At 69.3% G+C, this 107,462-nt stretch carries 116 protein-coding genes, 1 tRNA gene, 7 pseudogenes and 1 riboswitch (2 of these 125 cut by a window edge); of the genes and pseudogenes, 54 read left to right on the top strand and 70 right to left on the bottom strand.

The features are described from left to right. A protein-coding gene (locus MQH10_RS02960; protein WP_242562571.1) for a DODA-type extradiol aromatic ring-opening family dioxygenase crosses the window boundary here: on the bottom strand, positions 1 to 109 show its 5' portion. 698 nt of this gene lie to the left of the window's left edge; only the first 109 of its 807 coding nucleotides appear in the window; its start codon is at positions 107 to 109; its stop codon lies beyond the left edge, outside the window. Positions 110 to 187: 78 nt separating this feature from the next. Between MQH10_RS02960 and MQH10_RS02955 the strand changes: the two genes are divergently transcribed. From MQH10_RS02955 to MQH10_RS02935, 5 genes are all read left to right on the top strand, one after another. Further along, positions 188 to 1,135 carry a LysR family transcriptional regulator gene (locus tag MQH10_RS02955; protein ID WP_242562570.1) on the top strand — a complete coding sequence of 316 codons (948 nt, stop codon included), beginning with the start codon at positions 188 to 190 and terminating at the stop codon, positions 1,133 to 1,135. Positions 1,136 to 1,146: 11 nt separating this feature from the next. Further along, entirely contained in the window at positions 1,147 to 2,925 is a 1,779-nt protein-coding gene (locus MQH10_RS02950) for a feruloyl-CoA synthase (protein WP_242562569.1), read from the top strand. Between the two features lie 74 nt (positions 2,926 to 2,999). Then, a complete protein-coding gene (locus tag MQH10_RS02945; protein ID WP_242562568.1) occupies positions 3,000 to 3,275 on the top strand; it encodes an AMP-binding protein in 276 nt (91 codons plus the stop codon). A 109-nt stretch (positions 3,276 to 3,384) separates the two neighbouring features. Further along, entirely contained in the window at positions 3,385 to 4,536 is a 1,152-nt protein-coding gene (locus MQH10_RS02940; RefSeq protein WP_242562567.1) for an AMP-binding protein, read from the top strand. 76 nt (positions 4,537 to 4,612) lie between these two features. Next, complete coding sequence (locus tag MQH10_RS02935; protein ID WP_242562566.1) at positions 4,613 to 6,154, top strand: acetolactate synthase large subunit; 1,542 nt, start codon at positions 4,613 to 4,615, stop codon at positions 6,152 to 6,154. A 213-nt stretch (positions 6,155 to 6,367) separates the two neighbouring features. Here MQH10_RS02935 and MQH10_RS02930 read toward each other — a convergent pair whose 3' ends face one another. Next, the gene (locus tag MQH10_RS02930) at positions 6,368 to 7,693 is read right to left on the bottom strand and encodes a hypothetical protein (protein WP_242562565.1); all 1,326 of its coding nucleotides are present in this window, start codon (positions 7,691 to 7,693) and stop codon (positions 6,368 to 6,370) included. 186 nt (positions 7,694 to 7,879) lie between these two features. On the opposite strand from MQH10_RS02930, the gene MQH10_RS26670 reads away from it, so the two are divergent. Genes MQH10_RS26670 through MQH10_RS02915 form a run of 4 tightly spaced genes read left to right on the top strand, consistent with a single transcriptional unit; the run spans position 7,880 to position 10,724 of the window. After that, the gene (locus MQH10_RS26670) at positions 7,880 to 8,422 is read left to right on the top strand and encodes an MBL fold metallo-hydrolase (protein ID WP_336605035.1); all 543 of its coding nucleotides are present in this window, start codon (positions 7,880 to 7,882) and stop codon (positions 8,420 to 8,422) included. A gap of 44 nt (positions 8,423 to 8,466) precedes the next feature. Then, complete coding sequence (locus tag MQH10_RS26665; RefSeq protein ID WP_419720748.1) at positions 8,467 to 8,946, top strand: MBL fold metallo-hydrolase; 480 nt, start codon at positions 8,467 to 8,469, stop codon at positions 8,944 to 8,946. A 32-nt stretch (positions 8,947 to 8,978) separates the two neighbouring features. After that, on the top strand, positions 8,979 to 9,758 hold the full coding sequence (locus tag MQH10_RS02920) for an enoyl-CoA hydratase-related protein (protein WP_242562564.1): 780 nt from the start codon (positions 8,979 to 8,981) through the stop codon (positions 9,756 to 9,758). Between the two features lie 3 nt (positions 9,759 to 9,761). After that, positions 9,762 to 10,724, top strand: coding sequence for an oxidoreductase (locus MQH10_RS02915; RefSeq protein ID WP_242562563.1), 963 nt, complete (start codon positions 9,762 to 9,764; stop codon positions 10,722 to 10,724). On the opposite strand, the gene MQH10_RS02910 is transcribed toward MQH10_RS02915, so the two are convergent. Continuing rightward, positions 10,721 to 11,068 (bottom strand): TfoX/Sxy family protein, encoded by a 348-nt coding sequence (locus tag MQH10_RS02910; protein ID WP_242562562.1) that lies wholly within the window; start codon positions 11,066 to 11,068, stop codon positions 10,721 to 10,723. The two genes, MQH10_RS02915 and MQH10_RS02910, sit on opposite strands and share 4 nt — an antisense overlap. Positions 11,069 to 11,107: 39 nt before the next feature. Here MQH10_RS02910 and MQH10_RS02905 point away from each other — a divergent pair, with 39 nt between their 5' ends. Together MQH10_RS02905 and MQH10_RS02900 are read left to right on the top strand one after the other, a co-directional pair. Next, entirely contained in the window at positions 11,108 to 11,587 is a 480-nt protein-coding gene (locus tag MQH10_RS02905) for a GNAT family N-acetyltransferase (protein WP_242562561.1), read from the top strand. Next, the gene (locus MQH10_RS02900) at positions 11,584 to 12,198 is read left to right on the top strand and encodes a GNAT family N-acetyltransferase (RefSeq protein WP_242562560.1); all 615 of its coding nucleotides are present in this window, start codon (positions 11,584 to 11,586) and stop codon (positions 12,196 to 12,198) included. The genes MQH10_RS02905 and MQH10_RS02900 overlap by 4 nt, the downstream gene beginning before the upstream one ends. A gap of 1 nt (position 12,199) precedes the next feature. Here the strand turns inward: MQH10_RS02900 and MQH10_RS02895 are convergent, their stop codons facing one another. The 3 genes from MQH10_RS02895 to MQH10_RS02885 all read right to left on the bottom strand — a co-directional run bounded on the left by MQH10_RS02895 (position 12,200) and on the right by MQH10_RS02885 (position 14,991). Further along, positions 12,200 to 12,643, bottom strand: a complete 444-nt coding sequence (locus tag MQH10_RS02895) for a hypothetical protein (RefSeq protein ID WP_242562559.1) — start codon at positions 12,641 to 12,643, stop codon at positions 12,200 to 12,202. Positions 12,644 to 12,766: 123 nt separating this feature from the next. Continuing rightward, the gene (locus MQH10_RS02890) at positions 12,767 to 13,696 is read right to left on the bottom strand and encodes an SDR family NAD(P)-dependent oxidoreductase (protein WP_242562558.1); all 930 of its coding nucleotides are present in this window, start codon (positions 13,694 to 13,696) and stop codon (positions 12,767 to 12,769) included. A 32-nt stretch (positions 13,697 to 13,728) separates the two neighbouring features. Beyond that, positions 13,729 to 14,991: an MFS transporter gene (locus MQH10_RS02885; protein ID WP_242562557.1), complete on the bottom strand. Its 1,263-nt coding sequence runs from the start codon at positions 14,989 to 14,991 to the stop codon at positions 13,729 to 13,731. 108 nt (positions 14,992 to 15,099) lie between these two features. On the opposite strand from MQH10_RS02885, the gene MQH10_RS02880 reads away from it, so the two are divergent. Next, complete coding sequence (locus tag MQH10_RS02880) at positions 15,100 to 15,411, top strand: hypothetical protein (RefSeq protein ID WP_336605034.1); 312 nt, start codon at positions 15,100 to 15,102, stop codon at positions 15,409 to 15,411. Here the strand turns inward: MQH10_RS02880 and MQH10_RS02875 are convergent. Together MQH10_RS02875 and MQH10_RS02870 are read right to left on the bottom strand one after the other, a co-directional pair. After that, positions 15,392 to 15,652: a hypothetical protein gene (locus MQH10_RS02875; protein ID WP_242562556.1), complete on the bottom strand. Its 261-nt coding sequence runs from the start codon at positions 15,650 to 15,652 to the stop codon at positions 15,392 to 15,394. The two genes, MQH10_RS02880 and MQH10_RS02875, sit on opposite strands and share 20 nt — an antisense overlap. Next, positions 15,649 to 15,798: a hypothetical protein gene (locus MQH10_RS02870; protein WP_242562555.1), complete on the bottom strand. Its 150-nt coding sequence runs from the start codon at positions 15,796 to 15,798 to the stop codon at positions 15,649 to 15,651. The genes MQH10_RS02875 and MQH10_RS02870 overlap by 4 nt, the downstream gene beginning before the upstream one ends. A gap of 403 nt (positions 15,799 to 16,201) precedes the next feature. On the opposite strand from MQH10_RS02870, the gene MQH10_RS02865 reads away from it, so the two are divergent. The 8 genes and pseudogenes from MQH10_RS02865 (at position 16,202) to MQH10_RS02835 (ending at position 21,006) form a co-directional block, all read left to right on the top strand. Then, positions 16,202 to 16,699, top strand: a complete 498-nt coding sequence (locus MQH10_RS02865) for a GNAT family N-acetyltransferase (protein WP_242562554.1) — start codon at positions 16,202 to 16,204, stop codon at positions 16,697 to 16,699. 51 nt (positions 16,700 to 16,750) lie between these two features. Continuing rightward, on the top strand, positions 16,751 to 17,332 hold the full coding sequence (locus MQH10_RS02860; RefSeq protein WP_242562553.1) for a DUF1285 domain-containing protein: 582 nt from the start codon (positions 16,751 to 16,753) through the stop codon (positions 17,330 to 17,332). A 7-nt stretch (positions 17,333 to 17,339) separates the two neighbouring features. After that, a complete protein-coding gene (locus MQH10_RS02855; RefSeq protein WP_419720747.1) occupies positions 17,340 to 17,981 on the top strand; it encodes an NUDIX hydrolase in 642 nt (213 codons plus the stop codon). Further along, entirely contained in the window at positions 17,974 to 18,249 is a 276-nt protein-coding gene (locus tag MQH10_RS02850; RefSeq protein WP_242562552.1) for a hypothetical protein, read from the top strand. Before MQH10_RS02855 ends, MQH10_RS02850 begins: the two co-directional genes overlap by 8 nt. Before the next feature lie 26 nt (positions 18,250 to 18,275). Continuing rightward, positions 18,276 to 19,495 (top strand): annotated as a pseudogene (locus tag MQH10_RS02845) (CCA tRNA nucleotidyltransferase). 10 nt (positions 19,496 to 19,505) lie between these two features. Further along, on the top strand, positions 19,506 to 19,826 hold the full coding sequence (locus tag MQH10_RS26660) for a type 1 glutamine amidotransferase family protein (RefSeq protein WP_336605033.1): 321 nt from the start codon (positions 19,506 to 19,508) through the stop codon (positions 19,824 to 19,826). Continuing rightward, entirely contained in the window at positions 19,799 to 20,218 is a 420-nt protein-coding gene (locus MQH10_RS26655; RefSeq protein WP_336605032.1) for a type 1 glutamine amidotransferase, read from the top strand. Before MQH10_RS26660 ends, MQH10_RS26655 begins: the two co-directional genes overlap by 28 nt. 47 nt (positions 20,219 to 20,265) lie before the next feature. After that, positions 20,266 to 21,006 carry an Isoquinoline 1-oxidoreductase subunit gene (locus MQH10_RS02835; RefSeq protein WP_242562551.1) on the top strand — a complete coding sequence of 247 codons (741 nt, stop codon included), beginning with the start codon at positions 20,266 to 20,268 and terminating at the stop codon, positions 21,004 to 21,006. Here MQH10_RS02835 and MQH10_RS02830 read toward each other — a convergent pair. From MQH10_RS02830 to MQH10_RS02820, 3 genes are read right to left on the bottom strand one after another with little or no spacing between them, the layout of a single operon-like run. Then, on the bottom strand, positions 21,003 to 21,623 hold the full coding sequence (locus MQH10_RS02830; RefSeq protein WP_242562550.1) for a GNAT family N-acetyltransferase: 621 nt from the start codon (positions 21,621 to 21,623) through the stop codon (positions 21,003 to 21,005). The two genes, MQH10_RS02835 and MQH10_RS02830, sit on opposite strands and share 4 nt — an antisense overlap. After that, complete coding sequence (hemF, locus tag MQH10_RS02825) at positions 21,620 to 22,498, bottom strand: oxygen-dependent coproporphyrinogen oxidase (RefSeq protein WP_242562549.1); 879 nt, start codon at positions 22,496 to 22,498, stop codon at positions 21,620 to 21,622. Before hemF ends, MQH10_RS02830 begins: the two co-directional genes overlap by 4 nt. Beyond that, the gene (locus tag MQH10_RS02820; protein ID WP_242562548.1) at positions 22,495 to 22,956 is read right to left on the bottom strand and encodes a tRNA (cytidine(34)-2'-O)-methyltransferase; all 462 of its coding nucleotides are present in this window, start codon (positions 22,954 to 22,956) and stop codon (positions 22,495 to 22,497) included. The genes hemF and MQH10_RS02820 overlap by 4 nt, the downstream gene beginning before the upstream one ends. 201 nt (positions 22,957 to 23,157) lie before the next feature. On the opposite strand from MQH10_RS02820, the gene petA reads away from it, so the two are divergent. From petA to MQH10_RS02795, 4 genes are all read left to right on the top strand, one after another. Further along, positions 23,158 to 23,712 (top strand): ubiquinol-cytochrome c reductase iron-sulfur subunit, encoded by a 555-nt coding sequence (petA, locus tag MQH10_RS02810; protein WP_336605031.1) that lies wholly within the window; start codon positions 23,158 to 23,160, stop codon positions 23,710 to 23,712. Positions 23,713 to 23,717: 5 nt separating this feature from the next. Then, positions 23,718 to 25,037: a cytochrome b gene (locus tag MQH10_RS02805; protein WP_242562547.1), complete on the top strand. Its 1,320-nt coding sequence runs from the start codon at positions 23,718 to 23,720 to the stop codon at positions 25,035 to 25,037. A gap of 6 nt (positions 25,038 to 25,043) precedes the next feature. Continuing rightward, entirely contained in the window at positions 25,044 to 25,889 is an 846-nt protein-coding gene (locus MQH10_RS02800) for a cytochrome c1 (protein ID WP_242562546.1), read from the top strand. A gap of 141 nt (positions 25,890 to 26,030) precedes the next feature. After that, complete coding sequence (locus MQH10_RS02795; RefSeq protein ID WP_242562545.1) at positions 26,031 to 26,963, top strand: CPBP family intramembrane glutamic endopeptidase; 933 nt, start codon at positions 26,031 to 26,033, stop codon at positions 26,961 to 26,963. On the opposite strand, the gene MQH10_RS02790 is transcribed toward MQH10_RS02795, so the two are convergent. Genes MQH10_RS02790 through MQH10_RS02780 form a run of 3 tightly spaced genes read right to left on the bottom strand, consistent with a single transcriptional unit; the run spans position 26,938 to position 29,135 of the window. Continuing rightward, a complete protein-coding gene (locus tag MQH10_RS02790) occupies positions 26,938 to 27,744 on the bottom strand; it encodes a pepsin/retropepsin-like aspartic protease family protein (protein ID WP_242562544.1) in 807 nt (268 codons plus the stop codon). The two genes, MQH10_RS02795 and MQH10_RS02790, sit on opposite strands and share 26 nt — an antisense overlap. Positions 27,745 to 27,783: 39 nt before the next feature. Further along, positions 27,784 to 28,464, bottom strand: coding sequence for a dienelactone hydrolase family protein (locus MQH10_RS02785; RefSeq protein ID WP_242562543.1), 681 nt, complete (start codon positions 28,462 to 28,464; stop codon positions 27,784 to 27,786). Positions 28,465 to 28,466: 2 nt separating this feature from the next. Next, positions 28,467 to 29,135 carry a dienelactone hydrolase family protein gene (locus MQH10_RS02780; RefSeq protein WP_242562542.1) on the bottom strand — a complete coding sequence of 223 codons (669 nt, stop codon included), beginning with the start codon at positions 29,133 to 29,135 and terminating at the stop codon, positions 28,467 to 28,469. A gap of 151 nt (positions 29,136 to 29,286) precedes the next feature. Between MQH10_RS02780 and MQH10_RS02775 the strand changes: the two genes are divergently transcribed. After that, positions 29,287 to 29,526, top strand: coding sequence for a hypothetical protein (locus tag MQH10_RS02775; protein WP_242562541.1), 240 nt, complete (start codon positions 29,287 to 29,289; stop codon positions 29,524 to 29,526). Here MQH10_RS02775 and ychF read toward each other — a convergent pair. From ychF to lgt, 9 genes and pseudogenes are all read right to left on the bottom strand, one after another. Continuing rightward, the gene (gene ychF, locus MQH10_RS02770; RefSeq protein ID WP_242562540.1) at positions 29,516 to 30,613 is read right to left on the bottom strand and encodes a redox-regulated ATPase YchF; all 1,098 of its coding nucleotides are present in this window, start codon (positions 30,611 to 30,613) and stop codon (positions 29,516 to 29,518) included. The genes MQH10_RS02775 and ychF overlap by 11 nt on opposite strands. A 72-nt stretch (positions 30,614 to 30,685) precedes the next feature. Continuing rightward, positions 30,686 to 31,432 (bottom strand): tetratricopeptide repeat protein, encoded by a 747-nt coding sequence (locus MQH10_RS02765; RefSeq protein WP_242562539.1) that lies wholly within the window; start codon positions 31,430 to 31,432, stop codon positions 30,686 to 30,688. 12 nt (positions 31,433 to 31,444) lie between these two features. Further along, positions 31,445 to 32,056: an aminoacyl-tRNA hydrolase gene (gene pth / locus MQH10_RS02760; RefSeq protein WP_242562538.1), complete on the bottom strand. Its 612-nt coding sequence runs from the start codon at positions 32,054 to 32,056 to the stop codon at positions 31,445 to 31,447. A gap of 27 nt (positions 32,057 to 32,083) precedes the next feature. Then, positions 32,084 to 32,683 carry a 50S ribosomal protein L25/general stress protein Ctc gene (locus MQH10_RS02755; RefSeq protein WP_242562537.1) on the bottom strand — a complete coding sequence of 200 codons (600 nt, stop codon included), beginning with the start codon at positions 32,681 to 32,683 and terminating at the stop codon, positions 32,084 to 32,086. Positions 32,684 to 32,809: 126 nt separating this feature from the next. Next, positions 32,810 to 33,820: a hypothetical protein gene (locus tag MQH10_RS02750; RefSeq protein ID WP_242562536.1), complete on the bottom strand. Its 1,011-nt coding sequence runs from the start codon at positions 33,818 to 33,820 to the stop codon at positions 32,810 to 32,812. 199 nt (positions 33,821 to 34,019) lie between these two features. Then, a complete protein-coding gene (locus tag MQH10_RS02745) occupies positions 34,020 to 34,955 on the bottom strand; it encodes a ribose-phosphate pyrophosphokinase (protein WP_242562535.1) in 936 nt (311 codons plus the stop codon). Between the two features lie 87 nt (positions 34,956 to 35,042). After that, a complete protein-coding gene (gene pgeF / locus MQH10_RS02740; protein ID WP_242562534.1) occupies positions 35,043 to 35,816 on the bottom strand; it encodes a peptidoglycan editing factor PgeF in 774 nt (257 codons plus the stop codon). A gap of 3 nt (positions 35,817 to 35,819) precedes the next feature. Beyond that, positions 35,820 to 36,887 carry a class I SAM-dependent methyltransferase gene (locus MQH10_RS02735; protein ID WP_242562533.1) on the bottom strand — a complete coding sequence of 356 codons (1,068 nt, stop codon included), beginning with the start codon at positions 36,885 to 36,887 and terminating at the stop codon, positions 35,820 to 35,822. 103 nt (positions 36,888 to 36,990) lie between these two features. Next, positions 36,991 to 37,806: pseudogene (gene lgt / locus MQH10_RS02730) on the bottom strand (prolipoprotein diacylglyceryl transferase); the annotation flags it as partial. A 96-nt stretch (positions 37,807 to 37,902) separates the two neighbouring features. On the opposite strand from lgt, the gene MQH10_RS02725 reads away from it, so the two are divergent. The 5 genes from MQH10_RS02725 (at position 37,903) to MQH10_RS02705 (ending at position 40,653) form a co-directional block, all read left to right on the top strand. Continuing rightward, on the top strand, positions 37,903 to 38,154 hold the full coding sequence (locus MQH10_RS02725) for an accessory factor UbiK family protein (RefSeq protein ID WP_242562532.1): 252 nt from the start codon (positions 37,903 to 37,905) through the stop codon (positions 38,152 to 38,154). 151 nt (positions 38,155 to 38,305) lie between these two features. Beyond that, positions 38,306 to 38,809, top strand: a complete 504-nt coding sequence (locus MQH10_RS02720; protein WP_242562531.1) for a type III secretion system chaperone family protein — start codon at positions 38,306 to 38,308, stop codon at positions 38,807 to 38,809. Between the two features lie 155 nt (positions 38,810 to 38,964). After that, positions 38,965 to 39,759 carry a pyrroline-5-carboxylate reductase gene (proC, locus tag MQH10_RS02715; RefSeq protein ID WP_242562530.1) on the top strand — a complete coding sequence of 265 codons (795 nt, stop codon included), beginning with the start codon at positions 38,965 to 38,967 and terminating at the stop codon, positions 39,757 to 39,759. A 79-nt stretch (positions 39,760 to 39,838) separates the two neighbouring features. After that, positions 39,839 to 40,090: a type II toxin-antitoxin system VapB family antitoxin gene (locus MQH10_RS02710; protein WP_242562529.1), complete on the top strand. Its 252-nt coding sequence runs from the start codon at positions 39,839 to 39,841 to the stop codon at positions 40,088 to 40,090. Continuing rightward, positions 40,087 to 40,653: a PIN domain-containing protein gene (locus MQH10_RS02705; RefSeq protein ID WP_242562528.1), complete on the top strand. Its 567-nt coding sequence runs from the start codon at positions 40,087 to 40,089 to the stop codon at positions 40,651 to 40,653. Before MQH10_RS02710 ends, MQH10_RS02705 begins: the two co-directional genes overlap by 4 nt. A gap of 3 nt (positions 40,654 to 40,656) precedes the next feature. Here the strand turns inward: MQH10_RS02705 and aac(6') are convergent, their stop codons facing one another. From aac(6') to MQH10_RS02680, 5 genes are all read right to left on the bottom strand, one after another. Continuing rightward, on the bottom strand, positions 40,657 to 41,106 hold the full coding sequence (gene aac(6'), locus MQH10_RS02700) for an aminoglycoside 6'-N-acetyltransferase (protein ID WP_336605036.1): 450 nt from the start codon (positions 41,104 to 41,106) through the stop codon (positions 40,657 to 40,659). A gap of 10 nt (positions 41,107 to 41,116) precedes the next feature. Next, positions 41,117 to 41,545, bottom strand: coding sequence for a DUF2147 domain-containing protein (locus tag MQH10_RS02695; RefSeq protein ID WP_242562527.1), 429 nt, complete (start codon positions 41,543 to 41,545; stop codon positions 41,117 to 41,119). A 66-nt stretch (positions 41,546 to 41,611) separates the two neighbouring features. Next, the gene (locus tag MQH10_RS02690; protein WP_242562526.1) at positions 41,612 to 42,961 is read right to left on the bottom strand and encodes an ATP-binding protein; all 1,350 of its coding nucleotides are present in this window, start codon (positions 42,959 to 42,961) and stop codon (positions 41,612 to 41,614) included. Continuing rightward, a complete protein-coding gene (locus tag MQH10_RS02685) occupies positions 42,961 to 43,674 on the bottom strand; it encodes a response regulator (protein ID WP_242562525.1) in 714 nt (237 codons plus the stop codon). Before MQH10_RS02685 ends, MQH10_RS02690 begins: the two co-directional genes overlap by 1 nt. Then, complete coding sequence (locus tag MQH10_RS02680) at positions 43,674 to 44,153, bottom strand: MarR family transcriptional regulator (protein WP_242562524.1); 480 nt, start codon at positions 44,151 to 44,153, stop codon at positions 43,674 to 43,676. Before MQH10_RS02680 ends, MQH10_RS02685 begins: the two co-directional genes overlap by 1 nt. Before the next feature lie 77 nt (positions 44,154 to 44,230). Between MQH10_RS02680 and MQH10_RS02675 the strand changes: the two genes are divergently transcribed. Continuing rightward, positions 44,231 to 45,118, top strand: a complete 888-nt coding sequence (locus tag MQH10_RS02675; protein ID WP_242562523.1) for a branched-chain amino acid aminotransferase — start codon at positions 44,231 to 44,233, stop codon at positions 45,116 to 45,118. On the opposite strand, the gene MQH10_RS02670 is transcribed toward MQH10_RS02675, so the two are convergent. The 5 genes from MQH10_RS02670 to MQH10_RS02650 form a co-directional block, all read right to left on the bottom strand. Then, positions 45,115 to 46,122, bottom strand: a complete 1,008-nt coding sequence (locus tag MQH10_RS02670) for a tetratricopeptide repeat protein (RefSeq protein WP_242562522.1) — start codon at positions 46,120 to 46,122, stop codon at positions 45,115 to 45,117. The genes MQH10_RS02675 and MQH10_RS02670 overlap by 4 nt on opposite strands. Before the next feature lie 165 nt (positions 46,123 to 46,287). Then, positions 46,288 to 46,695 (bottom strand): DUF4870 family protein, encoded by a 408-nt coding sequence (locus MQH10_RS02665; protein WP_242562521.1) that lies wholly within the window; start codon positions 46,693 to 46,695, stop codon positions 46,288 to 46,290. 103 nt (positions 46,696 to 46,798) lie between these two features. Continuing rightward, the gene (locus tag MQH10_RS02660; RefSeq protein ID WP_242562520.1) at positions 46,799 to 47,287 is read right to left on the bottom strand and encodes a hypothetical protein; all 489 of its coding nucleotides are present in this window, start codon (positions 47,285 to 47,287) and stop codon (positions 46,799 to 46,801) included. Beyond that, positions 47,284 to 47,631 carry a dihydroneopterin aldolase gene (gene folB, locus MQH10_RS02655; RefSeq protein WP_242562599.1) on the bottom strand — a complete coding sequence of 116 codons (348 nt, stop codon included), beginning with the start codon at positions 47,629 to 47,631 and terminating at the stop codon, positions 47,284 to 47,286. Before folB ends, MQH10_RS02660 begins: the two co-directional genes overlap by 4 nt. 77 nt (positions 47,632 to 47,708) lie before the next feature. Next, the gene (locus MQH10_RS02650) at positions 47,709 to 48,443 is read right to left on the bottom strand and encodes an SDR family oxidoreductase (protein WP_242562519.1); all 735 of its coding nucleotides are present in this window, start codon (positions 48,441 to 48,443) and stop codon (positions 47,709 to 47,711) included. A gap of 224 nt (positions 48,444 to 48,667) precedes the next feature. Here MQH10_RS02650 and MQH10_RS02645 point away from each other — a divergent pair, with 224 nt between their 5' ends. From MQH10_RS02645 to MQH10_RS02635, 3 genes and pseudogenes are all read left to right on the top strand, one after another. Next, positions 48,668 to 49,603 (top strand): SMP-30/gluconolactonase/LRE family protein, encoded by a 936-nt coding sequence (locus MQH10_RS02645; protein WP_242562518.1) that lies wholly within the window; start codon positions 48,668 to 48,670, stop codon positions 49,601 to 49,603. A 113-nt stretch (positions 49,604 to 49,716) separates the two neighbouring features. Continuing rightward, positions 49,717 to 51,155: pseudogene (locus tag MQH10_RS02640) on the top strand (aldehyde dehydrogenase family protein). A 101-nt stretch (positions 51,156 to 51,256) separates the two neighbouring features. Beyond that, positions 51,257 to 52,195 (top strand): alpha/beta hydrolase, encoded by a 939-nt coding sequence (locus MQH10_RS02635; RefSeq protein WP_242562517.1) that lies wholly within the window; start codon positions 51,257 to 51,259, stop codon positions 52,193 to 52,195. A 21-nt stretch (positions 52,196 to 52,216) separates the two neighbouring features. Here MQH10_RS02635 and nhaA read toward each other — a convergent pair whose 3' ends face one another. Beyond that, a complete protein-coding gene (nhaA, locus tag MQH10_RS02630) occupies positions 52,217 to 53,413 on the bottom strand; it encodes a Na+/H+ antiporter NhaA (RefSeq protein ID WP_242562516.1) in 1,197 nt (398 codons plus the stop codon). 103 nt (positions 53,414 to 53,516) lie between these two features. Here nhaA and MQH10_RS02625 point away from each other — a divergent pair, with 103 nt between their 5' ends. After that, positions 53,517 to 54,932 (top strand): protein adenylyltransferase SelO, encoded by a 1,416-nt coding sequence (locus tag MQH10_RS02625; RefSeq protein ID WP_242562515.1) that lies wholly within the window; start codon positions 53,517 to 53,519, stop codon positions 54,930 to 54,932. Here MQH10_RS02625 and MQH10_RS02620 read toward each other — a convergent pair. From MQH10_RS02620 to MQH10_RS02605, 4 genes and pseudogenes are all read right to left on the bottom strand, one after another. Further along, positions 54,929 to 55,204, bottom strand: coding sequence for an EamA family transporter (locus MQH10_RS02620; protein ID WP_242562514.1), 276 nt, complete (start codon positions 55,202 to 55,204; stop codon positions 54,929 to 54,931). The two genes, MQH10_RS02625 and MQH10_RS02620, sit on opposite strands and share 4 nt — an antisense overlap. 49 nt (positions 55,205 to 55,253) lie before the next feature. Further along, positions 55,254 to 55,823 carry a DMT family transporter gene (locus MQH10_RS02615; RefSeq protein WP_242562513.1) on the bottom strand — a complete coding sequence of 190 codons (570 nt, stop codon included), beginning with the start codon at positions 55,821 to 55,823 and terminating at the stop codon, positions 55,254 to 55,256. Continuing rightward, a pseudogene (gluQRS, locus tag MQH10_RS02610) lies at positions 55,816 to 56,681 on the bottom strand (tRNA glutamyl-Q(34) synthetase GluQRS). Before gluQRS ends, MQH10_RS02615 begins: the two are co-directional and overlap by 8 nt. Positions 56,682 to 56,690: 9 nt before the next feature. Beyond that, positions 56,691 to 57,320, bottom strand: coding sequence for a TetR/AcrR family transcriptional regulator (locus MQH10_RS02605; RefSeq protein ID WP_242562512.1), 630 nt, complete (start codon positions 57,318 to 57,320; stop codon positions 56,691 to 56,693). Positions 57,321 to 58,173: 853 nt separating this feature from the next. Here MQH10_RS02605 and MQH10_RS02600 point away from each other — a divergent pair. Next, positions 58,174 to 58,733: pseudogene (locus MQH10_RS02600) on the top strand (HNH endonuclease). Here the strand turns inward: MQH10_RS02600 and MQH10_RS02595 are convergent. From MQH10_RS02595 to MQH10_RS02565, 7 genes are all read right to left on the bottom strand, one after another. Continuing rightward, a complete protein-coding gene (locus MQH10_RS02595; RefSeq protein ID WP_242562511.1) occupies positions 58,706 to 59,182 on the bottom strand; it encodes a hypothetical protein in 477 nt (158 codons plus the stop codon). The pseudogene MQH10_RS02600 and the gene MQH10_RS02595 overlap by 28 nt on opposite strands. Before the next feature lie 316 nt (positions 59,183 to 59,498). Continuing rightward, positions 59,499 to 60,449: a retroviral-like aspartic protease family protein gene (locus tag MQH10_RS02590; RefSeq protein ID WP_242562510.1), complete on the bottom strand. Its 951-nt coding sequence runs from the start codon at positions 60,447 to 60,449 to the stop codon at positions 59,499 to 59,501. A 74-nt stretch (positions 60,450 to 60,523) separates the two neighbouring features. Continuing rightward, positions 60,524 to 61,723, bottom strand: a complete 1,200-nt coding sequence (locus MQH10_RS02585) for an MFS transporter (protein WP_242562509.1) — start codon at positions 61,721 to 61,723, stop codon at positions 60,524 to 60,526. Then, a complete protein-coding gene (locus MQH10_RS02580; RefSeq protein WP_242562508.1) occupies positions 61,720 to 62,367 on the bottom strand; it encodes a GNAT family N-acetyltransferase in 648 nt (215 codons plus the stop codon). Before MQH10_RS02580 ends, MQH10_RS02585 begins: the two co-directional genes overlap by 4 nt. Beyond that, entirely contained in the window at positions 62,364 to 62,927 is a 564-nt protein-coding gene (locus tag MQH10_RS02575) for a demethoxyubiquinone hydroxylase family protein (protein ID WP_242562507.1), read from the bottom strand. The genes MQH10_RS02580 and MQH10_RS02575 overlap by 4 nt, the downstream gene beginning before the upstream one ends. After that, positions 62,924 to 63,442 (bottom strand): disulfide bond formation protein B, encoded by a 519-nt coding sequence (locus MQH10_RS02570; RefSeq protein ID WP_242562506.1) that lies wholly within the window; start codon positions 63,440 to 63,442, stop codon positions 62,924 to 62,926. The genes MQH10_RS02575 and MQH10_RS02570 overlap by 4 nt, the downstream gene beginning before the upstream one ends. Before the next feature lie 29 nt (positions 63,443 to 63,471). Beyond that, the gene (locus tag MQH10_RS02565) at positions 63,472 to 64,050 is read right to left on the bottom strand and encodes a YqaA family protein (protein ID WP_242562505.1); all 579 of its coding nucleotides are present in this window, start codon (positions 64,048 to 64,050) and stop codon (positions 63,472 to 63,474) included. A gap of 113 nt (positions 64,051 to 64,163) precedes the next feature. On the opposite strand from MQH10_RS02565, the gene hppD reads away from it, so the two are divergent. The 6 genes from hppD to MQH10_RS02535 are packed head-to-tail and all read left to right on the top strand — an operon-like array spanning position 64,164 to position 69,229. Further along, complete coding sequence (gene hppD, locus MQH10_RS02560; protein WP_242562504.1) at positions 64,164 to 65,264, top strand: 4-hydroxyphenylpyruvate dioxygenase; 1,101 nt, start codon at positions 64,164 to 64,166, stop codon at positions 65,262 to 65,264. A gap of 9 nt (positions 65,265 to 65,273) precedes the next feature. Then, on the top strand, positions 65,274 to 66,266 hold the full coding sequence (locus MQH10_RS02555; RefSeq protein WP_242562503.1) for an isoaspartyl peptidase/L-asparaginase family protein: 993 nt from the start codon (positions 65,274 to 65,276) through the stop codon (positions 66,264 to 66,266). Then, a complete protein-coding gene (locus tag MQH10_RS02550; protein WP_242562502.1) occupies positions 66,266 to 67,399 on the top strand; it encodes a homogentisate 1,2-dioxygenase in 1,134 nt (377 codons plus the stop codon). The genes MQH10_RS02555 and MQH10_RS02550 overlap by 1 nt, the downstream gene beginning before the upstream one ends. Continuing rightward, on the top strand, positions 67,400 to 67,672 hold the full coding sequence (locus tag MQH10_RS02545) for a hypothetical protein (protein WP_242562501.1): 273 nt from the start codon (positions 67,400 to 67,402) through the stop codon (positions 67,670 to 67,672). 58 nt (positions 67,673 to 67,730) lie between these two features. Beyond that, positions 67,731 to 68,738, top strand: coding sequence for a fumarylacetoacetate hydrolase family protein (locus MQH10_RS02540; protein ID WP_242562500.1), 1,008 nt, complete (start codon positions 67,731 to 67,733; stop codon positions 68,736 to 68,738). Further along, complete coding sequence (locus MQH10_RS02535) at positions 68,735 to 69,229, top strand: MarR family winged helix-turn-helix transcriptional regulator (RefSeq protein ID WP_242562499.1); 495 nt, start codon at positions 68,735 to 68,737, stop codon at positions 69,227 to 69,229. Before MQH10_RS02540 ends, MQH10_RS02535 begins: the two co-directional genes overlap by 4 nt. On the opposite strand, the gene MQH10_RS02530 is transcribed toward MQH10_RS02535, so the two are convergent. From MQH10_RS02530 to MQH10_RS02520, 3 genes are all read right to left on the bottom strand, one after another. Continuing rightward, positions 69,226 to 69,525, bottom strand: a complete 300-nt coding sequence (locus MQH10_RS02530) for a hypothetical protein (RefSeq protein WP_242562498.1) — start codon at positions 69,523 to 69,525, stop codon at positions 69,226 to 69,228. The genes MQH10_RS02535 and MQH10_RS02530 overlap by 4 nt on opposite strands. A gap of 83 nt (positions 69,526 to 69,608) precedes the next feature. After that, entirely contained in the window at positions 69,609 to 71,477 is a 1,869-nt protein-coding gene (feoB, locus tag MQH10_RS02525) for a ferrous iron transport protein B (protein ID WP_242562497.1), read from the bottom strand. After that, positions 71,474 to 71,806, bottom strand: coding sequence for a FeoA family protein (locus MQH10_RS02520; protein WP_242562496.1), 333 nt, complete (start codon positions 71,804 to 71,806; stop codon positions 71,474 to 71,476). The genes feoB and MQH10_RS02520 overlap by 4 nt, the downstream gene beginning before the upstream one ends. Positions 71,807 to 72,022: 216 nt before the next feature. Between MQH10_RS02520 and MQH10_RS02515 the strand changes: the two genes are divergently transcribed. Beyond that, positions 72,023 to 72,106: transfer RNA gene (locus tag MQH10_RS02515), tRNA-Leu, on the top strand. A 35-nt stretch (positions 72,107 to 72,141) separates the two neighbouring features. Here MQH10_RS02515 and MQH10_RS02510 read toward each other — a convergent pair. Both MQH10_RS02510 and trhA read right to left on the bottom strand, forming a co-directional pair. Continuing rightward, positions 72,142 to 72,516, bottom strand: coding sequence for a hypothetical protein (locus MQH10_RS02510; protein ID WP_242562495.1), 375 nt, complete (start codon positions 72,514 to 72,516; stop codon positions 72,142 to 72,144). Between the two features lie 65 nt (positions 72,517 to 72,581). Further along, on the bottom strand, positions 72,582 to 73,238 hold the full coding sequence (trhA, locus tag MQH10_RS02505; RefSeq protein ID WP_242562494.1) for a PAQR family membrane homeostasis protein TrhA: 657 nt from the start codon (positions 73,236 to 73,238) through the stop codon (positions 72,582 to 72,584). Between the two features lie 277 nt (positions 73,239 to 73,515). Here trhA and MQH10_RS02500 point away from each other — a divergent pair, with 277 nt between their 5' ends. After that, entirely contained in the window at positions 73,516 to 74,334 is an 819-nt protein-coding gene (locus MQH10_RS02500; RefSeq protein WP_242562493.1) for a winged helix-turn-helix domain-containing protein, read from the top strand. Here MQH10_RS02500 and MQH10_RS02495 read toward each other — a convergent pair. Continuing rightward, positions 74,331 to 75,547, bottom strand: a pseudogene (locus MQH10_RS02495) (methyl-accepting chemotaxis protein). The gene MQH10_RS02500 and the pseudogene MQH10_RS02495 overlap by 4 nt on opposite strands. Positions 75,548 to 76,349: 802 nt before the next feature. Here MQH10_RS02495 and MQH10_RS02490 point away from each other — a divergent pair. The 3 genes from MQH10_RS02490 to ypfJ all read left to right on the top strand — a co-directional run bounded on the left by MQH10_RS02490 (position 76,350) and on the right by ypfJ (position 78,641). Next, a complete protein-coding gene (locus MQH10_RS02490) occupies positions 76,350 to 77,252 on the top strand; it encodes a DMT family transporter (RefSeq protein ID WP_242562492.1) in 903 nt (300 codons plus the stop codon). Positions 77,253 to 77,333: 81 nt separating this feature from the next. Next, positions 77,334 to 77,705: a hypothetical protein gene (locus MQH10_RS02485; RefSeq protein ID WP_242562491.1), complete on the top strand. Its 372-nt coding sequence runs from the start codon at positions 77,334 to 77,336 to the stop codon at positions 77,703 to 77,705. Between the two features lie 72 nt (positions 77,706 to 77,777). Continuing rightward, the gene (ypfJ, locus tag MQH10_RS02480) at positions 77,778 to 78,641 is read left to right on the top strand and encodes a KPN_02809 family neutral zinc metallopeptidase (RefSeq protein ID WP_242562490.1); all 864 of its coding nucleotides are present in this window, start codon (positions 77,778 to 77,780) and stop codon (positions 78,639 to 78,641) included. Positions 78,642 to 78,644: 3 nt separating this feature from the next. Here ypfJ and MQH10_RS26650 read toward each other — a convergent pair whose 3' ends face one another. The 5 genes from MQH10_RS26650 to MQH10_RS02460 all read right to left on the bottom strand — a co-directional run bounded on the left by MQH10_RS26650 (position 78,645) and on the right by MQH10_RS02460 (position 81,305). After that, on the bottom strand, positions 78,645 to 78,989 hold the full coding sequence (locus tag MQH10_RS26650; protein ID WP_336605029.1) for an aspartate/glutamate racemase family protein: 345 nt from the start codon (positions 78,987 to 78,989) through the stop codon (positions 78,645 to 78,647). Continuing rightward, positions 78,929 to 79,351: an aspartate/glutamate racemase family protein gene (locus MQH10_RS26645; RefSeq protein ID WP_336605028.1), complete on the bottom strand. Its 423-nt coding sequence runs from the start codon at positions 79,349 to 79,351 to the stop codon at positions 78,929 to 78,931. The genes MQH10_RS26650 and MQH10_RS26645 overlap by 61 nt, the downstream gene beginning before the upstream one ends. After that, positions 79,348 to 80,352 (bottom strand): D-cysteate sulfo-lyase, encoded by a 1,005-nt coding sequence (cuyA, locus tag MQH10_RS02470; RefSeq protein ID WP_242562489.1) that lies wholly within the window; start codon positions 80,350 to 80,352, stop codon positions 79,348 to 79,350. Before cuyA ends, MQH10_RS26645 begins: the two co-directional genes overlap by 4 nt. Positions 80,353 to 80,407: 55 nt before the next feature. Further along, positions 80,408 to 80,818 (bottom strand): MAPEG family protein, encoded by a 411-nt coding sequence (locus MQH10_RS02465; protein ID WP_242562488.1) that lies wholly within the window; start codon positions 80,816 to 80,818, stop codon positions 80,408 to 80,410. A gap of 91 nt (positions 80,819 to 80,909) precedes the next feature. Beyond that, positions 80,910 to 81,305, bottom strand: coding sequence for a hypothetical protein (locus tag MQH10_RS02460; RefSeq protein ID WP_242562487.1), 396 nt, complete (start codon positions 81,303 to 81,305; stop codon positions 80,910 to 80,912). Positions 81,306 to 81,493: 188 nt separating this feature from the next. On the opposite strand from MQH10_RS02460, the gene MQH10_RS02455 reads away from it, so the two are divergent. The 3 genes from MQH10_RS02455 (at position 81,494) to MQH10_RS02445 (ending at position 86,181) form a co-directional block, all read left to right on the top strand. Beyond that, a complete protein-coding gene (locus MQH10_RS02455) occupies positions 81,494 to 83,503 on the top strand; it encodes a potassium transporter Kup (RefSeq protein ID WP_242562486.1) in 2,010 nt (669 codons plus the stop codon). Continuing rightward, positions 83,469 to 83,576: riboswitch (TPP riboswitch) on the top strand. It overlaps the preceding gene by 35 nt. 44 nt (positions 83,577 to 83,620) lie before the next feature. Next, positions 83,621 to 85,444, top strand: a complete 1,824-nt coding sequence (gene thiC, locus MQH10_RS02450) for a phosphomethylpyrimidine synthase ThiC (protein ID WP_242562485.1) — start codon at positions 83,621 to 83,623, stop codon at positions 85,442 to 85,444. A gap of 5 nt (positions 85,445 to 85,449) precedes the next feature. Continuing rightward, positions 85,450 to 86,181, top strand: coding sequence for a pentapeptide repeat-containing protein (locus MQH10_RS02445; RefSeq protein ID WP_242562484.1), 732 nt, complete (start codon positions 85,450 to 85,452; stop codon positions 86,179 to 86,181). Here MQH10_RS02445 and MQH10_RS02440 read toward each other — a convergent pair. Continuing rightward, positions 86,178 to 86,399, bottom strand: coding sequence for a hypothetical protein (locus MQH10_RS02440; protein ID WP_242562483.1), 222 nt, complete (start codon positions 86,397 to 86,399; stop codon positions 86,178 to 86,180). The genes MQH10_RS02445 and MQH10_RS02440 overlap by 4 nt on opposite strands. Before the next feature lie 134 nt (positions 86,400 to 86,533). After that, on the bottom strand, positions 86,534 to 86,728 hold the full coding sequence (locus tag MQH10_RS02435; RefSeq protein ID WP_242562482.1) for a hypothetical protein: 195 nt from the start codon (positions 86,726 to 86,728) through the stop codon (positions 86,534 to 86,536). A 216-nt stretch (positions 86,729 to 86,944) separates the two neighbouring features. Here MQH10_RS02435 and MQH10_RS02430 point away from each other — a divergent pair, with 216 nt between their 5' ends. Further along, positions 86,945 to 88,453, top strand: coding sequence for a catalase (locus MQH10_RS02430; protein WP_242562481.1), 1,509 nt, complete (start codon positions 86,945 to 86,947; stop codon positions 88,451 to 88,453). A 56-nt stretch (positions 88,454 to 88,509) separates the two neighbouring features. On the opposite strand, the gene MQH10_RS02425 is transcribed toward MQH10_RS02430, so the two are convergent. The 3 genes from MQH10_RS02425 to MQH10_RS02415 all read right to left on the bottom strand — a co-directional run bounded on the left by MQH10_RS02425 (position 88,510) and on the right by MQH10_RS02415 (position 92,352). After that, positions 88,510 to 90,573, bottom strand: a complete 2,064-nt coding sequence (locus MQH10_RS02425; RefSeq protein WP_242562480.1) for a hybrid sensor histidine kinase/response regulator — start codon at positions 90,571 to 90,573, stop codon at positions 88,510 to 88,512. A 167-nt stretch (positions 90,574 to 90,740) separates the two neighbouring features. After that, positions 90,741 to 91,370 (bottom strand): hypothetical protein, encoded by a 630-nt coding sequence (locus MQH10_RS02420; RefSeq protein ID WP_242562479.1) that lies wholly within the window; start codon positions 91,368 to 91,370, stop codon positions 90,741 to 90,743. Between the two features lie 253 nt (positions 91,371 to 91,623). Beyond that, on the bottom strand, positions 91,624 to 92,352 hold the full coding sequence (locus MQH10_RS02415) for an HAD family hydrolase (protein ID WP_242562478.1): 729 nt from the start codon (positions 92,350 to 92,352) through the stop codon (positions 91,624 to 91,626). A 116-nt stretch (positions 92,353 to 92,468) separates the two neighbouring features. Here MQH10_RS02415 and MQH10_RS02410 point away from each other — a divergent pair, with 116 nt between their 5' ends. Next, on the top strand, positions 92,469 to 94,256 hold the full coding sequence (locus MQH10_RS02410; protein WP_242562477.1) for a long-chain-acyl-CoA synthetase: 1,788 nt from the start codon (positions 92,469 to 92,471) through the stop codon (positions 94,254 to 94,256). Positions 94,257 to 94,278: 22 nt separating this feature from the next. Here the strand turns inward: MQH10_RS02410 and MQH10_RS02405 are convergent, their stop codons facing one another. The 3 genes from MQH10_RS02405 to MQH10_RS02395 are packed head-to-tail and all read right to left on the bottom strand — an operon-like array spanning position 94,279 to position 98,082. Further along, positions 94,279 to 96,540 carry a xanthine dehydrogenase family protein molybdopterin-binding subunit gene (locus MQH10_RS02405; protein WP_242562476.1) on the bottom strand — a complete coding sequence of 754 codons (2,262 nt, stop codon included), beginning with the start codon at positions 96,538 to 96,540 and terminating at the stop codon, positions 94,279 to 94,281. Then, positions 96,530 to 97,588: an FAD binding domain-containing protein gene (locus tag MQH10_RS02400; RefSeq protein ID WP_242562475.1), complete on the bottom strand. Its 1,059-nt coding sequence runs from the start codon at positions 97,586 to 97,588 to the stop codon at positions 96,530 to 96,532. The genes MQH10_RS02405 and MQH10_RS02400 overlap by 11 nt, the downstream gene beginning before the upstream one ends. Continuing rightward, entirely contained in the window at positions 97,585 to 98,082 is a 498-nt protein-coding gene (locus MQH10_RS02395; protein WP_242562474.1) for a (2Fe-2S)-binding protein, read from the bottom strand. Before MQH10_RS02395 ends, MQH10_RS02400 begins: the two co-directional genes overlap by 4 nt. 187 nt (positions 98,083 to 98,269) lie before the next feature. Here MQH10_RS02395 and MQH10_RS02390 point away from each other — a divergent pair, with 187 nt between their 5' ends. Beyond that, entirely contained in the window at positions 98,270 to 98,848 is a 579-nt protein-coding gene (locus MQH10_RS02390; RefSeq protein ID WP_242562473.1) for a TetR/AcrR family transcriptional regulator, read from the top strand. Positions 98,849 to 98,859: 11 nt separating this feature from the next. Here MQH10_RS02390 and MQH10_RS02385 read toward each other — a convergent pair whose 3' ends face one another. From MQH10_RS02385 to MQH10_RS02360, 6 genes are all read right to left on the bottom strand, one after another. Continuing rightward, positions 98,860 to 99,993: a DSD1 family PLP-dependent enzyme gene (locus MQH10_RS02385; protein WP_242562472.1), complete on the bottom strand. Its 1,134-nt coding sequence runs from the start codon at positions 99,991 to 99,993 to the stop codon at positions 98,860 to 98,862. 11 nt (positions 99,994 to 100,004) lie between these two features. Next, the gene (locus MQH10_RS02380; RefSeq protein ID WP_242562471.1) at positions 100,005 to 101,276 is read right to left on the bottom strand and encodes a D-arabinono-1,4-lactone oxidase; all 1,272 of its coding nucleotides are present in this window, start codon (positions 101,274 to 101,276) and stop codon (positions 100,005 to 100,007) included. Between the two features lie 69 nt (positions 101,277 to 101,345). After that, on the bottom strand, positions 101,346 to 102,026 hold the full coding sequence (locus MQH10_RS02375) for a TetR/AcrR family transcriptional regulator (protein WP_242562470.1): 681 nt from the start codon (positions 102,024 to 102,026) through the stop codon (positions 101,346 to 101,348). Positions 102,027 to 102,076: 50 nt separating this feature from the next. After that, complete coding sequence (locus tag MQH10_RS02370) at positions 102,077 to 102,769, bottom strand: hypothetical protein (protein WP_242562469.1); 693 nt, start codon at positions 102,767 to 102,769, stop codon at positions 102,077 to 102,079. Next, complete coding sequence (locus MQH10_RS02365; protein ID WP_242562468.1) at positions 102,654 to 105,509, bottom strand: TonB-dependent receptor; 2,856 nt, start codon at positions 105,507 to 105,509, stop codon at positions 102,654 to 102,656. The genes MQH10_RS02370 and MQH10_RS02365 overlap by 116 nt, the downstream gene beginning before the upstream one ends. 115 nt (positions 105,510 to 105,624) lie before the next feature. Next, entirely contained in the window at positions 105,625 to 106,815 is a 1,191-nt protein-coding gene (locus MQH10_RS02360) for a class I SAM-dependent methyltransferase (protein ID WP_242562467.1), read from the bottom strand. Positions 106,816 to 106,979: 164 nt separating this feature from the next. Here MQH10_RS02360 and MQH10_RS02355 point away from each other — a divergent pair. Beyond that, positions 106,980 to 107,462 (top strand): annotated as a pseudogene (locus MQH10_RS02355) (GntR family transcriptional regulator); it runs 199 nt beyond the window's last position.

Raw genomic sequence — 107,462 nt, 5'->3', positions numbered from 1 at the left:
GATAGGCGGCCATCTTGTCCCAGAGATGCGGGGCGTGGGCCGGCGGGTCCATGAAGAAGCAGGGACCGCCGCCGTGCGGAATGAAGAGGGTGGGAAGGCGCTGGCTCATGCCGGCCTATCTGGTCATGGCCAAGCATCAAAAAAACTGGGATAAACTAGATAATCTCAATCGGAATATTGGATGGTCATGGATACCCCCACCCTGATCCAGCTGGAGACCTTCCTGGCGGTGGCCGAGGCGGGCAGCTTCTCGGCGGCGGCGCGGGCGCTGGGCCGCGCCCAGTCGGCGGTGACCTATCAGATCCAGAACCTGGAGGAGGAAGCGGGCGTCGAGCTGTTCGACCGCAGCGCCTATCGCCCGACGCTCAGCGAGGCCGGCCGGGCGCTGCTGCCGCGGGCGCAGCGCATCGTCGACGATGTCCAGGCCTTCCGCTCCCAGGCCCGCGGCATGGCCCAGGGGCTGGAGCCGGAGATCTCGCTGGTGGTCGAGGCCATGTTTCCCATGTGCCTGCTGCTGGGCGCGCTCACCGAGTTCCAGGCCATGTTCCCGACGGTGCAGACGCGGGTGCGGGTGGAGACCCTGGGCGCCGCCGCCCAGGTGCTGCTCGACGGCGCGGTCGACATCGGCCTGGTGGTGTCCTTCGCCGACCGGATGGACGAGCTGGTCGCCGCCCAGGTCACCGAGGTCGAGCTGGTGGCGGTCTGCGCGCCGCAGCATGCGCTGGCTGCGCACGACGGCCCCTTGGGCGATGATCTCCTGAGCGAGCAGGTCCAGCTGGTGCTGAGCGACCGCTCCAGCCTCACCCATGGCCAGGACCGGGGCGTGGTGTCCCTGCGGACCTGGCGGCTCGCCGACCTGGGGGCCAAGCACGCCATGCTGCTGGCCGGGCTGGGCTGGGGCAGCATGCCCCGCCACACCATCGCCGACGATCTGGCGGCCGGCCGGCTGATCGAACTGCGTCCCCTGCGCTGGGACGGACGCGAAGGCATGCCGCGCCTGCCGGTGGTCGCGGCGCGGCGGAAATCCGAGGCCCTGGGCCCGGCCGGCCGCTGGCTGCTGGCCCGCCTGTGGGACGGCGGCGAGGTCGCCGAGGCCGACAGACTTCGCTTGGCTTCCCCCCGGACCGGCGGCTAAGCCTGTCGCCCATGGACGCCGAGATCCGCACCCAGACCGCCCCCTTCCGCGACCCCCGCTACGCGCCCCGGCGCCTGGAGGTCGAGCGCCGCGCCGACGGGGTGATGATCCTGACGAACCCGACCCCGGTGGTCGCCCCCTTCGCCACCATGACCGGTCCGCTGGGCCATTGGGCGCAGCGCGATCCCGGCCGGGTCTGGCTGGCCGAGCGGTCCGGCGAGGGCTGGCGCGAGCTGACCTATGGCGCCGCGCATGAGCAGGTCATGGCGCTGGCCGGCGGGCTTAGGGCGCTGGGCGTGGTGAGCAAGAGGCCGCTGCTGATCCTGGCCCGAAACGGCCTCGACCATGCGCTGATCAAGTATGCGGCCATGAGCCAGGGCATGCCGGCGGCGCCGGTCTCGCCCCAGTACGGCCTGCCGGGCGCCAATCTGGCGAGGCTCGCCCACGCGGTGGAGGTGCTGCAGCCGGCCGCCATCTTCACTGAGGACGCCGCCCTGTTCGGAGAGGCGCTGGAGGCGCCGTTCCTGGCCGGCTTGCCGGTGATCGCGGCCGCCAACCCGCGGCCCGGCGATGTGAGCTTCGCGGACCTGCTGAAATCCGCCCCGGCCGCGGCCAGCGCCGACCCGGACGACACCGCCAAATATCTGCTGACCTCCGGCTCCACCGGCCGGCCCAAGGCGGTGATCTGCCGCCACCGCAACATCGCCACCAACGCCGCCCAGGTCGCCGCCTGTTTCGACGATCCGGACCCGCCGGTGATCGTCAACGCCGCGCCCTGGAGCCACAGCCTGGGCGCCAATGCGATCCTGCACATGGCCGCCCATCGCGGCGGCACGGTCTATATCGACGCCGGCCAGCCGGTGGCGGGCCGCTTCGCCGAGACGGTGCGCAATCTGAAAGAGATCTCGCCCACCTATCACAACATGGTCCCGGCCGGCTGGATGCTGTTCGCCGGCGAGCTGGAGCGCGACGAGGACCTGGCGCGCAAGTTCTTCGCCCGCGTGCGGGTCATGCAGTATGGCGGCGCCAATCTCGGCCAGGACATCTGCGACCGCATCCAGGCCGTGGCCGTGCGTACGGTGGGCGAGAAGATCAGCTTCGCCAGCGGCTATGGCGCGACGGAGACCGGGCCGACGGCGGCCAATGTCCATTGGACCAACGATCGCATGGGCCTGATGGGCCTGCCGCTGCCGGGCACCGCGGTGAAGCTGGCGCCCGCCGGCGACAAGCTGGAGTTCCGGGTCAAGGGTCCGCAGGTGACCAGCGGCTATCTGGGCCTGACCCAGGTCTCGGCCGACAGCTTCGACGAGGACGGCTTCTATCGGCTGGGCGACGCGGCCCGCTTCATCGACCCCGAGGATCCGGCCCAGGGCCTGGCCTTCGACGGCCGCCTGTCTGAGAACTTCAAGCTGGCCAGCGGCACCTTCGTCAGTGTGGGCGAACTGCGCATCCAGGCGGTGGGCGCGGTGGGCGACGCCGTGACGGACGCGGTGGTCTGCGGCGAGGGCCGCGAGACGCTGGGCCTGTTGTTCTATCCCAAGCCCGGCCATGCGCCGGAGGAGATCGCGGCGGCCGTCCGCGCCGGGGTGGCGGCGCTCAACGCCCGCGCCAAGGGCTCCGGCGGACGGGTGGCGCGGGCCCTGGTGCTGCCTACGGCGCCGGACGCCAACGCCGGCGAGATCACCGACAAGGGCTATATCGCCCAGGCGCTCGCCAGGTCCTTGCGGGCCGCCGATGTCGAGCGGCTGTTCGCCGAGCCGGCCGATCCCGACGTCATGGTGTTCGCCTAAAGGCTTGCCGCCCCGCCGTCGCGCGCTAGCGTGGACTCCAAGCCGGCCGATGAGCCGGCGGGAGGACTATCGGCATGGGCGAAATCATCAGCGGCGAACGCCGCCTGTCCTCTGAGGACCTGAATGCGCGGGCGTCGCGCGCGGCCACCGGTCTGGCCTCGCTGGGCGTCAAGGCCGGCGACCTGATCGCCATCTATCTGCGCAACGACCTGCCCTTCCTGGAGGCCACCTTCGCGGCGGGCCTGCTGGGCGCTATCCGACCCCGGTCAACTGGCACTATGCCGAGGCCGAGGCGCGCTATCTGTTCGAGAACTCCGGCGCACGGGCGATCATCATCCACGCCGACCTGATCGAGGGCATAAGCGCGGCCCTGCCGCCCGGGGTGCCGGTGCTGGTCGTCGCCACCCCGCCGGAGATCGCCCAGGCCTATGGCCTGGATCCCGCGCCCGTGCCGCGGGCATGATCGACTGGTCGACCTGGCTCGAGAGCTTCGCGCCCTATGACCAGCCCGTCGCCGACGGGCCGGGGACCATCATCTACACCTCCGGCACCACGGGCCATCCCAAGGGGGTGCGGCGGCGTCAGCCCACGCCGGAACAGGCGGCGGTCTCGGCCCGGGCGCTGGCCTACGCCTTCGGGTTCGCCGACTGGCTGGCCCGTCCCGACGAGATCGTCACGGTGATCACCGGGCCCATGTATCACTCGGCGCCCAACGCCTATGGCGCCTTCTCGGCCCGGCTGGGGGCCAAGGTGATCCTGGAGGCGCGCTTCGATCCCGAGGAGCTGCTGGCCCTGATCGAGCGCTATCGGGTGACCCACATCCACATGGTCCCGATCATGTTCACCCGGCTGCTGAAGCTGCCGGATGCGGTGAAGGCCCGCTACGACCTGTCCAGCCTGAAGTTTGTGGTCCACGCCGCCGCGCCGTGCCCGGCGCCGGTGAAATGGGCGATGATCGAATGGTGGGGGCCGGTGATCAACGAGTACTACGGCTCGACCGAGACCGGCGCCGTGGTGTTCTGCAATTCCGAACAGTGGCTGGCCCACCCCGGCACGGTTGGGACCGCCATGCCCGGCGCGGACGTCCGGGTGATCGATGCGGACGGAAACAGCCTGCCGGCCGGCGAGATCGGCGAGGTGGTGGCCAGGACCGCGGGCATCGCCGACTTCACCTATCACGGCGACGACGCCAAGCGGGCCGCGTCGGAAAAGGCCGGGCTGATCGCGCCGGGCGACATCGGATACCTGGACGCCGACGGCTTCCTCTATCTGTGCGACCGGGCCAAGGACATGATCATCTCCGGCGGCGCCAACATCTATCCGGCCGAGATCGAGGCCGAGCTGCACAAGATGCCGGGCGTCGCCGACTGCGGGGTGTTCGGCATTCCCGACGAGGAGTTCGGCGAGGCGGTCTGTGCGGTGGTCCAGCCCATGCCGGGCGTCACCCTGACCGAGGCCGAGGTGCGCACCTATCTGCGCGGCCAGATGGCCGGCTACAAGGTGCCCAAGCGGGTCGACTTCCACGCCGAGCTGCCGCGCGAGGACTCCGGCAAGATCTTCAAACGCAAGCTTCGGGAGCCCTTCTGGGAGGGCCTGGACCGGCGCATTTGATCTGCCTCCTGTTGCGCGACGTCCCCCGCTCACGCAAGGAGACGGGAGACGATCCACGAGTCCCGGGAGGACCTCCATGAACGGCGCCGACGCCCTGATCGAAACCCTGGTGGCCAACGGGGTCACCGCCTGTTTCGCCAATCCCGGCACCAGCGAGATGCAGTTCGTCTCGGCGCTCGACCGCCAGCCGGCCATGCGCCCGGTGCTGTGCCTGTTCGAGGGCGTCGCGACGGGCGCCGCGGACGGCTATGGCCGCATGGCCGACGCGCCGGCCTGCACCCTGCTGCACCTGGGCCCCGGCTACGGCAACGGCCTGGCCAATCTGCACAATGCGCGGCGCGCCTTCACGCCGCTGGTCAATGTGGTCGGCGACCACGCCACCTATCACCGCCAGTATGACGCCCCGCTCAATTCCGACATCCCGACCATCGTCGGGCCCAACTCGCTGTGGGTGAAGTCGGCCGACCGGGCCGAGGACGTCGCCGCCATCGCCGCCGAGGCGATCACCGCCAGCTATGGCCCGCCCGGTGGTCCGGTCAGCCTGATCCTGCCGGCCGACGCCGCCTGGACCGAGACCAAGGTCGAGACGGTCGCCGCCCACCGCCCGGCCCGGGCGATCGCCAGCGCCGACGCCGTCGATGCGGTCGCCAAGGCGATCAAGGCGGCCAAGAAGCCGGTGGTGCTGCTGGGCGGCCAGGGCTGCCTGGCCGAATCCCTGGTCCAGGCCGCCCGCGTCCAGGCCGCCGGGGTGCGGGTGATGGTCGACACCTTCGTGGCCCGCCAGCCGCGCGGCGCGGGCGTCTTCGCCCCGGCCCGGATGCAGTATTTCGGCGAGGCGGCCTTGGCCGATCTCGAGGGCGTGGACCTGATGGTCTATGTCGGCACCGCCATGCCGGTGGCCTTCTTCGCCTATCCGGACCGGCCCTCGGTGCTGGTGCCGGAAGGGTGCCAGACCTTGACGCTCGCCGATCGCAAGACCGACACCGTCGCCGCCCTGGCCGCCCTGGCCGAGGCGCTGGGCGCGCCGGCCACGGGTCCCGTCCAGCCGCTGAAGCGCCCCGACGCGGCCCCCACCGGCGGGCTGACGCCCCAGGCCTGCGGCCTGTCCATCGCCCGCCACCTGCCCGAGGGCGCGATCATCTGCGATGACGCCGTGACCTCCGGCGGCGGGGTCGCCGTGCCCTGCATGACCGCGGCGCCGCACGAGGTGCTGGCGCTCACCGGCGGGGCCATCGGCATCGGCCTGCCGCTCGCCATCGGCGCGGCGGTGGCCAAGCCCGACCGCAAGGTCCTGGCGCTCTCCGGCGACGGCTCGGCCATGTACACGGTCCAGAGCCTGTGGACGATGGCGCGGGAGAACCTCGACGTCACCGTCGTGGTCTTCGCCAACCACAGCTATCGCATCCTCAACATCGAGATGGGCCGCACGGGCGCCGGCAATGCCGGGCCCTCGGCCAGCAAGCTGCTGGACCTGGGCGATCCGCGCATCGACTGGGTGTCGATGGCCAAGGCCATGGGGGTCTCGGCCGTGCGCTGCGAGACCGCCGAGCAGTTCGAGGCCGCCTTCGCCGACGCCATGGCCCAGCCCGGCCCGAAGTTCATCGAAGCCGCGATCTGAGGCACCTCCCCCATCTTCGGGGGAGGTGGACCCGAAGGGGCCGGAGGGGGCCGCCCTCGCAGTGGGCGGTAGCGGTTGAGAAGCTCGAACCGTCCCTGCGGGCCGGCCCCCTCAGTCCACTTCGCGGCCAGCTCCCCCAGCGGGGGAGCAGCCCATGAAAAAAGGCCCGCGGATCGCTCCGCGGGCCTTCGTCGTTTTCAGGTCCGTCTGGGATCAGACGTTGCCGGGCAGCTTGCAGTCCTTGGTGAAGGCGCAGCCCACCACGCCGACCGCATTGATCGGATCGGCGGTGTATTCCAGCACGTAGCCCTTCAGGCCGTCGGCGCAGGCGGTTTCCACATAGGTGGTGCCCTTGGTGGTCTTGCCGATGACCCGCGTGGCCGAGACGTTGCAGCTGTCCTTGCCGAGCTTCTTCAGGTCCGCCGTGAACACCGCCATGGTGTCGGCCGGCTTGGTGAAGCTGCAGCGATAGCCCGCGATCGGGGCGCGGCCGCAGTCATAGACGATCGGCTTGTCGGCGGGGCCGCCGAACACGCCCACGCCGCCGTCCGGACGGTTCGAGCAGGCCATTTCGACCACGTCCTTGCCGGGCGGGCCGGGGAACGGGGCGTACTTGGAGACCTGGCAGTCGAAGCCGGCGGTCTTGGCGAGCTTGGTGTAGAGGCCCGCCTGGGCGGTCTCGGCTTCGCGCGCGTCGGTCAGGGTGCAGCCGCCGAGGATGCCGGTGGCCTTTTCGCAGGGGTAGGTGGTGGCCAGCTGGCCCTTGTCGGCCTTGTAGATGTAGCCCTTGCCGTCGGCGCAGGAGGCTTCATAGAAGCTCGAGCCCGACTGCGACATGCCGACGAAGCGACGGTCCTTCACGGCGCAGCCGTTGTTGGCGGCGGCGGCGTAGCCGTCGACCACGGCCAGGCGCGAGGCCTTGTCCTTGAGGGTGCAGTGGATGTTGCCTTCGCCCGAGTCGTAGAGCAGGCAGTCATTGGCCGTCACGTTGCCGAGGCTCGCGACCGCCGGGGCCGGGGCCTGGACCACGTATCCGGAGCCGCCCTGGCAGGCGACTTCCAGGAAGGTGTTGGTGGCGCTTTGACCGATGCCGCGGGCGGCCTCGGGGGTGCACTGGATGCCGGCCTTGGCCAGCAGGGGCGCGAGATCGGCCTTGGGGTCGGCGTTGCCCGGCAGGACGCAGGGCAGGGCCGACGGCTTGCCGTCCGGCTGGGGCGTGTCGGCCTCGACGCAGGTGAAGGCGGTGGGCTTGGCGCCCGTCGCCGACGACAGGACGAAGCCTTGGCCCTGGTCGCAGTCGATTTCGTAGTAGCTGGTGGCGATCTTGGTCTTGGGATCGGTCGCCTTGCCGACGAAGCGCGCGTCGGTCACCTGGCAGCTGATGCCAGCGGCCTGGGCGATGGCGGGAGCTTCCGCCATGCCCTGCTTGCGGGCGGCTTCGGTGACGGCCGGGGGCGCCTTGGGGGCGGACATCACGACGGCCGGGGCCAACGCCGCGAGAAGCAGGGCGGCCGCCAGCCCGATTACTTTGGGCCTCATGGTGGAAAACTCTCCTGGGTGGTTCCTTCGCGCGGACATAAGCGCCCGCATGCCCTATGGGTCAAGTTCGCCGTGAACAGGGGCTGAACTGCGGCGTAACGCGAACAAAGCGGGTTTGATCCCGGCGCCGATGGGGCGAACATTGTTCGGTTTCCGTACGCGGTTCGCGGAAAGGGAGGGGACATCATGCGTGACGGTTTCGAGGACGCCATACCCGAGGTGGTGCGGCCGAAACTGGTCTACCCTTTCGAGCAGGGCCCCAAGACCGGCGAGGCGATTGATGTGGCCCCCGGCGTCAAGTGGCTGCGGATGCCGCTGGGCGGGTCGCTGGCCTTCATCAATGTCTGGGCGATCGCCGAGGAGGGCGGCTGGGCCATTGTCGACACCGGCATGGGCGGGTCGCAGACCCAGCAGGCCTGGCGCCAGGCGTTCGCCGGGCCGCTGGCCAATCTGAAGGTCACCCGGGTGTTCGTCACCCACATGCACCCTGACCATATCGGCATGGCCGGCTGGCTGACCCGCAAGTTCGACGCGCGGCTGTGGATCACCCGGCTGGAATTCCTGATGTGCCACAACCTGGCCGCCGACACCGGCCGCGAGGCGCCGGAGGATGCGCTCAACTTCTACAAGGCCGCCGGCTGGGACGATGAGGCCCTGGAAATTACCGCGCGCGGTTCGGGGGTTTCGGCAAGGGGCTGCACGCCCTGCCCGACAGCTTCCGCCGCCTGAGCGACGGCGACGAGATCCGGATCGGCGACCATGTCTGGCGCGTCGTGGTGGGATCGGGCCATTCGCCGGAGCACGCCTGCCTGCATTGCCCGGACCTCAAGCTGTTCATTTCCGGCGACCAGGTGCTGCCCAAGATCTCGTCCAACGTCTCGGTGTTTCCGACCGAGCCGGCGGGCGACCCCCTGACCGACTGGCTGACCTCGCTGGCGCGAATCAAGGCGAACATGCCCGACGACGTCCTGGTGCTGCCGGCCCACAATGACCCGTTCCACGGCCTGCACGCCCGCATCGACCACCTGATCGGCGGCCACGAGCGCGGCCTGGCGCGGCTGCACAAGCTGATCGCCGAGCCCAAGCGGGCGGTCGACGTGTTCAGCGTGCTGTTCCGCCGCAAGATCGACCAGTGGGTGCTGGGCATGGCGACGGGCGAGAGCCTGGCCCATCTCAACTGCCTGATCTCCCGCGGCCTGGCCGAGCGTCGAACCGATGAAAACGGCGTCGACTGGTATCAGGCCAAGGCTTAGACATACGCTGTAAGACGAAAAGGGCGGACACCATGACGGACCACATTCTCAGCGAAAAATCGAACGGCGTGCTGACGCTGACCATGAACCGGCCGGAGAAGAAGAACGCTCTGACCCGGGCCATGTACCAGGCGCTGGCCGACGGCATCCTGGGCGCCGAGCAGGACAAGGATGTCCGCTGCGTCCTGATCCAGGCCGAGGGCGACATGTTCACCGCCGGCAACGACCTGGCCGATTTCGCCGCGGTGAATTCCGGCGACGCGAGCGCCGATGACGCCCGGCGCGGCGGCAATCCGCTGCTGGCGGCCCTGGCCGTCGCCAAGATCCCGCTGGTCGCCGCCGTGAACGGCCGCGCGGTCGGGGTGGGCACGACCATGCTGCTGCACTGCGACCTCGTCTATGTGTCCGACGACGCGCTGCTGACCACGCCCTTCGTGAACCTGGCCCTGGTGCCGGAAGCGGCCTCGTCCATCACCCTGCCGACCCGCATCGGCCACACGCGGGCGTTTTCGATGTTCGTGCTGGGCGAGGCGGTCGACGCCAAGAAGGCGGTGGACTGGGGCATCGCCAACGCCGCCGTGCCGCGCTCGGAGCTGCGCGCCAAGGCCCGCGCCGCCGCCGAGGCCGTCGCCAGCCGCCCCCGCGCCGCGGTGGCCATCACCAAGGCCCTGATGCGCGATCCCGAGGGCATGGCCGCCCGCATGGCCGAGGAGGGCGTCCACTTCTCGGCGCAGCTGAAGTCGGCGGAAGCCAAGGAGGCCTTCGCGGCCTTCGCCGAAAAGCGCGCGCCCGACTTCTCGTCGGTGGGCTGACCCATGAGCCTGATCACTTCGGAATTCGGCGCCTTCACCCCGGCCGCCGACGTCGTGGCCGACCATGACCTGTCCGGACGGGTCGCCATCGTCACCGGCGGCGCCTCGGGCATCGGCATAGAGACCGCCCGCGCCCTGGCCGGCGCCGGGGCCGAGGTCACTCTGGCCGTGCGCAACCGCGCGGCCGGCGAGGCCGCGGCCGCCGACATCAACGCCTCGGTCGGCGCCGAGCGGGCGCGGGTCGGCGATCTCGACCTCTCCGACCTGGCCTCGGTGGCGGCCTTCGTCACCACTTGGGGCGAGGCGCCCCTGCACATGCTGATCAACAACGCGGGCGTCATGGCCTGCCCGCTCAGCTACACGGCCAATGATCTGGAGATGCAGATCGGCACCAACCACTTCGGCCACTTCCTGCTTGGGGTCGGTCTGGCGCGGGCCCTGATGAACGGCGAGGAGGCGGGCCGCACGGCGCGTGTGGTCTCTCTGTCCTCCATCGGCCATCGCCGCTCGGGCGTGAACTTCGACGATCCGCACTATCGGACCCGCGCCTACGACAAGTGGGAGTCCTACGGCCAGGCCAAGACGGCCAACGCCCTGTTCGCGGTGGGCTTCAACGCCCGCTTCGCCGAGCTGGGGATCACCGCCAACGCCGTCATGCCCGGCGGCATCATGACCCCGCTGCAGCGCCACCTGCCGCGCGAGGAGATGATCGCCATGGGCTGGATGGACGAGGCCGGCAAGGTCCGCGACGGCTTCAAGACCCCGCAGCAGGGCGCCTCGACCAGCGTCTGGGCGGCGGTGGGCGAGGAGCTGGAGGGGATCGGCGGTCTCTATCTGGAGAACTGCGGCCAGGCCCCGGCCTTCGACAAGGCCAACCCCTTCGTCGGGGTCATGGATCACGCGCTGGATCCGGAGGCGGCCGAGCGGCTGTGGGCGCTGTCGGCGGAAACCGTGGGGGTCGGCTAGCCGCGCTTCTTCGGGGTCTTGGTCTTGGCCCGCGCCGCGGCGTCCAGGGCCTTGCGGGCCCATTCGGCGAGCACGTCCGGGTCCTCCAGGGCGTCGAGCGGGGCGGACCAGTAGCCCATGGCCTTGTCCCCGCCGAAGGGATGGAAGGCCTCGCACCCGGCCGCGGCGAAGTCCGGCCGGGTGATATCGTCGACCTTGAGATAGAGGGTGTCCTCGGCCAGCAGGGCGAAGAACAGGTCGTGGCGCGACAGGCCGACGCCGCCGAACATCCGCTTGTGGGTCACCCCGCCGAGCGGCTCGAACAGCTCCAGCACCATGTCGAGAAAGTCCGGCGAGACGGCCATGCGTTGCGATTCCCCCGCGAGCGCCCGACAATACCATCCATGACCGTCACCGTCCGCCCCGCCGCCCCCGCCGACGCCGCCCTGATCCACGGATTCATCCGGGCGCTGGCCGATTATGAGAAGCTGCTGCACGAGGTGGAGGCGAGCGAGGCCGATATCGCGGGCCATCTGTTCGGGGCGAACCCGCGCCTGTTCTGCGACATCGCCGAGGCCGACGGGCGACCGGTGGGCTTCGCGGTGTGGTTCTACAACTACTCGACTTTCCTGGGCCGCCACGGGATCTATCTGGAGGACCTGTTCGTGGTTCCCGAAGCCCGCGGCCTGGGGGCCGGCAAGGCCCTGCTGCGCCGACTGGCCCAGCGCTGCCGCGAGGAGGGCCTGGCGCGGCTGGAATGGTCGGTGCTGAACTGGAACGCGCCCTCCATCGCCTTCTATGACAGCCTGGGCGCCGGAGCCCAGACCGAGTGGACCGTGCGCCGCCTGACCGGCGAACCCCTGGCGGCGCTGGCGGGATCATGAGCGCCCCACCCAAAACTGTCCTGGTCGCGAAGCCGGAGGAAGAGGCCGCGATCCGCAACGCCGTGCGCACCGTCGATCCCCTGACGCTCGGGCCTGGGCGGGTGATCGCCGGGCCGGAACACGCGGCCTCGCTCACCGCCATGCTGGCCGATCCCCGGGTCTCGGACCCGATCTATGACCTGCCGCGGCCGATCACCGAGGCCAATGTCGCCGCCTGGATCGCCGAAGCCGCCCGGCAGCGGCAGGCAGGGGAGGGGCTGCTTGTGCTGTCCCTGGACCCGCAGGGACAGGTCGCCGGCTATTCCAAGTTCAGCGTCTGGCCGGACCGGTCCTCGGCCGAGATCGCCGGGGCCACCCGCGCCGACCTCCAGGGCCAGGGCAATGGCGGCAAGGGGGCGGCGCATTCCTTCGGCTGGATGTTCCAGGAGCTGGGGGTGCGGCTGATCGGCCTGACCGCCGCCCTCGACAATGTCCGCTCGGCCAAGGTGATCGAGGCGGCGGGGTTCGTGTCGATGGGCGAGCGCGAGGCGGTGCGGCCGGACGGGACCATCCGCCGGTCGCTCTATTGGGAGATGACGCGGGACCAGTGGGCCCACGCCCACCGGCTCTAGCTCAGACTGAGATGTCGATGATCATCGGGGCGGCGGGCTTGCCGGCCTTGGCGTCGGCCTGGGCCTTGCCCTCCAGGTCGGTCTTCATCACGTCCTTGATCCGCCGGGTGATCTCTTCCTGGATCGCGGTTTCCATCGAGGTGCGCGAGGTCTGGTCCATGCCGGCCAGGCCTTCCTCGGTCAGGCCCTTCTCCTGCAGGATCTGGGCGCGAATCTTGGCCTTCAGCGCCTCGAACTTCTGCTCCTGGGCCCAGGCATAGAGGCCCTTCTTCTTCACCTCGTCGAGCAAGGCCTGGTTGGCCGCCTTGGCCGCGTCCGCGGCGGCTTTGGCCTTGTCGGCGGGGGTCTGGGCGTCGGTCGATGCTGCAGGCGTGCTTCCCAGTCCCAGCGCAGAGGCCAGGGCCTGGGCCTGGGCGGGGCTGAAGCCGGAAACGTTCAACGACAAGGGCGGGCCTCCCGGAGTGGATTAACCACGCCAAGCAAGACCGGCGCCAACCGGGAGATGTGAAAACGGCGGCGATCCGTGGGGATCGCCGCCGCCTGCAGTCGTATCGGTTGTAGCTGGGCCTCAGCCGGCCGTGGCCGGCTTGGGCGCAGGCGCGGCCGGAGCCGCGCGGCCGAGGTCGTAGAACTTGGGCGCCATCTGCGGGACGGCTTCCTTGAGGATCGAATCGACGGTCCAGCCCTCTTCCTTGGTGCAGGTCTCGATCGGGCGAGGCTGCGAATAGAGGATGATGTTCTCGCCCGAGGAGCCGAAGATCTGGCCCGACACATGGCTTGCGGCCGGCGCGACCATGGCGACGGAGAAGCGGGCCGGCTGGTCGGCGCGGATCTTCTCGGCCATCACCGCGCGGCGGGCCGCGGCGGCCTCGTCCTTCACCGGCACCGACTGGGTCATGCGGGTCCAGGCGACCGGGGCCAGACAGTTGGAACGCACATTGTTGCGCGCCCCTTCCATGGCGATGATCCGCGACAGGCCGGCGATGCCCATCTTGGCCGCGCCGTAATTGGCCTGGCCGACATTGCCGAACAGGCCCGAGGTCGAGGTGAAGAACATGTAGGCGCCGTCGTTCTGGTCGCGGAACAGTTCGATGGTGGCGCGGGCGACGTTGAAGCTGCCGCGCATGTGCACGTCGATGACGCGGTCCCAGTCGTCCTCGGTCATCTTGTGGAACATCACGTCGCGCAGAATGCCGGCCGGATTGATCACCGCATGCAGGCCGCCGAAGGTGTCGAGCGCCTGCTCGACCATGCCCTGGACCGCCTTGTAGCTGGTGACGCTGTCGGAATTGGAGGCCGCTTCGCCGCCGGCGGCGCGGATTTCCTGAGCGACCATCTCGGCCGGACCCGCCGAACCCTCGTCCTCGCCCTTGAGCCCGCCGCCCAGGTCATTGACCAGGACCTTGGCGCCTTCGGCCGCGGCGATCAGGGCCGCCTCACGGCCAATGCCGTTGCCGCCCCCCGTGACCAGAACAACTTTTCCTGAAAGAGCACCCATCAAATCATCTCCCTAAAAAATAATACCGCCAGCTATTCGAGCCGGTCGGCCTTGCGCAAGGCGGGAAACAGTTTGGCCCAGGCGCCGGTGACGATCAACGCACCGACCCCGCCGAACACCGCGCCGCCGATCGGGCCCAGGAAGCGCGCCACGACGCCGCTCTCGAATTCGCCGAGCTCGTTGGAGGCGCCGATGAACAGGGAGGAGACGGCGGCCACCCGGCCGCGCATCTGGTCGGGGGTGACGATCTGCACCAGGGTCTGGCGGACATAGACGCTGAGCATGTCGGCGCCGCCCAGGACGGCCAGGGCCGCCACCGACAGTGGCAGGGACCGCGAGAGGCCGAAGACGATGGTGGCCGCGCCGAACACGGCCACCCCGCCGAACATGATCAGGCCGGCGTGCCGGCGGATCGGATAGCTGGCCAGGAGGATCGCCACGGCCGTGGCCCCCATCGCGGGGCCGGCGCGCAAGAGGCCGAAGCCCTCCGGCCCGATCTTCAGGATGTCGCGGGCGAAGACCGGCAGGAGCGCCGTCGCCCCGCCCAGCAGCACGGCGAACAGGTCGAGCGAAATGGCCCCGAACACGATCTTGTTGGTCCAGACATAGGCCAGGCCCTCCTTCATGAGCGCCCAGCGCGAGCCGGGCTGGACCTGGGGCCGGGTGTCGGTGGTGATGGCGGCCACGCACAGGCCGGCCAGGGCGTAGAGGCCCACCGTGACCATGTAGGACAGGCCGGCCGACTGGGAGACCAGGATTCCGCCGAGCGCCGGGCCCAGGATCGAGCCGCCCTGCCAGGCCAGGGAGTTCCAGGCGATCGCCCGCGGCAGCAGGGTCTTGGGCACCAGCATCGGGCCCATGGCGGTGGAGGACGGGCCCATGAAGGCGCGGCTCGCCCCGAACAGGGCCGACAGGCCGAGGAGCAGGGGAATGCTGGCGAAATGGAAGATCGCCGCGCAGGCCAGGATCACCGCCGTCGTCGTCTCGCCGAGATAGCAAAGCAGCAGCACGGTCTTGCGGTTGTGGCGGTCGGCGGTCTCCCCGGCCGGCAGGGCCAGGAGGAAGACCGGGATGAAGGCGGCCAGGCCGATCATGCCCACATAGAAGGCCGACCGTTCGACGCTCATGGTCTCGCGGGCCACGGCGTACATCTGCCAGCCAAGCGCCACGCTCTGGATCTGCACCCCAAGCGTCGAGGCCACACGGGAGATCCAGAACACCATGAAGTCGCGCCGGCCCAGGAGGGCGGAGACGGTGTTGGCGGGCGGGGCGTCGGCGGGGGAGGGGTCGGACATGGGCCGCGCAACTTGGCCCGAGGGGGACGCTGGGGCAATGCCGCGCGGGCTCGCATTTTTCAAAGCGCGCTATCAGCGACTCTCAAGGCCCGATAGAGGGCGGAGACCGTGGAGGGCGAGACCGTGTCGGGCTGGGTGATCGGGGTGATGGTGGAACTGCCGGGCGAGCCCGCCCCGATCCGCCACTATTACGCCGTGGGCTTCGAGGATCGCGCCAAGTCCGAGTGGATGGCGCTCGACGCCGGGCAACTCGCCGGCCGCATCGCCTCCAGCCCCTACAAGGGCCAGGAGCCCGTGCAGATGCTGAGCGCGCTCACCCCGGCGCGCATGAAGACGCTGGGGCTGAAGCCGGGGGAAGTCCGCGCGCTCGGCGTGAACTGGCCCCGGCGCTGGATGGAGCCTACTTCGTCGCCCCCGTGATTTCCTTGATCAGCACCTGGACGCGGGCCTTGGCGCCCGACGCCCACATGGCGCGCAGGGTGGCGAGGGTCTCGGCGGCCTGGTCCTCCATTCGCCAATCGCAGGCGACGAACTGGCAGTCCTTGAACACCGGGGCCTTGCCGCCCGCATAGACCATGCGGCAGTCGCGGAATTCGCAGCCATCGAAATATTCGCCGTCCAGGGTGACGGTCTCGTGGTTGTAGCTGATGGCGGTGGTCATGACGCGGATCCTTCGCCGTTGCCGGCGTTATCGGGGTTCTGGGCGGCCTTTTCGCTGGCCTTCGCGGCGGCCTTCTGGGCGGCCTTGACCGCCTTCTGGCGGTCCCGCTCCATGCGTTCGAACTGGTAGTTGGGCTTGCGCGCCATGAGCGATTCCTTTCGCGGCCGGCGAAACAGCCGCCGGCTTGGATCTAACGGGAGTGGGGAAAGGCCCTGGATCGCAGGCCGGACCCGGACGCCGAAGCTCACGCTCCAGCCGGTGGCGATAGCCGTGACCCCATCTGCGGAGTCTTAGGCCAGGGGGCTTCAGACGCCCTCAGCGGCCCCCGCGTCAAGGAAGAACCGCGCGCGGCTCGAATTTGCCGCGGGTCTCGCGCATTGACGACCGGGGTCCTTGGCCCTATTTCGCCCCCTTCGATCGAACCGGGTCCCACGTCCATGCGACGACTGCGACGAACCGGGCGCGCCCGCCGCGCCGCCTGACCTCCGCCCCGCCCGCGGCCCGCCCGCGGTGACGGGATCGTCGCATTTCGCGCCCAGAGTTCCCGCCATGATCGCTTCCAAGACCGCCGCTTCGGCGCCGGATATCCGTTCCGAACAGCCCCAGGACGACGCCGCCATCGAGGCGCTGCTGGACCACGCCTTCGGGCCCGGCCGCTTCGTGAAGTCGTCCGAGCGCGTCCGTGAATTCGCCGAGTTCCGCCCCGACCTGTCCTTCTGCGCCTGGGACGGCGACCGCCTGGTCGGCTCGGTCCGGATGTGGAAAATCCATATCGGAGACGCGCCCGCCATCTTCCTGGGGCCGCTGGCGGTGATGGCCGACCAGCGCAAGGCCGGCGCCGGCGGACTGCTGGTCGAGCGCGCCTGCCAGGCGGCCGAGGCCGCGGGCTTCCCCCTGGTGCTGCTGGTGGGCGACGGTCCCTATTTCCAGCGCTTCGGATTCAGCGCCGAGCACACCCGCGGCGTGCGCATGCCGGGGCCGGTCGATCCGCGCCGGGTGCTGGCGCGGGGCGCGACCGGGCCGCTTTCCGGCGACGTCCGCGCCTGATCGGCCGACCATGTGGTTGAGGTGGGGCCGGCGTGGCCCTACCTTGGCGACATGGCGACCTCCACCGACAGCAAGACCGGCCTCGACGGCGTGATCGCCGCGGCCAAAGCCCAGGCCCCCGGCCGCGGCCTGCCCCCCGTCCATCTCTGGAATCCGCCCCACTGCGGCGACATCGACATCGTCATCAAGAAGGACGGCCTGTGGTTCCACGAGGGCACGCCGATCGGGCGCGAAGCCCTGGTGCGGCTGTTCTCCACCGTCCTGCGCAAGGACCCGGACGGCTATCACCTGGTCACGCCGGTCGAGAAGATGCGGATCACGGTGGAGGACGCGCCCTTCATCGCCGTCCGGGTCGACCGCGAGGGCGGGGCGCTCAAGTTCCTGACCAATGTCGGGGACGAGGTCGAGGCCGGGCCCGACAACCAGATCCGGGTCGAGATGGACCCCAAGACCGGCGAGCCGCGTCCCTATCTGCACGTCCGCCGGGGGCTTGAGGCCCTGATCGCGCGGCCGGTGTTCTATGAGCTGGTCGAGCTCGCCGAGGAGCGCGAGACGCCCGAGGGCCCGCAGCTGGGCGTCGCCTCCAACGGCGCCTGGTTCCCGGTGGGCCCGGTCGGCGCGCACCGTCTGTGAGCCGCCCGTGAGCCCGGCCGCCCCCGCCGCCGACTTGCGTGACTGGATCGTCGGCCACCTCGATCCCCTGGAGGAGGGAGGCGGGGCGGTCGGCGCCTCCGACTTCGACCTGTCGCCGCATGCCCGCCCCGCGGCGACCACGCCGCTCACCCCCGCCTCGGTGCTGGTGGGACTGATCGAGCGGGAGCACGGCTATTCGGTCCTGCTGACCAAGCGGGTTGACACGCTTCGCCGACACGCGGGCCAGATCGCCTTTCCCGGCGGGCGGCGCGATCCCGGCGAGACCCCCTGGGGCGCGGCCCTGCGCGAGGCGCACGAGGAAGTGGGGCTGCATCCCGACTTCGTGACCCTGGGCGGACTGTCCTCGCCCTATCAGACGGGCACCGGCTATCTGATCACCCCGGTGGTGGGCTTCATCCGGCCGGGCTTTGACCTCGTCCCCAATCCGGACGAGGTGGCCGACATCTTCGAGACCCCGTTCGGCTTCCTGATGGATCCGGCCAATCACGAGGAGCACGAGCGCGAGGGACCCGACGGCGAGAAACGGCGTTTCTACGCCATGACCCACGAGGACCGCTTCATCTGGGGCGCGACGGCGGGCATGCTGCGGGCGCTCTACACCCGCCTCTATGGAGCCGCCGTTGCCTGAGGCCCTGGCCTGGCGGGCTCTGCTCGTCGCAACCCCCTTCGCCGTCTGGTTCCTGTGGCGGGCGATCGCCCTGCGGACGGGCCGGCCCATGGGCTCGACGCCCTGGCCCTGGCTCGCGGCTGTGGGCGCCGTGCTGTTGGGGCTTTCGCTGATGGCCGGCGCCGTGCTCCATGGAGACAATCGCGGCGAGACCTATGTTCCAGGTCAGGTCGCGGCCGACGGGCGCGTGACGCCCGCGCGCTTTGAGAAGAGAGCCGTTCACAAGTGACCGAGACCATCGGCCGACGCCCCTGGATGACGACCCCGCAGGCGACCGCGGTGCTGGACGCCCTGGAAGCCAAGGGCGGGGCCGGCTGCGCCCGGTTCGTCGGCGGCTGCGTGCGCAATACGATTCTCAACCGGCCGATTGACGACATCGACATCGCCACCACTCTGACGCCGGACGAGGCGACCGAGGCGCTGGAGGCCGCCGGCCTGAAGGCCGTGCCGACCGGGGTCGAGCACGGCACGATCACGGCGGTGGCCGACGGCGCGCCGTTCGAGGTCACCACCCTGCGCCGGGACGTCTCCACCGACGGCCGCCGGGCCGTGGTGGCGTTCAGCCAGGACTGGGCCGAGGACGCCCAGCGCCGAGACTTCACCCTGAACGCCATCTACGCCGATCGCGAGGGGACCCTGTTCGATCCCACGGGGCGCGGGGTGACCGATGCGCGGGCCGGCCGCATCGTCTTCGTCGGCGATCCCATGACCCGGATCCGCGAGGACTATCTGCGCATCCTGCGGTTCTTCCGGTTCCTGGCCTGGTACGGCAAGGGCGAGCCGGACGCCAAGGCGCTGGCCGCCTGCAAGGCGCTGCGCGACACCCTGTCGGGCCGCCCTGCCGAGCGGACGATCAAGGAACTGCTGAAGCTGCTGTCGGCCGACGAGCCGCGGCCGGCGCGAAGCTGATGAGCGAGGCCGGCGTGCTGGGCAAGATCCTGCCGTTCTGCACGAGCCTCGACCAATTCAACGGCCTGGTGGAGATCGAGACCAGCCAGCTGTTCGAGAATGACGCCGTCCTGCGGCTGGCGACGCTGGTCCCCGACGACCAGGTCAGCGTCGCCAAGGCGGCCGAGAGCCTGCGCCTGTCCAACGACGTCCGCGACCGGCTGGTCGCCGCCATGGGCAAGACCCCGCGGATCGCCAGCTGGATGAGCCCGCGCGAAAGCCGCCGCGCGGTCTATCAGATCGGGGTGCGGGCCTTCACCGACCGGGTGAAGCTGGCCTGGGCCAAGTCCCGCCGGTCGGCGGCCAATCACCAGTGGCGCGGCCTGCTGGCGCTGGGCGAAAGCTGGGCCCCGCCGCCGTTCCCGCTGAACGGCGACGACGTCATCAACGCCGGCGTGCCCAAGGGGCCGATGGTCGGCGAGGTGCTGCGCGAGGTCGAGGACTGGTGGATCGACCACGACTTCCTGGACGACAAGTTCTCGGCCATCGAGAAGCTGAAGGCGGTCGCCCAGGGCATGGCTTACTAGGCAGGGGCAAATGAAGCTCGCCATTCTCGAGACCGGGGTTCCGCCGGAGGGCGTGCGCGACCAGTTCGGCGACTATCCGTCGATGTTCCGCACCCTGTTCGGGGCGGACGCCTATGACTACGCGACCTTCGACGTCCAGGCCGGCCAGTTGCCGGCTCGCGCCGAGGACTATCCGGCCTATGTGGTCACCGGCTCCTCGGCGGGGGTCTACGATCCCTTGCCCTGGATCGACCCGCTGAAGGACTTCCTGGTCCAGGCCAAGGGCGCGCGGCCCTGGTGGGCGTCTGCTTCGGCCACCAGATCATGGCCGAGGCTTTCGGCGGCAAGGTGATCAAGTCGCCCAAGGGCTGGGGCATCGGCCTGCACCGCTATGACGTGCGCGAGGGCCGGCCGTGGATGGACGCGGCGCCCAGCCTCGCCGTGCCGGCCTCGCACCAGGACCAGGTGGTCGAGCTGCCGCCCGGCGCCCGGGTGGTGGCGGCCAATGATTTCACGCCCTTCGGCATGCTGGCCTATGGCGACCAGCCGGCGATCTCCGTCCAGCTGCATCCGGAGTTCGAGCCCGCCTACGCCAAGGCCCTGATCGAGAACCGGCGCGGGACCCGCTACACCGACGCCGAGGCCGACGCCGCGCTCGCCACCTATGAGGCGCCGGACGACCGGCTGCGGCTGGGCAGCTGGATCCAGGATTTCCTGAGGCAGGCAACGCTTCGGGCCGACTGACCGTTTCCTGTGCCGACGCGCGTCAGCGTCGGACAGGATGGCCTCTCATGCGCACCTCCAGCGAGATCCTCGCAGTCGCCGCCGCAAGCCTGGCGGTGCTGGTCGCCGTGCGCGTCGCCACCGCCGCCCCGGCCGATCCGCCCTCACCCACGGCGGCGGCCGTGCTGAACGAGATGCGGCAGACCGTGTCGCTGAAGCCGGCCTCTGCTTTTGGCGGAATCGCCGATCCCAAGGCGCGGTCGGTCGCCCTGTTCCGGGAGATGGGCAAGGTCATCACCCATCCGCGCTGCGCCAATTGCCACCCGGCCGAGCACCCGGCCCAGGGCAATGACCGCCATCTGCATATGCCGCTGGTGTCGCGCGGACCGGACGGACACGGGGAGGGGCTGCCCTGCGCCTCCTGCCACACCGGCGGGAACGTGTGGGTGGGCGGGACCCGGATCGTCACCATCCCCGGCCATCCGAATTGGGGCCTGGCGCCCGCCTCCATGGCCTGGCAGGGCAAGACGCTCGCCGAGATCTGCGCCCAGCTGAAGGACCCGGCCCGCAACGGCGGGCGGACCCTGGCCCAGATCCAGGATCACATGGCCCATGACGATCTGGTCGGCTGGGGCTGGAACCCCGGGGCGGGCCGGACGCCGGCGCCGGGAACCCAGGCGCAATTGGGTGAGCTGACCCAGGCCTGGATCGACACGGGCGCCGTCTGTCCCGCGCCCGGCGGGACGCGGGTTCCGACCCATGATCCGGCGGCCAAGACGGCGGCGGTGAGGCTGACGCCGGTCGGCTAGAGGTCCAGCACCATCCACACCGTGCCCGGCCAGGGCGGATCGACGGCGAAGCGCCGGAAGCCGTAGCGGTCATAGAAGCGCAGGGCGCGGGCGTTGCCGGCGCTGCAGCCCAGGTGCACGCCGTTCGCGCCGCGGGCCTTCAGCAGGTCCAACCAGGTCGTGACCAGCCGCTCCCCCAGGCCCTGGCCCTGCAGCCGGGGCAGCAGGTTGATATGCAGATGGGCCGGATAGGCGTCGGTCAGGGGCCGGGGCGTGGCGATTGGCCGGTGGATGCGGGCGGCCCGCTGCTGGTCGGCGTTGCGCGCGGCGAAGGGGATGTCCTTGGGATCGGCATAGAGGGGCCGGACCCTGGGCCACCATTCCGCCTCCAGCCGCGCGTCGAAGGCCACGGTGTCGTCGGTCCCCACCATGTAGGCGGCGACGCCCTCGGCGTCCTCGATCACCAGGGCGAGGTCCGGCCGCAGCACGGCGTAGGGGGCGGCGTAGATCTCGCCGACGATGCGCGGCTCGGCGTGCAAATGGCTGGCGTCGCCGCCGCTGGCCGAGGTCTTCAGGCAGATGTCGTAGAGCGCGTCGAGATCGCCCGGCCGATAGGGGCGGATCTCGGCCCGGCTCACAGCCAGGCCACCATGGGGGGCATGGAGGACAGGATGGTCTCGATGTTGCCGCCCGCCTTCAGGCCGAACATGGTGCCGCGGTCATAGAGCAGGTTGAACTCGACATAGCGGCCGCGGCGGACCAGCTGCTCCATGCGGTCCTGCTCGGTCCAGGTCTCGCTCATGCGCCGGCGCACGATCTTCGGATAGACCTCCAGGAAGGCCTCGCCCACCGCGCGGGTGAAGGCGAAGTCGGTCTCGAAGTCGCCGGTGTCGTGGCGGTCATAGAAGATGCCGCCGACGCCTCGGGTCTCCTTGCGGTGGGGCAGGTAGAAATATTCGTCGCACCAGGCCTTGTACTTCTGGTGCCATTCCGGATGGAACGCGTCGCAGGCCGCCTGCATGGCGGCGTGGAATTCGACCGCGTCCTCCGCCTCCTGGCTGCGCTGGACATCGACCATCGGCGTCAGGTCCGCCCCGCCGCCGAACCAGCTGACCGCCGTCGATAGGAAGCGGGTGTTCATGTGCACGGTCGGAATCCGCGGCGAAACGGGGTGGATGATCAGGCTGATCGAGGCCGAGACATAGGACGGGTCCTTATCGGCGCCCGGCATCTGGGCGGCCATTTCCGGCGAGAACCGCGCGGTCGCCGCCGAGGTGTGGACCCCGGCCTTCTCGAACAGCCGCCCCTTCAGATGGCCGCCGATTCCGCCGCCGACCCCGGTCTCGCGGGTCCAGGGGCGCATGTCGAAACGTCCCGGGTCGCCGGGAAACAGCTCGGGCGACGCTTCGTCCTCCAGAGCGTGAAGCGCGGCGACGATCCGGGACTGGAGGTCCTCGAACCAGGTCTTGGCGCGGGCGCGGCGGGCGTCGATTTCGGGAGGCAGGCTCGTCATGGGACAAGGGGCTTAGGCATTTGGCCGGTCTGGCGCAACGCTTCGGACAGCGCGATCGCGGCCGAGACGGTGACGTTCAAGGACCTCATTCCGGGCATCAGCGGAATATAGACCCTTTCGTCGCAGGCCTCGTGAACCTCGTCCGGCACGCCTGCGCTTTCACGACCGAACAGCAGGGCGTCGTCGGGGCGGAATGCGAAATCGCCGAACGGCTGGGCGCCCTTCGTCGTGAAAAGCACAATGCGTCCAGGGCATTGTTGGCGGAATTCCGCCCACCCAGGATGGCGTTTGACCACCCCAGGGTCGCCATAGTCCATGGCCGCGCGGCGAATGCCCTTGTCGGAAAGGGGGAAGCCGCAGGGCTCTATGACGTGCACGGGGGTCCCCAGACACGCGCCGAGACGAAGAGCCGCGCCAAGGTTTTGCGGAATGTCCGGTTGAAAAAGCGCCATGAGCATTCTAAGCGATCCAGCCACGGGATTTGACGGGGCAAGGTGCGAATCACGGAAGGCGAAAACGCTCAAGGGGCGTATAGCCAGTCCGCGGATTCTTCCCGCTCCAGAGTTAGATTTCGTCAGGGCCTTTACCAGAGCTTCTGGGCGGGTCGAAGACGGGCGTAGGGCATCCAGTCCACGCCCCAACCGAAGGGTAGCTTTAAGGTGGCCGACACCGTCGTGGGCGCAAATCCCGATCCTCATGCCGCGGGCGAAGACCCGAACCGGCGCGACTTCATTCACATCGCCGCCACGGTCGCGGCCGTCGGCGCCGTCGGCGGTCTCGCCTGGCCGTTCATCGATCAGATGAACCCGGCCGGCGACACCCTGGCGCTTGCCTCGGTGGAGTTCGACCTGAACAAGGTCGAGCTGGGCCAGCAGGTCACGATCAAGTGGCGCGGCAAGCCGCTGTTCATCCGGCGGCGCACCGGCAAGGAGATCGCCGCGGCGATCAAGGACGATCACGCCGATCTGCGTGATCCGGCGACCGACGAGTCGCGGCACAAGCCGGGCAAGGCCGAATGGCTGATCCTGATCGGCACCTGCACCCACCTGGGCTGCGTGCCGACCTTCGGCGGCGGCGACTTCGGCGGCTGGTTCTGCCCCTGCCACGGTTCGCACTACGACACCTCCGGCCGGATCCGTAAGGGCCCCGCGCCGAAGAACCTGGTGGTGCCGGATTACGCCTTCCTGTCGGACAGCAAGGTCAAGGTGGGCTGAGGACCATGAGCGGACATTCCAATTACGAGCCGAAGACCGGCTTCGAGCGCTGGCTCGACGTTCGACTGCCGATCGTGCGCCTGGCGTACGACAGCATGGTCGACTTCCCGACCCCGAAGAACCTGAACTACTGGTGGACCTTCGGCGGCATTCTGGCGGTCTGCCTGGCCATCCAGATCGTGACCGGCGTCGTGCTGGCCATGCACTATGTGCCCCACGTCGACTACGCCTTCGCCTCGGTCGAGCGCATCATGCGCGACGTGAACTACGGCTGGCTGGTGCGCTACATGCACGCCAACGGCGCCTCGATGTTCTTCATCGCGGTCTATATCCACATCTTCCGCGGCCTCTATTACGGGTCCTACAAGGCCCCCCGCGAAGTGCTCTGGATCCTGGGCTGCGTGATCTACCTCCTGATGATGGCCACGGCCTTCATGGGCTACGTCCTGCCCTGGGGCCAGATGAGCTTCCACGGCGCGGTGGTGATCACCAACCTGTTCGGCGCCCTGCCGGTGGTCGGCCCCTCGATCACGACCTGGCTGTGGGGCGGCTTCGCTGTGGATGACCCCACCCTGAACCGCTTCTTCTCGCTGCACTACCTGCTGCCGTTCATGATCGCCGGCGTGGTGATCCTGCACATCTGGGCGCTGCACGTGCCGGGCAACAACAATCCGGCCGGCGTGAACGTGAAGTCCAAGGCCGACACCGTGCCCTTCCACCCGTACTATACGGTGAAGGACGGCTTCGCGATCGCGGTCTTCCTGATCATGTTCGCCAGCTTCGTGTTCTTCAATCCGAACGCGCTGGGCGACGCCGTGAACTACGTCCAGGCCAACCCGCTGGTCACCCCGGCCCACATCGTTCCGGAATGGTACTTCCTGCCGTTCTACGCGATCCTGCGCGCGGTTCCGGACAAGCTGATGGGCGTGCTGCTGATGTTCGGCGCCATCGCGATGCTGTTCATCCTGCCCTGGCTGGACACCTCGAAGGTGCGCTCCATGCGCTACCGCCCGACCGCCAAGCTGTACTTCCTGATCTTCGTGGTGGCCTGCCTGGTGCTGGGCTTCTGCGGCGGCAAGCTGCCGGACGCCCACGTGATCCCGGGTCTGTCGACCTTCACCCTGATCGACGCCGACCTGAACTCCATGGTCTGGCTGAGCCGGGTTTCGGCCCTCTACTACTTCGCCTACTTCCTGGTCATCCTGCCGGTCCTGGGTCTCACCGAGACCCCGCTGCCCCAGCCGGAATCGATCTCGGAGCCGGTGCTTTCGCATTCCGCCAACGCGCCCGCCGGCGCCGCGGCTTCGCCTGAAAAGAGGGGTTGAGTTCAGATGCTGCGGAAAACTATCGCGCTCGCGGCGCTGGGACTCGCCTTCATCGCCGCTCCGGCGATGGCGGCCTCCTCGCAAGCCGAACCCAAGGACGTCCACTGGTCGTTCGAAGGCCCGTTCGGCAAGTTCGATCAGGCTCAGCTGCAACGGGGCTACAAGGTCTATCGGGAGGTCTGCTCGGCCTGCCACTCGATGAACCTGATGAGCTTCCGGAACCTCGGCCAGAAGGGTGGTCCCTTCTATGACGAGAAGTACAAGAACCCGAACGACAACCCGTATGTGAAGTCGATCGCCAAGGACTATCAGGTCAACGATATCGACTCTGAGACCGGCGACGTCGTCCAGCGTCCGGCCACCTCGGCCGACCGGTTCCCGAACCCGTTCCCGAACGAGCCCGCGGCTCGCGCGTCGAACGGCGGGGCTCTGCCGCCGGATCTGTCGACCATGGCCAAGGCCCGCGAGGGCGGCCCGCGCTATATCTACTCCCTGCTGACCGGCTATGAAGAGGCCCCCGCGGGCCTGACCCTGCCGGCCGGCAAGCACTACAACCCCTACTTCCCGGGCGACCTGAGCGGCTCTTGGGCCGGTCCGGCGACCAAGGTTCCGGAAGGCGGCGCCATCGGCATGCCGCCGCCGCTGGCCGCCGACAAGGTGACCTTCGACGACGGCACCAAGGCGACCCTGGAACAGGAAGCCAAGGACGTGGCCGCGTTCCTGACCTGGGCCTCCGAGCCCAAGATGGAAGAGCGCAAGTCGTTCGGCCTGGCGGCGATGATCTATCTCCTGATCTTCACCGGCCTGCTGTACGCCAGCTACAAGCGCATCTGGCGGAACGTCTCCCACTAAGGGGCGGCAAGCCAGCGAGACTTCGAGAAGGCCCCGGATGTTCCGGGGCCTTTTTCGTTACGGCCGGGTCATGAAAAACGATAAGTTGCAGGGGCTTGCGCCGCCCGTCATAGCCGCCCTTCGAACCTGGGGAGGTTGCTGATGACCAATTCGACGCCCGGCGGCCGCGCCGCCGCCATCGCCTATGGGGGCGGTTACCTCGCGATCTGGGCGGCGGCTGTCGCCTATCTCTATGCGCACAAAGCCGACTGGACCTTTCCGCTGATCTCGCTCGGTGTGTTCGGCGTCCTGCTGTCGGGCCTGGCCTGGGGACTGACCCGCAAGGCCCGTCCAGGGGCGATCGAGGTGCGTCGACCCGGGCTCGAGCTGGGCGCGGTGCTGGCCTATCTGGCGGTCTATGCCGTGGTCTTCCTGGGCTGGGGCATGGGCGCCCTGCGCGAGGCGGTCCCGGCCGGTCAGGGCCAGGAGCTCGCCGTCCTGGCCGTGAAGCTCGCCGTGCATGTGGTGGGGCCGGCCCTGCTGCTCGCCGCGCTGGGCGCACGCCTCTGGCCCCTGGCGGGCGGGGCGGCGGCTGCCAAGGGGTTCTGGCCGACCCTCATCGTCCTGGGGGCCATCCTGCTGGGCCTGCTCAGCGTGGTCAGCCCCAGCCTCAAGCAGATCGCGGCCCTGCATCCGCCCCTTCAGGACCTGGTCTGGGCCGCGCCCCTGGCCTTCGTCTGGCTGGCCCTGGAAGCGGGCCTCTGCGAGGAGTTCCTGTTCCGCGCCGTGCTGCAGACCCGCCTGTCGGCGGTGCTTCGCAGCGAGGTCGGGGCCGTGGTGATCGGCGCCCTGGTCTTCGCCCTGTGCCATGCGCCGGGGCTCTATCTGCGGGGCTCGCCGGATGTGGACGGCTATTCCACCGATCTCGTGCAGGTCGTGGCCTTCACGATCGCGACCCTGTCGCCCATCGCCCTGTTGTTCGGCCTGATCTGGGCCCGGACCCGCAACCTGCTGCTGGTGGTGCTGCTGCACGCCTGCGTCGACGTCCTGCCGCAGATTCCCGACACGCTCAGGGTCTGGGCGGGGCTGCATTGAGCGGCGCCAGGACCACCTGGCGGCCGGGATAGTCGATCCGCAGCCGCCAGGCGGCGAGCCTTGGCGGCCCGATGGCGCCGATCGCCCCCGGCGGCAGGTCCGCATCGGCGAGCAGGCCGACGGTCAGGTTCTCCCACAACTGGCCCGCCAGGGACGCCGCCCGCAGGCGCGCGCGCCAGGCGCCATAGGGCAGGAGCTCCGCGGGCTTGGCGGCTCCGGGGGCGCTGGCATAGGCCTCGGACAGCCTGAGCCCCGTGTCCGCGCCGGTGGCGATGACGAAGGGGCCCGAGCGCGCCCTCGGACCGTCTGAAACGGCGGCGGTGACAGCCGGCGCATCCCCAGGGAGCGCGAAGGCCATCGTCTGGCCGCCGCGAAAGCGAGGGGCCTGGCTTGGCGCGGACAACCTCACCCGGCACGGGGCGAAGCGGATGTCGACCACATAGGCCGACAGGATGTCGGCGCCGATCACGCCGGCGATCGGTGTCGGGAAGGCCCAGGTCCGGGCGTCCAGGTCGGACACGGCGACCGGGCGATCGCGCAGAACCCGGCCGGCCAGCCACACGTCTCCGGTCAGGCTGGTCCCCGCATAGCCCTCGCTCTGGGCGCGGGTCTCGTGCAGCACCGTGTGCGGGGCGGCGGTGTCGAGGATGTAGTCGCCGGCGGCGCCGGCCACGCTGGCGGAGACTACCAGGACCCCCTGGTCCAGCCAGCAGCGCATCTCGCCCGCCGGGGGCGCGGCGGCGAACGCCACCAGGGCGAAAAGGGGCAGGGCCGGCTTCACGCCGGGGAGCCTAGCCCCGCCCGGCCGCCTCGCGGTAGCTCAGACCTCGCTGCGGCCGCCGCCATTGCGGGCGAAGACCTGCAAGGTGCGCAGCCGGGCCAGCCTTGCGCTGTCGGCGTCATAGTCGGCCCGCCGGTCGGAGACGAAGCCGTGGCCGGCGGGATACTGGTGGATCGGCAGGTCGGGGTGCTGGGCCTCGATCTCGGCGATGCGCTCCGGCGGGATCGAGGCGTCGGTCTTGCCGAAGTGCAGGATGATCGGAACCTTGGGCGTCTCGTCCTTCAGCTCGCTGATCCGCCGGCCATAGAAGGCGGAAGCCGCCGACAGCCCCTCGCAGCGGCAGGCCGCCAGCCAGGTCGCCGCCCCGCCCCAGCAGAAGCCGGTGACGAAGACCGGCGGCGCCAGGGCGTCGATCGCCGCCTGCAGGTCGCCGGCCACCTGGTCCCAGGGGGTTTCGGTCGAGTACTTCACGCCCTTGGCGATGGCGGCCTCGCTGTAGTCGGCCTCGAAGCCCGGTTCGATCCGGTCGTAGAAGCTGGGCGCGATCACCTCATAGCCGTCCTCGGCGAAGCCGTCGCAGAGCTCGCGGATGTGGTCGGTGACCCCGAAGATCTCCTGCACCAGCACCAGCCCGCCCCGCCGGGCGTCGGAGACGCCGGCGTGGTAGGCGGCCAGTTCGAAGCCGTCGAAGCGGCTCTTCAGGCGGATCGTCTCGCCCATGCTCAGGCCGCGGCGAAGAGGTCGAGGGTGCGCTGGCGGGCGAGGTCGGCGCTGGCCTGGTTCAGGCGCTGCGGGTCCTCGTTGTTGAAGCCGTGGCCGGCGTCCTCGTAGATGTAGACGGGCACGTTCGGATTGGCGGCCTGGACGGCGGCCTTCACCTCATCGGCCGGGATCATCGCGTCCTTGCGGCCCAGATGGACGATCACCGGACACTTGGGCGTCTTGTCGGCGTTGGCCTGGACCATGCTGCCGTAATAGCTGGAGCCGGCCGCGAAGCCGTCCAGCTGGCAGGCCGCCAGCCAGGTCAGGGACCCGCCGTAGCAGTAACCCACCACGAACACCTTGCCGGCGGGCGCCATGGCGGCGCGGCAGGCGTCGATATCGGAGAGCGCCTGGTCCAGCGGGGTGGCGCGCGCGTGGGTGACGCCGGCGGTCATGCCGTCCGCGTCATGGCCGGCGGTGAAGCCCGGCTCGCGGCGGTCGTAAAGCGAGGGGGCGATGGCCTCGTAGCCCAGCTCGGCCCAGCGATCGACGTCGCGGCGGATGTGCTCGTCGATGCCGAAGATCTCCTGGATCACCACCACCCCGCCCTTGCGTTCGCCCTTGGGCGCCGCGCGGTAGACGGTGAACTGGAAGCCATCGGCCCCGGCCAGCTTGGAATAGTCGCCCATCATGTCCCTCCCGGATCTTGCCGTCTGAGATAGGCCGGCGGGCGGGGAAGTCCAGGGCGAAGGGGCCCAGTCGCGACGATCCTGGATTGCGCCAGATCAAGGCCGCCGCCCTCAAGGTCCCCATTGTGGGGCTAGGCGATGCGAGGGCGCGATGACGGATGTGACGTTTCGTCTGCTGGACCCGGCGGGCAAGGAGCTGGGCGTCGCGTCCGTGGCGCTCGCCGGGCTGGCGGAGGCCGAGGCGCGCGCCGCCTTGCACCTGAGGGCGTCCCACGGCTTCGACGCGGTCGAGGTCTACGAGGCGGACGCCTTCCTGTTCGCGGTCTCTCGCAACGGAACCTCGGTCTTCCAGCGCGCCGGGCGCGCGGGCCCCGTGCGCCCTAGACGTTGAACCGGAAGTTCATCACGTCGCCGTCGTGGACGACGTATTCCTTGCCTTCCTGGCGGAACTTGCCGGCCTCGCGCGCGCCCGCTTCGCCCTTGAACTTGATGTAGTCCTCATAGGCGATGGTCTCGGCGCGGATGAAGCCCTTCTCGAAGTCGGTGTGGATCACGCCGGCGGCCTGGGGGGCGGTGTCGCCCTTGTGGATCTGCCAGGCGCGGGCTTCCTTCGGCCCCACCGTGAAATAGGTCTGCAGGCCGAGCAGGTGATAGGCCTCGCGGATCAGCTTGTTCAGGCCGGGCTCGGTGAGGCCGAGCGTCTCCAGGAACTCGGCGCGTTCGGCCGGATCGAGCAGGGCGATCTCGCTCTCGATCTGGGCGGAGATCACCACGTGGTCGGCGCCGTCGCGCTTGGCCCGCTCGGCGACCTTGTTGGACAGGTCGTTGCCGGTCGCGGCCGAGGCCTCGTCGACGTTCGAGACGTAGAGCGCGGGCTTGGAGGTGAGCAGCTGGAGCATGCGCCAGGCCTTCTCGTCCTCGGCGGAGACCTCCGCCTTGCGGGCGGGCCGGCCGGCGTTGAGTTCGGTGAGCGCCAGATGGACGAGCTTCAGCGTCTGAGCGCTTTCCTTGTCGCCGGTCTTGGCGCGCTTCTCGAGATTGACGACGCGCTTCTCGAGGCTTTCGAGGTCGGCCAGCATCAGCTCGGTCTCGATGGTCTCCAGGTCGGCCAGGGGATCGACCTTGCCCTCGACGTGGGTGATGTCGTCGTCGATGAAGCAGCGGGCCACGAAGGCGACGGCGTCGCAGTCGCGGATATTGGCCAGGAACTGGTTGCCCAGGCCCTCGCCCTTCGACGCGCCCCGCACCAGGCCGGCGATGTCCACGAAGTTGATCCGCGCCGGAATGATCTCCTTGGACGGGATGATCGCCGCCAGGGCCTCCAGGCGCGGTTCGGGCACGGCCACGTCGCCGGTGTTCGGCTCGATGGTGCAGAACGGATAGTTGGCCGCCTGGGCCGCCGCCGTCTGGGTGAGCGCGTTGAACAGGGTCGACTTGCCGACATTGGGCAGACCGACGATGGCGACTTTCAAAGCCATGGAATTCCTCGGAAAGGAGAGGGGCGTCTTATGGCGAATGGCGCGGCTTAAGGCCAGCGCGCTTCGCCGTCATCAGCTGTTGAGCGCTCCGGCGGCGAGGTCGCGCCAGGCGCGGCCTTCCTTCTGGAACTGGGGATGGGTCTTGGCGATGCGGCGGTCCATGTCCTCGACCATGGCGCGGGCCTCGTCCTTGCGGCCGGTGCGGGCCAGGAAGGCGGCGTAGCGGCCCAGGCCCTCAAGGCCGGGCAGGCGGTCGGCGGCCCATTGATAGGCGGTCTCGGCCTCGGCGTTGCGGCCTACGGCCTCATAGGCCCGTCCGAGCGCCAGGGCGGCGCTGGGCGTGCGTCCGCGGCTTTCGTCCTGGCCCAGGCGGTCCAGCAGCGGCAGGGCCTCTGGCGCCCGTCCCAGCTCGATCAGGGCGTTGGCCCAGCCCAGCAGCAGGACCCCGTCATCGGCATGGATGCCCTGGGCGGCCTGGGCGTAGAGGTCGGCGGCCTCCTGGTGACGGCCCAGCTCGGTCGCGGCGACCGCCAGCCGGCTCTGGTTGCGCACGGTCGGCGCGTCCTCACAGGCCTTCTTGGCCTCGCGATATTCCCGGGTGGGGTCGAGCTTCTCGCGGGCCTGGGACTGGATCTTGCGCACGGTGGGGCCGCGGACCAGCTCCGGCATGACGATGGCGATCAGATAGACCAGCCCGCCGAGCGGCTGGAACGCCAGGATGATCCAGAGCCAGTACATCTCCTTGTGCGTCTTCACGACGTGGACGCACAGGCCGATGGAGAAGCCGAGCGACAGCATGAGCATGAGGATCGGCGACATTCGGACACTCCCTCAGGGGGCGGACTTGCGGGGATCGGACTTCTCGGCCGGCGCAAGCCGCAGCACCTCGGCCTGATACTTCTCATCCTCGCCGGACGCCAGGACAGGCGCGGCCTCGGCGCAGGCTTTCAGAAGCTCCGCCAGCCAGGCCTGGTCGACCTTGTGGAAATCGGAGAGCACATGGCCCATCACCCGGTCCTTGTGGCCGGGATGGCCGACGCCCAGGCGGGCGCGGCGGAAGTCGGGGCCGATATGGGCGGTCACCGAGCGCACGCCGTTATTGCCCGCCGCGCCGCCGCCGGTCTTCATCCGGAAGCGGCCGGGGGCCAGATCGATCTCGTCATAGAACAGGACGAGATCGGCGGGCTTGAGCTTGTAGAACTTGAGCGCCTCGCCGATCGCGCGGCCGGTCTCGTTGTAGAAGGTCTGGGGCTTGAGGATCAGAGCCTTGACCGGGCCCTGATCCGTCTCGATCTCGCCCTCGCGCGCCAGGGACTGGAAGCGCGAGCGTTCGGGACCGAAGCGCCAGCGGCGCGCGATCTCGTCGACGGCCATGAAGCCGACATTGTGGCGATTGCCCGCATAGCGTGGGCCAGGATTGCCCTGCCCCGCCAGGATGATCATGGGCCCCTCCGGGGAGGCGCCGGGGGCTTAGCCCTCGGCGTTCTCGGCGGCTTCGGCCGAGGCCGAGGCGGACGAACCGGCGACGGTGGCCACGACCAGGGTCTTGCCGCCCGCAACCGTCACGCCTTCCGGCAGGACGAAGTTGCCCGCGCGGATGGTGTCGCCGATTTCCAGACCGGTCAGGTCATAGACCAGCTCTTCCGGGATGTGGTCGGCCGGGCAGTTCAGCTCGAGCTCGTGCAGCACCAGGTTCAGAGTGCCGCCCTTCTTCAGGCCGGGCGAGGCTTCGTGGTTCTTGAAGTGAACCGGCACGGCGATCTTGATCTGCTGGTGCTCGTCGACCCGGTACAGGTCGAAGTGCCACGGCTCGTCGGTGACCGGGTGCATGTCAACCGCCTTGGCGATGACCGGCTGGGTCTCTTCGCCGTACTTCAGGGTCACGAGGTGGCCCAGCAGCTTGCCCGTATAGAGCGCCTTGCGGAACTCGTTGGACTTCACGGCGATGGCGACCGGATCCTTGGCTCCGCCATACAGCACGCCAGGAACCTTGCCCTCGGCGCGCGTGGCGCGGGCGCCACCGGTGCCCGTGCGTTCACGGACTTCAACATTCAGAACGATATCGGCCATCGCCTCGCCTCAAAACGAAACCGCCGCGCGATAGGTCCGCGCGGCGACGGACGACCCTCTTGGGGTCGAAAGGTGGGCGTAGATACACAAAACTCCCGGCCGTGGCAACGGCCGCGAGTCTGAGACTTAACGCTTCTTCGCAGATCCCTTGCCGCCGCCCTTGGACGCGGTCTTCTTCGTGGGCTCGTAGGCGTCCGCAACCCGCACTGTGGGAACGAATTTGGCCTCATAGGGCTCGGGCAGGCCCGAGGCTTTGATCACGCAGCGGCCGGTGTCCATCATGATGTGCTGGCCCAGGCAGAACACGTCCTCATAGTGCGGCTTGGCCACGGCCAAGCACTGATAGAGGTTCAGCTTGGCCATGTTCATGCAGAAGCCGACATTGGGTTCGGCCATGATCGCCATGACGTTTTCGAGATTCGCGTCGCCCGCCTCACCCAGCACCGCCAGGGCGGCGACCGCCAGGCTGCGGACCACCACAGGGGTATAGGGGGGCGTCGCGGCCGCCGAAGGCGTCAGGCCCAGGGGCTGGGCGCCGACCACCGCCTGCTGCAGGCGGGCGGTCTCGTCGAGATCGCCGACCAGGGGCGTGGCCGACAGGGCCTTGGCCTGGGACAGGCGCAGGTCGCGATTGGCGACCTCGGACATCGACCACTTCTGCTTCTGGATCGCATAGGCCGACTGCTTCACGGCCTTGCCGGCGTCGTAGAGCTTCTGGCCCTGCTCGCCGAGCGCATTGACCGCCAGGCTGGCGGCGCCCGCCGATCCGGCGATGCCGACCACATAGGCGGGGTTCTGGACGATCTGGGCGGCCACCTGACGGCGCTGCTCCGGATCGACCGAATAGGTGCGCACGGCGGCGACGAACTCGGGATCCTGCAGAGCGGCGACCGCGCCATAGGCGATGGCGCCGCGCAGCAGCTGCACCGGCTCATAGGACGCGCCAACCTTCAGCGAGCGGGCGATCGAATCGCCGTCGGTGAAGTCCGGCGTGATCGCCGTGGCGTGGTTCATGTAATAGCGATAGGCGCTGGCCTGCTCGATCAGCTTGGGCGCAAGGCTCACCGCCGGCGGCGGCGGCGCCGGCGGGGCAGGGGGCGGTCCCTGCTTGCCGTCATCGCAACCGGCCAGGAACACGAGACAGACAGCCGCGGCGCAGCTGCGGTAACACGAAGCGTGGAAGTCATACGGGCGTCTTCCCCAGAACCAGATTTTGTCAGGCTAGCACCTAAGCGCGGGCAGGATTGTGACCGCGATCATTAACCATTTGGTTACCAAGCTTGACCGGTAGGGCAGCTGATCTTGAAGCGGGGCGGGCTGCCAGCCCATTCCCCTGTCAGTCGAACAGCTTGGAGACCGACTCTTCATTGGCGATACGCCGGATGGCCTCGCCGAGCAGCTTGTCGCAGCTGACATAGCGCAGCTTGCTGGTGTCGCCGGTGCGTTCCGGGGCGGCGATGGAGTCGGTCATGACCAGCTCCTTGAGGATCGACGCATTGACCCGGTCGATGGCCGCGCCCGACAGAACCCCGTGGGTGACATAGGCCGAGACTTCGGTCGCCCCGCCGTTCACCAGGGCCTGGGCCGCGTTGCACAGGGTGCCGCCGCCGTCGATGATGTCGTCGAACAGGATGCAGCGGCGGCCCGACACGTCGCCGATGATGTTGGCGACCTCGCTCTTGCCCGGACCCGAGCGGCGCTTGTCGACGATCGACAGGTCGGCGTTCAGGCGGCTGGCGACAGCGAGCGCCCGGACCACCCCGCCGACGTCCGGCGAGACGATCATCAGTTCAGAGGTCTTCTCGTAGTTTTCCTTGATGTCGGCGGCCAGCAGCGGCGCGGACAGCAGGTTGTCGGTGGGGATGTCGAAGAAGCCCTGAATCTGGCCGGAGTGCAGGTCCATGGTCAGGACCCGGTCGGCGCCGGCGCGGGTGATCAGGTTGGAGACCAGCTTGGCCGAGATCGGCGTGCGGCCGCCGGTCTTCCGGTCCTGCCGGGCGTAGCCGAAATAGGGCATGACCGCCGTGATCCGCTTGGCCGAGGCGCGCTTCAGCGCGTCGATGCAGATCAACAGCTCCATCAGATTGTCGTTGGCGGGGTAGCTGGTCGACTGGAGGACGAAGACGTCCTCGCCGCGGACGTTCTCGTCGATGGTGACGAAGATCTCGTTGTCGGCGAAGCGCTTCACCTGGGCCCGGCAGAGCGGGAGGTCGAGGTGGGCGGCGACGGACTCCGCAAGGCCACGGTTGGAGTTGCCAGCCAGCAGCTTCATGGAGATCCCCGCGCAGTCAGTGTTCGGATGGGCGCGCTTTTAGCAGCGACGTCGCGCCCGGCAAGGGGATTCGCCCGGCTGCGGCGATCAGGTGAGGGTGATGGCCGAGAGCAATCGCCCGAAGTCGGCTTCGCCCCTACGGAAGGCCCGGCGATTGGAGAAGAAGCGCGTCTCGTCGGCGCAGGTGTCGGCTCCGACCCAGTCGCAGGCCTCGACACCCGCGGCCCGCAATCGTGACAGGACGAAGCCCGGCAGATCGAACTGGCGCTTGTCCGGGGTTTCTCCGGCGGCGAAGAACCGGGCGTGACCCGCGTCCACGGCGGCGAACCTGTCGAGGAACTCCAGCCCGACCTCGTAGGAGGGCTGGGCGATGCAGGGGCCGACCACGGCGACGATGTCGCGGGCCTTGGCCCCCTGGCCGATCATGGCCGCCACCGTGGCCTCGGCGATCCCGGTCAGGGCGCCCTTCCACCCGGCATGGGCGGCGGCCACCACCCCCGCCCGCGCGTCGGCCAGCAGGATCGGGGCGCAGTCGGCGGCCAGGGCCCCGCACAGGACGCCGGGCATCGTGGTGACCACGGCGTCGCCCTGCGGCCGGGCCTCGCCCCAGGGACCGTCGGCGACCAGGGCCTCGGCCGAGTGGATCTGGTAGCAGGTCGAGAGCGCCTGCTCGCCCAGGCCGAAGTGGGCGGCGGCGCGGCGACGGTTCTCGGCCACGTCCGCCGCCTCGTCCGACGAGCCGCGTCCCACGTTCAGGCTGGCGTAGATCCCCTGCGACACCCCGCCCTCGCGGGTGAAGAAGGCGTGGCGGACGCCGGCCAGCTCCAGCAGGGGCGAGGTCAGGGCGGGCAGGGCGGTCATGACTCAGCTTTCAAAGGCGGGCGGCGAAAAGCCAGGCTGATGCAGGCAGGCGACCTTGAACAGCTCGCCCATCTGGTCCGGAGCGAGGAGGCGCTCCAGCTGGCGCTCGATGCGGTCGGCCATGTCAGGCCGGGCGTGGGCCAGGGCCTCGGCGCGGGCGCCGATCCCCAGGCGCACCAGGAAGTCGCCCTGGGTCAGGACCGGCGCGGTCTCGCACCCGGCCGCTCGGGCCGCGGCGGTCACGGCGGGGAAGTCGGCATGGACCGTCAGGTCGGCCTGTCCCGGCTCGGCTAGGGGATCGACCTTCACGTGGCGCTTCAACGCCTGGAGAGTGTCGCCGAAGCCCGGGGCGTCGCGGCCGTAGTCGATCAGCAGGGCCGCCCCGCCGTCGCGGGCGATGCGGTCGCCGAGCTCAGCGCCCAGGGCGCCCTGGGCCGCGGAGATCTCCAGCACGGCGCCGGCCGACGCCTCGCCCAGCACGGCCGGAACGGGGAAGGGCATGGCGCCGCCCAGGCCGTAGTCGAGCCCGCCCGTCGGAGAGATGCTGACCATTCGCTCGGCCCAGCCGCGTCCCGCGCGCACGAACTGGCGGGCCGGCAGGCAATCGAGCAGTTCATTGGCCACGAGCAGCAGGGGCGCGCCTTCGGGCACCTCGGCGAGCGAACCGGCCCAGCGGGTGCGGTCCTCGCCCAGGCGCGCGGCCTGGCGGGCGCGCAGGGGGTCGGACAGCTCCACCAGCCACAGGTCGGCGGCGGCCAGGAACTCCGGCGACAGCCGGGCGGCCCTCAGGACGTCGCTCATCAGGGTCCCGTCGCCCGGCCCCATCTCCACGAGCCGGAAGGGGGCCGGACGGCCAAGCGCCATCCAGGTCTCGACCAGCCACAGGCCGATCAGTTCGCCGAACATCTGGCTGACCAGGGGGGCGGTGATGAAGTCGCCATCCGCGCCGAGCGCCGGGCGGGTGGCGTAATAGCCGTCCTGCGGGTCGTGCAGGCAGGCGGTCATGTACTGGGCGACCGTGATCGGACCCGAGGCGCGGATCTGGTCGATCAGCCGGTCACGCAGGGCCATCGGACCGGATCTTGAACGGATCCTCCGCGGTCTCGCCGGCCTCGGCCTCGGCGAGGGCCGGGTCCGCCGCCGTCTGCAGGGCGGTGTCGGGGTCCGCCTCGGGCAGGGGCTCGTTCAGCCCGCGCCAGATCAGCCAGCCGCCGAACAGGACCATCGGCATGCTCAGCATGATCCCCATGGTCAGGCCCAGGGGGAAGTGGGGCATGTAGGCGTCCGGCTCGCGCACGTTTTCCAGCGCCATGCGGAACAGGCCGTAGAAGGCGAAATAGAGCCCCGCCACCACGCCGCGGCGGTTCATCAGCTTGGCCGAATGGGTGGCCCAGCGCAGGATCAGGAACAGCACCACGCCTTCCAGCGCGGCTTCGTACAGCTGGGAGGGGTGGCGCGGCATGATGCCGTCTGCGGCGGGGAAGATGATCCCCCAGGGCAGGGAGGTCGGCCGGCCCCACAGCTCGCCGTTGATGAAGTTGGCGACCCGGCCAAAGAACAGGCCGATCGGCACCACGGCGCAGATCAGATCCCCCAGGCGCAGCAGGTCCAGGGGCGCCTTGGCGGCGTTGGCGCGGACGAACAGGGCGACCGCGATCAGCACGCCGATCATGCCGCCGTGGTAGCTCATGCCCCCGTGCCAGGTCTTGAAGATCTCCAGCGGGTCCTCGAGCACCAGGCCCGGGGTGTAGAAGAACACGTGGCCCAGCCGGCCGCCGATGATGACGCCCAGAGTGATCCACAGCACCAGGTCGTCGATCTGTTCGGAGGTCGCGATCGGGCCGCGCAGGGGCCACAGCTGGCTGTTGCGGGCCAGGCTCAGCGCATAGCGCCAGCCCAGCAGGATGCCGGCGATATAGGCCAGCGCATACCAGCGGATCGCGAAGGGACCGATGTGGACGAGGACGGGATCGAAGTCCGGAAAGGGCAAGGACGGGCCTCCAATGCGAGATTCCGGTGAATATCCTGGTGCCCTTTAGACGAGAACCCCTTCGCTTTCATCCCCCGGCGCGCCATATAGGGGGACATGCAGACGCAAAATCCCTTCCTGGACGAGATGGCCAAGCTGACCCAGGCGGCGATGGGCCTTGCCCAGACGGCCGGCGACGAGGCCAAGGCCGCCTTTCGCGCCCAGGCCGACCGCATGGCCGCCGAGCTGGATCTGATCCGCCGCGAGGAGTTCGAGGCGCTGAAGGCCGAGATCGCCGCCCTGCGCGCCGAGGTCGCCGAGCTCAAGTCCGCCAAGGCGCCCGCGAAGAAAACGCCCAAAGAGGCGTGAGATCGCGCCATAAGGCCCCAACACACGAATGTGGCTCGCTTACCGGAAGAAGCCGGTGACAGCCCGTCGCAAAGCCAGATTAATCTCAGGATCGCAGGGCGATTCGCGGAGTCCCAGGCTCCGTCGCCCCCGCGAAAGGACCGCAGGTCTCATGGACACGCCTCAGTCTGACGAAGACGTCCTGCTCGCTCACGATCCCCTGGATGTGGTCGAGCATGTTCTGCAGGCCGAAAACCTTCAGTTCGACCGGACCGAAGACGGCGACCTGGCCTTCACCCTCTCGGGTGACTGGAAGGACTACGAGCTCTGGTTCGCCTGGCGGCCGGAAGCCGACTGCCTGCAGCTGTGCCTGTCGGTGGACCTGCAGGTGACGGCCGAGCAGAAGGCCGCGGCCTATGAACTGATCTCCATCGTCAACCAGCGCGTCTGGCTGGGCCATTATGAGGTCTGGGAAGACGGCGAGATCATCTTCCGCCACGCCATGGCCCTGATGGCCAGCGAGCGCCCGTCGCTCGCGCAGGCCGCCGCCATGATCGACGTCGCGATGGAATCCGCCGACCGGTTCTATCCGGCCTTCGATTTCATGACCCGCGGCGGCAAGACCCCGGCCGAAGCCATCGCCGCCTGCATGTTCGACACGGTCGGCGAGGCCTAGGGGCCAATCCGGTCCATCCAGGCCGTCATCCCAGGGCTTGTCCCTGGGCCCCGCTCGCGGCCGCCGCAGAGAGGCTTGCGTATGCAGAGCCTTTGCCGTCACCCGCGCTTGCTCTAGACCGCCTGCGCAGCAATCACCTCGCAAGGGCAGACCAGATGACGCCGATCCTGATGCTGGGCGCGGGCCGCATGGGCGGGGCGCTGATCGAGGGCTGGGGCCGGGCAGGGGCCTACGCCCCCGCCGACCTGATCCTCCGCGACCCCTATCCCACCGACACCGCCCGCGCGGCTGAGGCCGCCGGCGCCCGGCTCAATCCGTCCGACGCGGCGCTGGCCGACGCCAGGACGGTGATCCTAGCCGTGAAGCCCCAGCTGTGGCGCGAGACGGCGGCCGAGGTCGCCCACCTGCTGGCGCCCGACGCGGTGATCGTCTCGGTCGCCGCGGGGGTGAAGTGCGCGGACATGGCCGAGGCCTTCGGCGGGCGGCGGATCGCCCGGGTCATGCCGACCACGGCCGTCGCCATCAACCAGGGCACCATCAGTCTCTACGCCGCCGACCCGGCCGCGCGGGCCGTCGGGCACGCCCTGTTCGACCCCGTCGGCGCGGTGGTGGATCTCGACGACGAGGAGCTGCTGCACGCCGCGACCGGGGTCTCGGGCTCAGCGCCGGCCTATTTCTACGCCTTCGTCGAAGCGCTGGAGGCCGGCGGTGTCGCTGCGGGTCTGCCGGCCGAGGCCGCCAGGACGCTGGCCCGCGCCACCATGACCGGCGCCGCCGCCCTCCTGGCCCAGAGCGGCGAGGAGCCCGCCGACCTCCGCCGCCAGGTCACCTCGCCCAACGGCACGACCGAGGCCGCGTTGAAGGTGCTGATGGGCGAGGGCGGGCTTGAACCCCTGCTGCGCGACGCCGTCGCCGCGGCGACCCGGCGGTCGAAGGAGCTGGGGGGCTGACGTTTCGTCCGGCCTTGGTCGGACGTGCAGATTCAGGGCGGACGTGCTATCTAGACGGGTCGTCTAGAAAGGTGCGTCCATGGCGCTCAGTATCAAGACCGCCGAGGCTGACCAGTTGGCCCGCGAGCTCTCCAGGCTGACCGGCGAGACCATGACCGAGGCCGTGACCAGGGCCCTGGCGGATCGGTTAGCAAAAGTGCGCGCGGCCCAGGAGACTGACGCGGATTTGCCTGGGCGGCTCAGAGTCCAAGCGGCGGAACTCGCGACACGCTATGATCTGCGACCCGTGACCAAGCGGGAGTGGGACGCCGGTTGGGATGGCGGAGAATGATCGTCATCGACTCCTCCGCGATCGTCGCGATCCTGTGGCGGGAGTCCTCGGCGGATATTCTGGCCGCCCGGATCCAAGCCGAACCCCTGGTAGATCGGCGCATGTCCGTAGCGTCCTACCTGGAGGTGGGATCTGTCCTGGCTGGACGCAGTATTGGGGACCGGCTGGACGCGATCGCCGACCTCGACGCTCTGCTATTCAGCGCCGGCATCACTCTGGTTCCTGTGGATGAGGCTCAGGCCCGCCTGGCCTTGCGCGCTCGTATTCTCCACGGCCGCGGCATGGGCCATGGCGGCGTGCTGAATTTCGGCGACTGCTTTTCCTACGCCTTGGCTATCCACCTCAATGCGCCCCTGCTGTTCGTCGGCGACGACTTCGGGTCGACGGATGTCCAGGGGGCCGTACCGGACCCCGGCTTCAGCGAGGGGCCCCAGCCCATCTATGTTTCGGTCGAAATGGATGGTCGCATCCTAGTCGACGGCGAAGCCATCGCGTCCGAGGACCTTGAGGCCAAGTTGAAGGCGGCGGCGGTGCGTCGGACAGGGCCACAGCCTGCCCCCTAAGGCTCACCGACTCTCCGCCAGCCCCTTGCGAAAATAGACCACGCGCTCGGTCTCCTCGAAGCCGACCGCCGCATGCATGCGATGGCTGTCGATGTTGGCGAGGTCGGCGTCCGAGGCCAGCTCGGTGCAGCCCCGGGCACGGCCCCAGTCCTCGACCGCTGTGATCAAGGCGCGGGCGCAGCCGCCGCGGCGCTGATCGGGGGCGACATAGACGGCTTCCAGAAACGCGACCGGGCTGGTGTCGCAGCCGTTCACATAGTCGGTGCGCAGGGCGACCTCGGCGAACCCGACAGGCCCCGAGGCGCCGACCGCGAGGAACACGCCGTAGTCGGCGCGGGTGATCAGGGCCTCAAGCTCGCCGCGATGGAAGGCGGCCGGATGGTCCGGAAACAGCGCGCCTCTGAGCGCCGTCAGGGCGTCGAGGTCTTCACTCCGGGCGGGGCGGGCTTCGATGATCTGGCCCTCAGTTCGCGCGCTTCCAGGTCTGGGCCTGGCAGATCACCGAGATGCAGCCTTCGACCTTCAGCGTTCCGTCCGGATTGGGGGTCAGCTTGGAGGCGTAGGTCTTGCCCGACTGGGGGTCATAGATCTTGCCGTCCACCCACTTGCCCTGGGCGGCCTTGAAATCCCGGATCAGCTGCATGCCGACCACGGGGCGCTGGCGCAGATTGGGGTCGGGATTGTTGGCGTCGGTCTTGGGCTTGCCGTCCGGGGTGAGGGGAGCCTTCAGCCAGACGATGGTGCCGCAGACCTTGTCGGCGCAGGGGCTGATCCTGACCTTGGCCGAGCCGGAGGGCGTCAGCCATTCGCCCTGGACGGGGTCGGGGCCCGCGGCATGGGCGGCGGCGGCGAGGCCGAGGGCGGCGATCAGGGCGAGGGCGGGCGTGTTCACGTCGAGGCTCCAGGGACGGCGCGGGCGATATTGACAGTCAGTATGGCCGAACAATGTTCGACGCTTCTAGCCCGGCAAGCGCACAATCGCGCGAAGTCCGCCCAGCGGCGAACGCGACAGGGTGACGTCGCCGCCATGCCCGCGGGCCACGTCGCGGGCGATGGCCAGGCCCAGGCCGACGCCCTTCTCGTTCTGGTTCCGGGACTCATCCAGGCGGTTGAAGGCCTTGAAGGCGTCCTCATAACGGTCCTCGGGAATGCCGGGGCCGTCGTCGTCGACGATGATCTCCACCCCGCCGGAGGTCCGGGCGCTGGCGGCGACAGTGATGTGCTCGCCATGGACGGCGGCGTTCATCACCAGGTTGGACAGGGCGCGCTTGAGCGCATTGGGCCGGACGGAGGCGGTCAGCTCCGGATCGGCGGCGACCTCGACCTTGGCCCCCGCGCGGACGGCGCCCTCACTCACCTCCTCGATCAGGCCGCGCAGGCGGATGCTCTCGACGGCCTCGCCGCCCTCGCCGCGGGCGAAGGCCAGGTACTCGTCGATCATGTGCTCCATCTCGGCCAGATCGCGCTTCATCTCGGCGTTGCGCTTGCCGGGTTCGGCCAGCGCCAGCTCCAGCTTCAGCCGGGTGAGCGGGGTGCGCAGGTCGTGGCTGACCGAGGCGAGCAGGGCAGTGCGCTGGTCGATATGGCGCTGGATGCGCGACTTCATGGCCAGGAAGGCGTGGGCGGCCTGGCGGACCTCGCGGGCGCCGTGCGGCTTGAAGGCGGGCGCCTCAATGCCGCGGCCGAAATCCTCCGCCGCCGAGGCCAGGCGCTCGATGGCGCGGACCTGGTTCCTGATGAACAGGATGGAGATGGCGGTCAGGATCAGGGTCGCGACCGTCATCCACAGGACGAAGATGTGGCCCTGGGTGGCGATGGCGCGGTCGCGCGGCGCCAGCACCCGCAGGACGCCCTGGGGCACCTTCACCCGGATGTCGACATAGGCCGGATAGCGGGTCGTATCGAACCAGAAGGGGGCGTCGAGGCGGGCGGCGAGCGCGCGCTCCATGGAGCGGTCGACCACGGCGAACAGGGCGGGGCGACGACCGGTCGGCAGGGTTCGTCCCGGCTGCAGGGCGATGGACAGGCTCATGGAGCGCTCAGCCCGGTCGGTCAGCTTGGCGAGCGCCGCGGGGCTGGGATCGTCCATATAGCTCTCGACCGCCCAGGCGACGTCCCCGGCCAGGCCCTCGGACAGGCGGCTGGTCACGGTCTGCCAGTGGGCGTCGAAGAAGATCCAGGTCACGGCGATCTGCATCACCGCCACGGGCAGGATGATGATCAGCAGCGAGCGCCCGAACAGGGTGGTTGGCAGGCTGCGCTTGATGACCCTTTGCCATCGCGCCGAGGAGAGGAGCCGCAGACGCATCAGTCGGGCGCCAGGAGATAGCCGATGCCGCGCACCGTCTGCAGATAGCGCGGGGTCTTGGGATCGGTCTCGATCTTGCGGCGCAGGCGGGTGACCTGGACGTCGATGGCGCGGCCGGAGGGATCGACCGTCTCCTTGGCCAGCTCCATGCGCTCGACCGGCTCATGCGGGCTGCGGGCCAGGCGGCGCAGCAGGGCGATCTCGGCCTCGGTCAGGCGCACGGCCGCGCCGTCGCAGGAGAGCTCGCCGCGTTCGGCGTCGAACCGGCAGCGGCCCAGGGAGACGAGGGCGGTGGTGGCCGCCACGGGCCGGGCCTGGGCGCGGCGCAGGATCGCCTCGATCCGCAGCAGCAACTCCTCGGGCTCGAAAGGCTTGGCCAGATAGTCGTCGGCGCCCAGCTTCAGCCCCTCGATGCGATCCTCCGGCAGGCCGCGGGCGGTCAGCATCAGCACCGGCGTGCGCCCCGCCGCGCCCTTGCGATCACGCAGCCAGCGGGTGAGGGAAAAGCCGTCCTCGCCGGGCATCATCACGTCGAAGACCGCCAGGTCGAAATCGAGGGTCTCCATGAGCTTGCGCGCGGCGGACCCGCCCGGCGCCGCTGAGACCCGGAAGCCGGCGCGGGTCAGATATTCCTTCAGAAGGTCGCGGATGCGGTCGTCGTCATCGACCACCAGCAGGTGGCGTTCGGCGCTCATCGTCTCGACCATGGCCATCAGCCGCCCGCTCCGCTCTTGCCCCGCCCGGCGGCGATGGCCGCCAGGATCCTGCGGGTTCCGCTCACCCCGTCCAGGCCGCCGGTCCGATAGGCCCGGGCCAGCTGGCCGCGCAGGCGCTCGGCGATCCGCTCCTCGAAGGCGGCGCCGGCCGGGGTCAGCCGGGCGGCGCGCCTTCGGCCATCCTCCTCGCCCTGGGCCTTCTCCGCCAGCCCCTTGGCCTCCAGATCGGCGACGATGCGGCTGGCGGCCTGTTTCGACAGGCTGGTCAGGCGCGCGAGCTCCTGCACCCCCAGGCCCGGCCGCCGCTTCAACAGGAAGGCGGCGCGCCAGTGGGAGCGGCCGAGCCCCAGGGTTTCCGCCTCAAGACCGGCGTCGACCCCGGCCCACAGGGCGGCCTCGGCCAGCATCATGGCCTCCAGCCCGGCGTCCAGCTCCTCGTCGCGCAGGATGAGCCGCGGATCGGTCTGCGGCGTCATGCGGGGGCTCCATTTTGTTTGACGTCGCGGATCAGGGGGTTTGTAAGGAGGCTTCCTTGAAAGGAGGAACTTTCCCCATGTCTCTCGTTCCCTTCGATGATCGCGATGGTTGGATCTGGCTCGACGGCCAGTTCGTCGCCTGGCGCGAGGCGAAGGTGCATGTATTGACCCATGGCCTCCACTACGCCTCCTCGGTGTTCGAAGGCGAGCGGATGTATGGCGGGGAGATCTATAAGCTGAGGGCGCATACCGAGCGTCTGTTCAAGTCGGCGGAGATCCTCGACTTCGAAATCCCCTTCACGGTGGAGGAGATCGACCAGGCCTGCAAGGACACCTGCGCCAAGAACGGCCTCACCGACGCCTATGTGCGCCCCATCGCGTGGCGCGGCTCGGAGATGATCGGGGTCTCGGCCCAGCAGACCAAGATCCACGTGGCCATCGCCGTCTGGGACTGGCCGAGCTATTTCAAGCCGGAAGAGCGCGCCAAGGGCATCCGCATGTGCTGGGCCAAGTACAAGCGCCCCTCGCCCGAGACCGAGCCGGTCCACGCCAAGGCCGCCGGCCTCTACATGATCTGCACCATCTCCAAGCACGCGGCGGAGAAGGACGGCTACACCGACGCCATGATGCTCGACTACCGCGGCTACATCGCGGAATCGACCGGCTCCAACGTGTTCTTCGTCAAGGACGGGGTGCTGCACACACCGCTGCCCGACTGCTTCCTGAACGGCATCACCCGCCAGTCGGTGATCGAGCTGGCCAAGAGCAAGGGCATCGAGGTGGTCGTGCGCCACATCAAGCCCGAGGAGCTGTCGGGCTTCTCCGAATGCTTCGTGGTCGGCACCGCCGCCGAGGTGACCCCGGTCGCTCAGATCGGCGAGTACAATTTCACGCCGGGCGCCCTGTCGCTGGGCCTGATGGACGACTACGCCCGCATGGTCCGCCGCGAGCTGGTGAGCGCCTAGAGCGCCACCTTGGCTTCCAGCTCGCCCAGCCGCCGCTTGGTGATCGCCAGGTCGTCGGCGAAGCGGGCGGGATCGGCGGAGGCCAGCTTGGTGGTGATCACCATGCTCTCGCGATAGAGGTCGAGCGCGCGCATGCGGTGGCCGCGGTCCTCGCGCACGTCGGCCAGGCGCTCCAGGGCCAGGGACAGGCCGCGCTTGGCCTCCAGGTCGGCCGGCGCGGCCGAGACCATGGCGCGCCTCAGATCGACCACCTCGTCATAGGCCTGGACCGCCTGGTCCAGGCGATGCTCGTCATAGGCCATGTCGCCGACATTGATCAGGGCGTCGGCCAGGGCGGCCTTGTCGCCGAGCTTGCGGGCATAGGCCAGGGCCTCGTCATAGGCCTCGGCGGCGTCGTCGGTCTTGCCCTGGCTGCGGGCGAAGTCGCCGGCGTCCTGGGCCGCCTGCATGCGCTCGCGGTCGGTGGCCGCCAATGACGAAAGCCGCCGGACGAGGACGGCGGCTTGGGACCAGTGCTCGGCCCGTGTCTCGTCTCGGAGCGCTTGCCGGGCCTCGGCGAACGCCCCGACCGCCTGCGGCGGGGCGGGGGCGTGCTGATGCGGATCCGGCGCGGCGTGAGCCTGCGGGTGATGGACGGGTGCGGCGGGCGCCGGGGCCGGCGGAGGGGCGTGGGCCGCGACCACCGGCTCGGGCGCATGGGCGGCGTGCGGCGCGCCGTGATCCGCCGCCGCCTGGGCCGTGTGGTCTGAGGTGAAGTCGATGACGATCGGCTGGCCGGACTTGCTGACCTTGCGCTTGCCGCCGCCGCCGCCGGACGGACCGCCCGGGCCCTTGGGCATCAGGGCGGCGATGAAGATCACCAGGCCGAAGCCCGCGGCCGCGGCGGCGACGAAGGTGCCCAGGGGCTCGAAGGGACCCAGGGGGATGGGGGGGATCCGCCCCTCCAGCCCGCCCGGATGCAGGATGGCGTAGCCGGCGGCGCCCAGCGCCAAGCCCAGCAGCATTCCAAATATCCGACCCAGCATGCGAACCCCCCGCCGGCCGCCCCCCGCACGGCGCCCGTGGGAAGGGTCCCGGCGGGGCCGATCAGCGTCGAGACGGCGCAACCGGCAGGGGAACCGAACCGGGCCTGGCGCGCGCTTCTTGGGCGAAGCGCGGCCCCGGCGCCTCTAAATCAGCCAGGTGGTGGGTCGCGGATAGGCATCGCCGCGCGACAGGACCACCAGGCCCACGATGCAGCGGACCGCGAACCACAGGCCGATGGCGCCGCAGATCAGGCCGCCCAGCATCACGACCGGGATGCCGACCAGGACCAGAGACAGGGGAATGCCCACCACGACCAGGGCGACCCCGATCATGCACCAGGCGATGGCCAGCCAGAAGCTGCGGATCTGGAAGGTGTAGTGGCTGCGCATGGCCGGCCCCGCGCTCTCGCGGTTGGCGTAGGCGACCACCAGGCCGATCAGGAAGGTCAGGCCGTTGGTGAAGCCGAGCAGGTACAGAACATAGACCACGATCGGCAGGGTGCGGTCTTCCGAGAAGACAGCGGCGGATTGCGGGGCGGCTTGGTCGCTCATGTTCAGGTCCATCGGGAACGCCGTGATTGGCGTCAGGCCTATAATCTGGGCCCGATCGGCCGTTTCGCCACTTTAATTCGCGTTCATCTCGCCAAGACCGCCCTCAGTCCCGATCCATCCACGGCAAGACCGCCGCCGCCAGGATGGTCACGAAGATGAGCCGCGCCGCCAGGGCCACGCCCAGGGTCCAGGCGCCGGCCATGGCCGCGAACAGCAGGAGCGCCGCGGCGCCGGTGCCCATCAGCACCATGACCCAGACCACCGGCTCGGCGTTGCGGGGCCGGGCGGTCCGCAGTTTGGCGGTGGGCGCGGCGCGGCCGGCGGCGTCGGCGACGGCCTCGAGGAAGGGGGCGAAGCTGGCGGTGTGGTCGAGGGGGCGCAGGCCGCCGGCATAGGTGTTGGCCGGGATCGCCATGCGGCGCAGGCCGAAGGACAGCACCGCCCCGTCGCGGGCGACCTTCAGGGTCTTGAGCTTGGCCAGCGGGAAGCGTCGGGACTGGCCGCCCCGGCGCTCCACGACTTCGGCGTCCTCCAGCGTCCAGACCGTCTCAGCCTGGAGGGGCGAGAGCCTGGCGCTGTGGGTGGGGATCACCCCCGGACGACCGTGATTTCGACCCCGGCCGCCGAGGCGTGGGGGGCCAGAGCCAGGGGCTTTTCGACCCGCACCCGGGCGCGCATCACCCGGGGATCGGCGAGGCAGGCGCGGGCCAGGCGTTCGGCGAAGGCCTCGACCAAGCCGATATGGCCCTCGGCGGCGATGGCGCGGGCGGCGTCGCCGACCATTTCATAGTTCACGGTGTCGGCCAGGCGCTCGACGCCGGCGGCCGGGACGTCGAGCTCGACGTCGACCACCAGGGGCTGGGCCCGGCCCTTTTCGTGGGCGTAGATCCCGATCTCGGCCTCGACCTTCAGGCCGGTGACGAAGATCTTGGTCATGACGATGCGACCGGCGGCGGCCGGGCTTTCGTGAGGTTCGGCAGGCGTCTCCTGGGGCAGGGCCAAGCGCTTATCCTTCAGCTCAGGTGCTGACCGGCGTCGACAGCGATCATCTGTCCCGTCACCGATCGGGCGTCAATCAGATAGGCGAGCGCCTGGCCGATCTCCACCGGGTCGGCGGCGTGGCCGAGCAGGGTGGCGGCGGCCTCCGCGGCGAAGTCTTCCGGCGTCTGGTGGATCGACTGCAGCACCGGGCCCGGCGCTATGCCATTGACCCGGATGCGCGGGGCGAGCGCCCGGGCCAGCATGCGGGTGGCGTCCCACAGGGCGCTCTTGGACAGGGCATAGCTGAAGAACTCGGGGCGCGGGTCGGTGACCCTCTGGTCCAGCAGGTTGACGATCAGGCCGTCGCGATCGGCGGGCAGGCGGCGCGCAAAGGCCTGGGCCAGGACCAGGGGCGCGCGGAGATTGGTCTCCAGATGCGTGTCCCAGGAATGGCGGTTCATCGAGGCGAAGGCGTCCTCCTCGAAGATCGAGGCGGAATTGACCAGCAGGGTCACAGGGCCGAGCTCGCCCTCGACGTCGCCGATCAGGGGCGCGGTCTCGGCCTCGCGGCGCAGGTCGCAGACATGGATGGAGGCGCGGCGGCCCAGGCTGCGGATCTCCGCGGCGGCGCGCTCGGCGTCGTCGTCGACGGCGCGGCAGTGCAGGGCGACGTCAAAGCCGGCCTCGGCGCAGGCGCGCGACAGGGCGCGGCCGATGCGGCGCGTGCCGCCGGTGACCAGCGCGGCGCCGCGATCCTTGCGGGTCACGGGGGCGACCCCCGTCCGGTCTTAGTCCAGGCGACCGAATTCGAAGATGTTCAGGGCGCCGATGATCAGGAAGAACGGGATGATGATGAACAGCGGGCTCATGGGGATCTCCGGCGCGAAGCTGTCCGGGCTTTAGCGGCCCTGATGTTTCGGGGCAAGCGGGCTTGTGGACGCGGCGCAGCAAAGGCCAGGGTGCAAAGAAAACACGCCTTCAGGAAACGCCCATGCCACTCAGCCCCATTGCACCCGAGGCCTTCGAGAAGATCGCCGTCGGCATAGACCGGCCCGAGGACGTGGTGGTGGGCGCGGACGGGCGGGTGTTCGCCTCCGACCATCAGTGCGCGGTGGCGGAGATCTTCCCCGACGGGTCGTTCAAGCGCCTGGGCCCGGCCGGTGGCGCGCCCAACGGGATCAATATGGACCTGCAGGGGCGGGTGCTGATCGCCAATTTCGGCATCTATGACCGCCAGGAGGGGCCGCTGCAGCGGTTCGATCCGGCCACCGGCGTCCACGAGACCCTGGTCGCCGAGGTTGGCGGCCGGCGGCTGACCAGCGCCAATTATCCGGTGATCGACAGGGCCGGAAACATCTGGTGCGCCAATTCCACCCACGCCGAGACCTGGCCCCAGGCGCTGGACGGCCGCGAGGACGGCTTCATCTTCGTGCTGCGCCCCGACGGTTCGACGCAGATCGTCGCCGAGGGACTGAAGTTCCCCAATGGCCTGGCCCTGTCGGCCGATGACGGCTTCCTGTTCTGCGCCCAGACCTCGGGCGCCGACGTGATGCGCTTCCCGATCCTGGCCGGCGGACGGCTGGGGAAGGGCGAACGCTACGGCCCGGCGCTGGGCGCCCTGCAGGTCCCCGGCCAGCCCGCGCCGGCCCATGAGGATCTGGGCTATACCGACGGGGTGGGCATGGACGCCGAGGGCAATCTCTGGGTCTGTCTGCCGGGCGCCGACAAGGTGGTGGCGATCACGCCGTCGCTGGAGGTGGTCACGGTGATCCACGACCCCACCGGCCAGATCGTCAATCACCCGACCAATGTCACCTGGGGCGGACCGGATCTGAGGGATCTCTATATCGGCTCGATCCGGGCCGATTATGTGCTCAAGACCCGTTGCCCGGTCGCCGGCCAACCCCACATCCATCAGCGAGTTTGAGGCTCATGCCGTTTGGGGGCTTCCCCAGTTAACGGCGATCACTAAAATGCTTGTTTGAAGCCTGGCGGGACCAAACCCCCTGGCGCGCCCTACGAACCCACGGGAGAACGTCCATGCGCGAGTACCTGCAATTCTATATCGATGGGAAATGGGTCGACCCGACCGAGGCCAAGACCCTCGACGTGATCAACCCGGCCACGGAAGAGGTCTGCGGCAAGATCTCCCTCGGCAACGCGACCGACGTGGACAAGGCCGTGAAGGCCGCCAAGGCCGCCTTCGTGACCTGGTCGCAGACCAGCCGTGAAGAGCGCCTGGAAGTCCTGGGCCGCATCCTGGCGGAATATCAAAAGCGCTTCGGCGACCTGGCCACGGCCGTGACCGAGGAAATGGGCGCCCCCGCCAGCCTGGCCCAGCGCGCTCAGGTTCCGATCGGCATGGGCCACCTGGCCACCGCCGTCGAAGTTCTGAAGACCTTCAAGTTCGAGGAAGACCGCGGCCCGACGATGATCGTCAAGGAGCCGATCGGCGTCTGCGGCTTCATCACCCCCTGGAACTGGCCTCTGAACCAGATCGTCTGCAAGGTGGCCCCGGCCATCGCGACGGGCTGCACCATGGTGCTGAAGCCCTCGGAAGTGGCCCCCTTCACCGGCCACATCTTCGCCGAGATCATGCATGCGGCGGGCGTTCCCGCCGGCGTGTTCAACATGGTCCAGGGCGACGGCCTCGGCGTCGGCGTGCCGCTGTCTAGCCACCCGGACGTGGACATGGTGTCCTTCACCGGTTCGACCCGCGCCGGCATCGAGGTGGCCAAGAACGCCGCCCCGACCGTCAAGCGCGTGGCCCAGGAGCTGGGCGGCAAGAGCCCGAACATCGTCCTGGACGACTCGGCCTTCGCCAAGGGCGTGGCCCGCGGCGTCGCGACCATGATGACCAACTCCGGTCAGTCCTGTAACGCGCCGACCCGCATGCTGGTCCCCTCGGCCCGCATGGAAGAAGCCATCACCGTGGCCCGCGAGACCGCCTCGACCATCACGGTCGGCGATCCCAACGGCAACGCCCAGCTGGTCCGGTGGTCTCGGAAGTCCAGTTCAACAAGATCCAGAAGCTGATCCAGGCCGGCATCGACGAGGGCGCGACCCTGGTCATCGGCGGCGTGGGCCGTCCGGAAGGCCTGGACAAGGGCTACTACGTGAAGCCCACCGTCTTCGCCAACGTCACCAACGAGATGACCATCGCCAAGGAAGAGATCTTCGGCCCCGTGCTGTCGATCCTCGGCTATGAGACCCTCGACGAGGCGATCGCGGTCGGCAACGACACCGAGTACGGCCTGGCCGCCTATGTCCAGGCGGAAGACCTCAACAAGGCGCGCGACGTGGCCAAGAAGCTGCGCGCCGGCCAGGTGTCGATCAACGGCGGCGGCGGCGACATGATGGCCCCGTTCGGCGGGTACAAGATGAGCGGCAACGGGCGCGAGTGGGGCGATTTCGCCTTCCACGAGTTCCTGGAAACCAAGGCGATCCTTGGCTACGCGCCGAAGCAAGCCGCCGAGTAAGACCAAGACCAGCGCCTCCGGACCCCGTGTCCGGAGGCGTTTTTCTTTCACGGCGCCCTAGATGCGCCGGACTGCACAAAAAGACGTTGGGGAAACGCATCATGGATCCGCACATCAAGGCGATGCTGGACGAACAGGCCGCCGCCGCAGCGGCCGCCCCGGCCATGCCGCCCATCGACCAACTGCCCGCGGCCATGATCCGCGCCGGCTACACCATGCAGCGCCAGGCCCAGAACCAGAACGCGCCCAAGGACGTCGAGGCCCGCGATCTGACGGTCGGCGGGGCGGCGGGCCCGATCCCGGCCCGGCTCTACACCCCGGCTGGCGCGCCGAAGATCACGCCCGGCCTGATCTATTTCCACGGCGGCGGATTCGCGATCGGCGACCTGGACAGCCATGACGGCCATTGCCGCCGCCTGGCCAGCTACGCCGGCATCCGCGTCATCGCCATCGACTATCGCCTGGCCCCCGAACACCCGTTCCCGGCCAGCCATGACGACGCGCTGGAGGCCACCAAGTGGGTGTTCGACCATGCCGCCGAGCTGGGCATGGATCCGACCAGGCTGGCGGTCGGCGGCTGCTCGGCCGGCGGCAATCTGGCGGCCTCGGTCTCGATCGACCTCAAGGGCGACGCGGCCCGCAAGCTCGCCTTCCAGCTGCTGCTCTATCCGGGCATCTGGCCGGACGAGGAGACCCAGTCGCGCAAGGACCTCGACGGTCCCCTGCTGACCAAGGAGGTCATGGCCTGGTTCGAGAAGTGCCTGGCCGCCGCCGGCCATCCCCAGGCCCACCGCGCCAACCTGGGCGCCAAGGCCGATGTGGCCGGCACGCCGCCGGCCCTGGTCGTCACGGCGGGCTATGATCCGCTCAAGGACGAGGGCCGCGAATATGCCGCGCGGCTGAACGCGGCGGGGGTCAAGGCGACCCACGTCCAGTACGACGACATGGTCCACGACTTCTACATCCTGGGCGACGTCTCGCCGGCGGTGGAGGCCGCGGCGCGGGAGACGGCGGCGACGCTCAAGGCCGCCCTGGCCTAGAGGCCTGTCCGGCGGGCGGGGTCAGTCCTCGTCCGCCGGCCCTTCGGCCCGGGCGCGCTGGCAGGCGGCCAGCACGGCCATGCCGACCAGGGCCGAGAGGACCGAGCCCGCCACCACGCCCAGGCGTACGCCGGCCTGGATGGCGGCGTCGGCGGGCGGGAAGGCCAGGCCTCCGATAAACAGGCTCATGGTGAAGCCCACCCCGCACAGCAGGGACACCCCGTAGAGCTCCGCCCACTTCGCGCCGGTCGGGCGCCGCGCCAGCTTGAGCCCGATGGCCAGGGCCGCCGCGCCGAACACCCCCACCTGCTTGCCGACGAACAGGCCGAGCGCGACGCCCAGCGGGACCGGGCCGAACAACTGGGCGAGCGTCAGGCCGCGCAGCGAGAAGCCGGCGGCGGAGAAGGCGAACAGCGGCAGGATCAGATAGGCGACATAGGGGTGCAGGCTGCGCATGAAGTCATGCAGCACGCCGGCCTCGCCGTGGCGCCTCGCGCCGAGCGGGATGGTCATGGCCGCGGCCACCCCGGCCAGGGAGGTGTTGACGCCGCTCTCCAGGGTGAAGCCCCAGACCACCGCGAAGAGCACGGCGTAGAACAGGTAGGGCGCATTGCGCCACCGGCCCATCAGGGCCATCAGGGCGAGGCCCGCTCCGGCCGCCGCCAGGGCCCAGACATTGACCTTGGCGGTGAACAGGATCGCGATCAGCGCCACCGCGCCCAGGTCGTCGGCGATGGCGAGCGTCAGCAGGAAGATCCGCAGCGACGGCGGCAGGCGCGGACCGGCGACCGCCAGGGCGGCGAGCGCGAAGGCTATGTCGGTGGCGGTGGGGGTGGGCCAGCCCAGGGGCGCGCCGCCCGCGCCAAGGTTCAGGGCGATATAGACCAGGGCCGGGACCGCCATGCCGCCCACCGCCGCCAGCACCGGCAGGGCCAGGCGCCGGGGATTGGACAGCTCACCGCGCAGGATCTCGTATTTGATCTCCAGCCCGACCACGAAGAAGAACACGGCCATCAGCCCGTCCTTCACCCACTTCAGAACGGACTTGGTCTCGTGGAACGCGCCGACCTGAATGGTGATGGGGTGGCCGACGAAGTCGAAATAGCGGTGCGCCAGGGGCGAATTGGCGATGACGATCGCGGCGAAGGCGGCGAAGGCCAGGATCAGGCCGGACGCGGCCTCGGTCTTGAGGAATTCGAGGGTCGGACGCCGTGACATATCTCATGGCTAGCATGCGCTCCGTGGCCGGAACATGACAATCGGACGTTGCTGACCCTGCGTCGGACTTGCCCCCGCCGGGAGGCCGGGCCATGTGGAGGCCATGCCCGTCTCGCCCGCCTACCGCCCCGATCCGCGCCTGCCGAAGCTGGGCGCCGACTTCGCCGACCCTGTCGTGGCGGCGGATTTTCCGCAGACGATCCTGCGGTTCCGCAATGACCGGGCGGCGGCCACCATCGGGCTGGAGGGCCTGACCGACGCCGAGTGGATCGCCCATTTCGGCCGCTTCCAGCCGCTGCCCGACAACCTGCCGATCCCTCTGGCCCAGCGCTATCACGGCCACCAGTTCCGCACCTACAACCCCGACCTCGGCGACGGCCGCGGCTTCACCTTCGCTCAGATGCGCGAGGCGGGGACCGATCGGCTGCTGGACTTCGGCACCAAGGGCTCGGGCAAGACCCCCTGGTCGCGCACGGCCGACGGGCGCCTGACCCTGAAGGGCGGGGTGCGCGAGGTGCTGGCGACCGCCATGCTGGAGGCGCTGGGCGTGCCGACCTCGCGGTCGTTCTCATTGATCGAGACCGGCGAGGATCTGGAGCGTTCGGACGAGCCCAGCCCGACCCGATCCGCCGTGCTGGTGCGGCTGTCGCACAGCCACATCCGCTTCGGCACCTTCCAGCGCCAGGCCTTCCTGGAGCGGCCCGACAATGTCGCCAGGCTCGTCGACTATGTGATCGAGACCTACTACCCCGAGCTCGCCTCGGCCCCGGATTCCGCGGCGGCCCTGCTGCGGGCGGTGACGGCGCGCTCGGCCCGGCTTGCGGCCCGCTGGATGGCGGCGGGCTTCGTCCACGGGGTGCTCAACACCGACAATATGAACATCACCGGGGAGAGCTTCGACTACGGCCCCTACCGGTTCCTGCCGCGCAACGATCCGAATTTCGTCGCCGCCTATTTCGATCAGAACGGGCTCTACAGTTTCGGCCGCCAGCCTGAGGCGGTCTATTGGAACCTGCAGACCCTGGGCGGCGCCCTGTCCGCGGCGGGGGACACCGAGTCGCTGGTCGAGGCCCTGAACAGCTTCCCGGACGCCTATCGCGGGGAGCTGCGCGCCGCCCTGATCCGACGCCTGGGCCTGAAGTCCAAGGGGCTCGATCACGACACCGGCCTGGTCAACGCCGCCTTCCAGGCCCTGGCGGACGGCGGGCCCCGTCTGCGCTGGGAGCCGTTCTTCTACGACTGGTTCTGCGGCGAAGAGGCGCGCGCCATGGCCGGACCGCGGGCCGACATCTATGCCGGCGCCGCCTTCGCCAATTTCCGCCTGCTGGTCGGCCGCACTGATCCGGACCGGCCTGAGCGGCTGGCGAACCCCTATTTCCAGCGGCCGGAGCCCGAGGAACTGCTGATCGACGAGATCGAGGCGATCTGGGACGCCATCGCCGGGGCCGACGACTGGGGGCCGTTCCACGCCAAGCTGGCGGCGATCGAGACGGCGCGCGTCGCCTACGCCCTGGACTAGGCGGGCTCGGCGACGGGCCTCGCCCGCGACGCCCATTGGGCGAGGACCACGCCGGACAGGGCGATGGCGGCGCCCAGCATCTGCAGATGGCCGAACAGTTCGCCGAACAGCCACCAGCCCAGCAGGGCGGCGACGACCGGCTGGATCAGCACGACCACGGACGCCGTGGCGGCCGGCAGTCGGCCCAGCGCCCAGGCGATCGAACCCTGGCCGGCGACGTGCATGATCCCCAGGCCGATGCAGGCGCCCCAGCCGGTCGAGGTGAGCGGCAACAGGCGCTCACCGAGCCCAGGGCGGCCAACAACATCAGGGGCGCGCCGGTCAGGGACGACCAGAACATGATCCGCGTGGCGGCCTGGCTCTGGCGGGCCGAGGAGACGGCCAGGAAGTACATGGCGTACCAGAAGGCGTCGCGACCGAAAAGGCGTCGCCCAGGGCCGGGGACTTGCCGAGCGCGCCGCCGCTGCGGGCGGCGGCCATTATCCAGGCGCCGGCCACCGCCAGGCCCACAGCGACCAGGAACATCCGCCGAGGGCGCTGCTTGAGGAATATCCAGGCCACGGCGGTGACCACCACGGGCGTCAGGTTCGACAGCACCGTGGCCTTGGCCACGGATGTGTTGGCGATGCCGTAGTGCCAGAAACCCAGGTCGAGGGCGAAGGCGACCCCGGCGAGCAGGGTGGCCCGGGTCGGGACGCCCGCACCGCCGTTGCGCTGCGCCAGGACGAACAGCAGGGGCAGGGAGAAGATCAGCCGCCACATGCCGGCGGCGGCGGGGCCGACCTCGGCCAGGCGCACGAAGATCGGACCTATGCCGATCACGCTGGCGCCGGTCAGAAGAACGATAAGGGCGCGGGTGCGGTCCTGCTCATGGCCGGCGGCGTCAGTCAAAGCCCAGCTCCTGTCGAAGCGTCTGGGCGGAGACGCCCCGTTCGCGCAGCTCGGCGAGGGTCTCGGCCCGGTCGCGCTTGGCGTAGCGCTTGCCGTCGGGCCCGACGAGCAGTTGGTGGTGGCGATAGACCGGGCAGGGCAGGTCGAGCAAGGCCTGCAGAAGCCGTTGCACATGGGCGGCTTCGAACAGGTCGCAGCCGCGGATGACATGGGTCACGCCCTGGCGGGCGTCGTCGACCACCACGGCCAGATGATAGGCGACGCCGACGTCCTTGCGCGCCAGGACGATGTCCCCGCCCAGTTCGGGCCGCGCCGGGATCCGTCCGGTCTGTCCGTTCGGGCCCGCGCCCTCCTCAAGGAAGGCGAGGTCACGGAACCCGCCCAGAGCGCGATCTGCGGCGTCGAGCGACAGCCGCCAGGCGAAGGGTTCGGCGGCGGCCAGCCGGCGGGCTTCCTCTTCGGCGGGCAGGGCGCGCCCCGCCAGGCGAGCATCGGGCCGTGCGGCGCACGGGCGCTGTCCTCGGCGATCTCGCGCCGGGTGCGGAAACAGCGATAGACCAGGCCACGCGCCTGCAGCCGGGAAAGCGCCGCCTCATAGTCGGCCAGATGGTCCGACTGGCGCAGGACCGGTGTCTCCCAGGTCAGGCCCAGCCAGGCGAGGTCCCCGTAGATCGCCGCCTCGAAGGGCGGGCGGCAGCGGGTGGCGTCGATGTCCTCGATCCGCAGCAGGAAGCGCCCGCCGGCCCTGCGCGCGGCTGTCCAGGCGGTGAGGGCGGAATAGGCGTGGCCGCGATGCAGCCGGCCGGTGGGCGAGGGCGCGAAGCGGGTGACGAAGGTGGAGGCGTCCGGGGCGGTCACGCCCGAGCTCTAGTCCGGCTGGACCTTGGCGAACACCTTCATGTGCTCGAAGACGCCATGGAAGAAGGCTTCCTCGCCGCCGACCGCGTCCTTGAGATGGTCGAAGGACTTGAACGAGGCCATCTCGGCCAGGCCGTGCGCCGCGCACCAGGCCGCCGTGGTGGCGAGCTCGAGCGCGATCTCGTCGGTCGGATCGGCGCCCGCCTCGACCAGGGTGTCGCGCACCTGGCAATAGGCGCTGTCGTCCTTCATCCGCATCTGGGTGGGCAGGTCTTCCTTGTCCCGCGACCCGTCATACATCACGCGGTAGAGGCTCGGATTGTCCCGGGCGAACAAGACATAGGCGACGCCGAGGCCGGCCATCTTGTCGTGCAGATTGGCGCCCTTGGCGCGGGCGGCGGTGAGCGCCTGGTTCAGCATCTCCCACCCCTCGTGCGCCACAGCGTCGAGCAGCTCGCCCTTGTCCTTGAAGTGGTGGTAGGGCGCGGCCGGGCTGACCCCGGCCTCGCGGGCCACGGCCCGCAGCGACAGGGCCGTGGGCCCTTCCTGCTCCAGCAGACGCCGGGCGGCGTCGATCAGGGCGCGGCGCAGATCGCCGTGGTGATAGGGCCGGGACTCGGGGGCAGCAGCTTCTCTCATCGGGCGCACCGTAAATCTATATCTTGGCGCCGTAAAGATCATCTTGACGCCGCTCAGATCGGTGCTATCTAAGCATCGTTCAAATGAAAAACGCCCCCGCTCCCCCGGGGGTTCCAAACTGAAAGGTGTGTGTCATGTCTCTCGCTGGTCTTACCCACTTCGAACGGCTTTTCGACCGGATCGCCCCCGCTTTCCTCCTGTTCCTCGGCCTGGTGGCCGCGGGCGCGGTGGCGGGTGTGGTGATCTAAAGCCGCACTTCGATCCGATGATCGCAAGGGGGCCTTCGGGCCCCCTTTTTGCTGCGCGCAACAGTCCTCAATCAGCTATGCGTTTTTGAATAATATACGTTGTAAAATGTATCTGTACATTGCTTAGATATCACCTATCTTAGCGTTGTCCAGATGGACGGGCCGGACGGGTTCACCCGCCGGCGGAACACCAAACAGGAATGACGCCATGACCAACTTCACCTTCGGCCGCTTCTTCGACGCCACCGTTTCCGTGGCCTTCGTCGCCCTCAGCCTGGTTCTCGCCGGCGCCACCGCCGTCGCGGGCGTCTAATGCAGGCCGGCAAAGTCTCGTCCGCCGCCTGATCCGCTCCCCCGGATTCGATGCGGCGGCCGGACGAGACCGAATTTTTGCGGAGCCCGCGGCCTTGTTCGCCAAGGTCGTCATGGGAATGTCCCAGAATCGCTCCTATATTTCCTCTGCGTCGGGAATCGCCTCGCAGAGGTTGGGGTCCAAGACCCAAGCCCTCGTCCGGTCCGCCGATAGCGCGTTCGCGAATGAGGTCCTGTCTTCAGTCTCCACGCGTCCCAAAGTCTCGCGCTGAAGCGCTCCGGGAGGTCCGGCGATGCAGGTGCTTAGTCGCCCGCCATCGGGCTGGCCCGCGCTCGTGCTGAACGCCGATTTCCGGCCGCTCAGCTATTATCCGCTGTCCCTGTGGCCGTGGCAGGATGTGATCAAGGCGGTGTTCCTGGATCGGGTCGATGTGGTCTCCACCTATGACCAGGCGGTCCACTCCCCCTCCTTCGAGATGCGCCTGCCCAGCGTGGTGGCCCTCAAGCAATATGTGCCGCAGGACCGCCCGCCGGCCTTCACCCGCTTCAACCTGTTCCTGCGCGACGCCTTCACCTGCCAGTACTGCCATGCCGGCGAGGACCTGACCTTCGACCACGTGGTGCCCCGCTCGCGCGGCGGGCGCACGACCTGGGAGAACATCGTCACGGCCTGCGCCCGCTGCAATCTGACCAAGGGCGGTCGCACGCCGCACGAGGCGGGATGCATCCCTTCCATCGCCCGCGGCGCCCATCTGCCTTCGAGCTGCAGGAACGCGGCCGGCGTTTCCCGCCGCACCACCTGCATGAGAGCTGGCTGGACTACCTCTACTGGGACATCGAGCTGGAGGCCTGAACCAGCACTGGCTGGGCTCTAGGCGGTTCGCGCCAGCCGTCTTCGGTGTCGGTCTTGACCGCGTTCTCCTGCTGAATCCGCAAGAGCTCCAGCTCGACCCGGCTCTGCTGGAACGTGCGGTTCCAGCGTTGCTCCAGAGCCAGCATCAGGGTGGGGATGTCCACCGGGCCGGCTTGGGATTTCAGCGCGATCTGCACCATGTCGCGCAGGCTGCGCTTCTGGCGGCCGCGCGCGGCGGGGGCCTTGGGCGAGAAGCTCGCAGGTTCGCTGGCGCTGTCGTCGGACACCGGTCGACGGCCCCGGCGCGGCGCGCCCCTGAGGGCTTCCAGCGCGCGATTGGTGCTTTCCAGCTCGGCGATATAGGGCGCCTCGGCGCGCTTGCGCGCGACCTCCAGCTGATCGATCAATTCCGCGCGATGCTGCAGCAGCAGCTCCCAGGCGGTGCTCATGACACGTTTCTCCGGCCGTCCGCGCCCCCCGGCACGGACCTCGTCACGACACTGGAGCTGATGACTGCCTGCGATCCGCCCCGTCGAGTTTTTCGACGACGCACCACGCCGGCCCGCGCGGATCCTCGCGCGGAATCCGGGTGATCGACCCAGAGCCACAAGCTCTCGTTCTGACTGTGATTTGGCCCGCTGCCGCGACCTATTGTCGCGACGGCGTGCGGGGACCATTTGCTCGCCAGAGTCTTAAGAAGGCCTGAATCTGACCCAAAATGGGTGTAGTGTTCCAGAAAAAACTCGCCCCTGAGGCGAGCGCGATCTAGGCGATATCGAACCTCACGGTTGAGCGCCCGAAGTCGAGCGCGACCGCGTTGAACTGGGTCAGCAGGTCCATGCCCAGGATGATCGCCGGGGTCTTGTGCAGGTCCCACAGCTCGAAGACGTGGGTCTCGGCGAAGACCACGGGCACATTGCCGATGTTCAGGCCGCCCAGGCGCATGAACGGCACATAGAGCAGGTCGCCGGGGAAGGTCTCGCCCACGACAGTGGTGATATAGACCCGCTGGAACTTGTCGGCGTGGACGCTGCCGGACGCGGTCACCATGCGCCGCAGGGCGTTGTTGCCCAGGGACAGCTCCGAGCCGGAATCGATCATGGCGCTGATCCGCGAGCCGCCGACGTCCGCGTCGATCAGGGTCAGCTGGCCGGAGCGGCGGCGGGCCGGCACCACGATGCGCCCGTCATGGCTGCTCTCGGTGACCGGGGCCATGATCTCAAGCTCATGGCCCTTGAAGTTGAGCACGAGCCGCTGGCCCTTCAGCCAGTCGACGCCCAGCACGCCGTCGGCGTCATCGGAGCCCACCAGGTCGAGGGCCGGGATCTTCACGCGACGCTGGGAGCGGCTGCCCAGCTGCAGGCGGTCGATCATCACCGTGGGCCGCATCTGGGCCTTCACCACCGTATGCACCGACACCGGGGGGCCTGGCGGCAGGCCGAGCCGTTCGGCGAGCTTGCGGCTGATGCAGGAGCGGTTGGAGCCGGTGTCGACCAGGAACAGGAACGGGCCGTGACCATTGATGGTCACCGGGGCGACCATGCGCAGGGAGGCGTCGCGGCTGGTGGCGACCTTGCTGGGATCCGTTCCCTCGGTCTCCGGCGCGACAGGGTCGGAGGTGACCACCTGGGCGCGGGCGACATCGAAGGGCGCCGCGGCGGCGAGCCCGGCGGTGGCGGCCAAGAGGCCGGTGAGTTGGCGACGATTGGGCGTCATGTCGGAGGGCCCCTGTTGGACAGCCACGCTAACGCCGTTATCCGGGTCCGGCAAATGACCCGGCTGTAATCCCGTCAGGACGTGCGCTGCTCCTCCGGCGGCTTCACCGTCCGGAACATGACGAGCAGCAGGAGATCATAGGCGATCTTCAGTCCGCCGCCGATCACCAGGGGCCAGGCGAAGGGGCTCAGCGTGAGGAGCGCGCCGGCGAGGGAAGGGCTTAGGGCCGAGGCCAGGCTGCGCGGCACATTGGTCACGCTGGCGGCCGCCGCCCGCTCCGGCGGGGTGACGATGGCCATGACGTAGGAGGTGCGGGCCGGCACATCCATCGCCGAGAGGCTTGAGCGGACCAGCAGCAGGGTGATGGCGATCGGCAGGCTGGGGGCGAAGGCGACGGCGATCAGGCAGAGCTGGGCCGGGATGTGGGTGAAGACCATGGTGTTGATCAGGCCGATCCGGGCCGCCAGCCGGCTGGAGGCGAGCTGGGAGAAGGCGGTCAGCACGCCCGCCCAGAAGAAGAAGGCCGAGGCCGCGCCCAGCGACAGGCCCCAGGTCCGGAACAGCCACAGCGCCAGCAGCGACTGAACCAGGAAGCCGCCGCCGAAACTGTCCAGACTGAACAGGCCGGCGAGCATCAGCACCCGCTTGCGCGACGGCCCCAGGGGTTCGCGGACCGGCTCTTCGCCGACGGGGATGGCCGGCAGGGCGCGATAGAGCAGGAACACCGCCATGCCGATCAGGCCATAGAGGACGAACAGGGCGCGGGCGACGGCCAGCGGGTCGGCGCCGACCAGGCCGCCGAGCTTGGCCGCGGCGCCCAGGCCCAGGGCGCCGGCCGCGCCCAGCAGGGAGCCGGTCAGGCTGTAGCGGGCGAACAGGCGGGTGCGCTGGTCGTCGGGGCCGGCATGGGCGAGCAGGGCCTGCTCAAGGGGCAGGAAGGGGCTCACGTCCCCGCCCGACGGGTTCAGGGTGCCGACGAAGCCCACCACCATCAGGGGCCAGAAGTCGCGCACGCCCGCGAAGGCCAGGCCGGTCGCCAGCATCAGCACACAGGCGGCGAACAGCAGGCGGCGGGGCGCGATCCGGTGGGCGACCAGGCCGACGCCCAGGGTCAGGACGGCGGAGCCCAGCAGGGTGGCGGTGGTGAGCGCCCCCACCTGGAAGGGACTGAAGCCGAGCCTCGTCAGATAGACCGGCAGCAGCAGGGCGATGAAGCCGTCGCCGAAGGCCCGCAGGCCGCGGGCGGCGACCAGGATGCGGGCGGCCGGGGTCATCCCCCCGGCCGGGCGTCGCGCCACATGGCCCAGATCGGTGGCGCGCCTTCGCCCGGGCGGTACTCGCGGACCACCTCGAAACCATACCGCTGATAGAGCGGCACATTGGCGATGTTGGAGCTTTCCAGGAAGGCGGGCAGTCCCAGGGCGTCGACCTTGGCGAGGCCGGCGGCCAGCATGCGCGAGCCGACGCCCATGCCCTGGGCCTCGGGCCGCACGCCCAGGAACCACAGATAGGCGTGGGGGCGGTCCATAGGGTGGAATTCGTCCATGGCCTTGCGCATGGCGAGCAGGCGGGAGAACCGTCCGAAGCCGGTGGCGCCCAGAATGGTCGGCAGCACCATCAGCTCGGTCAGGATCGGATTGGGGCCTAGACTCTCCGACGGCAGCCAGATCGCCGCGGCGCCGCCCGCGGCGGGCCGGGTCACCTCGCCGTCCTTCAGCGCGATGTTCTTCAGGATCATGCGGAAGAAGGCCAGGCGCGCCGCCGGCCGGCGGGCGTCGTCGCGCATGAACCAGTCGAACTGGGGATCCTTGGCGAAGGAGGCCGACAGGTCCTCGGCCAGCGCGTCCAGGTCCGCCAGGGTCGCGCGGGCCGGGGTCTCGGCGCCCCGGCGCAGGGCCTCGATGGCGTCCGGGGTCATATCTTCTCGCTGATCTTGATGGCCGCGCGGCAGCCGGCCTGGATCACCGCCGACAAGAGGGCGTAGCCCGGCGCCTCGCGGGCGCCTTCCTCCACCGCCTGGTCGCGGTGCGCCAGCTCCTCGTCGCGGAACTGGCTGAGCTCGGCGGCCAGCGCCGGTTCGCGCTCGGCCAGCTCGGCGATCTGGCCGGCATAGTGCTTCTCGATCACGCTCTCGACCGCCTCGGTGCAGGCGTGGGCCGCCTTGTCGCCGAGGAGGGCGGTGCCGGCGCCCAGGGCGAAGGCGGCCGCACGCCAGATCGGGGTCATGGCCGTGGGCCGCACGCCGTGCTCGGTCAGCAGGTGGTCGAAGCGCGACAGATGGACGGCCTCGTGGCCTTCCATTTCGGCCAGCTGGGCGGCGGTGCGCTCATGCCCGCGGCCGGCGCCCAGCACCGCGCGCTGGCCGCGATAGATATGGACGGCGCCGAGTTCCCCGGCGTGGTCGACGCGCAGAATCTCGGCCAAGCGGGCCTTGGGCGCGCCCAGGCCGGGGCGGGGCGGAATGGGCTTCTCGGTCATGCGGGGCGCCTGTCGTTGAGCAGGGCGAGCACGCTCCAGACGATCAGCTTCAGGCTGATCAGGGCGTTCCAGCCGGCCATGGAGAGACCCAGCCAGCGCCAGGCGGCCTGGTCGCAGGCGGGCGGTTTGATCTTGGCGGTGCCGTCCGCCAGCGCGGTCAGGGCGTTCAGGTCGACCTTGGCCCCGCCGCCGGAGCATTGGGTCGGACCCGGCCACCACTTCCACTCGGCGCCCGAGTGATAGACCGCCAGGTAGAGGCCATAGGCGAAGATCACCGCCAGGGCGGCGTCGAACACCCAGCGCCAGCGGCGGATCGAGGGCAGGCGGGTCAGGACCACGCCCGCCAGGGCCACCGTGCCGGCGGCCCAATAGGCCTCCCTCTGGCGCAGGCAGAGCGTACAGGGCGCATAACCCCCGAAGGTCTCGAAGGCATGGGCGGTGGCCAGCATCAGGGCGGCGGAAAGCAGCGCCCAGATGAGCCAGCGGTCGCAGATCGCGCGGATTAAGCCGGTCATGGTCAGGGGATATGATCCCAAAACGGTGTTCAGCCCAAGACCTTAAGCGCCGCGACCGCCGCCACGATGAGGCCGAGCAGGATCATGGTGTAGAGGGTCATCCGCTTCTCGAACTCCTCCTGCACGGCCGGGCCGTAATATTTCAGCAGGGTGGCGGTCAGGAAGAAGCGCGCGCCGCGGGTGACGACCGAGGCCCACATGAAGGTCACGAACGAGAAGTGGGCCAGGCCCGAGGCGATGGTCACCAGCTTGTAGGGGATGGGCGTCAGGCCCTTGATCAGGATCACCCACAGGCCCCACTGGTCGAACCAGTGGCGGAACGCGGCCTCGCCGTCGGCGTGGCCCAGCAGGGCCAGCAGCCAGTGGCCGAGGCCCTGCAGATAAAAGCCGATCGCGTAGCCCAGCATGCCGCCCAGGACCGAGGCCAGGGTGCACAGGGCCGCCAGCCGATAGGCCCGGTCGGGCCTGGCCAGAACCATGGGCGCCAGCATCACGTCCGGCGGGATCGGGAAGAAGGAGCTTTCGGCGAAGGAGACGGCGAACAGGCCGGCAGGCGCGTGACGCGACCCGGCCAGGCTCATCACCCAGTCGTAGAGTTTGCGGAACATGGCGACCCAGGGAGGAAGATCACAGGTTAGCTATCAGGCCTCGCAGGCCTTGTCTCCCGCACTCGCCTGAGGCAGATAGTTTCAAACGATACCATTTGCCCGGAGACGCCGCCATGAACGTCCAGGTTTCAAATCCCGCCCGCGATCTGTTCGACAATCCGCTGGGCACCGACGGATTCGAGTTCGTCGAGTTCACCTCGCCCGAGCCGGACCGGCTCAAGGCCCTGTTCGAGATGATGGGCTTCACGGCGGTGGCCAGGCACCGCTCGAAGAACGTCCTGCGGTTCCGCCAGGGCGACATCAACTTCATCCTGAACATGGAGCCGCAAGGCCAGGCGGCCGAGTTCCGCGCCGCCCACGGCCCCTCGGCCAACGCCATGGCGTTTAGGGTGCGTGACGCCGCCGCCGCCCTGAAGCTGGCGGTCGAGCGCGGCGCCAAGGCGGTCCAGGGCCCGGTCGGTCCGATGGAGCTGAACATCCCGGCCATAGAGGGGATCGGCGGTTCGAACCTCTATCTGGTCGACCGCTATGGCGCGCAGGAGATCTATGACGTCGACTTCGTGGCCATTCCCGGCGCGGCCGAGGCCATGTCCGCCAATGGGGTGGGCCTGACCTATCTCGATCACCTGACCCATAACGTCCATCGCGGGCACATGGCGACGTGGGCGGAGTTCTACGAAAAGATCTTCAATTTCCGCGAGATCCGCTACTTCGACATCGAGGGCAAGCAGACCGCCCTGGTTTCCAAGGCGATGACCAGCCCCTGCGGCAAGATCCGCATCCCGCTCAACGAGAGCCAGGACGAGCATTCCCAGATCGAGGAGTTCCTGAAGGACTACAAGGGCGAGGGCATCCAGCACGTGGCGCTGGGGGCCGAGGACATCTTCGCCGCCGTCGAGGCCATGCGGGCCCGGGGCGTGAAATTCCAGGACACCATCGACACCTATTTCGACGGCATCGACGCCCGGGTTCCGGGCCATGGCGAGGGCGTCGAGCGCCTGCGCGCCAACCGCATCCTGATCGACGGGGCGCCGACCGAGGGCCAGGGCCTGCTGCTGCAGATCTTCACCGAGAACATGATCGGCCCGATCTTCTTCGAGCTGATCCAGCGCAAGGGCAATGAGGGCTTCGGCGAGGGCAACTTCAAGGCCCTGTTCGAGTCCATCGAGCTCGACCAGATCCGCCGGGGTGTGCTTCCCGCAAAGGAAGGCTAGGCTCGGCGCATGAGTGACAGCGCTTCGCGGCCCGCATGGGCGATCGTGGTCCATGGCGGGGCCGGAGTCATCGAACGCGGCCGCCTGAAGCCGGACCAGGAAAAGGCCTATCGCGACGCCCTGGCCCAGGTGGCGCAGGCCGGCGCGGCGGTGCTGGAGGCAGGCGGCTCGGCGCTGGACGCCATCGAGACCTCGGTGCGTCTCCTGGAGGACGATCCGCTGTTCAATGCGGGCCTGGGGGCCGTGTTCACGGCCGAGGGGCGCAATGAACTCGACGCCGCGATCATGGACGGAGCGACCCTGGCCGCCGGCGCCGTGGCCGGCGTCACCGCGGCCCGCCATCCGATCAGCCTGGCGCGCGCCGTCATGGAACGCTCCGGCCATGTGATGCTGATCGGCGAGGGCGCCGACGCCTTCGCCCGGTATGACGGCCAGGAGGCCGCGGGTCCCGGCGCCTTCTTCACCGAGCGGCGCTGGAAGAGCCTGGTCAATTTCCTCACCGCCGAGGGCCTGCCCATTCCGCCCAAGCCCGAGGCCACGCGCGATGATCCCAAGGCGGAGCTCGCCCATGACGAGGGCAAGCATGGCACGGTGGGCGTCGTCGCCCTGGACCGGAACGGTCACGTCGCCGCCGGCACCTCGACCGGCGGGGTCACCGGCAAGCGTTGGGGACGGGTCGGCGACTCCCCGGTGATCGGGGCGGGCACCTATGCCTCTGACCGCTCCTGCGCGGTCTCGGCCACAGGCGCGGGCGAGTATTTCATTCGGCTGGGCGTGGCCCAGGCGATCAGCGCCCTGGTCGAGCTGAAGGGCCTCAGCCTGCAGGCGGCGGTCGACGAAGTCGTCCAGAGCCGGCTCACCGCGCTCGGCGGCGACGGCGGGGTGATCGCGGTCGCGCCGGACGGCCAGATGGCCTGGAGCTTCAACACGTCCGGCATGTACCGGGCCCGCGTCGCCGACGGCCGGCCCCTGGAGGTCGGCGTCTACAAGGACGATCCGTGATGACACGCAACTGGATCCCCGTGCGCGGGGCGCAGGGGACGCATTCCCGCCAGGCCCACGCCGACATGCCGGCCGGGACCTATGAGCGGGAGATCTCGAAGGAGGGCTTCTTCGGACCCGCCGCCTTCCTGCACCACAAGCGCCCGCCGACCGGCTGGGTGAAGTTCGAGGGGCCGCTCAGGCCCCGGGCCTTTGATCTGGCCCGGCTGAACGAGGCCACGGGGTCGCCCTGGTCTGCGCCGGTGGTGCTACACAATGCGGCGACCGAGATGCGTTTCTGGAAGCTGGCCGCGCCCATGCCGGCGCTCGCCCGCAACGCCGACGGCGACCAGCTGCTGTTCGTCCACCAGGGCGCGGGCGACCTCTACTGCGACTATGGCCGCATCGCCTATGCGGCCGGCGACTATCTCTATCTGCCGCGCGGGACCATGTGGCGGCTGAGCCCCGCAGAGCCGACCGCCGTCCTGATGATCCAGGCGACCAACACCCACTTCACCCTGCCGGACAAGGGCCTGCTGGGCGGCCACGCCCTGTTCGATCCCGCGATCCTCGACACCCCGGTCATGGACGAGGCCTTCCGCGCCCACCAGGCGGAGGAGGGCGAGTTTCCGGTGGAGATCAAGAAGCGCGGCCAGGTCTCGGTGGCGACCTATCCCTATAATCCGCTGGACGCGGTGGGCTGGCACGGCGAGCTTGCGCCCGTGCGGCTGAACGTCGCCGACCTGAGGCCCGTGGTCAGTCACCGCTATCACCTGCCGCCCAGCGTCCACACGACCTTCCTGTCGGACCGGTTCGTAGTCTGCACCTTCGCGCCGCGGCCCTTCGAGACCGATCCCGGCGCACTCAAGGTGCCGTTCTTCCACAACAATGACGATTTCGACGAGGTGCTGTTCTACCACGCCGGCGACTTCTTCAGCCGCGACAACATCGACGCCGGCATGATTACCTTCCATCCGTCGGGCTTCACCCACGGGCCGCATCCCAAGGCGCTGAAGAACATGCTGGTCCAGCCGAAGGCGGCGACGGACGAATACGCCGTGATGATCGATACGCGAGACCCCCTGGAGGTCGGCGAGGCGGCGTCTATGGTGGAGAACACCGCCTACGTGGACAGCTGGAAGACCGCCGACTGAATGGCTCAGATCGATCGCAAGGCCGACCTGGCCGAAGCCGCCGCCGAGGAGCTGGAGCGGGCCTGCGAACTCGGCTGGCGCGACCTCGCCCAGGTCACGCCCTGGGGCGACACCTATGAGGGCTTCACCCCCGCCGGCCGTACGGCCCAGTTCGAGCGCAACTATCTGTGGGCCCGCGAGGCCAGGGGCGACATCTGCGTCGAAGTCGTGGTCTATCAACCGGAAGCCCATGAGCAGGGCGTGAAATTGACCCGGCTCATTCGCCGCCCCTGAGACGGGGCGCAATCATCAGACGACGCTGATCAACGGCGTCGGTGTGGAGGAGACGACAATGAAGCTGGCTTCGCTGAAGTGGGGCCGTGACGGCCGCCTGGTGGTCGTCTCCAATGATTTGGCCTGGTGCGTGGAAGCGGTCGGCGTCGCCCCCACCCTGCAGGCGGCGCTGGACGACTGGGAGCGCTGCGAGCCCCTGCTGCGCGGCCTGTCGGAGAGCCTGGAGCACGGCTCGATCCCCCGCGTGCGGTTCCATGAGCACGCCGCCGAGAGCCCGCTTCCCCGGGCCTATCAGTGGGCGGACGGATCGGCCTATGTGAATCACGTGGCCCTGGTGCGGAAGGCTCGCGCCGCCGACATGCCCGCCAGCTTCTGGACCGATCCCCTGATGTACCAGGGCGGCTCCGACGACTTCCTGGCGCCGCGCGATCCGATCCCGCTGGCCGACGAGGACTGGGGCTGCGACCTCGAGGGCGAGGTCGCGGTGGTGGTCGGCGACGTGCCCCAGGGCGCGACCCGCGAGGAGGGGCTGGCGGCGATTCGACTGGTGATGTTGGCCAATGACGTTTCGCTGCGGAACCTGATCCCAGGCGAACTCGCCAAGAACTTCGGCTTCTACCAGTCCAAGCCGGCCTCCGCCTTCTCCCCCGTGGCCGTCACCCCGGACGCCCTGGGCGACGCCTGGAAGGACGGCAAGCTGCATGGCGCGCTCGAAGTCGAGCTCAATGGCAAGATGCTGGGCGAGGCCGACGCCGGGGTCGACATGACCTTCGACTTCGGAACCCTGATCGCGCACGCCGCCAAAACGCGCCGGCTGTGCGCGGGCACGATCATCGGATCGGGCACGGTGTCGAATCGCGGCCCCGACGGCGGTCCAGGCAAACCTGTGTCAGAGGGTGGTGTCGGCTATTCCTGCCTCGCCGAATTGCGGACGGTCGAGACCCTTGCCCATGGGACGCCCACCACACCGTTCCTCAAGGTCGGGGATCGCGTCAGGATTGAAATGCGCGACGCCCGTCGCCACTCCATATTCGGCGCCATCGAACAGGAGATCGCCCGTCCATGACCCTGCCGTCCCAGCCCCAGGAGCCCCTGATCGCGGGTGAACTGAAGCTGGACGCCTATCTGCCCTACAGGCTGTCGGTCGCGTCCAATGCGGTCTCCGGCCTGATCGCCCGGGCCTATGAGGACCGCTTCGGCCTGACCATCCCGCAGTGGCGGCTGATCTGCGTCCTCGCCGAGGACGGGGGTCTGACCCAGGGGGCGGTGGTGGCGCGGACGGGGATGGACAAGGTGACGGTGAGCCGCGCGGCCCAGGGCCTGGCCAAGCGCCGCCTGGTGCAGCGGGCGGACCATCACGCGGACGGGCGTTCGCACCTGCTCTCGCTCAGCCAGGAGGGGGCGCGGCTTCACGCCGAGATCGCGCCCCTGGCGCTCGCCTATGAGGCGGCCCTGATTTCGGGCCTGGCCCCCAGCGAGGTGGCCCTGCTGAAGCGGCTGTTGTCGCGGCTGCAGAGCGCGGCCCATGCCTTGAGCGGCGAGCCGTCGCCCGGTTAGGCCTCGGCGCGCACCGCCCAGCGGTGCGATCCCTCGCCGAATTTCAGATGAAAGCCGAGCGCTGTGCGCTGCGCCTCGTCGCGGCAGGCGCGCTCGAAGCTGCCGATCACCTCGCGCTCCAAATCCGGGGGGATATGGCGGACATCGAGGCCGCGTTCGCGCGCCACCTGGGCGATGACCTCGTTGCGGTGCGCCTCGCCGCCGAACAGCAGTAGGGTCTCGCGAATCCGCTGGACCAGGCCCGCGTCGTTCGGACCGCCTGCCTTGCGGCGATTGGGATTCTGCGCATGCGCCATGATCGAACCCTCCCGTGCGCACGATATAATTCGCACGTTTAACGGGCGGTCAATGGTCTAGCTTAACCCGGTGCGGTCCGGCCTTAACCAGCGCCGAGCGCGGCGGCGGTCTGGTAGACGATCAGCGCGGCGAGATAGGCCAGCGTGATCATGTAGAGGAACATGATCGTCGGCCATTTCCAGCTGTTGGTCTCGCGCTTCACGACGCCCAGGGTCGCGACGCACTGGGGGGCGAAGATGTACCAGGCCAGGAAGGCGAGGCCCGACCCCAGCGACCACTGATGGGCCAGGATCGAGGACAGGCTAGCCCCATCCGCCCCGCCCACCGCATAGACGGTGCCGAGCGCGGCGACGGCGACTTCCCGCGCCGCCATGCCGGGGACGAGCGCGATGGTCATCTGCCAGTTGAAGCCGATCGGGGCGAGCAGGGGCTGCAGCACGTGTCCGATCATGCCGGCCAGGCTGTAGTCGATGGCCGGCAGGGTCGCGCCGGCGGGCGGGCCGGGGAAAGTCGACAGGAACCAGACCACCACCATCAAGGGCAGGATGATGCGGCCGGCCCGGCTGATGAAGATCTGGCCGCGCTGAATCAGCTGGCGGGCCACATTGGCGGGATCGGGCGCCTTGTAGGTCGGCAGCTCCATCATGAAGGGCTCGGACATGCCCCGCCAGAAGAACCGGCGCATGACGAAGGAGGCGCCGAGCGCCGACAGGATGCCCGCGGCATATAGGCCGAACATAACCAGCCCTTGCAGGCTGGCGAAGCCGAACACCGTCCGGTGCGGGATCACCGCCCCGATGATCAGGGTGTAGACCGGGATCCGCGCCGAGCAGGTCATCAGGGGCGCGACCAGGATGGTGGTCAGGCGATCGCGTCTCGAATCGATCACCCGCGTCGACATGATGCCCGGGATGGCGCAGGCGAAGCTGGACAGCAGGGGGATGAAGGCGCGCCCGTGCAGGCCGGCGCCGCCCATGATCCGGTCCATCAGGAAGGCGGCCCGGGCCATGTAGCCGGAATCCTCCAGCATGATGATGAACAGGAACAGGATCAGGATCTGGGGCAGGAAGACCAGCACGCTGCCGACCCCGGCGATCACCCCGTCGACGATCAGGCTGCGGAGCATGCCGTCCGGCATCCAATGGGCGACCAGGCCGCCCAGCGCCGTGAAGCTTCCGTCGATCAGGTCCATGATCGGGGTCGCCCAGGTGAACACCGCCTGGAACATGACGAACAGGAGGGCGAGCAGGATCGCCAGGCCGGCGACCGGATGCAGCAGCAGGCTGTCGATCTTGCCGGTCAGGGTGTCCGGATGCTCGGGCGGCCGGACATAGGCCTTCATGATCCGCTGGGCCTCGCGATGGGCGTCGCGGATCTGGCCGGCGTCGGGGGTCGACCAATGATTATCGCCGGTCTGGGCGGCGGTCAGGGTCGCGGCGTCGATCTGGGCGACCAGATCATCGATGCCGCGCTTGCGGGTGGCCACCGTGGTGACGATCGGCGCGCCCAGTTCGCGGCTGAGCCCTTCAAGGTCGATCCTGAGGCCTTGGCGCTGGGCGATGTCGTACATGTTGAGCGCCAGCACCAGGGGCCTGCCGACCTGGCGCAGCTCGAGGATCAGCCGCAGGACCAGGCGCAGATTGGTGGCGTCGGCGACGCAGACGATGACGTCGGGCGGCGTCTCGCCGGCCAGCTGGCCCAGCACCGCGTCACGGGTGACGGCTTCGTCGGGGCTGCGGGCGCGCAGGGAATAGGTGCCGGGCAGGTCGAGGACGAACAGGCTGCGGCCCTGGGGCGTGACGACCACGCCCTCCTTCCGCTCCACCGTGACGCCGGCGTAGTTGGCCACCTTCTGACGGCTGCCCGTCAGGGCGTTGAACAGGGCGGTCTTGCCGGAATTCGGATTTCCCACCAGCGCCACGCGCGCCGGGGACAGGACGGCGTCGGTCATGCCGCGGGCGCATCCAGGGCGAACAGCACCTCGTCGGCGTCGCGACGGCGCAGGGCGACGCGCATATCGTCGAGGCGGACGGCGATGGGGTCGTGGCCGAACAGGCCCTCGTGGATCAGTTCGATGCGGGCGCCTTCGACGAAGCCGAACTCCAGCAGGCGGCGTTGCAGCTCCTCGCGGTCGACGCCGTGTTCGGTGACGGCGAGGTCGGCGCGCACCTGGACGATGGTGCCGCGATCGCCGGGCGAGGCTTCGCTCAACCGCACCAGCACGCCCTGGGCAGGGTCGGCCAGCTGGAGCGCCGCGCGATCGATCGACAGACTGTTCATCCGGGCCTTCCTCGTGACGCGCCCCTATTGCGAACGATTATCATTCGCCTCGACCCGCGTCGAGCGTTCAGTTCGCCGCACTGCATTGAACGTGCCGGACGGCCTCCTGCCTTGACCCTGATCAAGGCGGGCCGGTCCACGGCCCCCGCGCCCGGCCGGTTCCGGGGTTGCGCGAACGGGCGCCAGCCCCTAATCGACGGGGACTTCCTCGCGCTGGCCCCAGTGGCGAAATGGTAGACGCGGTAGACTCAAAATCTATTGCCGAGAGGCGTGCTGGTTCGAGTCCGGCCTGGGGCACCACCGCGGTTCGGAACCGCGCCGACGCGCCCTGAGCTTCAATGCATCGTGGTGTGCGGCTCCAGCCCGAGATCGGGCGAGAGCTCGGGCTCGGCGCGGCCCAGGAAGTCGGCGGTCGCCTGCAGCATCTCGCCGCTGATGTGGGTGGGATCGCAGCCCACGACATTGGCGGTCATCTCGGGGTCCTGGGCGCACAGGGTGAGCTGCCTGGCCATGTGCTGGATGACGAAGGCGCCTTCCGGATCGGGACTGTTGGACAACAGGCCGACCACCAGGGCCAAGCAGGCCTCCAGCTGGCTGGCCTTGAGCTGGACCTCGCGGGTCTTCTGCATCAGCAGCTGGGCGTTGGCCTCGACCACCGCGGTGGTGTCGAGGATCCTCTGCAGCTCTTCCGGCGAAATGTCCTGGGCCATGCCCGTCCCCTCAATGCCTCACTGAAGGCTTGAACGGAGCCGGAGGCCCGGATGGGGCGGGAAATCTAGTGCGGCTGGGCCAGAACCACGCCGACCAGGACGGCGGCATATTGCAGGATCGCGCCGCCGACGACGTGGCCGTGCCAGATGGCGCGCCGGAACTTGAGCTTTTGCAGCAGGTAGAACACCGCCCCCGTGGAGTAGATCGCGCCGCCCAGGGCCAGCAGCAGCAGGGCCACCCAGGACAGGCCGTCGATCATCGGCTTGATCGCCACCAGGACCAGCCAGCCCAGGGCGAGATAGATGGCCACCCAGAAGCGGCGGCCGAGGCCGGGCAGGAACAGCTTCCCCGCCACCCCGGCCAGGGCCACGGTCCAGACCGCCGTGGTCATGCCGATCGCCCAGGCGCCGTGCAGGTTCTGGGTGGTGAAGGGCGTGTAGGAGCCGGCGATCATCAGGAAGATGCCGGCGTGGTCGAAGCGGCGCAGCAGCGGCCGGCGCGGCGCCTTGGCGAAATTATAGGCCGTCGACAGGGCCAGCATGGCGACCATGCCCGCCGTGTAGACGCCCACGGCCGCGGTCTCGCCCAGGCCGCCCAGACGCACCGAAAGCGCCAGCAGAATCGCCCCGCCGATCACCGCGAAAGCCAGACCTGCGATATGGACGACCAGGTCGGCGCACTTGGCGCCTGGCGACGGATAGTGGCGCGACAGCGTTGTCATGGCGGTCTCCGGGCGGCGGGCCTGCGGGGAGGGGCTTGCCGCGGCGTCGATTGTAGCCGGCCAAAGGGCTAAAGGGCAGCTCTTTCCCTTTGACGGCTGATTCTTAAGGGGCTTCGTGCTTCACTCGGCTAAAGGGAAGTTGATGTGCGAGACGTCGATGATTGAGCCCCCCAGAATCGTATTTGACGCCGATCATCGGCGTCAGTTGGCGCGTCTGGCGTCGCACCACTTCTTGAATACCGGGAGTCTGATCGCGCGCGTCGTCGACTCAGATCTGGTGACCGCCCTGACCTTTCTGACGATCTCGCGGGCGAATGTGCGGGAGCTCACCGACGACGGTGTCGGCGCCCAGGACTTCGCCGCCCTGGAGGCGGTGCCGCCGGACGAGCTGCGACGCGGCGTCAGCGTCTACGCCGTGGCCCGCGACCTGGGCATTCCCTACGAGACCGTGCGGCGCCATGTGCGCAAGCTGCGCGACAAGGAGGTTGTCGACGCCGGGGCCGAGGGCCTGACCATTCCCCGCCGGGTCTACGCCTCCCCCAATCAGATCGAGGCCGTCGCCCAGAACTGGGAGCTGGTCCGCGCCTTCGTCGCCGACGCGGTGCGGTTCGGGCTGGTGGCGCCGGGACCGGGCGCGCCGCCCCACGCGGACGTGCGCCGCCAGGCCGTGCGCCTGTCCATCGCATATTTCCTCGACAGCCTCAGCGTGATCGGCCGCGCCCTGGAGCAGGACGCCCTGAGCGCCATGGTGTTCCTGGCGATCGGCCGGGGCAATGTCGGCCACTTCGTCCATGATCCCGTGACCCGCGCCGCCTATGGCAGCGTGGCCGCCATTCCGCCGGACGACATCCGCCGGCCGGTGAGCGCCTATGCGGTTTCGCGGGGTCTGAACCTCCCCTATGAGACCACCCGCCGGTACGGCCTGAAGCTGACCGAACAGGGGTGGGTCGAGCGGACCTCCAATGGCGGTCTGCTGATCCCGGCCAGCGTGGTGGCGCGGCCGAGCATGATCCAGGGGGTCGTGGACCTGGCCGACACGACCCAGGCCTTCCTGGCCGAGATGCTGGCCCTGGGCGTGCCGGTCGAGCCGGTCTAGGCCGCGCGGCGCAGGCGCGCCGGCCCGCCGATTTGGAACCGGCTGACCAGATCGGAGAGCTCGTCGGCGTCCTTGGCCAGCGAATGGCTGGCGGCGGTGGACTGCTCGACCATGGCCGCGTTCTGCTGGGTCACCTGATCCATCTCGTTGACCGCCAGATTGACCTCGGCCAGGGCCCCGGCCTGTTCCTGGGACGAGGCGGCGATCTGGCTGACCAGGGCGTTGATCTCCGCGACCTTGCCGACGATCAGGTTCAGGGCCTCGCCGGTCTGGCCGACCAGGTCGACGCCGGTGGCGACATTGCGCCCTGACAGCTCGACCAGGCCTTTGATCTCCTTGGCGGCTTCCGCCGAGCGCTGGGCCAGCGCCCGGACTTCCGAGGCCACCACCGCGAAGCCCTTGCCGGCGTCGCCGCCCGGGCCGCTTCGACCCCGGCGTTCAAGGCCAGAAGGTTGGTCTGGAAGGCGATCTCGTCGATCACCCCGATGATCTGGCCGATCTGGCTGGACGAGGTCTCGATCTCGCTCATGGCGGAGATGGCCTGGGTCGCGACCTCGCCGCCGCGCTCGGCGTCGATCCGGGTCTCGCCCACGGCGATATTGGCGGACCTGGCGCCCTCGGCCGCCTTGCGGACGGTCACGGTGATTTCCTCGACCGCGGCGGCGGTCTCTTCCAGGGTCGCGGCCTGACGCTCAGTCCGGCGGGCCAGGTCGTCGGAGGCGTGGCTGATCTCGCCGGCCCCGGAGCGGATGCCCTCGGCATGGGTCAGGATGACCTGCATGGTCTCCTCCAGGGCGCCGATGGCCTGGTTGAAGTCGCTCTGAAGCTTGCGATAGGAGTCGGGGATCGCCTCGTCGAACCGGTAGGTGAGGTCGCCGCGGGCGAGATGCTCCAGGGCGTTGCTCACCGCATTCATCACCAGGACCTGTTCGGCCTCGGCCCGATGGCGGATCTCCTCGGCGTGGGCGCGCTCGGCCTCGAGCTGACGGCGTTGCTCCGCGGCCTCGGCCTCGCTCTGGCGACCGGCCAGGGCCTCCTTGAAGGCGTGGAGCGCCCGGGCCATGGCGCCGATCTCATCGCGCCGCTGCGTGTGCGGCGGGATGACGGTGAGGTCCCCGGCGGCGAGGCGCGATACGGCGGCGGTCACCTCGACGATCGGGGTCACCAGGGTGCGCCGGGCGACCAGGATCAGGCCGATGGCGAAGGCGACCATCGCCGCCAGGACGCCCAGCATCAGGATCTGGTCGAACTTGCCGCCGGCGATCGCCTTGCCCGAGGTGGCGCGCGCGCCGGCGTCGATGGTGTCGCCGGCCTTGGCCATGGCCCCTTCGAGCACCTCGAACTGCTGCTTGAAGGCCGGAAGCTGCGCCCGGGCGCCGGCCGGGTCGGTCGCGGCCTGGCCGACGATCGCCTGGGCGGCGCTGATATAGGTGGCCAGGGGGGCGTCGAGCTCCGCCAGGGCCGCCTTGGCCGTCGGGTCGGTGACCAGCTTGCGGTTGGCGTCGAGGCTGTCCTGGAACTGCTTGGCGTGATCGGCCAGGTCGGCCTTCACATCGGAGATCGCCAGGCCGTTGGCGGGGTCTGAAGACATGATCGCCGCCAGCACGTCCGCGCGCAGGGCGTCGTGCATCATGTCGGCTTCCATGTGGTTTCGCAGAGAGGTCGCCGCGTCGGTGCTCGCCGAGAGACCGTGGCTCAGCCGCCAGGCGACCCCAAGGCCCGTCGCGGCGCTGGCCACGCCCAGCACCAGGACTGCGGCGCCGGCGGCCATGATCTTGCGGTTGATGGAAGCCGTTTTCATGGCGATCTCGTCCCTAGGGTAGGGCTGAAACCCTCGCTCGGTGCGGTTGCGTGATGGTTAACAAAGTGCTGCGGCGGGCCTTCGCGACCTTATGACGCTGGACTTCTACGGGTGGGGTTCGCCTCTGAGTGGCAATGACGTCGGGGCGGGTCTGCGGGGTGGCCTTGGAGGCGTCGGCGCCCTATGGCGAAGGCCGCGCCCGGAGGCCCCGCTCTTGTCCCTCAGTTCGACCGCCGACCATTCGGCCCTGCAGCGTAACGGGGTCGGCATCGCCTTGCGGGTCTGCGCCATGGTCTGCATGGCCAGCCTCTCGGCCCTGGTGAAATGGTGCTCCGGCAAGGGCGTGCCGGTGCTGGAAGTGATCTTCTTCCGCAACGCCTTCGCCTTCATCCCGGTGATGATCTACGTGGCGCGCACCAGCGGCTTCGGCGTGCTGAAGACCCAGCGGCCCCTGGGGCACCTGGCCAGGTCCACGGTGGGCCTGATCGGCATGGTCTGCGGCTTCATGGCGGTGGCCCGGCTGCCGCTCACCCTGTCGACCTCGATCGCCTTTTCCTCGCCCCTGTTCATGACCGCGCTCTCTGCCCTGATCCTGAAGGAGCCGGTCGGCGTGCATCGCTGGGCGGCCGTGGGCGTGGGCTTTGTCGGCGTGCTGATCATGGTCCATCCCGATCCCGCCCACATGGCGGTCGTGGGCACGGTGCTGGCCCTGGTCGGCGCCCTGGGCGCGGCGGGCGCGATGATCGCCATCCGCGAGATCGGGCGCACGGAGCAGGGCCCGACCATCGTCTTCTATTTCACCCTGGCCGGCGCGGTCCTTGGCCTGGCCAGCGCCCCCTTCGGCTGGGTCATGCCGGACCCGACCACCCTGGCCCTGCTGATCGGCGCCGGCCTGATCGGCGGGACCGGCCAGCTGTTCCTGACCGAGGCCCTGCGCCGGGCGCCGGTCGCGGTGGTGGCGCCCTTCGACTACACCCAGCTGGTCTGGGCGAGCCTGATCGGCTTCTTCGTCTGGGGCGAGACGCCCCAGCCCCTGACCCTGGTCGGCGCCCTCGTGGTGGCGGGCAGCGGGGTCTATATCCTGCTGCGGGAGACGCGCGGCCTGCGCCGCGGCTGAGGGCCCGGGAACCGGACCGGCCCGCGCCGGGTTTCGCAGGCGGCGGAGCCTCTCCGCCCCAACGGGTCCCGGAGGGTCCAGATGTCCATCCTCAACTCATCCCTGCGGCCAGGGCGCGCCCTCGCGGCCCTGGCGCTCGCCCTGACCGTCGGCGCCGGCGGCGCAACCGCCCAGACCCTGGTTCCGCGCCCGCTGGGGGCCGAGCCCAGCCTGGCGGACCGCCAGCTGGAGATGTCGCAGACCGCGGCCGCGAGCGCCGAGGCCAACGCCCGGGACGCCCAGGCGCGCACGCAAGCGAACCTGAAAGCCGCCCAGGACATGAGCGAGCTGAAGCGGCCGCCCCCGCCCGCCCTGCCGGACCTGATGCCGTCGCAGGACCTTCTGCAGATCTCACCGGCCGCCGACGCCCGGTCCAAGGCGATGATTGCCGCCAATTTGTCGCCCAAGCGCTGACAGGGCGCGCGATCCGTCCCATCTTGACCGCCGAGGCGCCCGCGCAGGGCCCCGCATCTGAACGGAGCGACCATGCGTTGGCAGGACGGCGATCGCGGCGGCAACATCGAGGATCGTCGCGGCCTGGGGCCCGTCGCGGCCGGCGGGGTCGGGATCGGCGGTCTGGTGCTGGCGGCCATCGGCTATTTCGTCTTCGGCGTCGATCCCTCGACCACACTCAACGCGGTCCAACAGCAGGCCGGCCAGGAGATGTCGCAGGACGGCTTCCACGCCGGGGCCCGCGGCACGCCGCAGGATCTCGACGCCCAGTTCGTCGACGTCATCGAGCAGTCGACCACCGAGGTCTGGTCGCAGGAATTCCAGGCGCGGGGGCGCATCTATCAGCGGCCGGCGGCGGTGGTGCTCTATGACCAGTCGACGGGCACGGGATGCGGCTTGGGCCAGACCGCCATGGGACCGTTCTATTGCCCGGCCGACGAGAAGGTCTATCTGGACCTTTCCTTCTGGCAGGAGCTGTCGGGCCGGTTCGGCGCCGGCGGCGAGGCGGCGCGGGCCTATGTGATCGCCCACGAGATCGGCCATCACGTCCAGAAGCTGACCGGCCAGACCCAGCGGGCGGAACGGCTGGGCGCCCAGGGCGCGGCCTCGGGCTCGGTGCGGCTGGAGCTGCAGGCCGACTGCTATGCCGGGGTCTGGGCGGCCCATGCCGCCGAGATCTCCGGCGGCAAGGTCAGCCTGGACGCCAAGGACATCGCCGACGGCCTGAGGGCGGCCTCGGCGGTCGGCGACGACACCCTGCAGCAGGAAACCCAAGGGCGGGTCGCCCCGGACACCTTCACCCACGGGACCAGCCAGCAGCGGATGCGCTGGTTCGAGGCCGGGGCCGAAAGCGGCGACCCGGCCCAGTGCGACACCTTCAAGGCGGCGCGGCTCTAGACCCTACATCTCCAGGACGGGGACCGGCTCCAGGCCCAGGCACACGGCGACGCAGCGGTGGGCGAGCAGATCGCCGGCGTCGATCAGCGGCAGACGGATGTCCTTGGCGGACAGCACCAGGGGCACCTCGGTGCAGCCGGCGATCACCGCCTCGGCGCCCTCGGCGGCGAGGGTCTGGGCAAGGCCGGCCATGCCCGCGCGGACCTCGGGGCCGAGATCGCCGGCCTTGATCCTGGCCAGCAGGGCCATGAACTCGTCCTGCTTGTCCGGCGGCAGGGTCACCAGGCTCATGCCCTGGGCGGCGATATATTCGCGGTAGAGCTTGATGGCCTGCTTGGTGCCCAGCACGCCCGCGCGGCGGGCGCGCTGTCGCGGGCCGCGGCGGCGGCGGTGCCGATCATGTCGATCAGGGGCAGGCCGGCTGACCGGCTGATCAGGTCGGCATAGACGTGGGCGGTGTTGCAGGCGATGGCCAGCACTTCGGCCCCGGCGCCGCGCAGGGCGCCCGCCATTTCCGCCAGCACCGGACCGGGCTTGGCGAAGGGATCGTTGCGGTCCGGCACCTGGGGATTGATGTCGACGATGACCCGGATGTGGTCCTGGTCGCGCTCGGCGGGCGTATAGGCCTGGATCTTGGCCAGGAAATCGAGGGTCGCCGCCGGGCCCATGCCGCCCAGGACGCCCAGGACCTTGCTCGGGGTCTTGCTCATGCCAGGTGTCCTTCCAGAACCGAGTGATAGCCAAAGAGGCCCTGGGCCCCGCCGGTGTGCAGGAAGACCACGGTCTCATCCTTGAAGGCGCCGGCGCGCGACAGGGCGATCAGCCCCTTCATCGCCTTGCCGGTATAGACGGGATCCAGCAGCAGGGCCTCGGTGCGGGCGACCAGCTTCAGGCCGTCGATCACCGCCTCGTCGACCAGGCCATAGCCCGCGCCGACATAGTCGCAATCGGCGACAGTCATCTCGCGGGTGACGCGCTCTTCGTGACCCAGCAGGGCGGCGGTCTGGACGGCGAGCTTGTGGACATTGGCCTCCTGGGTCTCCTTGGGCGCCCGGACCCCGATCCCGAGCACCGGAATGTCGGCGCCGATCAGGGCCAGCCCCGCGACCAGGCCCGCATGGGTGCCGGCGCTGCCGGTGGCGGTGACGATCCGGTCTATGACCAGGCCCTGGGCGTTGGCCTGGGCGACCAGTTCAATGGCGCAGTCGACATAGCCCAGAGCGCCGATCGGATTGGAGCCGCCGCCGGGAATGACATAGGGCTTGCCGCCCGCCGCCCGGACCTCCTCGGCGACCGACTCCAGCGCGGCGTTCATGTCGCTGCCGGCCGCAACATTGCGCAGCTTCGCGCCGAGCAGCCGGTCGAGCAGGACGTTGCCGGAGGCGGTGTAGTCGACGGCGTTGGTCGGCACCCGCTCCTCGAGGATCACCTCGCACTTCAGGCCGAACCGCGCGGCGGCGGCGGCCGTCTGGCGCACGTGGTTCGACTGCACCGCGCCCTGGGTGACCAGGGTGTCGGCCCCGGCCTCAAGGGCCGCGCCCAGCAGGAACTCAAGCTTGCGGGTCTTGTTGCCGCCGCCGGCCAGGCCGGTGCAGTCGTCGCGCTTCACGAACAGGCGCGGTCCGCCCAGGGCCTCCGACAGACGGGGCATGGGCTCCAGCGGCGTCGGCAAGTGGGCGAAGCGGGCGCGGGGGAAGCGGGCGAGATGCATGGTCTACTCCTTAGACCCCACGCCTAACACGACCTCCGGCCCGTTTGCAGCCGCCTCAGCCCAGGGGCGCAGACGCCATCACCACCGGCACGGCGACCATGAACAGGCCGATGATGCTGACGATCCAGACCAGGGACCGGATCTGCGGCACGCCCAGGGCGTAGAGCGGCACGTAGATCACCCGGGCGGCGAGATAGATCTGAGCGCCCAGCACGGTCTTGGACGAGTGGATCCCGGCCAGGTGGGCGATGACCACCGCGCCCAGGAACAGGGGCAGGGTTTCGAACAGGTTGTCCTGGGCCCGCTTCAGCCGCTCGGCGCCTGCCGACAGGGGCGGCATGGCCTGGTCGCGGGGGCTGGTGTTCCACTTCAGGCCGTACTGGCCCGTGCGGGCGAAATCGAACAGCAGGATCTGCACAAAGGCCAGGACCAGGGCCCAGGCCGCCATCGTCAGCTCAACAGTCATCGTTCGCCCCTCCCAGGCGCAGTGAGGCGACGACGATGGGCCGGGACGGGCGCGACGGCAATGCTGACCTCGCGGCGCCCGCTCGGAAGGATCAGGGGCGGAGCTTGCGGGGAATGGCCTCGACCTGCTGCGGCGTCAGCTTGGTCATGCTGTTCAGGAGGCAGGGGCTCAACCCGCCGATCGTCGAGACCTTGATGTCCAGATCCAGCGGCTTGCAGATGATCGACATGCCGCCGGTCGGGGTGATCACCAGCGGATCGCCAGGGCCCGCGCCGGCCAGGCAGGCGCCGGTCATGTCGAAGCGCCAGACATCCTTGCGGCCCATGGCGACATAGAGGGTGTGGCTGTCGACCACCGTGTGATTGCCCATGTCGCTGAGGCGGAAGCAGCCGGCGGGTCCGGGCGCGGGCTGGGCGGCGGCGGGCTGTGAGAGGGCAAGTGCGGCGGCGATCGCCGCGCCGGTCGTGGAGATGAGCAGGACTTTCACGCGGGTCTCCCTGAAGCGTCTTCCCCAGGCGATCCTAGCACGAAGGCGGGACTGTGACGCGCGGATCGTCGCGGGCGCGGCTCGCGCCGGCCTCGCCGCCTGAATTCGCTTGGAGCCCCGCCTATCCGAGAGTATGCGCCGCCCAACGGCTGCACGCTCAAGATCCGCGGCCCCTTGGAGACCAGCCCTTGAACGGCGACCAGACCGCCCCCTCGGCGTCCGATCACGTCCCCTCCGCCCACGGCCGGTTCTGGCCCCTGGCGCTCGGCAGCATCGGCGTGGTGTTCGGCGACATCGGCACCAGCCCGCTCTACGCCTTCCGCGAAGCCCTGGGACAGACCGGCGAGACCGGCCTGAGCCATGGCTCGGTCATGGGCGTGGTGTCCCTGGCGCTTTGGGCCCTGATCCTGGTGGTCACGGTGAAATACGTGATCTTCCTGATGCGGGCCGACAACCGCGGCGAGGGCGGGGTGCTGTCGCTCGCGGCGCTCGCCCAGGCGGCGCTGGGCAAGCGCACCACCCTGATCTTCATCCTGAGCTGCACGGGGGCGGCGCTGTTCTACGGCGACGCGGTGATCACCCCGGCGATCTCGGTCCTGTCGGCCATCGAGGGCCTGCGCAGCGTGCCGGCCCTGGGCGACCATGTCACCCTGCCGGTGGTGCTGATCGCCAGCATCACTATCCTGGTCGCGCTCTTCGCCGTGCAGTTCAAGGGCACCGGCGGCATGGGCCGGTTCTTTGGGCCTATCTGCGTGATCTGGTTCCTGGTGATCGCCACCCTGGGCGTGATGCATATCGTCGACCAGCCCCAGGTCGTGGCCGCCTTCAACCCCGTCTTCGCGGCTGATTTCCTGGCCCACCACGGCGCGGCCGGCTTGTTCGTGCTGGGCTCGGTGTTCCTGACCGTGACCGGGGCCGAGGCGCTCTACGCCGACATGGGCCATTTCGGTCGCTGGCCGATCCAGGCCTCGTGGTTGAGCTTCGTGCTGCCGGCGCTGGCGCTCAACTATTTGGGCCAGGGCGCCATGGTGCTGAACGCCATCGCCGGCGCCCACGGCCGTCCGGTGGAGAACGCCGACTGGTTCTTCCTGATGGCGCCCGAGGCCATGCGCGCGCCCCTGGTGCTGCTGGCGACCGTGGCCACCATCATCGCCTCCCAGGCGGTGATCACCGGGGCATATTCCCTGACCAACCAGGCCATGCAGCTGGGCCTGCTGCCCCGCATGACCGTCAAGCGGACGTCGGAGACCCAGGCCGGCGAGATCTATCTGCCGCAGATCAATCTCATGCTGGCGGTGGGCGTGGTCTTCCTGATCGGCATCTTCAAGACCTCTTCCAGCCTGGCCCACGCCTATGGCCTGGCGGTGACCGGGACCATGGCGGTGACCACCTCGCTGGCCTTCATCGTGGTGCGCCATCGCTGGAAGTGGCCGCTCCTCGGCGCGCTGGCCCTGATCGTGCCGCTGTTGGCCGTCGACTTCGTGTTCCTGGGCGCCAATGCGCTGAAGCTTCTGTCCGGCGGCTTCGTGCCCCTGGTGATGGGCGGGGCGATCTTCGTACTGATGGCCACCTGGGTGCGCGGCACCGAGCTAGTCAACGCCAAGGCGGCCAACGACACCCCGATGCTGGAGGACTTCCTGCCGGTGGTCAGCGCCAGCCGCTCGCTCTATCGCGCGGCCGGCACCGCGGTGTTCCTGACCTCGGACCCCGATCACGCCCCGGGCGCCCTGCTGCACAACCTCAAGCACAACAAGGTGCTGCATCAGAAGAACCTGATCGTCAGCGTCCGCACCGCCGATGTGCCGCGGGTGGCGGAGTTCGAGCGCGCCTCGGTCGAGAAGATCTCCGAGGACTTCACCCGCGTCGCCCTGACCTACGGCTTCATGGAGACCCCCAACGTGCCCAAGGCGCTCGCCGCCCTGCGCAAGAAGGGGATCGCCTTCGACATCATGTCGACCTCGTTCTTCGTGGGCCGCCGGACGGTGGTGCGCGGGGCCAATTCCAAGCTGCCCAAGATGCTCAACAACCTGTTCATCTGGCTGACCCGCAACGCCGCCAACCCCACCGACTTCTTCCACATCCCGCCCGGCCGGTGGTGGAGATGGGCGCCCAGATCACCATCTGACGCGGCTTCCCCTGACGCGCGATCGGGCCTAGGCTGGCGCCTTGTCCTCGGGGGGCCGCGCGTGAGCGGCTGAGAGGCGGGTGAGCCCGCGACCCGTCGAACCTGATCCGGGTCATGCCGGCGAAGGGAAGGGACCCGGACGCCCGGACTCTCCCCACGCCGCCTGACCCTCGCCAAGAGGAAGACGCCGGTGAACATCCAGACCCCGATCGCCAACGCCATACCCACGGGCGAACGCCCCGGCTCGCGCAAGGTCTATCAGCCCGGCGTGCTGTGGCCCGACATCCGGGTGCCGTTCCGCGAGGTGGCCGTCCATCCCAGCGCCAATGAGCCGCCGGTCACCATCTATGACCCGTCGGGCCCCTATACCGACCCCACGGTGAAGATCGACATAGACAAGGGCCTGCCGCGCACCCGCGAGCCCTGGGTCGTCTCGCGCAACGACGTCGAGATCGTCGCCAATCCCCGTGAGGTGAAGCCCGAAGACAACGGCTTCGCCAAGGGCGAGCATCTGGCGCCCCAGTTCACCGCGCCGCGCCGCATCTATCGCGCCAAGGGCGCCGGCGCCGTCACCCAGCTCGACTATGCGCGCCGCGGCATCGTCACGGCCGAGATGGAATATGTGGCCATCCGCGAGAACCTGCGCAGGCAGGCGGGTGACGGGGCGATCCGCGACGGCGAGGACTTCGGCGCCTCGATCCCCGACTTCGTGACCCCGGAATTCGTCCGCGACGAGGTGGCCCGCGGCCGGGCGATCATCCCGGCCAACATCAACCACACCGAACTGGAGCCGATGGCGATCGGCCGCAATTTCCTGGTCAAGATCAACGCCAATATCGGCAATTCGGCCGTGCTCTCCACCGTCGCCGACGAGGTGGACAAGATGGTCTGGTCGATCCGCTGGGGCGCGGACACGGTCATGGACCTCTCCACCGGCCGCAACATCCACAACATCCGCGACTGGATCATCCGCAACTCGCCGGTGCCGATCGGCACGGTGCCGATCTATCAGGCCTTGGAGAAGGTCAACGGCGTCGCGGAGGACCTGAACTGGGAGGTGTTCCGCGACACCCTGATCGAGCAGGCCGAGCAGGGGGTGGACTATTTCACCATCCACGCCGGGGTGCGGCTGCCCTACATCCCGCTGACCGCCAAGCGCGTCACCGGCATCGTCTCCCGCGGCGGCTCGATCATGGCCAAGTGGTGCCTGGCGCACCACAAGGAGAACTTCCTCTACGAGCACTTCGAGGACATCTGCGAGATCATGCGGGCCTATGACGTCTCGTTCTCGCTGGGCGACGGCCTGCGGCCCGGCTCGATCGCCGACGCCAATGACGCGGCCCAGTTCGCGGAGCTGGAGACGCTCGGCGAACTGACCAAGGTCGCCTGGAAGCACGGCGTCCAGACCATGATCGAGGGGCCCGGCCACGTGCCGATGCACAAGATCAAGCACAATGTCGAAAAGCAGCTGGAGCTGTGCGGCGAGGCGCCGTTCTACACGCTGGGTCCGTTGGTCACCGATGTCGGCCCGGGCTACGACCACATCGTCTCGGCCATCGGCGCGGCCATGATCGGCTGGTTCGGCACGGCCATGCTCTGCTACGTCACGCCCAAGGAGCACCTGGGCCTGCCCGACCGCGAGGACGTCAAGCAGGGCGTCATCGCCTACAAGATCGCCGCTCACGCCGCCGACCTCGCCAAGGGCCATCCGACCGCGCGGGCCTGGGACGACGCGCTCAGCCGCGCCCGGTTCGAATTCCGCTGGGAGGACCAGTTCAACCTGGGCCTCGATCCGGAGACCGCCCGCGAATATCACGACGAGAGCCTGCCGAAGGAGGCGTTCAAGACCGCCCACTTCTGCTCGATGTGCGGGCCCAAGTTCTGCTCGATGAAGATCAGCCAGGAGATCCGCGAGAGCGCCGCCAAGCAGAACGATGTCGCCACCGGCATGGCCCAGATGGCCGAGACCTTCCGGGCCAGCGGCAGCGAGATCTATCTGAAGACCGAGGACTGACGGTCGTGAAGCTGGCGCCGGGCGCGGTCTTCCTCGGCGCCGACCTCTCCGACCAGGACTTCACCGACGCCGACCTGACCGAGGCGGTGTTCGAGGACTGCGTGCTGACCGAGGTCCAGGTCTCGGGCGCCGTGCTGGACGGGGCGCGGTTCAAGGGCTGTCGGCTGATCCGCTGCCGGTTCGCGCGGACCGATCTGCGCGAGGCGCGGTTCGAGGACTGCGTGCTGTCCGAAGGCCAGCGGGGCTGCGAGTTCGCCTTCGGCCGGCTGGAGGAGGCGAAGTTCCTCCGCTGCGACCTGAGCTTCGCCAAGTTCGACCGGGTCGGCTTCTATGGCGCGGTGTTCGAGACCTGCAATCTGCGCGGCGCGGCCTTCCTGAAGGCGGACTTCGCACGGGCCTTCGGCCGCAGCATCGTGCGCTGGGCGGGCGGCTTTCCGGGCAGCCGGCTGGAGCTGGCCGATCTGGCGGAGCTGCGCCTGCCGGGCGGCGATTTTTCCGGGTGCTCGTTCCGCGAGGCGGACCTGCGCGACGCCGACCTTGAGGGCGCGGACCTTAAGGGCTGCGACCTCTTCCAGGCCCTCACCGCCGGCGCGAAGCTCGGCGGCGCCGACCTGCGCGGGGCGGAGGTCAGCGGGCTCGATCTCTCGAAGCTGGGAAGCCTCGAAGGCCTGAAGGTGACCTTCGAGCAGCAGTACCGGCTGTTGACGGCGCTCGGCGTCGACGTGCGCGCCGACTAGTCGTCCTTGCGGATGCGCACCGGCGCCTTTTCGGGCTCCGGCCACAGGCGGACCATGACCGCGGCCATGACCGAGCCGAGGATGGCCGTGGCGGCGCCCATGGCCTGGGCCTGGTTCATGCCGAGCGCGGCGGTGTGACCGGCCAGGCCGGCGGACACCAGCACCAGAGCGGCGGAGCCCAGCTCGGCGGACTTCTGCGATATCACGTACTTGAGCATGGGTTTCCCATTGCCCTCCTTGATTTCACCCCGCCACCATCTTGGACATATGGGGTAAAAATTGGGTTCGAGGCGCCGGGTTGCGACGCAAGATCGCAGCCTGGGCGCCTGTGTCGGCGGCGCTTGGACGCGCCTCAGGCCTCTTCCGGACCCCAGACCCGCACCGCCACGGCCACGGTGATCGACCCCAGGACCGAGGTCGCGGCGCCCAGCCACTGGATCAGGTTCATGCCCTGGGCGGCGAAATGGCCGGCGATCATGCTGACCAGAAATACGAGCGAGGCCGATCCCCACAGGGCGACATCGCGGGACGAGGGAAGCTTGAACATGACGCGGCGAACTCGTTCTTGACCGATCTCTTCAAGACCAGATTTCCGCGACCCTGGCGATGCGTCACGCGCGCACGGGGAAATCCGAAGATAGAATTTTCCGATCTAATTTAATCAAAAGATCGATTGGCTCTATCTATCTGGGCCGTGGGACAAGGCTCCCGAGGGCGGCGGCGCAGGTCGGATCGCCCGCCCCACGGCTTTAAGGAGCTTCCCATGTCCAACCCCCAGGACGACGCACGCCCGGTCTCCCTGACCACCCGCCAGGGTCACCCGGTCTATGACAACCAGAACGCCAAGAGCGTCGGCCCGCGCGGCCCTCTGACCCTGGAGGACTATCAGTTCCTCGAGAAGATCGCCCACTTCGACCGTGAGCGCGTGCCCGAGCGCGTGGTGCACGCCCGCGGCGCCGGCGCCCACGGGGTCTTCACCGCCTATGGCCAGGTCGGCGGCGAGCCGATCGCCAAATACACCCGCGCCAAGCTGTTCCAAGAGGCGGGCAAAGAAACACCGGTCTTCGTGCGCTTCTCCACCGTCGTGCACGGCGGCCACAGCCCCGAGACCCTGCGCGATCCGCGCGGCTTCGCGGTGAAGTTCTACACCGAGGACGGCAACTGGGATCTGGTCGGCAACAACCTGAAGGTCTTCTTCATCCGCGACCCGATGAAGTTTCCGGACATGGTCCACGCCTTCAAGCCGGACCCGGTGACCAACATCCAGGACATGAACCGGTTCTTCGACTTCGTCAGCCTGACGCCGGAGGCCACCCACATGGTGACCTGGCTGTTCAGCCCCTGGGGCATTCCGGCCAATTACCGCCAGATGGAAGGCTCGGGCGTGCACGCCTATCGTTGGGTGAACGCCGCCGGCGAGACGCACCTCGTTAAGTACCACTGGGTCCCGGCCCAGGGGGTGCGCAATCTGACTCAGGCGGAAGCCGAGGCGATCCAGGCTACGAATTTCAACCACGCCACCCAGGACCTCTATCAGGCCATCGATCGGGGCGAGTTCCCGGAATGGGAGCTGCGCGTCCAGATCATGACCGACGAGGCGCATGAGGAACTGGAGTGGGATCCGCTGGATCCGACCAAGCTGTGGCCGGAGGATCGCTGGCCGATGCTGCCGGTGGGCAAGATGGTCTTGAACCGCAACCCGGCCAACGTCTTCGCCGAGACCGAGCAGGTCGCCTTCGGCGTGGGCGTGCTGGTCGACGGCCTGGGCTTCTCGGACGACAAGCTGCTGCAGGGCCGGACCTTCAGCTATTCCGACACCCAGCGCTATCGGGTCGGGACCAACTATCTGCAGCTGCCGGTCAATGCGCCGAAGTGCCCCTTCGCCTCGAACCAGCGCGACGGCCAGATGACCTACGGCGTGGACGGCCAGGCCCAGGGCGCCAATCCGCATATCAATTATGAGCCCTCCAGCCGCGGCGGGCTTGTCCAGCCGGTGCGGACCCGTGGCCCGGAGATGGCGCCCCGGGTCGAGGGCGTGGTCGGCCGTCAGGCGATCGACCGCCCCGCCAACTATCTGCAGGCCGGAGAGCGCTATCGCGCCTATTCCGATGCCGAGCGGGCCGAGCTGATCGCCAATCTCGTCGGGGCCTTGAGCGCCTGCAACCCGGATATCCAGGCCCGGATGGTCGACCACTTCGCCGCCGCCGACCCCGACTATGGCGCGCGGATCGCCGAAGGCCTGGGTCGCAAGGTGGCGATCGCCGCGGAATAGATCCCGAGGTTCAAGAGCGGGCGGCGGCCCCCTGGCGACAGGGGGCCGCTGTCCTTTCAGGCGGCGGTGGGTTCGCTGAGGTCGTCGATCGCCTGGAACAGGACCGCGCTCTCCAGCGGCTTGGTGATGAAAAGGTCGGCGCCGGCGTCGAAACCGGCCTGTCGGTGTTCCGGCAGGGCGTTGGCCGTCACCATGATGATGGCGGTGTGGCGCAGCTTCTGGGCGCGCTCGAAGGCGCGGATCCTGCGGATGGCGGCCAGCCCGTCCATCACCGGCATCTGCATGTCCATCAGCACCAGGTCGAACGGATCGCCGATTTCAGCCTGGCGTTCGAAGGCCTCACAGGCCGCAAGGCCGTTCTCGGTCGACAGGATGTCGGCGCTGATCTGGGACAGCAGCATCTCCATCACCATGCGATTGACCGGGTGATCCTCACTAACCAGCACCTTGAGCGGCGGCCCGTCTTCGGGATCATCGACGTCGGCGCCGCCGGACGGTGGAGGCTCGGGCGGCGCGACCGGCTCGGCGGCCGCCGCCGCCGGCGGCAATGGCGCAACCAGGCTGAACACGGCGCCCACGCCCGGCACGCCGTCGGCGTCGAGATCGCCGCCCATCTTCTGCGCCAGGTCGCGGGCGATCACGAGCCCCAGCCCGACGCCGCCATAGCGACGGGTGACGCTGCCGTCGCCCTGGGCGAAGCGCCGGAACAGGCGCGCCTTCTGGGCGACGTCAAATCCGATGCCCGTGTCCCGGACGGTGAACCGCCAGACATCGGTCCCGACCTCGGGCGCGGGGTGGACGCTCAGCCGGACCTCGCCGGTCTCGGTGAACTTGATGGCGTTGGACAGCAGGTTGGCGAGGATCTGCTTCAGCCGGGTCGCGTCGGCGTTGACCAGCCGGTCTGCCGCCGGATCCAGGTCGAGGGTCAGGGCCAGCCCCTTTTCCTGGGCCTTCGCGGCCATCAGGTCGGTGATCGCCGATACGGTCTCGCCCAGATGGAAGGGCGCTGGCGTAAGCTCCAGCCGGCCTGCGTCGATGCGGGCGAGGTCCAGGATGTCGGACAACAGGCGCTCAAGCATCACGCCGGACGAGCGGATGATTTCGACCATGCCGCGCTGGGCCTCGGTCAGGGGCGTCCGGGCCAGGGATTCGGCGACGGCGTTGACCCCGTTGAGCGGGGTGCGGATCTCATGGCTCATATTGGCCAGAAACTCGGCCTGGGCCCGGCTGACGGCGATCATGTTGCGCGCCGCGCGGCGGGTGTTGTTGAACATGAAGGCGGCAAGCGCCAGGAAGGTCAGCAGCACCGCCAGAATGATCCAGACCGATTGGGCCAGCAGGTCGGCGCCGGGGGTCTGGGCCTTCCAGGCCATGTAGAGTGGCGGCGCGCCGCGGACGACGCTGATGGGGCTAAACGCCTCGTCTGACCTGATCCGGCCCAGCTCGCGCTCGATGTGCAGGTCATTAAGACCAAAGCGCTGGCTGAGATTCTCGATATTGGCCGCGGTGATCGGGCCGTTGGCGACGACCAGGGCGGCGCGCGGGCCTCTGGGGCGGACCTGGCCCTGGTCGGGCAGGACCACGCTGGCCATCCACATATAGACCAGGCCATCGCGCGGCTCGAAGCGGGTGAGGATGATCGGCCGGGGCGGGACGCCTGGGGCCCTCGGCGCGGTCAGGGCCCTCTGGCGCTCCATCTCGCGAAGCTCGGCCACCATGGGAGCGGCCCGTCGGGCGTTCTCGGCCCATGCGGACTTGGGCTCGGGCGCGAGGTCATGGGACGCCCAGACCGGGCGATCCTCTCCGTCCATGACCAGATAGTCCCAGACGCCGATGGTGGGTTTGAGGTAGGCGGGCAGGTGCGACCTGGCCCATTGCGGATCGAGCCGATTGTCCAGATTGGTCACCGCCTCGTCCCAGACGGTCTGGGCGGCGAGGGCGTTCTCGAATTCGGCCAGGCGTTCGAGCATCCCACGGTGGACCAGGGCCTGTTCGCGGAGCCGGACATCGCGATCGACCCCGTGGGCGCCGGCGATCAGGCTTGCCACCAACAACAGGGTGGCGACCCCCGCCAGCACGGTCAGCGGCCAGACAAGCCCGGCCTCCGATTTCGATCCCATGTCCGCCCCCCGGCGAGAACGCCGTTACCCGACGCACTAGTGGACAATGGATCAACAATTCGCGCCTGTCCCGCGCCCCGACAAAAAGAACGGCTCCTCCGCTACGGAGGGGCCGTTTCAGTTTCAGGTCGGGGAGAGGGGAGGGACCCGGCCTGTGGGCAAAGGGGTTAGACCTGGGGCGTGGTCGTGGCCTCAGGCTGCGGCGTGGTCTCCGGCGTCGGCGCGGCAGGCGCCGCCGGTTCCGGGGTGACGACCGAGGCCGCGGGCGGGGGCGCCATCACCGGCGCGGGGGCCGGAGCGGACGTCTGGGCCGACGGCGCATAGGGCATGGGCGTCGTCGGGACAGACGCGCTGGCGTCAGCGCCGGCGGTTTCAGCGTTCGCCGCCCGATGGGCGACCACCGCCTTGCGCGCCGCGGGCTTGGCGGCCTGGGCGACCTGGGTGCGGACCGATTCAGACTTGTAGGTCTGGACGTCTTTGGCCGGCGCTTCGGGCGCCATGGTCGGGGTCGTTTCGGCGACCTTCGGGGTCTCGATGCTGGCCGCCGCGGGCGGCGGGGCGGTCGAGACCATCAGGTCGTCCTTGGGCTGGTTCATCACATAGGCGCCGACCCCGATGGCGAGGGCGGCGACCGGGAGAATGGCCCAGACCGCCGGATTGACCCGGCTGCGGCGGGCGGCCGTGCGGGCGTAGATGGGGGTGGGCGCAAAGGCGCCGGCCTCAGCCGCGGGCTCGTCGCGTTGGAAGTCCGAGGCGGACAGGGCGGGGCGGGAAAAAGCAGCGTACTCGGCAGACATGTTCAAACCCTCCAGATGTGGTTCGGAAGGGTAACGGCCGCTCGCGGTCAGCGTTCCGGATTTTGGTTGAGCATCTCTGAGGTTTGTGGTGCGAAACTCGCCGCTTTCCCAACTCTATATTGGGTTGACGCCCGCGAAAAAATATCTGACTAAGGGATCATTCCAATAATTGCCGGACATATACTGAACGCATTCGCGTCGAATTCTGACCGAATGACGCCAGGATCTCGCCACGATTGCGGTCAAGCTGGCGTCAGGCGCCGGGATTGAGCTCGGCGATGGCGCGAATGATGCGGTCGGGCCGCACCGGCGAGTTCGGCGGCAGGCCTTCGCCCAGATGGTCGTGCCAGATGGAATAGATGCCCAGGCGCTGGGGCGCGGCGACTTCCCATTCAAGATTATCGCCGACCATCCAGGTCTGGTGGGCCTCGACGCCCAGGGTCGCCATGGCGTGCAGATAGGCCTGGGGGTCGGGCTTGCCGAACCCGGCCTCGCCCTCGATCTGCACGTGGTGGAAGCGGGGGGCGAGGTCGAACCGGTCGACCTTGGCCCGTTGCGGTTCGGCCGCGCCATTGGTCACCAGGGCCAGCCGCACCCCCGCCCGGCGCAGGGCCTCCAGGGTTTCCAGGGCGCCGGGAAAGAACTTGGCCTGGGCCTCGCGATAGCCGTGGAAGCGGGCGCCGAAGGTCCGCGCGAAGTCCTCGGTCAGGCCGGGCGCGCGGTCGGCGAGGCGCTCGAAGCCGCCGCGCACCGCCAGGATGCGGCCCTCGCCCAGGTTCTGCCGCCAGATCGCATGGCGGGTCTCGTCGCTCCAGAAGGCCCGGAAGGCGGCTTCCATCTCCTGAGACGCCGCGAAGGGATCGACCCCTGCGAAGGACTCCGGGAACTGTTCGATCACTTCCTGGAGGATCTGACGGCGGGACCCGAAGGACAGGATCGTCTCGTCCAGGTCGAACAGGATGGCGGCGGGCAGAACGGTCATGAGCTGAGACTATCAGGTCGCGGCGGCGGCTCGAAGCGACCCCGCGATGATTGAGCCGAAGGCCCAGCTTGACCCGTCGCCGCGCGCCCCCTCAAGGTGGGGTGTCGGAGGGGTGCATGCGTTTGAAGGCCCAATTGGAACGTGAGTGGAGGTTCCTCAAGGGCCTCAACCGCACCCTCAAGCGCGTGAAGACCATCGCGCCGGACAGCCCGAACCTGCTGTGCGACGACATCCAGGCGGCGGTGGAGACCTGGCGCGAGCGGCCGGCGCTGACCTTCGAGGGCAAGACCGTCAGCTATGGCGAGATGGACGCCATCGCCAACCGCTACGCCCACTGGGCCAAGAGCCTGAACCTGAGGCGCGGCCAGACGGTCGCCCTGTTCATGCCCAACCGGCTGGAATATTTTCCCATCTGGTACGGCCTGTCGAAGGTCGGCGTGGTCACCGCCCTGATCAACAACCAGCTGGCCGGCGCGCCCCTGCTGCACTGCCTGAACATCTCCGGCGCCTCGCACGTGATCGTGGATTCCGAGACCTCGCCGGTGTTCGAGGGGATCAAGTCCCAGACCGAGCGGCACATGCAGCAATGGGTGCTGGGCGCCGCGCACGGCGACCAGCGCGACCTGGTCCAGGCGCTGAAGAGCTGCAGCCAGCTGCCGCCGGACCGCTCGGTGCGCGAGGACATGACGGCCCGCGACACCTGCCTGCTGATCTACACCTCGGGCACCACGGGCCTGCCCAAGGCGGCCCGCATCACCCACCTGCGCGGCCAGCTCTATATGCGCGGCTTCGCCGGGGCGACCGGGGCGACAGACAAGGACCGGGTCTATGTGACCCTGCCGCTCTATCACGCCACCGGCGGCCTCTGCGGCCTGGGCGCCGCCCTGCTCAACGGCGGCTCGGCGGTGATCCGCAAGAAGTTCTCGGCCAGCCACTTCTGGGAGGAGATCGCCGCCGAGGCCTGCACCATGTTCGTCTATATCGGCGAGCTGGGCCGCTACCTCGTCAATCATCCCGCGAGCGAGGCCGACACCGCCCACAAGGTCCGGCTGGCCTTCGGCAACGGCCTGCGCGCCGACGTTTGGGCCGAGCTGCAGCGGCGGTTCCGCATACCCGAGGTGCTGGAGTTCTACGGCTCCACCGAGGGCAATGTGTCGATGTTCAATTTCGACGGCCGAGTGGGCGCCATCGGCCGGGCGCCCAAGTACCTGCGCAATCGCTTCAACATCCGGCTGGTGCAGTTCGATGTCGAGGCCGAGGCGCCGGTGCGCACGGCCAGCGGCTTCTGCGTGGAATGCGGGCCCGGCCAGATCGGCGAGTGCCTGGGCAAGATCGGCGCGGACGCCCGCAGCGAATACACCGGCTATGTGGACAAGGCCGCCTCGGACAAGAAAATCCTGCGCGACGTGTTCGAGAAGGGCGACGCTTGGTTCCGCACCGGCGACCTGATGAAGACCGACGGCGACGGCTATTTCTACTTCGTCGACCGGATCGGCGACACCTTCCGCTGGAAGGGCGAAAACGTCTCCACCAGCGAGGTGGCCGAGCGCCTGAGCGCCGTGCCCGGGGTGGCTGAGGCCAATATCTATGGCGTCGCCGTGCCTGAGACCGATGGCAAGGCCGGCATGGCCGGGCTGGTGGTCGACGCCGACTTCGACCTCAAGGCCTTTGGGGACTATGTGAGCCGCGAACTGCCGCCCTACGCCCAGCCGGTGTTCGTGCGCCTGCTGCCCGCCATCGAGACGACCGGCACCTTCAAGTACCGCAAGATCGACCTGGTGGCCGACGGCTTCGATCCGGGCGTGATCAAGAACCCCTTGTTCTACAAGGATCCCGCCAAGGGCTATGTGAAGCTGACCAAGGCGGGCTACGCGAAGATCCAGGCGGGCGGGGTGAAGCTGTAGGCCTCACCCCTGACCCTGGGGCCTAGCCGCCGCCCAGCAGGTCCTCGATCTGGATCGGGAAGCGCCGCACGCGCACGCCGGTGGCGTGCCAGACGGCGTTGGCGATCGCGCCGACCGTGCCGGTAATGCCGATCTCGCCCACGCCCTTCACGCCCAGCGGATTGACGTAGCGGTCGTCCTCCGGGACCAGGATCGCCTCGAGCGACGGGACGTCCGCATTGACCGGAATGCGGTACTCGGCGAGGTCGGCGTTCATGATGCGCCCCGTCCGCGGATCGGCGATCGCCGCCTCCTGCAGGGCGAAGGACACGCCCCAGATCATGCCGCCGTAATACTGGCTGCGGACCAGCTTGGGGTTGATGATCCGGCCGGCGGCGAAGGCGCCGACCAGCCGGGTGGCGCGCACCATGCCGAGGTCGGGGTCGACCTTGACCTCCGCGAACACCGCCCCGTGCGAGTACATGGCCCAGGCCTGGACCGCCTCCTCGTCGCGGGCCATGCGGCCCGTGCCCACCAGCTCGGTCTGGCCGGTGCGGGCCAGGATGTCGGCATAGCTCTCGCTGCGGCCCTCGTCGTCGCGGCGGTGCAGCCGGCCTCCCTTGGCCACAACCCCGATATTGCCCGCTCCGAACAGGGGCGAAGCGGGATCGGCGCCGGCCAGCTCGGCTAGGCGGGCGATGACGTTCTGGCCGGCGTTGTGCAGGGCGAGGCCCGCGCTGGCCGTATGGCCGGAGCCGCCGGCGACGCCCGCGTCGGGAAGGTCGGAGACGCCGGAGCGGAACTCCACCTGCTCGGGATCCAGGCCCAGGGCCTCGGCGGCGATCTGGGCCAAGGCGGTCCAGGCCCCCTGGCCCATGTCCACCCCGGCGGTCTCCACCAGCGCCGTGCCGTCGGCGCGCAGGGTGGCGCGGGCCTCGGCCGGGAAGTGGGGGCAGGGGAACAGGGCTGTGCCCATGCCCCAGCCGACCAGGAGCCCGTCCTTGTCGCGCATCTGGCGCGGCTGCAGCGGCCGGCCGGCCCAGCCGAAGGCCTTGGCGCCCTCGGCGTAGCATTCGCGCAGCGCGTTGGAGGAATAGGGTCGGCCGGTGCCCGGCTCGGTCTCGGCGAAGTTCTTCAGGCGGAAGGCCAGGGGATCCATGCCGCAGGCCAGGGCGGCCTCGTCCATGGCGACTTCCAGGGCCGCGGAGCCCGAGGCCTCGCCCGGGGCCCGCATAGGTCCCGGCGTGCCGATGTCGAGCCGAAGGCCCTCGGTCTGGGAGAGGATGGCGGGGCTGGCGTAGGCGTGCAGGGAGGCGTTGGCGGCGGGCTCGAGGAAATCCTCGAAGCTGGAGGTGGCGGCCAGGGAATGGTGGTGCATGGCCGTCAGGCGGCCCTCGCCATCCACGCCCAGACGCAGGGTCTGCCAGGTGCGGCCGCGGTGTCCCACCGGCCCGTACATCTGGGCGCGGCTGAGGACCAGCTTCACCGGCCGTCGCATATGGCGCGCCGCCAGGATCGCCAGGATCTGCGGGCCGTTGAGGATGGCCTTTGAGCCGAAGCCGCCGCCCAGGAAGGGCGAGCGGATCAGCACGTTCTCGCCCGGCACGCCGAAATAGGCGGCATAGGCCTCACGGCTCATGACCAGGGCCTGGTTGGGCATGTCGAGGGTCAGGTGGTCGCCGTCCCATTGGGCGACGACGGCATGCGGCTCCATGGCGTTGTGGAACTGGGCCGGGGTGGTGAACTCGGCCTCGATGACCTGGTCGGCGGCGGCGAAGCCGGCGTCGAGATCGCCGAAGGCGGTGCGCGGCGGGGCGCCGACCCCGACCGCGGCGGGGGCGTAACGATCGCCGTTGCCGAGCCCGGTGCGGGCGGGCTCGACCTCGTAGCGCGGCCGCAGCAGGGCGGCGCCCTCGACAGCCGCCTCGAGGCTCTCGGCGAGGACCAGGGCGATCGGCTGGTTGGCGTATCGCACCTTGTCGTCCTGCAGCACCTCGATGCGGAAGCCGAACATGCCGAGCTTCACGTCCGGGTCGTGGGACAGGGGCGGGCGGTTGGCGGGGGTGATCACCTCGACCACGCCGGGATGGGCCTTGGCGGCCGCGACATCGAGGGCGGCCACCCGCCCGCGGGCGATGCTGCTGACCGCGGTCACGGCGTAGAGCAGGCCCGGGGGATGGTTGTCGGCGGCGTAGGTGGCCTGGCCGGTGACCTTCAGCTCGCCGTCGCGGCGGCTGATCGGCTGACCGCTATTGGAGCCGTGGCGCGGATAGGGCGTGAGGGGGGCGGGGGTCTCAAGCGACATGGCGGGCTCCGGACGGCGGGGCGAAGGGCGAGGCGGGCAGGGCGGGACGCTGCTCGGGTGTCCCGGCCAGGGCCTCCTGCAGGGCGCGGATCAGGATCCGGCGCGCGAGCTCGATCTTGAAGGCGTTGTCGCCCGAGGGCCGAGCGTCGGCGAGGGCCGCCTCGGCGGCCCGGGCGAAGGCCTCGGCGGTGGCCGGGCCGCCTTCGAGGGCGGCTTCGGCGACGCGGGCCCGCCAGGGCCTGGCCGCGACACCGCCCAGGGCCAGGCGCGCCTTGCGGATCACGCCGCCGTCCAGCTCCAGCCCCGCGGCGGCGGAGACCAGGGCGAAGGCGAAGGAGGTGCGCTCGCGGACCTTCAGATAGCGGGCGTGGCCGGCTACGGCGATGGCCTCTGCCGGAATCCGGACCGCGGTGATCAGCTCGCCGGGGCTGAGCATCGTCTCCAGGTGCGGTGTGTCACCCGGCAGGGGGTGCAGGGTCTCCAGCGGGATGCCCCGCGATCCTTGCGGCCCCTGGACCTCGATCACGGCGTCCAGGGCGACCAGCGGCACGCAGAGGTCCGACGGATGGGTGGCGATGCAGTGATCGCTCCAGCCCAGCACCGCATGGGACCGGTTCTCGCCCTGCAAGGCGTCGCAGCCTGAGCCCGGCGCCCGCCGATTGCAGGCGCTGGCGGTGTCATAGAAGTAGGGGCAGCGGGTCTGCTGCAGGAGGTTGCCGCCCAGGGTCGCGACATTGCGCAGCTGGGCCGAGGCGCCCGACAGCAGGGCTTCGGACACGGCCGGGAAGCGCGCCTGGACCAGGGCGTCATGGGCGAGGTCGGCGTTGCGCACCAGGGCCCCGATCCTCAGGCCGCCGTCGGCCAGCCACTCGATGCGGTCGAGGCCGGGCAGGCGGGAGATGTCGACGAGGCAATCCGGGCGCAGGGCGCCGCCCTTCATCAGGTCGACCAGATTGGTGCCGCCGGCCAGATAGGCGGACCCCGGCTGGGTCGCGGCGGCGACGGCTTCGGCGACGCTCGCCGGGCGGATGTAGTCGAACCGGTTCACGCGGCGTCCTCCCGGGCGGTGGCGTTCAGGGTGCGATGGGCGTCGAGCACCGCCTCGGTGATCCCGCGATAGGCGCCGCAGCGGCAGAGATTGCCGCTCATCTGCTCGCGCACACGTTCCGGATCGTCGCCCGCGTGGCCCTCGGCCAGCAGGCCGACGGCGCTCATGATCTGGCCCGGGGTGCAGAAGCCGCACTGGAAGCCGTCATGGTGGATGAAGGCGGCCTGGACGGGGTGCAGGCCGTCTTCGCCGGCCAGGCCTTCGATGGTCGTGATCTCGGCGCCGTCGAGGGTGACGGCGAGGGCGAGGCAGGCGTTGATCCGCTTTCCATCGACCAGCACGGTGCAGGCGCCGCACTGGCCGCGGTCGCACCCCTTCTTGGCGCCGGTCAGCTCCAGACGCTCGCGCAGGAGGTCCAAAAGGGTGATGCGCGGGTCGTCGATATCGACGGCGCGCATCTGGCCATTGATGTTGAGGCTCAAAGAGAGCGACATGGCTCTGCTCCGACTAGGGGTGTGGGACGGCGAGCCGCCGACGGCGGCGTTGGGACGCGAGCGCGGGGAGTGATCTGAGGTGGAAGGCGAGGTCGCGCTGACGGAAAACGGAGTCGTTCCGGATCAGCTCCCGTCTTATATCGGAGGACCCCTCCGTTTAGCAAGCGATAAGGTGTACGGCTAAGCGATGGACTCCGCCCCCGCCAAGTCGAGCCGCGGCCCGCGCGCCGATGCGTCGCGCAATCGCGACCGGCTGATCGAGGCCGCGACGAAGGTGTTCAGCGCCGGGGCGCCCCAGGCCAGCCTGGGGGCGGTGGCTCGTGAGGCCGGGGTCGGGATCGGCACGCTCTACCGGCATTTCCCAACCCGCGAGACGCTGTTCGAGGCGGTCTACCGCCGGGAAGTGGAGCAGTTGGGCGATCTCGCCGAACGGCTGGCGCGCGAGGCGCCGCCTGTCGAGGCGCTGCGGCTGTGGCTGCACGCCAATGTCCGGCTGGTGGCGACCAAGCGCGGAATGGTCGAGGCGCTGCATCTGGTGGCGACAGGCTCCACCGAGCTGAAGGCCTATTCCTTCGCCCGCCTGACCGCCGCGTTGGGCCTGCTGCTCGACCGGGGCGTCGCCGCCGGAGAGCTGCGGCCTGACATCACGGCGGAGGATCTGTTGCGGACGGTCATCGGGATCTTCTACGCCGACAGCTCCGCCGATTGGCAGGCGTCGGCGCTGCGCATCACCGATGTCTTCATCGACGGCCTTCGGCGGGTCTGACCCGCTGCCGACTACCGCGAGCGACCCCGTCCCGAGACCGGCCACAGCGCCGTGAGCGTGCCGTCTCGGACCACGTGATAGGTGTCATAGAGGTTCACCGTCGGGTCGCAGTGCGGGGCGGCCAGAGTGACCATATCCGACAGGGCGGGCTGGTCGGCGCCGGGGGGCAGGATGACCGCCCCGTGCTCGTCGCCCATGAAGAAGTACTTCGAGCCCTCCGGCGCGCCGGCCAGGATCACCGGCTTGTCGGCGTCGGTGGAGAAGGCCTTGAAGCCTGCATCGACCGTGACCATGCCCGGCGCATTGGCGCTGACCACGCGGGCGTCGATGAACAGGCTGGTCTCGTAGGGGCCGATCTCGGCGCAGGCCAGGTACTGGCTGTCCATGAAGACATAGGAGCCGACCTGGAATTCGGTGAACAGGCCGAACTCGGCGTCGATGCGGTGGGTGCCGGTGCCGGACCCGCTGACGATCTGGGGCGCGCCGCCCGCCTCGGTCAGGGCGGCGATGCAGGCGCGGAGATAGGCGGCGCGGTCTTCGGCGGCGGCCTTGCGGGCGGCGAAGTCCTCGATGTGCTGCTGGGCGCCGCAATAGAACTGGACGCCCATATAGGTCAGGCCGGGTTCGGCCTGGATCGTCTGGAACAGGGCGACGGCGGCCTCGGCCGAGGCGACGCCGGTGCGGCGGATGCCGGGGTCGATATCGATCAGCACCTTCAGCGGCTTGCCGGCCGCGGCCGCCGCGACGCCCAAGGCCCGCGCGTTATCCGGATGATCGACGACGCTCATCATGTCCTCGACCCGCATGTTCAGCTGGGTGAGGCGGGCGATGGCCGGGGGCGAGACCACCGGCGAGGTGATGTGCAGGCCCTTGAGCACCCCGCCGTCGGCCAGGGCCTCGGCCTCGCCGAGCTTGGCGCAGCACAGGCCCACGGCGCCCGCGGCGATCTGCAGCTTGGCGATGTCGGCGCTCTTGTGGGTCTTGGCGTGGGGACGAAGCTTCACACCCTTGGACGCGGCGAACTCGGCCATGCGGGCGATGTTGCGCTGGAGCGCGCCTTCCTCGACCACCAGCACCGGGGTGTTGAGGTCGCGGCGGGAGCCCTGGCGGCCGATGAGGTGGGCGTGGAGGTCCTGGTCGTTCATGTCTCTCGTCCTCAGCCGTCGATGCCGAACAGATCGCTCAGATGCGCATTGGCGAACTTGGCGTCGGGATCGACCGCCTTGCGCACCGCCAGGAAGTCCTTGGCGCGGGGATAGAGGGCGTGAACATCGGCCTCGGTCAAGCTGTGGCGCTTGGCCCAGTGCGGACGGCCGGAATGGCCGCGGAACACGGCTTCGACCTCGTTGAACGCCTCGCGCCAGGGCATCTTGGCGTACTGGTGGAAGGAGACTGAGGCGCCCGGCCCCTGGTTGAAGGGGCTCATCCAGATGTCGTCGCCGGCCACCAGCCGGAACTCGAAGGGGAACAGGATCGGCAGGCGGCGCTTGCGGATATGGGCGATGGCGTCCTTGAGCGCCGGCAGGCCGTTGGCGCGCGGCAGCTCGTACTCCATCTCCTCGAAGCGGATCGAGCGGTCCGAGGGGAAGATCTGATAGGCCGGGCCCACTCGACGCTGGGGCTTGCCCGACAGCCGCATCATCAGCCTCTGCAAGCTGGGGATCAGGGGCCGGGCGGCGGCTCCCAGGTCGCAGATCATGCGGAAGGCGCTCTCGTCGATGTCGGTCCCGCCGCCGAACGGCCCCTCCGGGTCGGCCGGGTGCAGGGTCTTGAAGATCACGTCGTCGGAGTGGGGAAAGACGAAGAACTCCATGTGGCGGGTGGCGGCGGCCAGGTCGTCCAGCTGCTCCACCACCTCAGCCAGGGGACGGCGGGTGATCTTCTCCTCCAGGTGATAGGCCGGCAGGACCTTGATGCGGATTTCGGTCGCGATCCCCAGCAGGCCGAGCGAGACGCGTTGAGCCTGGAAGAGATCCGGGTTCTGGTCGGGGCCGCATTCGACGATCGTGCCGTCCGGGCCCATCAGCCGGAAGCCGCAGGCCTGGGTGGCCAGGCTGCCCAGCTCGGCGCCCGTGCCGTGGGTGCCGGTGGCGGTGGCGCCGGCCAGAGACTGCGGATTGACGTCGCCCTGATTGATCAGGGACAGGCCCTGGGCCCAGAGGGCCGCGGTCAGCCGGTCCAGGCTCCAGCCGGCGGGCGCCCAGACGGTCTTGCGGTCCGGGGCGATCTCCACCTGGCCCTGATAGTCGGCGAGGCTGATCAACAGGTCGTCGGTCTGGCACAGCGGCATGAAGGAATGGCCGGCGCCGACCACGCGCAGCTTGGGCGCGCGGCTGACCAGGGCGGCCAGCTCTCCGGCGTCGCGGGGCCGCGCCAGGGTCGCCGGGGCGGCCGATACGCTGCCCGACCAGTTGCTCCATTCCGCCAAGGTTCGTCCTCCTGAACTCGGCGAGACGATAGTCAAAGCTATCGTTCTGGCAAGCGGACTTCGGCGGCTCTAGGCGAAGCTCTCGAAATAGAGGGCGAACAGGAGGCAGATCTCGTGATTGACGAGGTCGGCGTCGCGGTCCGGCTCCTCGACCACCATCTCCATGGCCGCGTAACTCAGCTCGACCATCATGCGCATGGCGACCCGCAGTCGGGTGTCCGACACATTGGGATAGCGCGAGCGCATGGCGTCGAAGAACTTGCCGGCGACGAAATCACGGCTGTCGAAGCGCAGCTGCTGCAGCATGGGAATGGCGCGGAGCGCCCGACCGATGGCGGGGCCGCCGGGGAAGGCCAGGGTGATCTCGATGATCCTGCGATGCATGGCCAGGCTTTTGGCCATGCGCGCCTCGATGGTCTCGCCCTCCAGGCCGCCGGACTCGATCCAGGCGAGCACGGCCTCGTCCTGGGCGGCCATCAGCCGGTCGCCGAGCTCCTTCAGGATCGCGTACTTGTTGGGGAAGTAGCGATAGAGCGCCGGCGGGGTCAGGCCCGCCTTCTGGCAGATGGCGTTGGTGGTCAGCTGTTCGAAGCCGATCTCGCGCAGCATCTCGCCGGCGGTGGCCAGCACGACTTCGTAGGTGTCCTGGGCGCGGGCCTGGGTCGGCTGGAGCTTGGCCTCGAGCGGAATGGCGGCGTCCACGGGAACGGCCTTTCGCCCGGCCGTCCGTTTCGCCGTCTGGGTCTGCATTCCGCGCTCCGCTCCTCGATCCGCCCCGGCCGGGGGTCTCTCCGCGGGGGTCACGACGTCAAGACAGCGCGGGGCCGGGTCAAATGCAAGCCGATGATCAGGGCCAGCGTCACAAGGGCCAGGCCGACGCCCAGCCAGACCGAGCCGCGGACATCGCTGTCGCTGACCAGCAGAGAGGCCAGGAACGGTCCCGCCGCGCAGCCCAGCAGGCCTGCCCCCGGGCCCAGCATGGCCGCCCGGCGCGTCGGATCGGCCTCGATGGCGAGCGGGGTGAGATAGGGGGAGGCGAAGATCCACAGGAAGCCGAACGCGCCCGAGCAGGCCAGGAACAGGGGCGCGGCCGGGCGCATGCCGAATACGAACAGGGCTGCGATCATCAGGGTGATGGCGCCGGCGAGCGCCTTGAACCAGGACACCCGACCGGCCAGCGCCGTGGCGGCCGAGCCGCCTGCGACCTGGGCCGCCAGGGAGAGCGAGATGGCCGCCCCGGCGACGCCCTGGGCGTGGCCCGACTGGCGCGACAGGGGCTCCACATAGATCCAGAAGGCCAAGATGAAGGCCTGGAAGCAGAGGGCGGCGGCGAGCGCGACCCAGCCGCGCGGACTGGGCAGGCCGCCCGGCCCCTGGTCATGGTCGGTGAGCGGCCAATAGGCGTCGGGGACCAGCAGGCCGGCGGCGGCGGTGAGCAGGGACAGGCCCGCCAGCACCCCGAAGCCTCCATCGACCCCCAGCGGCTTCAGCACGAAGGCGCTGACGCCTGCGACCACCAGCAGCTGGGCCAGGGTCTGCAGGGTGAGATAGAGGCCCGATCCGCGCTCGGGGCGCGGCGAGCGGACGATCATGCCGGTGACCAACCAGATCATCACCCCGCTGGGCAGGCCGTTGACGGCCCGCACCAGGGTCAGGACATCGCCGCTGACATGGGTGGTCAGGAGGTTGAGGCCGGTCATGATCAGGCCGCAGACCACGGCGATCAGCCGCAGGCGCTTCGCGCCGAGCAGGGGCCCCGCCAGACTGGCGGCGACCCCCATGGACAACAGCTCCACCGTGCCCGCCTGGCCCAGCTGGGCGGCGGTCAGGCGACCGGAGGACTGCAGCCCGCCCAGCAGCAGCGGGCCGACGCCTGCGAACATCACCCCCATGATGCCCACCCAGAAGGTCGCGACCTGCTGGGCGGGGGTGGGGCGCGGGCCGATCCAGCCCGTTCGGATCGGTTCCGAGCTCAATATTTGGCCCGGAGATAGACGCCGTAGGTGCGCGGCTGGCCGACGCTGAACACGTCGAAGCCGAGGCCGGCGATCGGGGTGATGTCGACGATGTTGGTTTCGTCGAAGATGTTCTTGCCCCAGACGCCCATCTCATACTTGCCGTCCTGCAGACGCCAGCCAGCTGGGCGTTGACGAAGGTGCGGGTCGGGTCGCTCAGGCGCTCGGTGTTGGCCGTGTCGAAATAGACCTTGGTCCGATAGGTGAAGTCCGCCTGACCGACGAACTCGCCGATCGGCAGGGGATGGCTGTAGTGGACCGAGCCGTTGACGCTGGCCTTGGGCGCGGACGGCAGGGTGTTGCCGGAATAGTCCGTGCCGACTGAGACGAAGTCCTTGTACTCGGCGCTGAGCAGGGAGACGCCCAGGCTGAGGTCGAGGCCCTGGGCCGGGGTCGCCTCGATCTCGGCGTCGGCCCCGTAGATCTTCGCGGCCGAGGCGTTGGTGAAGTACTGCACCGACAGGGCGCCGCGTTGGATCACGGTGTAGACCTGCAGGTCCTTGTAATCATAGTAGAAGGCCGAGAGGTTGGTCCGCAGGCGGCGATTGAAGAACTCCGCCTTGGTCCCGACCTCGTAGGCGTTGACCTTCTCGTCCTGATAGGGGCCGAGGTCCGAGGGCTCGGTGGTCTGGCCGGAGAAGAAGCCGCCGCTCTTATAGCCGCGGTTATAGGTGGCGTAGACGTTGGCGTCATCGGTCAGCTTGTACTGGACGCCCAGCCGGCCGGAGAGCGACCGGAAGGTCTTGGAGTCGTCGAAGGTGAAGATCGGGATCAGCCCGCCTTCCGCCTCGCTGACATAGTGGAACTGCTTCTCGTCCATCGAATAGCGCAGGCCGACGGTCAGGGTCAGGCGGTCGGTGACGTCATAGTCGGCCTGGCCGAAGGCGGCGTAGCTCTTGGAGGTCTGGTGCAGGGGCCAGCCGAACAGGGCGATGGAGTTGGCCGGATCGGCGCCGGTCGGGTTCGACGCGGTCGGATTGCGCAGGGCGGCCAGGACGTCATAGGTCGAGTTGTTGTTCAGATAGTCGTTGGCGAAATAGAGCCCGGCCAGCCAGCGCAGCTGGGTCTTGCCGTTCGACTGCAGGCGCAGCTCCTGGCTCGTGGTCTCCTCGCGGGCGATGTACCGGGCGGTGATGATCGGGATCGGGTTGGCGTCGGTCTCTTCCCAGTCGTCCCGGGCCGCGCGCTGGTAGCCGGTGACCGAGACCAGGGTCACAGGTCCGAAGTCATAGCTGATGGTCGAGGCGGCCCCGAACAGCTTGAGGATGTCCTTGCCCTCGAACTGGTAGTCGCCCTGATAGAGGTTGCCGCTGGTGTTGGCGTAGCCCAGCACGTTGGTGCACTGGCCCGAGGTGTAATAGGCCGGCTTACACAGCGCGTAGCCCAGCGAGGGATCGAAGGTTCCGGCGGACTCGGCGGTCTGGGCGATCAGGGAGCGGTTATAGGCCAGGATCGAGCCGCCGCGGGACTGGTTCAGGCTGAGCGTCAGGTCGGCGGTCAGCTTGTCGTCGGGCTTGTAGCGCAGGGCCGCGCGCAGGCCCCAGCGATCGGCGTCATTGCCGCGGTTCCCGGTCAGCCGGTTGAGGGTGTAGCCGTCATCCTTGTTGTAGATGCCGCTGACCCGGAAGGAGAAGGCGTCGCCGAGCACGGGGATCGGGCCGCCCACGCCGCCCTGGGCGTTGATCGCGTGGAAATTGCCGTAGTCGATCGCCGCGTCGGCCTGGAAGCTGTCGGTGGGCTTCTTGGTGGTGACGTTGATCGCGCCGCCGGTGGTGTTGCGGCCATAGAGGGTGCCTTGCGGGCCGCGCAGCACTTCCACCTGTTGCAGGTCGTAGAACGAGGCCAGCTGGGCGAGCGGCGAGGCGACGTAGACCCCGTCCACATAGATGCCGACGGCGCTGGCCGTGGAGGGGTTGAAGTCGTTGACGCCGACGCCGCGGATGAAGATCCGCGGGTTGGCGGCGTTGTCGTCGGTCTTGATCTGCAGGCCCGGGGACAGGCCGGTCAGGCCGAGCAGGTTGCCGACGCGCTGGTTCTGCAGGGTCTCGCCGGTCAGCGCGGTGATGGCGATGGGAACGTCCTGGAGGTTCTCGGCCCGCTTCTGCGCCGTGACCACGACCTCTTCGATTTCGTTGCCGCCCGAGCTCTGGGCGTGCGCCCCGCTCGCCGCCAGCAGGGCGGCCAGTCCAACGCCCGCCAGGGCTCCCATCTTGGTCATCGTCCAACGTCCCCTATGAAGTTTTCAAGACGGTAGTGAGGACTACCGTTTTGGCAAGGGTAAACTTGAGGTGGCGCTGGGGCGGTGCGCGGAAGTCACAGGGGGCGGGGCTTGGCTAGGTCTTCCGCATCCAGAACGAGGCGCCATAGATGTCGAGGCCGGCCAGGGGGCCGGGACGCAGCGTGGCGCGGGCCTGGGCCAGCAGGGCCGGGTCCTGGCTGATCCACCAGTTGGGCGACAGGATCTCGAAGGCCTGGGGGCCGAAGATCAGGGCGGTGGCCAGCAGGTACTGCTCGTTCCACAGCCGCTGCACGTGGCCGCTGATATAGTCGTCGGGCAGGTAGACGTCGTGGACGTGGACGATCACGCCGGACGTCAGCCGGGGCAGGATCTCCAGGAAGAAGACGGTGACGTCGGAGCCCTGGAAGGATCGGTGCGAGCTGTCCAGGAACAGGATGTCGCCCGGCTCCAGGGCCTGGAAGATCTCGACATTGCAGGCCTCCAGCGGTTTGCGGATGACGTGATCGCAGATGCGGTCGACTTCGGCGCGAGGCTGCGGATCGATCGAGGTCAGCCGCGTGCGCAGGCCATAGGTCTGGACGGCGCGCCGGGCGAACTTGGTCGACAGGCCCGAGCCGATCTCGACGAAGCGGGCGGGATCGCCCCGGCGCAGCATCTGCATCAGCACCATGGCGTCGAGGGAATTGAACCAGGCGTTCAGCCAGAAGGGGTGCGGATCCTCGTTGTCCCCGCCCATCGGGATCTGGGTGAAGTCCGATGCGATCTCGGCGATCTCGGCCAGCAGGGCGGCGTAGCGGTCGCGGCCGGCGCTGATCTGGGCCTCAAGCTCAGGATGGGGCGGCTTGCCCGCCCCATAGCGGATGCGGGCGGTGTAGTCGTAGTCGACCAGCTTGAAGTCCATGGTCCAGCGATCGCTCGACCAGGTGAGATGGGCGAGGTCGGGCGCCGGCGTCGCCGGATCGAGCAGGGCGTCGGCCCGGGCGAGCGCCTCGGCCGCGGCGGCCGTGTCTCCCGACTGACCCAGCCCCATGGCCAGATCGCACCAGCCGGCGGGATCGTCGGGCGCCGCCTCGACCGCCGCGCGCAGCAGGGTGAGCGCCGCGTCGGGCTCTCCCAGCTTGAAGCGCGTCACGCCAAGCAGGCGGGTGGCCGTGGGATGTCGGGGCGACCGCTGGAGAACCCTCAGGAAGATCAGTTCGGCCAGATTGAGCATATGGGCGCGCAGGCGTCCCAGGCCGATCTCGACGGCGTCTTCCAGGCCAGGCTCATGGGGAGGTGCGGTCATCGAGGTCCCTGGCCGTTGCGACGGCGTCCGCGAGTCTGCCCTGCGCCGTCCGGCCAAGGAAGCGCCACGCGCCACAATCGTTCCATGGCCGGTGCGCGCGCCGGGGCTGGCGCCGCGCCGGACTTCGTGCACTGTGATCGCAATCGCCGGAGACCGCCGATCGCATGCCCCCCGCCGCATCCCCCAGGCGCCCGTTGGCCGACTCCCAGGCGGTGCATGACCAGGTCTATGAGGCCATCCGCCGGGCCCTGATCACCGGCGCCATCGCCCGGGCGCGGGGTGAGCCTGAGGGGGCTGGCCGTCGAGCTCGGCGTCAGCCCCATGCCGGTGCGCGACGCCGTCCGCCGGCTGGTCGCCGAGCGGGCGCTGGAGATCAATCCGGCCAACAAGCGGCTGAGCGTGCCCTCCCTCACCGCGGCGCGGCTGGAGCAGCTGGAGCAGGCGAGGCTCTGGATCGAGCCGGAGCTGGCGGCGCGGGCGGCGGGCCGGGCTGACGACGCCCTGATCAAGGCGCTGCAAGGGATGGACGCCAAACTCGACGCCGCCCTGGCGGCCGGAGACGTCGCCGCCTACATGGCCGCCAACCACGCCTTCCACTTCGCCATCTATGAGCGGGCCGAGGCCGAGGTGCTGCTGTCCATGGCCGC

The sequence above is a fragment of the Phenylobacterium aquaticum genome (assembly GCF_022695515.1).
In the GTDB taxonomy this organism is placed as follows: Bacteria; Pseudomonadota; Alphaproteobacteria; order Caulobacterales; family Caulobacteraceae; genus Phenylobacterium; species Phenylobacterium aquaticum.
Note: the sequence above shows the minus strand (reverse complement) of the source record. Positions and strands in the feature narration are given on the sequence as shown.

Bases quoted from the DNA above. Each gene is read 5' to 3' on its own strand.
- MQH10_RS02425 (WP_242562480.1), bottom strand. From the start codon at position 90,573: ATGGGATCGAAATCGGAGGCCGGGCTTGTCTGGCCGCTGACCGTGCTG.
- MQH10_RS02900 (WP_242562560.1), top strand. From the start codon at position 11,584: ATGAGCGCCCCACCCAAAACTGTCCTGGTCGCGAAGCCGGAGGAAGAG.
- MQH10_RS02375 (WP_242562470.1), bottom strand. From the start codon at position 102,026: ATGCAGACCCAGACGGCGAAACGGACGGCCGGGCGAAAGGCCGTTCCC.
- MQH10_RS02625 (WP_242562515.1), top strand. From the start codon at position 53,517: ATGCCCGTCTCGCCCGCCTACCGCCCCGATCCGCGCCTGCCGAAGCTG.
- MQH10_RS02510 (WP_242562495.1), bottom strand. From the start codon at position 72,516: ATGGCCCAGGACATTTCGCCGGAAGAGCTGCAGAGGATCCTCGACACC.
- MQH10_RS02605 (WP_242562512.1), bottom strand. From the start codon at position 57,320: ATGAGAGAAGCTGCTGCCCCCGAGTCCCGGCCCTATCACCACGGCGAT.
- MQH10_RS02585 (WP_242562509.1), bottom strand. From the start codon at position 61,723: ATGACCCCGGCCGCCCGCATCCTGGTCGCCGCCCGCGGCCTGCGGGCC.
- MQH10_RS02520 (WP_242562496.1), bottom strand. From the start codon at position 71,806: ATGAACAGTCTGTCGATCGATCGCGCGGCGCTCCAGCTGGCCGACCCT.
- cuyA (WP_242562489.1), bottom strand. From the start codon at position 80,352: ATGCATCTCGCCCGCTTCCCCCGCGCCCGCTTCGCCCACTTGCCGACG.
- MQH10_RS02890 (WP_242562558.1), bottom strand. From the start codon at position 13,696: ATGGGTGCTCTTTCAGGAAAAGTTGTTCTGGTCACGGGGGGCGGCAAC.
- MQH10_RS02690 (WP_242562526.1), bottom strand. From the start codon at position 42,961: ATGCGTCTGCGGCTCCTCTCCTCGGCGCGATGGCAAAGGGTCATCAAG.
- MQH10_RS02570 (WP_242562506.1), bottom strand. From the start codon at position 63,442: ATGACCGGCTTAATCCGCGCGATCTGCGACCGCTGGCTCATCTGGGCG.
- MQH10_RS02870 (WP_242562555.1), bottom strand. From the start codon at position 15,798: ATGGCGCGCAAGCCCAACTACCAGTTCGAACGCATGGAGCGGGACCGC.
- MQH10_RS02670 (WP_242562522.1), bottom strand. From the start codon at position 46,122: ATGCTGCTGGGCTTGGCGCTGGGCGCCGCCGGCTACGCCATCCTGCAT.
- nhaA (WP_242562516.1), bottom strand. From the start codon at position 53,413: ATGTCACGGCGTCCGACCCTCGAATTCCTCAAGACCGAGGCCGCGTCC.
- MQH10_RS02535 (WP_242562499.1), top strand. From the start codon at position 68,735: ATGACCCTGCCGTCCCAGCCCCAGGAGCCCCTGATCGCGGGTGAACTG.
- MQH10_RS02440 (WP_242562483.1), bottom strand. From the start codon at position 86,399: ATGCTCAAGTACGTGATATCGCAGAAGTCCGCCGAGCTGGGCTCCGCC.
- MQH10_RS02915 (WP_242562563.1), top strand. From the start codon at position 9,762: ATGAGCCTGATCACTTCGGAATTCGGCGCCTTCACCCCGGCCGCCGAC.
- hppD (WP_242562504.1), top strand. From the start codon at position 64,164: ATGAACGTCCAGGTTTCAAATCCCGCCCGCGATCTGTTCGACAATCCG.
- MQH10_RS02805 (WP_242562547.1), top strand. From the start codon at position 23,718: ATGAGCGGACATTCCAATTACGAGCCGAAGACCGGCTTCGAGCGCTGG.
- MQH10_RS02820 (WP_242562548.1), bottom strand. From the start codon at position 22,956: ATGCTCATGGCGCTTTTTCAACCGGACATTCCGCAAAACCTTGGCGCG.
- MQH10_RS02785 (WP_242562543.1), bottom strand. From the start codon at position 28,464: ATGGGCGAGACGATCCGCCTGAAGAGCCGCTTCGACGGCTTCGAACTG.
- MQH10_RS02795 (WP_242562545.1), top strand. From the start codon at position 26,031: ATGACCAATTCGACGCCCGGCGGCCGCGCCGCCGCCATCGCCTATGGG.
- ypfJ (WP_242562490.1), top strand. From the start codon at position 77,778: ATGCGTTGGCAGGACGGCGATCGCGGCGGCAACATCGAGGATCGTCGC.
- MQH10_RS02920 (WP_242562564.1), top strand. From the start codon at position 8,979: ATGACGGACCACATTCTCAGCGAAAAATCGAACGGCGTGCTGACGCTG.
- MQH10_RS02595 (WP_242562511.1), bottom strand. From the start codon at position 59,182: ATGAGCACCGCCTGGGAGCTGCTGCTGCAGCATCGCGCGGAATTGATC.
- ychF (WP_242562540.1), bottom strand. From the start codon at position 30,613: ATGGCTTTGAAAGTCGCCATCGTCGGTCTGCCCAATGTCGGCAAGTCG.
- MQH10_RS02395 (WP_242562474.1), bottom strand. From the start codon at position 98,082: ATGTCGCTCTCTTTGAGCCTCAACATCAATGGCCAGATGCGCGCCGTC.
- MQH10_RS02390 (WP_242562473.1), top strand. From the start codon at position 98,270: ATGGACTCCGCCCCCGCCAAGTCGAGCCGCGGCCCGCGCGCCGATGCG.
- MQH10_RS02775 (WP_242562541.1), top strand. From the start codon at position 29,287: ATGACGGATGTGACGTTTCGTCTGCTGGACCCGGCGGGCAAGGAGCTG.
- MQH10_RS02955 (WP_242562570.1), top strand. From the start codon at position 188: ATGGATACCCCCACCCTGATCCAGCTGGAGACCTTCCTGGCGGTGGCC.
- MQH10_RS02710 (WP_242562529.1), top strand. From the start codon at position 39,839: ATGGCGCTCAGTATCAAGACCGCCGAGGCTGACCAGTTGGCCCGCGAG.
- MQH10_RS02705 (WP_242562528.1), top strand. From the start codon at position 40,087: ATGATCGTCATCGACTCCTCCGCGATCGTCGCGATCCTGTGGCGGGAG.
- MQH10_RS02555 (WP_242562503.1), top strand. From the start codon at position 65,274: ATGAGTGACAGCGCTTCGCGGCCCGCATGGGCGATCGTGGTCCATGGC.
- MQH10_RS02950 (WP_242562569.1), top strand. From the start codon at position 1,147: ATGGACGCCGAGATCCGCACCCAGACCGCCCCCTTCCGCGACCCCCGC.
- MQH10_RS02905 (WP_242562561.1), top strand. From the start codon at position 11,108: ATGACCGTCACCGTCCGCCCCGCCGCCCCCGCCGACGCCGCCCTGATC.
- MQH10_RS02765 (WP_242562539.1), bottom strand. From the start codon at position 31,432: ATGTCGCCGATCCTCATGCTCATGCTGTCGCTCGGCTTCTCCATCGGC.
- MQH10_RS02465 (WP_242562488.1), bottom strand. From the start codon at position 80,818: ATGACTGTTGAGCTGACGATGGCGGCCTGGGCCCTGGTCCTGGCCTTT.
- MQH10_RS02885 (WP_242562557.1), bottom strand. From the start codon at position 14,991: ATGTCCGACCCCTCCCCCGCCGACGCCCCGCCCGCCAACACCGTCTCC.
- MQH10_RS02540 (WP_242562500.1), top strand. From the start codon at position 67,731: ATGAAGCTGGCTTCGCTGAAGTGGGGCCGTGACGGCCGCCTGGTGGTC.
- MQH10_RS02545 (WP_242562501.1), top strand. From the start codon at position 67,400: ATGGCTCAGATCGATCGCAAGGCCGACCTGGCCGAAGCCGCCGCCGAG.
- MQH10_RS02780 (WP_242562542.1), bottom strand. From the start codon at position 29,135: ATGGGCGACTATTCCAAGCTGGCCGGGGCCGATGGCTTCCAGTTCACC.
- proC (WP_242562530.1), top strand. From the start codon at position 38,965: ATGACGCCGATCCTGATGCTGGGCGCGGGCCGCATGGGCGGGGCGCTG.
- MQH10_RS02430 (WP_242562481.1), top strand. From the start codon at position 86,945: ATGTCCAACCCCCAGGACGACGCACGCCCGGTCTCCCTGACCACCCGC.
- MQH10_RS02550 (WP_242562502.1), top strand. From the start codon at position 66,266: ATGACACGCAACTGGATCCCCGTGCGCGGGGCGCAGGGGACGCATTCC.
- MQH10_RS02420 (WP_242562479.1), bottom strand. From the start codon at position 91,370: ATGTCTGCCGAGTACGCTGCTTTTTCCCGCCCCGCCCTGTCCGCCTCG.
- MQH10_RS02530 (WP_242562498.1), bottom strand. From the start codon at position 69,525: ATGGCGCATGCGCAGAATCCCAATCGCCGCAAGGCAGGCGGTCCGAAC.
- MQH10_RS02675 (WP_242562523.1), top strand. From the start codon at position 44,231: ATGTCTCTCGTTCCCTTCGATGATCGCGATGGTTGGATCTGGCTCGAC.
- MQH10_RS02755 (WP_242562537.1), bottom strand. From the start codon at position 32,683: ATGGCCGATATCGTTCTGAATGTTGAAGTCCGTGAACGCACGGGCACC.
- MQH10_RS02685 (WP_242562525.1), bottom strand. From the start codon at position 43,674: ATGGCCATGGTCGAGACGATGAGCGCCGAACGCCACCTGCTGGTGGTC.
- MQH10_RS02935 (WP_242562566.1), top strand. From the start codon at position 4,613: ATGAACGGCGCCGACGCCCTGATCGAAACCCTGGTGGCCAACGGGGTC.
- MQH10_RS02875 (WP_242562556.1), bottom strand. From the start codon at position 15,652: ATGACCACCGCCATCAGCTACAACCACGAGACCGTCACCCTGGACGGC.
- trhA (WP_242562494.1), bottom strand. From the start codon at position 73,238: ATGACAACGCTGTCGCGCCACTATCCGTCGCCAGGCGCCAAGTGCGCC.
- MQH10_RS02665 (WP_242562521.1), bottom strand. From the start codon at position 46,695: ATGAGCGACCAAGCCGCCCCGCAATCCGCCGCTGTCTTCTCGGAAGAC.
- MQH10_RS02635 (WP_242562517.1), top strand. From the start codon at position 51,257: ATGGATCCGCACATCAAGGCGATGCTGGACGAACAGGCCGCCGCCGCA.
- pth (WP_242562538.1), bottom strand. From the start codon at position 32,056: ATGATCATCCTGGCGGGGCAGGGCAATCCTGGCCCACGCTATGCGGGC.
- MQH10_RS02945 (WP_242562568.1), top strand. From the start codon at position 3,000: ATGGGCGAAATCATCAGCGGCGAACGCCGCCTGTCCTCTGAGGACCTG.
- MQH10_RS02745 (WP_242562535.1), bottom strand. From the start codon at position 34,955: ATGAAGCTGCTGGCTGGCAACTCCAACCGTGGCCTTGCGGAGTCCGTC.
- hemF (WP_242562549.1), bottom strand. From the start codon at position 22,498: ATGACGAGCCTGCCTCCCGAAATCGACGCCCGCCGCGCCCGCGCCAAG.
- MQH10_RS02680 (WP_242562524.1), bottom strand. From the start codon at position 44,153: ATGACGCCGCAGACCGATCCGCGGCTCATCCTGCGCGACGAGGAGCTG.
- MQH10_RS02910 (WP_242562562.1), bottom strand. From the start codon at position 11,068: ATGGCCGTCTCGCCGGACTTTCTCGACATGGTGCTGGAGCTGTTCGAG.
- MQH10_RS26670 (WP_336605035.1), top strand. From the start codon at position 7,880: ATGCGTGACGGTTTCGAGGACGCCATACCCGAGGTGGTGCGGCCGAAA.
- MQH10_RS02930 (WP_242562565.1), bottom strand. From the start codon at position 7,693: ATGAGGCCCAAAGTAATCGGGCTGGCGGCCGCCCTGCTTCTCGCGGCG.
- MQH10_RS02565 (WP_242562505.1), bottom strand. From the start codon at position 64,050: ATGTTCCGCAAACTCTACGACTGGGTGATGAGCCTGGCCGGGTCGCGT.
- MQH10_RS02735 (WP_242562533.1), bottom strand. From the start codon at position 36,887: ATGGCCCTGCGTGACCGGCTGATCGACCAGATCCGCGCCTCGGGTCCG.
- MQH10_RS02580 (WP_242562508.1), bottom strand. From the start codon at position 62,367: ATGACCCCGGACGCCATCGAGGCCCTGCGCCGGGGCGCCGAGACCCCG.
- MQH10_RS02860 (WP_242562553.1), top strand. From the start codon at position 16,751: ATGGCGACCTCCACCGACAGCAAGACCGGCCTCGACGGCGTGATCGCC.
- MQH10_RS02725 (WP_242562532.1), top strand. From the start codon at position 37,903: ATGCAGACGCAAAATCCCTTCCTGGACGAGATGGCCAAGCTGACCCAG.
- MQH10_RS02720 (WP_242562531.1), top strand. From the start codon at position 38,306: ATGGACACGCCTCAGTCTGACGAAGACGTCCTGCTCGCTCACGATCCC.
- MQH10_RS02800 (WP_242562546.1), top strand. From the start codon at position 25,044: ATGCTGCGGAAAACTATCGCGCTCGCGGCGCTGGGACTCGCCTTCATC.
- MQH10_RS02865 (WP_242562554.1), top strand. From the start codon at position 16,202: ATGATCGCTTCCAAGACCGCCGCTTCGGCGCCGGATATCCGTTCCGAA.
- MQH10_RS02575 (WP_242562507.1), bottom strand. From the start codon at position 62,927: ATGACCGAGAAGCCCATTCCGCCCCGCCCCGGCCTGGGCGCGCCCAAG.
- MQH10_RS02405 (WP_242562476.1), bottom strand. From the start codon at position 96,540: ATGTCGCTTGAGACCCCCGCCCCCCTCACGCCCTATCCGCGCCACGGC.
- MQH10_RS02365 (WP_242562468.1), bottom strand. From the start codon at position 105,509: ATGACCAAGATGGGAGCCCTGGCGGGCGTTGGACTGGCCGCCCTGCTG.
- MQH10_RS02940 (WP_242562567.1), top strand. From the start codon at position 3,385: ATGATCGACTGGTCGACCTGGCTCGAGAGCTTCGCGCCCTATGACCAG.
- MQH10_RS02590 (WP_242562510.1), bottom strand. From the start codon at position 60,449: ATGACGCCCAATCGTCGCCAACTCACCGGCCTCTTGGCCGCCACCGCC.
- folB (WP_242562599.1), bottom strand. From the start codon at position 47,631: ATGACCAAGATCTTCGTCACCGGCCTGAAGGTCGAGGCCGAGATCGGG.
- feoB (WP_242562497.1), bottom strand. From the start codon at position 71,477: ATGACCGACGCCGTCCTGTCCCCGGCGCGCGTGGCGCTGGTGGGAAAT.
- pgeF (WP_242562534.1), bottom strand. From the start codon at position 35,816: ATGACCGCCCTGCCCGCCCTGACCTCGCCCCTGCTGGAGCTGGCCGGC.
- MQH10_RS02645 (WP_242562518.1), top strand. From the start codon at position 48,668: ATGCCACTCAGCCCCATTGCACCCGAGGCCTTCGAGAAGATCGCCGTC.
- MQH10_RS02360 (WP_242562467.1), bottom strand. From the start codon at position 106,815: ATGACCGCACCTCCCCATGAGCCTGGCCTGGAAGACGCCGTCGAGATC.
- MQH10_RS02385 (WP_242562472.1), bottom strand. From the start codon at position 99,993: ATGAACGACCAGGACCTCCACGCCCACCTCATCGGCCGCCAGGGCTCC.
- MQH10_RS26655 (WP_336605032.1), top strand. From the start codon at position 19,799: ATGGCCGAGGCTTTCGGCGGCAAGGTGATCAAGTCGCCCAAGGGCTGG.
- MQH10_RS02485 (WP_242562491.1), top strand. From the start codon at position 77,334: ATGTCCATCCTCAACTCATCCCTGCGGCCAGGGCGCGCCCTCGCGGCC.
- MQH10_RS02435 (WP_242562482.1), bottom strand. From the start codon at position 86,728: ATGTTCAAGCTTCCCTCGTCCCGCGATGTCGCCCTGTGGGGATCGGCC.
- MQH10_RS26660 (WP_336605033.1), top strand. From the start codon at position 19,506: ATGAAGCTCGCCATTCTCGAGACCGGGGTTCCGCCGGAGGGCGTGCGC.
- MQH10_RS02410 (WP_242562477.1), top strand. From the start codon at position 92,469: ATGCGTTTGAAGGCCCAATTGGAACGTGAGTGGAGGTTCCTCAAGGGC.
- MQH10_RS26645 (WP_336605028.1), bottom strand. From the start codon at position 79,351: ATGAGCAAGACCCCGAGCAAGGTCCTGGGCGTCCTGGGCGGCATGGGC.
- MQH10_RS02835 (WP_242562551.1), top strand. From the start codon at position 20,266: ATGCGCACCTCCAGCGAGATCCTCGCAGTCGCCGCCGCAAGCCTGGCG.
- MQH10_RS02415 (WP_242562478.1), bottom strand. From the start codon at position 92,352: ATGACCGTTCTGCCCGCCGCCATCCTGTTCGACCTGGACGAGACGATC.